Below are 99818 nucleotides of genomic sequence, written 5' to 3'. Positions count from 1 at the left end.
GACCTGCTTATACAGTTTTTAGTTTATTTACTTCTCTTCGCAAACGGCCGATAAGCAATCCCACGACTTTCACACCAATGAATGATCTCACCAGAAAAAACAATATCCGTAGTTGTAAGCTCGGCAGTTGTTTTCTTCCCAAGTAATGTATACAACATTTTAAGTTCATTTTCCCATTGCTGAACAAGTTCGATCGTTTCATCTAGACCATTTGTCATCAGTTGATTTAAAATAGTTCCTGCCACACCAATGCTTTTAGCTCCTAAGCTGAGTGCTTTGACAATATCTAAGGATTGTTGCACACCGCCAGAGGCTAAAACGGCAAGATCACGTTGCCAATTCATTGATTCTAAAAGTGAAAGAACCGTGGACTGTCCCCAATCAGTTAAAAATCCCAGTTCTCTTTTCTTACGACGGGCATTTTCAATTTGAGTAAAACTGGTTCCACCTTGACCACTGACATCGACCGCTTTCACACCTCGCCAAACTAATTGTTCGATCGTTTCACTGCTCATACCAAAACCAACTTCTTTCACAATAACTGGAACAGATAGATGAGAAACAATATCCTCAATATTATCTAACCAACCATGAAAATCACGATCTCCTTCAGGCATCACTAATTCTTGTGGAACATTGACATGAATTTGCAGTCCATCAGCTTGGAAAAGATCAACAGCTCGTTTCGCTTCTTCTAAAGAAAGACCAGCGCCGATATTTGCCAAAATCACACCGTCAGGGTTTTCCTTACGCATGATTCGATAAGTTTCAGCTAACTCAGGATCTTTCAACGCAGCATTGACCGAACCGGTCGCTACCATCACACCAGTTTCTCTAGCGATGATACCTAATTGCTGATTGATTTCCTTTGCCCGTTCACTACCACCAGTCATTGCATTGATATAAAACGGTTGTTTGAGAGAAAAATCAAGAAAAGAAGTTGAAATATCGACTTCGTTCATTGCTGTTTCTGAAAAGGAATGATGGACAAAGCGGATTTTATCAAAATCATTGGCTTTTTCTTTATGAAAGGCTTTTGCTAAAGAAATATGTTCATCTTTTCGATTCATCTTGTTCCTGCTTTCCGTAAAAATATACATGTAATGGTAAAGGAGTGATGCCTTCTTTTTCCCAAGAGCTCATTAAAGGCAAAATACCAGATTTTTGTTTGAATAAGACGATTCCACAATCGCCGCCGCCTGCGCCAGAGGATTTAGCAGCACCTCCGCAGGTTTGAGCTAAATTACATAATTTTTTTAGGGCTTGAGTTTCGATCGTAACGCCTGTGATCGATGTTAATTGTTGGAGTAATTTTCGGTTTTTTCGTATTTGTGCTTGGATCAACGAGATATTTTCTGAATGGAAGCCTGCGATCATCGTTTCTACACAAGCTTTGCTGTCATCTAGAAATTGTTGGTAGGCTGTTTCTTGATCTTCTTTTGATTGATGGACTTGATCGACTAAATCAGAAGTAGATGCAGGGCTGCCAGTCCAGCCAATCAATAAACGTAATTTTTTAGGCACATTTAAGGGTTGAATCATTAATTTTGGCCAAGTTGCTTGAAGTAAAGCTGTCAACGTTTGTTTTTGCGATTGCTCATTGACCCATTGATGATCAAACGTTGAAAAAGCGATCCAGCCGCCATAGCAACTTGCAGCAATATCACCGCAAGAGCCATTTCCTTGAACTTCCAAATGTGCAAGGGCAGAAAGCTTGAATATTTCTTCTTCAGTCAATTCTAACTCATAAAAAAGGCTCAACGCTTTTACAGTTGCCACAGTTACAGCGCCACTAGAGCCTAAACCATATTTTCGTCCATTAGAGCTGTCTAGCTCGCTAGTCACTTTCAAATGATAAAAAGACAGTTTTTTCTGTTGCTCTTGCGCATATTTTTCAGTTAAACGAATCGCTGCTAGTACATAATGAAAAGGATTTTCCCGAATATCTAATACCAATTCGTTATTTCTTCTCGTCCAGCGTACAGGTAGGGAGCTGTATTGAGCAGATTGAATACTACCAACGTTTTCTGCTGTTTCAAGAGTAACTGTTACAAATTGATCCACTGCAACGATGATTGCTGGATGTCCTGGTTCAACAACGGCATATTCACCAGCAATAAACAGTTTACCTGGTGTGGAAACTTCTATCATAATTCTTCCGACCTTTCTACAGGAATTCTCTCTATTCCTGGTCCTGCAAAAGCTGAAATTAGCTGTTGCTCAGAAAAATGATCTGCTAAAAAATTCTTTAAAGCAGCCAAATTTTTCTTTTCTACTAAAATTTTAACATTTGGACCGGCATCCATCGTAAAATAACATGGCAGACCTTGCTTGCGAACGGCGCGTACTAATTGCATAACTTTCAAACTCTCAGGTGACCAATAAGTAAACGGTGGTACAGCAGCTAACGTTGTTCCATGCATGCGTAAGCCATTTGCTTCAGTGACTTGACCTAATTTATTAAAATCTTTTTCTTTGATTGCTTGTTTGGCAGTTACTAGATCGGGTTCGACATTTTCGAGCCAACCAGAATAAAAACTTGATGTTTCAACGGTTCGCTTCATCCCATCACGACTAGAAATATCTTTGACGCCATCATCGACTAAAACGAACAACATTGCTAATTCTTCTTCCCACTTATCAGAAGGAATAGGTTGAGCAAAAGAGTTCTGATCAGAGTCGCCTTTTTGCCATTCAGCAAATCCGCCAAAAATACTGCGGCAAGCAGATCCAGAGCCGCGTCTAGCTAAACGAGATAACTCTGTTTCAGTTAACTGTAAATCTAACGCTGTGCTACATGCACTAGCTAGAGCCGCCAAACCGCTAGCAGAAGAAGCAAGACCTGCTGCTGTTGGTACAAAATTTCGACTGTCGACTTTAGCGAATAGTGATAGATTTTGTTGTTGACGTACAAGGTCTAAGAAGTTGGAAATTTTGGCTGTTTGCTTAGGATCTTGTTTTTTTCCATCTAAAAAGAATATATCTTCAGTTAGTGTTTCATCGAAATAAACACTAGTTTCTGTATAAAAAGCATCTAATGTCAACGAAAGACTGCTGTTCATTGGTATTATCAAGTGTTCATCTTTTTTGCCCCAATATTTGATCAAAGCAATATTTGTATAAGCTCGCGCTTTTCCAACGTACATTAATTTTTCACTCCTAATGATTGAATCCAAGTTGCTACAGCACCAGCTGTTTCTATGGATGCAGCTATTTTTTCAGCTTCTTCCTTAGAGTCAGCTAAAGCGATCATACAACCGCCGCGGCCACCACCTGTTAATTTTGCTCCTAAAGCGCCGTTTTCACGAGCAGTAGTGACTAATTGGTCTAATTGGTCATTACTGACGGTCAACGCTTGAAGCTGAACGTGTGCTTGATTCATGACTTTTCCTAAAGTATGAACATCATCTGCTAAAATAGCTTGTTTTGCAGATTTAGTCAAGTGCCCTAACTCAGTGATATGCTGTGAAATTTCTTGTTTGTTTTGCTCAAAGAGGTGCGCTACATCGCTAACTGTCGCTCTTGTTTGACCTTTAATGCCAGTGTCTGCCACGATCAAAAAAGCATTGGAAACATTCATTGGGAATGATTCTAATGGATGACCTTTTATAAAATATAAGGGTTCATTTCCAGTCGTCGCAGCTGCATCGATGCCGCTGGGATTACCGTGAGCAATTTTTTCGGCACCATTGACTAGCGGAAGTAAGTCTTCTGATGTACATGGAATATCAAAGTAATCAAACAATGCACGAACGATCGAAACTGCAACCGCTGCACTTGAACCCATGCCTCGCTCTGCTGGTATCGTACTAGTAATAGTAATTTTTAAGGTTGCCGTTTCATGATGAAGAGCGGTCAAGGTTTGAACGATAACTTCTTTTACACTTTTTAATTGCGCAGGAACTTCTGAAAGGTTTCCCGAAAAATAATGACAATCTACTATCATAGTAGTGTCAGGTTCGACTTTTGTTGAAATATACGTCTCTTGAAAAGGAAAAGCAATGGCTGGTTCCCCATAAACAACAGAATGTTCGCCCATCAAGATGATTTTTCCAGATGCTTGTCCTTTACCTATTTTTTCTTTATTCATTTTAATAAACAGTCCTTCTATTTAAATATCAAATGTGTTGTGATCCAAGGTGCTGCGTAAAGAATCATGAATTGAACGCCGTAATTTACGCCCATCTTATTAAGAGTACCACAAACGATTCCTACGAGCAAAACACCAAAAATATTGATCAATCCAGCATCCATATAAGCTAGTAATAAAATAAACCCGATAAATAATCCTAAAATTGCTTCATGAGGAATCTTTTTCAAAACGAAAGCTGTCATCTGACGAGCATATTTCATCGCAATGAAGTATGTAATAGCTGAAGCCAAGATCCCCGCAAAAAGAACCGCCAAAACAAATTCACCTCTACTTAATAGATGATGAAGGTTATGATCTAATGTAAAAACAGGTGGTGCATTGAACAAGGCATTAGCTGGACCCACTGCTACCGGTGATAACGGAATTCCTAATGCTATCAGTGGGATGATTACACCTGATAGATAAGTTGCATGAGATAATGCACTCATTGAAGTAATCGCCATACTCGCTTTTTTCACAGGATCTTTTTCTCTATTTGCTACAGCTTCACCAAATAAAATCGTTAAACCAACTGGACTCAAAAAGAACAGGAAGTTTGAAAGGAACGAAACAACGGCACTGGTACCAGCTTCTTTTTTTGTAATTATTTGAAAAGGATGTAATATCACTTGTTTTTCATCTATCTTGTCTAACGTGATTTTTTTTACTTCATGACGAGGTAAAGCATCTCGGTTTTGTTTGTTCAATAAGCTTAGTAAAGACACAAGTAACGGACCAATAGTGATCCCTAGGAAAAATGAAATAGTCACGTTTTTTTCCTGCGGCACGGCTCCAATGCCCCAATAAAGATAGCGCAGTCCTTGAAAGAGCAAACCAAGGGGAATAATACTAATCAAAGCTAGTAGTTTATTTTTACCGATCAAGGATAAAAAAATCGCACCGAAAACAAATAATAAAGGCGCATACTCTTTTACAGAATCAGAAAAAGGAGCCAAAATATTAGCTAAAAGCAAACTTACAGGTATGGCAACGGTCGTTCCAATGATCGATCCTGTGGCCATTTTCTTTATACTGATTGCGGCCATGCCGCGTTCTTTTAGATACAAAGCATGCTCGATCATCGGTGTTGACATCACACCACCAGGTAAGCCGACCAAAGCTGTGGGAATAGCATTCATTAAATTTAAAGTAATGATTGCTGAAATAAAGAACGTCAGCACAACAATTGGCTGAACACCTGCTAAAACTATCGCTAACGTAACAGGCATCAAAACAGACGTTTCATCTGTCCCCGGTACAAATCCGATAAATGTATATAAAACAATCGCACTGATAACGGCTAGAAGCATTTGAAAGAGCAGTCCAACATCCATTAGTTGTCTTCCTCCTCGATCACCGTTCGTTTAGGTTTGATCAAAAACGTACTGATGATAAAACCAACGACAGCACCACCCAGACCAAAAAACAACTGTTTTGTTGTATCTTGTGCAGGTGCTAAAAAGAAACTCCCCATAGTTGCTACACTGCAAATCACAATTGCTATGATCAAATCTTTTAAAGCAACCAAGTCACCCCAGATTTCGATAAGATCCTTTTTCATTAAAACGTCCCCCTTAAGATTAAAAGCTGAGTAGATTCACTCGTGCTTATTGCTGTTAGAACAATAGGAGTCACATATATAGTTTGATTTTTTCTAAAGAATTAACTGAGAATTGTTCTCAACCTACAATAGTTTACCAAAAAAGCCTATGAAGTAAAATTTTTATATGCTATTTAAGGAAAAAATTAACTTCTCTTTAATGAATAGGAGCAACGAAAAGAAAGATTAAAGTTGAACCTACTCAGTTCGACTCCAATCTTTCTTTTGTTTATTCTTCAATAACTAAGCCTAAACCAGCCGCAATTGTGATTGCCTGTTCTTGTGTTACTTTTAGTCCTTTGAGCAATTCTTGTGAAAAAGCAATTTTTTCAAATGTACTTTTCGTTAAGTCAAGTGTTGCCAACTTTGTATGGAACCAATTACTGCCAGTCAAAGAACAGCTGTCGAACAAAAGGTTATTCCAAGCGACTTCAACAAATTCAGTATCGTTTAAACTTGTGTGTTTAAACTGAATAACTTTTTGATTTGTCGCGCTAAAGGAGGAATAATCAGCCAAACAATCTTCAAAGAGGCAATCTCGTAAGTAACTTTCCGCAAAGTTTGTCCCAGTCAACTTACATTGGCGGAAATGAACTTGATGAAAACTGGCACCGATCCATTCTGTATTAGACAGATCACAATGATCGAAAATTACATTACTACATTCAAAACGTTCTAGATGATTTCGATTCATAGTAATTTTTTCAAAGCGGCATTCTCTAAAGACCAAGTTACGTATATCTTGATAACTAAGATCTTGATCTTTCAATGACAAACCTTCAATAATAACTTCATCATCTAAGGAGATATAATCCGTTTCAGTAAGCTTAGGCAGTAAAGGGGCGATGGGCTTTTTCGTTTTCATAAATAAAACCTCCAATTAATTGATTATCTGGGCCTACTCGGTTTCTTTATCTAAATTTTCATCCAATTGATACGCGCGATTATAAAATTTTAGGCAAGTCGTCAATACGAATGCGCCCAAAAGGCCTAAAAGACTACCTAAAACAATACCGATCAAACGGTAATTCAGCAGACTTACTGAATACTGATGACGAGCTAAATTTGCTAACAACAAGGACATCGGTGTTGTAAAAAAGTTTGCGATCGTATAATTACGTTTAATAAAAAATTCTACTGTCAAAAAGAAAAAGCAGATCAAAACAATCGTTTCTAATGAAGTAAATGAAATACTCAATAAAAGAGCCGCAATCAATAAACCGATCATCGTACCCAAAATTCGTTGAATATTTCGATGCATGACCGCACGTAAATTATCTCCTTGTAAAACGGCAGCACAGGAAACGATCATCCAATAAGCATTAGTCAAATGCAACGATTGACTGATATAAGTTGCTAAAAATAAAATAGCCGCATAATGCAGCGCATCAAGAAGAGCTGCAGGATCAGTATAAAGCCGCTCCTGTAAAGAAATTTTCTTTTGCCGCTCGACAAATTCCCCTTCAATAAAATATAAGATAACTGCAACTATCAGAGCAGTTAAAACGCCTAATAAAACATAACTCATCATAAGCGAAACTTTTTCCAAAGGGATTTTCGTACCACTGCCCATTGCAGTAACCATGACAATAAAAAAAGCCCCCGGCTTAGCAATTCTGTACAATCTAAAAATGATTCGGGCGAAAAAAGAAATCAACGCAATGGCAATTGGGATGAGCCAAGGAATATGAGTACTAAGCATACCTACCAAATTCCCTAAAAGTAAAAACGTACCAATCGAACTTAAACGAATCAGTAACTCCTTTAATGGAAGAGTTTGATAATAAAGAAAAGTAAAAATCCCAAGAGAACCAAAACTACCTATCAGTAAATTATTTGAAAAATAGCCTATAAACAAAGGTACGGCCATACAAATACCTGCACCAATCAGACGAAAGGGTGCTTTTTGAGGTTTGTGAAATACAGTTAATTCTTTAAAAAAAGATGAACGATTCATCTAATCACTCCTTATTTATTACGGAGAAACACAGTAGAAATCTTTTATGATATGAATTGAACAATCAGATTGAGACAGAAAAAAATTCTGTAACTCGTCATACGATGTTTCTTCTATTACTAATCTAACATACTTTTTTATAAGATGACAATCGCTTTTTATCTAATCTAGTGTCACGGGCTAGCCTTTCGGAAAAAAGATAAAACCTGATTGTGTCCAAAAGCGCCACCTTCATGTTTTCCTATTTTTCAGTCAAGGCTGAACGAGCCCGTTCCACTTTTTATTTAATCTAGCTCCACGGGCTAGCCTTTCGGAAAAAAGATAAAACCTGATTGTGTCTAAAAGTGCCACCTTCATGTTTTCCTATTTTTCAGTCAAGGTGGAACGAGCCCGTTCCACTTTTTATTTTCATTTCTAAGAAATCACTTCTAATGAATAGATAATCTCATGATGTAAGTATTAAAAAAAAATAAGATTATTCTTGATTTTTTAATTTAAAAATTGTAAACTATACCTCAGTACAATAAATAATTATTAAATTCTGATTTTTCAGAAAATACTTAGGGTCTATATAGGGAGGAAAAAAGAATGAACTTAAAGAAGTCATTTGCTTTTGGATTCATCACTTTATTTAGTTTATCATTAGCAGCATGTGGTAACGGCGGCGCAAAAACAGACGATTCAAGTGGCTCAAAAGCATCCGGTGGTAAACCAAGTGGAGAGCAAGTTTTCCGTGTTAATGTTTTACAGGAGATGCCAAGTGCGGATCTATCTTTAGCAACCGACACGATTAGTTTTTCTGCTTTAAACAATGTATATGAAGGAATCTATCGTTTGAACTTAGATAATAAACCAGAACCTGCTGGGGCTGCTGAAAAAGCAGAAGTCAGTGAAGATGGTATTACGTACAAAATCAAATTAAACGAAAAAGCTAAATGGTCAGACGGCAAACCTGTAAAAGCAGAAGACTATGTTTATGGATGGCAACGTACGGTTGATCCTGCGACAGCTTCAGAATATGCTTACCTTTACGAATCTGTGAAAAATGGTGCAGATATCGCTGCAGGTAAAAAAGACAAAGCTGAATTAGGAATCAAAGCTGTAGGTGATTACGAATTAGAAATCACATTAGAAAAAGCCACACCATACTTTGACTATCTATTAGCATTCCCATCATTCTTCCCACAAAGAAAAGATATCGTGGAAAAATATGGTAAAGACTACGCTGCAACAAGTGAAAAATCAGTTTATAATGGACCATTTGTCTTGGACGGCTTCGACGGAGCAGGTACAGATACAGAATGGTCATATAAGAAAAATAAAGATTATTGGGATGTAGATTCTGTAAAATTGGATGAAGTAAAAACAAATGTAGTGAAAGAAGCACCGACTTCATACAATTTATTCCAAGATGGACAAGCAGATGATGTAACCTTGACTGGTGAATTGGCTCAACAAGCTGCCAATGATCCACAACTTGTCATCCAAAAAGAAGCAACAACTCAATATATGGAATTAAATCAAATGGATGAGAAATCACCATACAAAAATGAAAACCTAAGAAAAGCAATTTCTTATTCAATCGACCGTAAATCTTTAGTTGAACAAATCCTTGGTGATGGTTCAGTAGAACCTAAAGGCTTAGTTCCAGCTGATATGTCTACATCTCCAGATGGGAAAGAAGACTTTACTGCAGCTGCTGGAGACAAGATTACCTACGATAAAGAAAAAGCAAAAGAACATTGGGAAAAAGCGAAGAAAGAATTAGGGATTAAAACATTAGACATCGATATCTTATCTTCTGATGCAGATTCATCTAAGAAAACAGTTGAGTACATTCAAGGTGCGATTCAAGAAACCTTAGAAGGTACCAAAGTTACTGTTAGTCCAGTACCACTTTCTGTACGTTTAGACCGCTCAAATAAAGGTGATTTCAAAGCTGTTATCGGAGGCTGGGGAGCTGATTATGTAGATCCAAGTAGTTTCTTAGATCTATTCCAAACAGGCGTGCCATATAACCGTGGACGTTACAGTAATCCTGAATACGACAAATTAATAAAAGAAGCTTCAACTACAAATGCGAATGATCCTGAAAAACGTTGGGAAAATATGGTTGATGCAGAGAAAACAATCATGGGCGACATGGGTGTAATTCCTCTTTATCAAAAAGCTGAAGCGCACTTACGTGCTGAGAAAGTAAAAGATGTTGGTTTCCATCCAGCAGGCGCGCAATACGATTACAAATGGACATACATTTCAGAATAGACTGAAATTTTTCCAATAGTAAAAGGACCTTTGCCCTCTTTGAATAAAAAAGGCAACGGTCCTCTTGCTATCTTTGCTCATAAAAAGTAAAATAATAAAGAAACGATAGAGACGATCAGTAAAATACCTCCAGTTTCAAGCCAGTAAAGCTGATGCGCTTTACCGATCACTGAAAATGGGATGAATTCTTTCGGTTCATTTTTCTTCTTAAAACGGAAATGCATTTTCATAAAACGTTGGAAATTATCAAAAAAACCTGAGGACATGATCCACATGGCTAAGCCGATAATCAAAAAGAATAATGAAACGATGAAAAAGGTATCAGATATAGAACGGATAGTCAGTGACTGCTTTATCAATAGGTAAGTAAAAATACCAATGCTTGAGACCGCTGAGGTAATCAAGGGCCATTTAAAATTTTTCATGTGCTCATCCTTACTTAATTTTCTATCCTTACTTTATCGAAAAAAACTGATGAAGTCAAAATAATCTCGGAGGTGTCATTCTTGAACAGTTTTGGAAAATATTTTCTTAAACGGGTCTTCTTTATGATCGTCACATTGTGGTTGATCGCAACGATTACGTTTTTCTTAATGCAATTATTACCAGGTACTCCTTATACCAACCAAGAAAAACTTAGTCCAGAAACAATCGCTATGTTGAACAAGCAATCTGGCTTAGATAAACCAGTAATCGTTCAATATGGAATTTACTTAAAGAATCTTGTCGTGGGTGATTTTGGGATTTCATTCCAATTTAAAAATCAACCAGTTGCAAAACTTTTAGCAGGCCGTATCGGACCATCAGTCCAATTAGGTGCACAAGCTATTATCTTTGGTACGCTAGTCGGTATTTTACTAGGAATCATTGCAGCGATGCGCCAAAATACATGGGTAGATACATTAGCGACATTGATGGCAATTTTAGGACGTTCAATTCCTAACTTCGTCTTTGCCGTATTGTTACAGTATATCTTTGCCATGAAATTAAAAGTACTACCAATCGCAATGTGGAATGGTTTTGCTTATACGATTCTACCAACGATTGCTCTGGCAATGAGTCCCATGGCCGATTCCGCCAGGTTTATACGAACCGAGATGGTTGAAGTTTTACATAGTGACTATGTAGAGTTAGCTCGAGCAAAAGGGTTGAGCCGTTGGCAAGTAGCGGTTAGACACGGACTTAGAAACAGTTTGATTCCTTTGATTACTTTATTAGGACCATTAGCAGTTGGTTTGATGACAGGATCATTGGTTGTTGAAAATATTTTCGCTATCCCAGGTATTGGGGAGCAGTTTGTAAAATCAATTATGACAAATGATTACCCAACGATCATGGCAGTAACAATTTTGTACTCTGCTTTGTTAGTATTCGTAATCTTGATCGTTGATTTACTTTATGGATTGATCGATCCAAGAATTCGTGTTTCAGGAGGTGCCAAAGGTTAATGGAAACAGTTGACTTAAATAATGTACCAGAAAAAATCAAAACGATTCCAGCAGATGAATTCCAACCTTTGGATACATCAACAACAAAAGAACGTGAACGAATTGCAACGCCGTCACTAAGCTTTTTACAAGATTCTTGGCGCCGTTTGAAAAAGAATAAAGCTGCAGTGATTTCTTTAATCTTACTAGGAATCATCATCTTTATTTCGATTATTACTATTTGGGTTTCACCGCACGATCCAACGCAGCAAAATGTTGCTTATATCAATTTACCACCCCGTATTCCATTTTTAGATAGTATCAATGGATTTAACGGGACAGCCAATGTTGCTGGTAAAATGGTAGATAAGTATGCACAAGCAAATGTTCCTGATAATGTGAATTTCTATCTTGGAACAGATGGCTTAGGCCGTGATGTGTTGAGCCGTTTATTCATGGGAACTCGTATTTCATTATTGATCGCATTTATCGCAGCTTTACTTGATATTACGATCGGTGTAACATACGGTTTGATTTCAGGATTATTAGGCGGACGTGTTGATACAGTGATGCAACGTGTTTTAGAAGTTCTTTCTGGAATTCCTAACCTTGTTGTAATGATCTTGATGCTGACTGTTTTTGATCCAGGTATCTTATCAATCGTTTTAGCGATGGTTATTACCAACTGGATTTCAATGGCCAGAATCGTTCGTGCTCAGACCTTAAAATTAAAAGACCAAGAATTTGTTTTAGCTGCCCAAACATTAGGTGAATCTCGTTTGAAGATCGCCATCAAACATATTTTACCGAACATCTCTAGTGTGATCATCGTACAAATGATGTTCAGTATTCCATCGGCAATTTTCTTCGAAGCGTTTCTAAGTTTCATCGGTTTAGGATTAAGACCGCCGACCGCTTCACTTGGAACATTATTAAATGAAGGATATAAAACGTTCCGTTTCCTTCCATATTTGATGTGGATTCCTGCCGTAACACTGTCAGTCGTAATGATTTGTTTCAACTTGTTAGCTGACGGACTACGTGATGCCTTCGATCCTAAGATGAAAGAGTAGAGTGAATGACTATGGAAAAAGTATTAGAAGTAAAAGACTTACAGATTTCTTTTGATACGTTTGCTGGAAAAGTAAATGCTATTCGCGGCGTTAGCTTTGATTTGTTCAAAGGGGAAACTCTAGCGATCGTAGGAGAGTCTGGTAGTGGTAAATCAGTAACTACTAGAAGTATCATGCGATTATTGAGCAGCAATGCAAACATCGACAATGGAGAAATTCTGTTTAAAGGTGAAGATATCGTACACAAGACGGAAAAACAAATGCAAACCATTCGTGGGAAAGAAATTGCAATGATTTTCCAAGATCCAATGACTTCATTGGACCCAACAATGCCAATCGGCAAACAAGTAGCTGAATCTTTGATCAAACACAATAAAGTGTCGAAAAAAGAAGGGCTAGACCAAGCATTAGAATTATTAAAATTAGTAGGAATTCCAAACGCTGAAAAACGTTTGAAAAATTACCCTCACCAATTTTCTGGAGGACAACGTCAACGGATCGTGATTGCGATTGCTTTGATTTGTTACCCAGAAGTTCTGATTGCCGATGAACCAACAACAGCCTTGGATGTAACGATCCAAGCGCAAATTCTAGAACTATTAAAAGACTTACAACAAAAAATCAGCACATCGATCATTTTTATCACTCATGATTTAGGTGTAGTAGCGAATGTTGCTGATCGTGTAGCGGTAATGTATGGTGGACGTTTAGTTGAAGTGGGAACATCAGAAGAAATCTTCTATAACCCGCAACATCCATACACATGGGGCTTATTAGGCTCAATGCCGACAATGGAAGGAACCGAAGATAAGTTATATGCGATTCCAGGTTCACCGCCCGATTTGTTAGACCCGCCAAAAGGAGATGCTTTTTATCCGCGTAACGAATTTGCAATGAAGATCGACGCAGAAGAAGCACCGCCATATTTTGAAGTATCACCAACTCATAAAGCTGCAACGTGGTTATTAGCTCCACAAGCGCCAAAAATCACTCCTCCAGCTGAAATTGTGAGACGTTGGGCGATTTATGCTGAACGTCATAATGTAACAACAGGAGGCGTTAATTAATGAGCGAAAAAAGAAAAGTACTTTTAGATGTTAAAGGACTAAAACAATATTTTAACGTCGGTCGTCCTGATGAAGTCAGAGCGGTTGATGATATCAGCTTCCATATTTATGAAGGTGAAACATTCGGATTAGTTGGAGAATCTGGTAGTGGTAAATCAACGACTGGTCGCAGCGTGATTCGATTGTATGATCCAACTGATGGAGAAATCATTTTTGATGGTGACGATATCAGTAAAATTCGTTCAAAATCTGGCATGCAAGCATTCCGTCGAGAAGTGCAAATGATCTTCCAAGATCCTTATGCATCATTGAATCCAAGAATGAAAGTCAATGATATTATTGCTGAAGGAATCGACATCAACCATTTAGCAAAAGATGCAGCTGAACGTGAAGCTAAAGTCAACGAATTACTAAAAGTCGTAGGTCTTGATCCAAGTCATGGTACACGTTATCCACATGAATTTTCAGGTGGTCAACGTCAACGTATCGGAATTGCTAGAGCATTAGCTGTTGATCCACGCTTTATCATCTGTGATGAGCCGATTTCAGCTTTGGATGTATCGATTCAAGCTCAAGTGGTCAATTTATTACAAGACTTACAAAAAGATGCTGGTTTAACTTATTTGTTTATTGCCCATGATTTATCAATGGTAAAACATATCAGTGACCGTATCGGTGTTATGCATAGCGGTAGATTATTGGAAATGGGTTCAAGTGATGATGTGTATAACTTCGGTGTGCATCCGTATACTGAAAGTTTATTATCTGCGATTCCATTACCTGATCCAGATTACGAACGTACACGTACGCGTATTGTTTATAAACCTGAACCAGAAGATAACAAAGAACGTAAATTAAGAGAAATCACAACAGAACATTATGTATATTGTTCTGAAGATGAAGTCGAAGTTTATCGTAAAAAAATTGAAGAGAAAAAAGCCAGAGCGAATCAAGAGTAGTCGCTTTGCAAACGAAATCCTAGCTAGGAAAAAGCACTATTTTTTCTTAGCTAGAATTTTTAAAAAACGGGATGAAAAATAAGAAATGACTAATAGAAATATTTTTTCAAGATATTTCATCACTTACTTGTTAAGGTGGTCAAATAATGAAGGTATTAAAGGCGTATAAATACAGACTTTACCCTACTTCATTACAAGAAGAATTTATTAAAAAAACTTTTTCTTGTGTACGGCTTGTGCATAATCTTTTATTACAGGAACGAATCCAACTATATAAAAATTTGAAAGAAAATCCTAATTTAAAAGTTAAATTACCGACACCTGCTCAATATAAAAAAGAGCATCCTTGTTTAAAGGAAGTAGACAGTTTAGCCTTATCAAACGCACAAGTTTACTTGGATCGGGCATTTAAAAATTTTCATAGGGAGAAATCAGTTGGTTTTCCTAAGTTAAAACAAAAGAAAAACTCTGTAACTTCTTACACAACGAATAATCAAAACGGTACAGTTAAGATTATTGATGAAAAATACTTAAAAGTGCCTAAACTAAAATCGTTGATCAAAATGAAAATGCATCGTCCGATAATGGGGAAAATAAAGTCCGCAACGATTTCTTTGACTCCGAGTAAAAAGTATTTTGTCTCGATTCTTTGTGAAGAAGACATTCCTAAAGTTGAGAAAACTTATTCTGCGATCGGGATAACTTTAGGAGCTTCTGAATTTGCTGTATTATCAAATGGCAGACGTATCGACAATGATAAATATACGAAAGAATTTGAACAGCGGATCACTAGAGAAGAAAGAAAATTAACAAGGCGCAAAGAAATTGCAAAAGTAAAAGGAATAGAACTTTCACAACAAAAGAATTATCAGAAACAAAAACTAAAAGTAGCAAAAATGCGGGAAAAGCTAATGAATCAACGAATCGATTTTCTAAATAAGATTACTACAGAAATTGTTAGAAAATATGATTTGATTTGCATTGAAGATATTCATCGAGCCGATTTTTTTAGAAATAATAAGTTGCATCGTGGGATCTCAGATGTTTCTTGGGCGCTTTTTGTATCAAAATTAGAATATAAAGCCTCTTGGTATAATAAAAGATTGATCAAAGTTTCTGCATGCGGAAAATGTTCTGAACATTCAGATAATAAAAGCGTAAGTCAAATATTTATTCAAGATATTGATGAAAAAAAAGGAATACAGGATCCAGAAACTGCAGCAAGTATACAAGTGTTAGTTCAAGGATTAAAGGAATCAGTAGCTAATTAAATAGAAAATGAATAAAAGAACTGTAGGGACTACAGGGATAGCCTAGGGGATATAAGATAGATATAGCGTTTAGTCGATCATTTATCTTTTTCTAGGAAATTTCTAGTTAAATAGAAATAGTTCACTAATTATTAGTTGATGAAAAATAAAAAGTCGAACTTTATTCTAATTACTTAAACAAAAGACTGTTTGAGCAATATAGAATAAAGTTTTTTTCTATGGCCTAAAAACTATAGTACAATAATAGTAAGTAAAGATACGAAAAAGAGGGAAGTCATGAATAACTATAAAGCACTTGTTTTCTTTGATTTGGATGGCACATTACTAGATGCTGATTCTAAAATACCTAAAGAAAATCATCAAGCAATTTTACAATTAAAGAAAAACAATATCTTGCCACTGATCGCAAGTGGTCGTTCTCCAAAGGAAATCAAGCAAATTATCAAAGGAACCCCTATTGATTCTTATGTAAGTTTAAATGGACAGTTTAATGTCGTTGAAAATGAAGTTACTTCAAAACATGCAATACCATTGAAACAGATTCAAGAATTGATGGTGCTTTCTGAATCGTTAGGTCATTCCTTGGCATGTTATACAGAGGCTGAATATGCTACTTGTTATTCAACTGCGAGCATGGAAAAATTATATTGCTTAGATCATGCACCACTACCGAAAATTTCAGCAGAGTTCCATAAAGAACATGAGATTTACATGGTTTATCTTTTTTCAGAGGATGAAGGGAAAGATTTAGTATATCGAGAGAAATTTGCGGATACTTTTACCTTTTTTAGAGACAGTCCTTATTCTATGGCAGTTGTGTTAAAGGGTCGATCAAAAAAAGCAGGCATTCAGGAAATAATCAAGATCTTGGATTTGGCTCATCTGCCAACATACGCATTTGGTGATGGAAATAACGATCTAGGGATGTTTGAAGCAGTCAACACGGCAATTGCGATGGATAATGCTTCAGCCCATGTAAAAAGCCATGCTGATTATGTTACAAAGTCTCATCTGAATGATGGTATTCGTTTTGGATTAAAACATTTTGAGTTACTAAAATGAGAGGAAGTAGAAAAATGACAGTAAAAATGATTGCAGTAGACATGGATGGAACGTTTTTGAACAGCCAACAAGAGTATGACCGTGAAAAATTTAGTCAGTTGTATCAGGTAATGAAGCAGCAAGGGGTTCGATTTGTTATAGCTAGTGGAAATCAATATTATCAGCTCAAATCTTTTTTTCCAGAAATTGACAACGAATTGTCATTTGTAGCAGAAAACGGAGCGTATGTTGTTAGTGAAGGCAAAGAAATATTTACAGGTGAAATCGACCCTGAAGTCATTCACGAAGTGTTGACTGTTTTAGCAGAGTTCAAACAGGGGCATACGATTCTTTGTGGCAAAAACAGCGCTTATGTGGCTGAAGATGAACCAGATTTCTTTATTGAACATGGTCGAAAATATTATCATCGATTAAAAAAAGTTCCTAATTTATTTGAAGTAAAAGAGGATACCTTGTTCAAGTTTGCTTTGAGTTTTCCTGTTGAGCAAGTAGCAGAAGTGCTTGAACAGTTGCATGATGTATTAGGTGACAGAGTCATTCCTGTTTCTAGTGGGCATGGTGATGTTGATTTGATCATTCCAGGAATTCATAAAGCACACGGTTTGATGAAATTACAAGAGTTGTGGGGAATAAAAAATCATGAAGTAGCAGCTTTTGGCGATAGCGGTAATGATCTTGAAATGTTAAAACATGCAGGATATAGCTATGTCATGAGTAACGGGCAACCGAAGGTCAAAGTAGCAGCTAAAGAAATTATTTTATCCAATGATGAAAGTGGTGTGTTGCTGAAGATTGAAGAATTATTGAAAAAGTAGAAATGGCATAGAAAAATAGATTTAATATTACAAAGTAAAGGCAGAATATAGAATATTTTTCTTTGTAATATATTTATTTCTAAAAATACGATAGAACAACTTAAAATTTATCGTTTTTTTGATATTAAATCCACATATGTTTTTAAAAAATATACTTTTATTCTTATTAAATGTTCAAGTTTTTTTTGAAATTTATCATTTATAATGTTTAAAGGCAATGAAAAATATTACCTTTAAATAAGAATGGAGAGATGAAAGTGAAGAAATTTATGACCGTTTTTTATGCTTACTGGAATGATTAGTATTTTATCAGCACATGCCGAGCAAAATGACACCTGGAACCTGACTACTACTTTTCCAGATGGGAAGTGGGGGGCCGTTTCAGAAACAGAAAAAAATGTAAACGCTGAGTATGATCCGGCTACTCAATTATTTAAAATTAATTTCAAAGCACCAGGAAGACAATTTAATTCGCCTACTCCGAGCTTCTTTTATGAAGTGTTCTATAAAGTTACGGGCAGTGATTCTGGAAAGGTGTACAAGGAAGGTTCAACATCAATCTTTACGCCAGTTAATAAATTTGAAAGTGTTACATTTTCAGATATAAATGCAGACGATTCATCATACAAATTTGATGTTACTGCCTATGAAAGTGTTGAGACTGGTCCAATTTATCCACCAGACTTTACGCCTTATAGAGTTGACGCTCATGCACGTATTGTTAAAAATTAAAAGAAACTAAAATTAGCGGTTCAGAATTCCTACTACTAATTCTGAACCGCTAATTTTTACCGTCGTAATGTATTTTTTACATTTAATTTGTAATCAGGAATTTTACATAAATTATGAGTTGGTGTTTTTGTAAGTATATATTAAGAAATTATAGTGACTAGAATTCATGAAATATAATAGACTAATGTCTCTGCAGCTCACAACTATGTAGCTGAAAAACTACGTTTCTAGGATAGGTAGTAAAAAAAATATTGACAAAAGAAAGAATGTATCATATACTATTAAAGTTGAGAAATGAAAGCAGAAGCACCCGCTTCTCGCCTTAGCTGACAGTGTCACTGGGCTGGATATTGGATTCTTTATATCAATTGATATGAGTCCGAAAAATCGCGGGATCTGTATACAGAGCCTGTTTTTTATTGTTTTTTACAATAACGGACTTTAGGAAAGAGTTTCAGCATTTATTTTCTCTTAATAAACTTGGAGGTGAATGACCATAGCAAAGGATATGATGGTGAACGACGGCATTCGTGCACGCGAGTTACGTTTGATCGGACAAGATGGAGAACAATTAGGAGTAAAAACAAAAGTGGAAGCATTACAAATCGCTGAAACTGCCAATTTGGATTTAGTTCTAGTAGCACCTACTGCGAAACCTCCTGTTGCGCGAATTATGGATTACGGGAAATTCCGTTTCGAAACGCAAAAGAAAGAGCGTGAAGCTCGTAAGAAACAAAAAGTGATCAACGTAAAAGAAGTTCGTTTAAGTCCAACAATTGACATAAATGACTTCAATACAAAACTTCGTAATGCACGTAAATTCTTAGAAAAAGGGGACAAAGTGAAAGCTTCGATCCGTTTCAAAGGCCGTGCCATTACCCACAAAGAAATTGGTCAGAAAGTTCTTGATCGCTTGGCTGAAGAAACTGCAGATATCGCTACAGTTGAACAAAAAGCGAAAATGGACGGACGCAGCATGTTTCTAACGCTGGCACCGAAGAATGAAAATTAAGCTAACAAGCTGATAATTAGTTAATGAAATTTTTTTGAGGATGCTAGTTCAACTTTTTCAACTAATTTAGTTGAACTGTATACGAAATGAAAATGTAGGAGGAAAATTAGTCATGCCAAAACAAAAAACACACCGCGGATCAGCAAAACGTTTCAAACGTACTGGTAACGGCGGGTTAAAAAGATTCCGTGCGTTTACAAGTCACCGTTTCCACGGTAAAACAAAAAAACAACGCCGTCAATTGCGTAAAGCAGGAATGGTTTCATCAGGCGATTTCAAACGTATTCGTCAACAATTAGCAAGAATGAAATAAGAAAGCTTAGAGGACTTGTCCACGAAGCTAGATTTAAAAAAGCTTGCTTGATTTGAGAGAGCTGAAAAGATTCTTGTCACAACTTAGCAATTAAAATAACTCATAGAGACAACAGATATTTAGGAGGAATTAACCATGGCACGTGTTAAAGGTGGCGTAGTAGCCCGTAAACGTCGTAAAAAGATTCTTAAGTTAGCGAAAGGCTATTATGGATCAAAACATACATTATTTAAAACAGCACAAGAACAAGTAATGAAATCATACAGTTATGCATACAGAGATCGTCGTCAAAAGAAACGCGATTTCCGTAAATTATGGATTGCTCGTATCAACGCAGCAGCTCGTATGAATGGCTTGAGCTATTCTAAATTAATGCACGGTTTGAAATTGGCAGAGATTGATATCAACCGCAAAATGTTAGCTGAATTAGCAGTTAACGATGCAGCAGCATTTACTGCGTTAGCTGATCAAGCTAAAACAGCGTTAAACAAATAGTCTTAAAGACATTGATATAACAACGTTTATCCCTACTCATTTGAGTAGGGATTTTTTTGTTCAGATTTTTTAACTTACTCCACCAGCAAATAAAGGTGAGTCATGAGTATGTCTAAACCCAAGAGGGGAAATTTTAAACACATTAGGATTTTTAATGTAGAAGCTAACCAATCAAGGTCGTGGTGTTCTAGGGTACATCAAATGATTATCAAATTTTGTGAAGATAAGTTGAGTTGGTTCAGCCAGTATATCAAGTAATTTCAGTTCTGGGTATTGGGCTGTTCGCTAATTCTTTAATAAATCAACTGTATGCTGATCGACACTAATAGCTCTATTGTTGGCTTTTGTTTTAGGAGTTTGGATAAGTAACTCTTTTTTTCACTAGCTAGAGTTTTGCTATCTTATCTACAAGATTTATACATACCAATTGAATAGCTAATGCTTCGCCTTTTTGTAATTCGGTATATGCTGGTAGTGAAGAAAATATGTATTTTACAATAGGAAATTTGTTTTCCATTTAATTAGATGAGGTGACACCAAAATTTGCGACAGAAGAACGAACAAATGACCAAGCAAAACGATTATGGGACAGGATGGGAAGCCAAGAAAATTAAATACGGATGAAATCGTTTGGTATAAATATTCGGTGACGATCACAGAGAGTAATTACAGAAAGAAATCGACTTAAGTGATAGTGAATAGTTAAGACAATCCGATTACGAATAAAGAAATTTTAAAGTAGATAAAATGCAGATATTTGAAGGGAGGTAAAATAGTAAAAGAAAATACAGTAACCTTAATTGCTATTTTTGATGGTTGCTGTGATATATATGAGAATATAACTTTCTAAGAAATTAATATCTAAAAGGAATAATTATTTTTTTAAGAAATATTATTTGTAAAGTAAAGATTTTCACTGTTAATATCCATTTTTTAAGTTCCGTGATTTAAATAAAATAGTAGAGTCTATTTATTGCTTTCGTTTGTTTGAAGTATAAATAATTTAAATCTTTCTTGGTTTTTACAAAATAATACTATAATTTGTTCATTTTTTCCTATAGTTTGTCTATGTGTTTTTATTTTTAGTAAGAGTAGAATTTTAATTGTAATCGATTACTATTTTTTTATAATGCATTGAGTATGTTTTGACAAATTAAGGAGGAGTGAATTGAAAGAATTAATATTATCTCATGGCAATCCTTTTATATCTTTTTCAACAAATGATGCGCATTTATTTTGTTTAGCTGCAATGAATTTAGAGCAAAAAAATTTTTTAAGTTTAAATGCTTTAAATCTAGGTTTTAGTATTACAAAAACAAAGTACGGTCATATATATGACTCCTATTTAAAGATCAAACAGGAAAAAGTAATAGATCATATTGAAATTGAAAAAGAAATATTCAGAAATATTAATCAATTTAGTAATTTCTTGTTTAATATGCTATCTAAAAAATACTATATAATTTTAGATCTTGATGTTTCAAAAATTAAGGCTTATGACTTTAAAGCGCAAATAACAATTCATAGTCCTATAGTGATAGGCATTGACCTAAAAAATGAAAGGGTATTATTGGGAGATTTTTTTGATTTTAAACACTATAGCGTGCAGTGGACACCTTTAAATGAAGTTTATAATGCATATGAAGTTATAGAAAAATATATGGGGATTTTTCCAAAAGATGGTAATGATGATTGGATAAGGAAAACCAGTTTAATTCAATCAAATAAATTAAAACTAGAATTTAATCTAAATAACGTTATTAATGATATTCAAGAGTATTCTAATCCAACACATGTCAAATTTCCATCAAAGCAAGTTTCTTCTTTCCATTTAGTTTCGCACAGACTTCAAGGAATAGGTGGACCAATTGAAGAAACAGAACTTTTGGAGGTAGGTAGTGGAAACAGTGTATACAATTTTTTGAGAAAACATCTTAAGGCAGAATTTGAACAGGGAGAGTATAGAACCGTTCAGTCTTGTAGTCTACTAGTTTCACATTTTAAAATTCTGAAAGATGCAGTTATTTTTATAGAAAATAAATTACTTTTAGATGGTTTGGATCAAGATAGTATTGAGATTATGATCAACTACTCTAAGCAACTTGAAGTAATTTGTTTAAAAAATTATGTTCAAAAATCTCATAAAAATAAACTTGGAAAATGTCTGAGTTTGATAGATATAATTGAAAAAGTTGAAAAAAGTTTTTTAGCTGATCTCACCTTGAAACTCAAATTAATTATTAAAAAGTGAGGTACCTCATGAAGATATTAATGAATGTCCTAGTTTCAGCAAACATTTTTTAGTTAAAGAAAATGAGTGTTTTATTGAAAGTTCCTATAAGTGAACGGAAAATATTAATAAGAGAAGTTATATGTATAAAAAACTGTGTTTCACGAAATATTGATGCTACTGATATAAATTTTGATTGAGAGTAAAAATTTTTTTATTATATTAAATGTTCTACCCAAAATATTATAATATTAAGAATAATTTACTGTCAGTTGAGAAACTACTACAAACATACTTCTGTTTTACAAACTTTTTTTGAAATTGGTGAGTAGTACAGCTAAGCTCCAACTTAAACATTGATTTTTGTCAGACATGAGCAAATCATAATATATCGACAGGTAATGAAACACTTAACCGTTGTGGAAATCACAATGGCTGTAGAGGAAGAGAAGAAGCTTTCAAACAAAAACATATAGTAAAATCAGGAAAAAATATAGAATACATTGATTTTTTCCTGATTTCGATTCAGAAAATGGAAGAAAGTAATTATATATTAAATATTTTGTGAAAGTGTATCAAGTAAGAGTAACATGTTGACTTTTTGTTGAATAACGGAACAGGCAATTTTTTCAAGTTGATGTTTCTTTTTGTCAATAGAGTAATTTTTTGAGAGCTTTAGTTTGAGATAAGATAAAACACAGATGTTAGAATTTCTAGAGATTCTTTGTATGGTTTGTTTTAGTTTTAAAAAAATAGATTGATTTGGAAAAATACCTAACTCGTTTAAAATATCAATCCTCATATCCCAAAATGCAGCATATTCTCGTAATAAAGCTAATTGTTTTAGATTATCTATTTTGTCTTCCAATACAAACTTAGAAATATTATCGTAGCAATTGATACCAAAAATATAAGAATCTTTTTCTGAAAATGGAATGAATTTGTATTGTGTTTGAATTGGTTTGCCGATTTGTAAAGAGTAGAGATTTTTGCTCTCTAGAAAAAGATTAATGGATTGCTTGAGATCTGTCAGTGAAAACTCACAATTAATCACTTCACGAGGTTTTAGCGCAATGATTGAATCTTCATTGCGTTTATAATTGCTTGTTTTTGATCGGATATTAAAATCATTAATAGCTAAATCCAATTCTGAAGCGCTACATTCAAAATGCTTTAATTGAGCACCAATGACTGTATCTAAGGGTGAAAAATCACAAAAATAGAAAGTATTTTCTAGCTCATTTACACCGTAGAATAACATGTTATGTATACTATTATCATTTTTAAGAGAAGAAAAATGTTTTCTGTTAAACATTCCATAGACGTAATAATTCTTAGTGAGTAAAAAAGCTATAATCTCTGATAAAGAATAGTCTAAAGTGTCAATAATTGCATATGGGAATCTATACTCTAAGAGTGGTTGACAGTCGAAAAATTCAGAGGTTCTAAAAAAATCATTTAAAGATTCTTCGCTATTTTCCTGAGAAATAACGATATTCAAAAGATTATTAACCAACCATGGCTTAGTTTCTTTACGAGTACTTAATATAGAAAGAACAGTTGTTAACGGTGGAGAAAAGTTTGAAGTTAAATGTTCAAATGGAAGTATTTTTTTCAATTTATCACCTTCTAATGTTGTTTTAGTAAAAAAATAATGTTACTCTTATAACATAAAATACAATTAATTCTTTTGGTTGTCAATATATTTTCAAAAGAAAAATTAAGGTTACAAAAAGATAACAAATGTTTTTTTGCTTTTGAAAATTATTTTAACTACGTGTTTTATTGATGATGTTCTTATCAGACATAAAAGTATGTTAAAAAAATGGACAAAAGAGGATGGTGATGTAATGATTTGTGATTTAGTGATCAATAAGGAGAACAAAAATAGGTGATTTTTGAATTGATTTAATTGAATAAGTTATTAATACTAAAAGTGAGGTACTTTATGAAGAAACTAATGTATATTCCGGTCTCAGCAAACATTTCCTTAGTTGAAGAAAATAAGAATCTTGTTGATAGCTCCTATAGTTTTGAAGAGACAACAAAAACAGATTTGTATTTTGAATTAAGTAGTGAATTACGCAATAAAATCAAAAATGATTTTATCCTTGAATATTGTTTGAGTATTGCTATTGCTGAAGCATATGATGCTGATGAAATTATTATCCCAGTTAATATTGCGTATATCGCTCAACAAACAGACAATGTAAGTGGTTTTTTACATGCATTAAAAAGGTTAGCACATGCTGGAACATTAAAAAAGATAAACGTAAGGTTCTCTGAAAGCGATAATTATTTCAGGGAATATAAATTCAATGCAAACTATTTAAATGAAATATTATCAAATTTAAATATTAAATCGGCTTTGAATATTTATAGTGGGGGATTAGATTGTACGGTTGCATCGGCTTATTTAGAAAAAGAGAAAATAAAGCAACAATATATTTTTTATGATTATGGACAGAATAATATTAAAGAAGAGAAATTGTGTGTAAAAAAACAATGTGTTTCACGAAATATTGATGTTGCTGATATAACTTTTGATAAAGAGTTAAAAAATTTTTTTAATCACATTAAATTTTCTACAGGTCTCTTATCAAACAAGAAGATCACTCTAAAAAATAAAAAAGATGAATATGTTCCTTTTAGAAATTCTTTATTCATAGCATACTCTTTAAATTTTTCATACTCAGAAGATAAAGATATTACACACATAATTACTGGAAGTCATTTGGATGATGTAAATTCGCCGGATAACAATCCACTGTATTATAATATTTGGAATAATTTACTTAAGTTGACACACCACTACAATCATACTTCTGTTCTTCCAATTCTTTTTAAATTCGGAGGGAAAACAGAAGTAGTAAAATTGGGACACGACTTAAACGTTGACTTTAGTCAGACATGGACATGCCATAACAAATCTATAAGGGATGAAATACTTATTCAATGCGGAAATTGCAATGATTGTAAGGTAAGAGAGGAAGCGTTCAAAAAAAATCATCTAATGGACCCAATGCAAACTGCATATTTAGAAACTACAAGTAAAGTGGAACATGATATGGAGCATGTTGATTTAATCTTAGATTTAATAAAAAAAATAAAAGAAAGTGAAGAAACTTACGATTTATCTTCCTATGCCTCTAAATCACTTGAAGAATTTGGATTTGATTCGTTAATGGCGATACATCTTATAACATTGTTGGAAGATCGATATGACATTGAAATAGATGGCGATTATTTAATTGATTTTAACTATAAAAATCCAATAGAAATAGGTCTATTGATTAATAAGGTGAGATTGATTGATGAATGATAAAAATTGTATAAATTATAAATCAAAATACATCCAATGTAATATTAAGAGGCTATCTAAATTAATATCTCCAGAGAAATTATATGTGGTTTGTAAATCGGATAATTACGGTTTGGGTAATGCTATTTTTCATTTGTTAAAAAATCATGATGATTATATAAATGGTTATTGTGTATCTGATTTAGAAATAACTCATAGATTGAACTTTGAATTTGTAATCCCAAGTTGTTCATCTGAAAAAATAAAAGTTGGATATTCAGATGGTTCTAAATCTGAATATGTGTGTCCATGAGAAGGATGGATTGTAAATATTCCACCAGGGTATGGAGATGAATTAATAATGCGGCTAATTTCACATGTATTTTTGCTGACAAAGGATATAAATATATGGATACAATTTACAATAAACTTTAGGAGGATAATATGATTATTACAAAGATTTTTCAATTTGATATGGCACACATGCTTGATGGACACGATGGGAAATGCAGAAATTTACATGGACATACTTATAAATTAAAAACGGGAATTAAGGGTGAACTTATTCAAAAGGGTCCCCAAAAAGGTATGGTCATGGACTATGGAGAAATTAAGGATATTGTAAATGAGAATATTTTATCCAAGATGGATCATGCGTATATATTTGATAAGAATAGTAATGTTGAATCAGAAATTTCAAGTATCCTTATTAAAAATAATCAAAAAGTCTATTGTTTTGACGAAAGAACTACTGCGGAAAATTTAAGTAAACATATTTATAAAATACTAAAAGGAAAAATTCCCAATTTAATATTTGTTGAAGTTTTTGAAACACCAAGCTCTTCTGCCTACTTTGGTGATTACAATGAGTAAAAAAATGGAAGAGTTACCAATTGTTGAAATTTTTGAATCAATACAAGGAGAGGGATTCAATACTGGACGAAAAGCAATATTTATTAGGCTGGGTCAGTGTAATTTAAAATGTTCTTGGTGTGATACTGATTATAATGAATTTATTTTGATGAGTTTTGATGAAATATTTAATAAATTAGAAAGTTTTTTAGATACTAAAAATATTATTCTCACGGGAGGAGAACCGACAATTCATAGAACTCTGAATTCGTTTATTGATCGATTAAAAGAAAATTCTTTTAAAGTTTGGATTGAGTCAAATGGCATTCGAGAAATTCCTAACACAATTGACTATGTTGCAATTAGTCCTAAACGATTATATCAAAATATCTATGAAAAACACTGTGTTACGGATGCCGATGAAGTTCGAATCGTTATAGATGAAGTAGAAGGTGGATTTAATTTTTGCCAGTTCATTGAAAAAAAAGTAAAGTCACAAAAATATTATATTTCACCATGCGAGGTAGAAAATAAAATTCAATGGGCGGATGCTTTAAATGTTTTGGGAAGATTAAATGAAAGAGATAATAAAAAAGTAGACTGGCTTCTAAGTATTCAATCTCATAAAATTATGGATATTAGATAGGGGATAAAAATGAATAATCAAATTAAAGTAATCGAAGAATCAGTAAAAAATATTTTAGTTGCTTTAGGTGAAGATATAAATCGACCAGGATTGAAAGAGACACCAAGACGTGTTGCAAAAATGTATGAAGAAGTTTTTATTGGAATTAAATACACAAACCATGAAATTGCAGAAAAGTTTAATAAATGTTTTGATAACGAAGAATCTGGAATTGTAATAGTTAAAAAACTGCCTGCTTTTAGTTATTGTGAACATCATTTAGCATTAATGTTTAATATGGATATAAGTGTTGGCTATATTCCAAAAGGCAAAGTAATTGGTCTATCTAAAATTGCTCGAATCGTAGACTTAATTTGTAAAAGATTGCAAATTCAAGAACGAATTGGAAAGGATGTGTGCGAGGTTTTAAAAGAAATTTTAGATACTGAAGATGTTATTGTTTGTGTTGAAGGAGAGCATTCATGTATGAGAGCAAGAGGAATTAGATCAGGAAATTCTATGACAAGTACATATTTCGCATCGGGAGTATTCAAGGAATCAAGTGAGTCAAGACAGGAGTTTTTTAGGTTAATTTAGAGAATATAAATTTAAAGTAAAGCTTTTTTTACTTCTAATAGATAATAAAAGGTAATGTATTTTTTAATAAAAGAGAAGGTAGGAGGGAAAAATGAATATTGATTTATGGAAGCATTTTAAAAAAGATTTTTCAATATATATAGGAATAGGAATAGTAGTTTCATTTCTAAGCGCTATTAATGTATTTTATTTTCAAAAACTATTGGATGAATTTGGCCATGGTCTAGATATTGGAAACATATTAGTTTATGGGCTGACGATAATTTTTGTCCCAATACTCGCATATATGGAACAAAGACCGAGAACTAAACTTCAAAATGGAGTATTCTTTTATCTAAAAGAAATGGCATTAGTTAAAATTAGTAAAATTTCTTATTCAGAATATCTGAAAATTGGTTCCGGTTCACTTTTACAAAAAGTTGAAGCTGGTTCAAATGCTGGTAGAAACATTAATTTGAACTTTTATGGAAGATTATTTAGAGAGTTAATACCAGAAACTTTTTTCAATTTATTCTTTATTGCAATAATAGATGTGAAATTAATTCCAGCAATCTTGATTGGATATATTGTGGTATTTATTGTGACTAAATACTTGTTGAAAATTTTACAAGCAATAAAAGAAAGTTCTTTAATTTCTGAGGAGGCTATGAATAGTACTTTAATCCGTGGCATAACAGAAATGATCACTTTTAGGATTAATAAAAGATACCAAAAAGAAATTAGTAAGTACGATGAAATGGCAACTTCAACGACTAATGATCTCACAAAAATGACAATGATACATGAGTTTTTCTTTGGTTTTTTTGCTTTTCTTGTCGCGGTTATTAAATTAGTGATTGTTGTATTGACATTTACAAATGTTATAACCATCAGTTTAGGTGGATTAGTTGCGTTAGTTACCTACGTTGATAGGGTATATACACCAGTTGCTATATTTAATGTGATTTTTGTTCAGTATAATTTGGATAAAGTTACTTACAAACGATTACAAGATTTTTACAACACTGAAAATGATGAAGACTTGTTTATTGAAGGTGAACCAGTGCAGAAAATTAAAAATATTAACATAAGCGGTTTGAATTTAACCATTGAAAATAAACAAATATTGAATGATTTTAACCTGGAGTTAGAAAACAATAAAATTTATGGACTAGTTGGGGAAAGTGGAGCAGGGAAATCAACATTAATGAAGGTTATACTAGGATTATTTAAGCCAACTAAAGGTGATGTTTTAGTGAATCATAAGAAATTATCGATCTACAATTTAAATGAATACTATGATCATATTTTTTATCTTTCACAAGATGCGCCTATTTTTCAGGGAACGTTAAAAGAAAATATTATTTTTGACAAAAATGTATCTGACGCTAAAGTAGTAGAGGCACTAGAAAAATGTCAATTAGGTAATTTTTATCAATCTCTTGAACATGGATTATACACACACATTGGTGAAAAAGGTTCAAATATTTCTGGTGGAGAAAAGCAACGTATTGCGTTTGCTAGAATGTTCTTTTCTGATGCTGAAGTAATAGTTATTGATGAAGCAACTTCTGCTTTAGATGAGGTAACAGAGGAAAAGGTATTAACTGAAGTAACAAAATTATTTAAAAATAAAATTGTGCTTATGATTACACATCGACCTAAGAATCTAGAGATTGTTGATGAAGTAATTGAACTAAAAAAATAGATTAAAAGGAGTAAAGATGAATATTTCTATTCTAATACCAAACCATAACGACTTAAGAATGAAAAACCTCATACAAAGTATTGATTATACATGCGATTCAAAAAAAAAAGTTGAACTTGTAATTGTTCTAAATAATCCTACAAAAGAACTGAAAGAGCAGTGTGAGAATATACATTCTGAATATAAAGATAAATTCTTATTTAATTTTATATATACAGATCGTCAAAATTTAGGGTATTTATATAATATTGGATTGCAAGCAGCATCTTTTGACCATGTAATGTTTCTTGACTCTGATATTATTTGTGAACCCTATGCTATTGAAAAAATAATCGAGAGTATGGATCAAGATACTCAACTTGTGAAGGCAAATCTAATTTATAAAAATATGAATGGTTTTGTAGAGAAAGCAAGATTTTGCAACACAACTAAAGATATTCCTCCCTATATACCAGTTATATTAATAAAAAAAAATATTTTCAAATTATTAAAAGACAATTTTGTATTTGCAGTTGATGTTGTCTGGTGTTCAGATGCAGAGTTTGCGTACCGTGTAATAAATGAAGATATTCCGTTTAAATATTGTGAAGCGAATTTTTACCACGATAAAATAACTTTAAAAAAAGATGTAAAAGATGCTATTTTATACGGTTTTGGAAAAGGAATCCGAATAAAGAGGACTAAAGAAGAATGGAATCCATTCAAAGAAATTCGAGAAATGAAAAATAAATCAAGTAAACACAATCTTTCTATTTTAGAAATGTTTTATTCAGTGTTTTGGATATCATTACAACAAGTGTCGTGCGGAATTCAAGTTGCTTTTCCTAATTTTTTTAAAAACTCAATGAACTTTGATAAATCCTTAAAAGTTAGTGAATTATTTAATGATGTAAACCTGGACAAAGGAGATGACTCCTCGTGGAAAAACAATATGTATTAGGAATAAATGGATGGTTTGAAGGATCGCATGATGCTTCAGCAATTTTAATAGAATTTGAACGAAATAATCCAGCGAAAATAATTGCAGGATTAGAAGAAGAAAAAGTGATAGGAAAAAAAGGAATATTTGATGTTTTTCCTAAAAATGCAGCTAAATATGTTCTCGATATTGCTGGTATAGATCCTTCAGAATTATCAGCTATTGCAATTGGATGGGATTATCCCTTGGTTTATAAATCAATGAATAAAAAATTCGATGTTTCATCTGAAAAAATTATTTCTCAGATTTTTCCTAATGAAGTATTTATAGAAATCCCTATTTTATATGTAAACCATCATATAGCACATGCTAATTCAGCCCATTTTGCTAGTAATTTAAATAATTCCTTGTCACTTGTTTTGGACGGGAATGGGGAATTGGAATCTTCTTCTTTATGGAAATATCAAGATGGGAATAGACTGTTTATTGATACTTTTAGTCCAATATCTTCGTTCGGTTTTTTGTTTGAGGCAACAAACACAATGCTAGGATTTAGAGAAAATGAATCTGGCAAGACAATGGGTCTGGCGGGGTATGGAAAACCCAAATATTCAACTGAAATATTGAAATACTTTGGAGATAATCTTAAACCTTCAAAAAAATTGGAAAAGCTATATAAGAAGTTTGCTATAGCTACTGGTAAGACAAATTTACTAATGCCATATCAAGAAATATGTATAAAAATGTGGCGATATATTTTTGAGTATGAATTAGGTATAAAAAAATCAAAATCTAAACTTTCATCTTTCTATGATTTTTCAGATGATTTGAAAAATTTAGCATCGTCAGTTCAGGATGTATTGGAAAGAAAAATACTGGCTTATGTTCATCATAAAGCTAATGAGCTTGATATTCATAATATTACAGTTTCAGGAGGTGTAGGTTTAAACTGTATACTCAATGGAAAAATTTTAGAATTAGATAGTGTTGAAAATATTTTTGTTCAGCCAGCTGCGGGTGATTCTGGTGTTGCGCTTGGTGCCGCTATTGAATACGGTTATCAAAATAACTATAACTGTAATATTGAAAGGTTTAGTCCCTACATTGGTAAAGAATTTAAAGATGAGGAAATTGAAGAATTTTTAGTTAGCAAAAATTTAACTTTTAAAAAGACTGACGATGCAAGTGAAGAATTAAGTCAACACCTTAAAAATGATGAAGTAATTGCAGTTTTTCAAGGAAGAAATGAGTGGGGGCCACGTGCGCTTGGTAATAGAACTATTTTATCCTTGCCATCTGAAGGAAAACTAGATTTTATAAATAAAAATGTGAAATGTAGGGAATTGGGGAGGCCATTGGCACCCAGTATGATATCGTACGATCTTAGCTTATTACTCACATCTGATCCGAAAATATTTGGTAAGTATATGAATGTAGCTCACAGAGCTTCAAAGATAAGTATAGATAATTCTTCCATTATTCATGTTGATAATACATTTAGACCGCAATGTGTATTTGAAAATGATAATCCGATTTATTATAAGCAGTTACAAAAAGTTAAAGAAGTAACTGGTTCGTCAATTCTAATTAATACATCCTTTAATGCAGATACACCAATTATTTACAATTTGGAATCTGCAATTGAGTTCATGAAAACTAGATATATTGATAAAGTGATTTTTAATAATAAATTTATAGTAAGCAGGGATAGCTGATGAATGAAAATTTAGGATCATTATTAAAAAGTAATGAAGATAATAACTTGAATTTGTTACTGAATGACAAGGAACAAAGTCTTTCACATAAAGAGTTAGATTTGAATTCTAATAAAGTCGCAAACTTTTTTATTAGTCAAGGCATATCAAAAGGAGATAGAATTGGAATTTGTATGGATAATTCAATCGATTTGATTTGTATTATATTTGGTATTTTGAAAATTGGCGCTATTTATGTTCCAGTCGATAAAAGTAAAAAATTAACACAAATGAAGTCTATCCTTTCTTTTACAGATGCAAAAATTTTAATTACTGATAGAAATGATATTAAGAAAAATAATTTAAAAAATATGAAAATTATACTTGTGAATGAAAATAGTAACTCATTAATTTATGGATTCGATGAGACTTTATCAGATAATATAAAAGTTTTTAAAGATGATCCTGCGTACATTATTTTTAGTTCTGGCACAACAGGAAACCCCAAAGGAATTACAATGTCACACGGGAGCATAATTAGTTTTACTCTAGACGTAGTGAAAAGGTTTAATCACACGTTTAAGGATAGAACAATCTGTAGAACTCCAGTTTCATTTGATCCATTTTTGACTGAAATTTTGCCAAGTATTATAAGTGGAGGTAAAGTATTTCTACAAAATAGGAATGTTTCATTGATTAGTCTTCTGAAACTGATTCAAAATAAAAAAATTACTAATTTTGGATGTGGACCTTCCTTATTTAACCTTATGATAAAATCTGAAGAAATCGTAAAAAAATATGATTTAAGCTCATTAAAAGAAATCTATTTTGGATATGAAAAAATGAGCGTTAACTTATTAAAAAAAGTTCAGACTATGCTCCCAGAAGTTAAGTTTATCAATGGATATGGAACTAGTGAGACTTTTGCTGCTACAACATATTATTTGTGTTCTCCCAGTGCTACAGAAGTGTTCATTGGTGAACCTATTGAGTCAGCTAGTATATTTCTATGGAACCAAAAAGAAAATCGTATCTGTGTTGATGGTGAAACAGGTGAAATTGTAATTTCTGGTGATACACTGATGAATGGATATTGGAAAAATGAAATTCTAACAAAAGAAGTTATCAGAGAAAATCCAATAGAAAAAAAACAGAAAGCCTATTTCACAAAAGATATTGGAAAGTATATAGATGGAAATATAAAATTTATTGGAAGAACGGATAGCCAAGTAAAAATAAATGGTTATCGGATAAATCTAGAAGAAATACGAGAAGCAGTCTATTTGTTTAATGATATCAAAGAGGCAATTGTTTATAAAAAAGATAGCGAAATAGTCTGTGAATACAATCGTTTCAGTAATTTAAAAAAATCTGATGACATAAAAGAGTTTCTAACAAATATCATAGAAGATAAAAAGATTCCAGCTAAGTGGATTTATCAAAATAAATTCGACAGAAATGAAAATACGAAGATACTTTTACCAAATTTAAACTAGTTTATCATAATTTTTCAATGAGGTGGCAAATGTAATTTAATTTTAGTTTAATTATCCCAGTATTTAATACTGAACTTCGTATTGAAAAATGCTTAAAAAGTATTCAAAATCAAACGTATACTAGTTATGAAGCGATTATTGTGGATGAGGGTTTCGAAGATAACAGTATTTTTATATGTGAACAGTATCAAAAGAGATATAAATAAACTAATCATCCTTAAGCACGAAAATAAAGGTCTTCCGTGTGCTTGAAGCAAAGCTTTAGAAATTTGTAAATGTAAATACATCTGGTTTATTGATTACGATGCATTAGAGAATATATATAATGAACTAGAAAAAGATTCGTTGGATATTATACAATTTAAAGCACAATTCAAAATACAGATGTTCTTAATGGAAAAGAGTTTTTAAACTTAATAGCTAATAATAATGAATGGAGATATGGGGTGTAGATGTTCATTTGTTAGCAGAGGATTTTTACAAAAAAATAAACTAGACTTTGATGGAAATTATATACATGAAGATGCAGCTTTTAATGTGAAATCTTTAATTGAATAGAATGAGATTCTCAGACAAATGCTACTATACTTATAGAGTCAGACCTAATGCTATAATGAGTGTATCGACAACGATTGTACCCCGTAATTTTTTGACCCAGATTTTTATTTGGTGAATTTATAGATTGACTCAGAAAATGACCCAATTTAATATTAAATTTATTGATGTTAGTTGAAGTGAGTATAGCTATATTTCTTATTAGAATACAATTTTTAAATCATATTATTAAAAATGATACACTACATCTTAGCTGACCAAGCTAAAACAGCGTTAAACAAATAGTCTTAAAGACATTGATATAACAACGTTTATCCCTACTCATTTGAGTAGGGATTTTTTTGTTCAGATTTTTTAACTTACTCCACCAGCAAATAAAGGTGAGTCATGAGTATGTCTAAACCCAAGAGGGGAAATTTTAAACACATTAGGATTTTTAATGTAGAAGTCATTCAATCAAGTTTGTGTTTAAAACAAACTTGATTGAAATTTTTGAACGAGTGAGGTTTATAGACTATATCTTGATTAAGATGATTAAATGCTATTTCGATAAAATATGTTCATTGACTTTTGGGTAGCCCGAAGGTTTATAATATGCATGAGGTGAGAAAATGTCAGAAAAATTAATGACGATTTCAGAGTTAGCAAAAGTATTTAAAATAAATCCACACACTATTAGACACTATGAAGAAAAAGGAATATTTCCACCGTCTGAAATAAGTGAAAATAGGTATAGAAAATATGGGTTATCGGAAGCATATCAGCTATCGTTTATATTATTCTTAAGAGAATTAGGATTAAGTTTGGCGAGTGTTAAAATGCTTATTGATGAGGGATCAAGGAGTGATTATACAAATGTTTTGTTAGAGAAAAAAGCAAAAATTATGGAGGAAAAACTACGTTTAGAGAAGTTAAGTAAAATAGTTGATGAACAAATTGAAATTAGTTCAAAATCGAAAGATGATATGTATACGGTCAATCATGCTATTGATTTAAGCTTACTAAAGCGTGTGCCAGTATCAGAAAGTTTTAGTATATCTGATCTAGTTGAAATCAAATTGAATACAGGACTTCTTATGCAGAAAATATATTATATTATTCATGAGACATTTTATGATATTTGCATTGAAAAAAGAGATGGGGGACACTTTAGAATCGAATCAGGAAAATATAATTTTCAAGTAATTGAAATAGGTAGCGAAAAAGAATTAGATAAAAAATTAGAAAATGTAATAATAAATCAAGGACTACCTTTAATTGCTATTGAAGATAGTGAACGGTTTTTAATAACGGGAAATCGAATCTCTATTAAGGTCTTGGGGGAGAAAAGATGATAGAGATTGAACAAATAAACTTGTTGAATGACATGGATTTAAAGCTTTTATACAAAGGCTTCAAATCGAAATGGCAGAGGATACTAAAAGTGGATTCCTTTGAAGAATTTTGTAAATTATATAAAAGTACAAGTTTAACTGAGACATACTATAGAGTTATTTATAATGGTCGTTTAGCTGGTCTTTTTGCTATTAGTGGATATTTTTCTAAAAAGAAACAAACGTCTATTAGAACTCGAAAGTTTTCTGATTGGCGTTGGCATATAGGTATAAATTTATTAAGTGATAAAATTGCCAGAAATGAGTGTTATATGTCATTTCTTGTTATTGATAATAATTTTCAAGGTAAAGGTATAGGAAAAAAATGTTTACAATATATTGAAAAATTCACATTGAATTTAAATAAAATAAATTGTATCACATTATTTGTTTCAACTGAAAATAGTAGAGCTATACAATTATATAAACATCAAGGATTTGAAATTGATAGCCAACTAAATTCGTTTCTTACAAAACATTTTATTGGCGAAAAAAAATGGTATAAAATGAAGAAATTTTTGGGGTAGACATCTATTTTTTTAAAAGTATGTTAATAATGAATAAGGTGTGAGTAAAATGAAGAAATCTATTATTCTAATAGTGGTAATAATCATTAGTTTAATAAGTATTATTACTTATAACAATGAGTTTGACATGATTGTCAAAGATGAAACTGTTAATATTGAAGAGGGAAGAATAGCAGTCGAATATGCTCAGCCTAAAAAGAATAGAGAGAAACCTGGTTTAATGTTATTTATACATGGTGATGGACCAACTAATAAGAATAGTGATGAAGGATATTATCCAGCTTGGGAGACACTTGCAAAAGAAAACTACATATCTATTAGTTGGGATAAAGCAGGTGTTGGGGGCTCAACAGGAAATTGGCTGGAACAAGATATGGTTGATCGGAAGAAGGAAGCGGAAAAAATATTGGAGTGGGCACTTGCAAAATTTGATATAGATCCAAATAAAGTTGGTGTTTGGGGAGCCAGTCAAGGTGGTTGGGTCATCACAAAACTATTAAATGAAAATACAGATGTAAAATTTGCAATTGGTGTTGCCCCGGCGGTCAACTGGATGAGACAAGGTAGATTTAATACAATTAGTGACATGGAATATGAAGGGTATTCTCAAAAGCAAATTGATGAAAAATTGTCGATAGAAATCCAGGTAAATGAGTATTTAAAAGAAAATGATTATCAAGGGTACATTGATAGTAAGTTGGAAAAAGATGTTTTAGCTAAAGATAGATGGGAATTTATTCATAAAAATATGAACTTAGATAATACTTCAGAGCTTGAACAAATTAGTAAACCATATTATTTATTAATAGGTGACCATGATATTAATGTTGATACGAAAGAAACAGAAAAAATTTATAGAGATCATGTAAGCAGAGATCATTTAACTGTTTATCCAATTTCAACTGCGACACATAGAATGTTAAAACCAAGGCATCAAAAAGATAGTAGCATAACAGTTGTAGAATCAATTTTTAATCCTAGAAAAATTTTTGCACCAGATTACTTTAAAGCACTCAAAGAGATAGCCTCAAAAAAAGAAATGTAATGCCATTGCTTTTGTTTTTTGTAATAGCTTCTCAAAAAATCAATACCCTTTCCAAAAGAAGACAATTAAGGGGAAGTGGACAAATAGCTGGCAGAAGTGGTATTTATAGTTATGAGGTATAAAAAACAATTAGTCATGATACACTAAATCTCAACTAAACAAGTTAAGGTGTGTTAATAAAATAATTATTTAAATGAAAAGTTTCTTTCTTCATTGAAGGAACTTTTTTACTATACAACAAGTATACATATTTTATACACACAAGAGCATTTTACTATCTACTTGTAGTTTACTATTATAAAAGAGAAATTTATCATATTATTTTATATAAGAAGGAGAATAATAAAATGGCGTATGTTAAAAATTTTTTTATTGTAGTTGGTTTGTTTTTATTAAGTCAAATTAGTATGACATTGTTTGGAATAGCGAAAGGATTTTCACTTGGAATGGGTGAAGCTACATTGACGTTAGTTGCATCAATAGTGTTAATACTATTGGTTATTGGAAATATTTGGCTGTTGATATTTTTAGGGAAAAAATTAGGTTTTTTGACGCTTAAATTTGATTTTCTTACACAAAAAAATGTGGGAATTATTGTGGGAGGGTTTATCTTAGCGAGAATTATTGCTATTGTAGGAACTCTTTTATTAAACAGTCAAGGATCGGAGTCTACAGCAAATGATGCTGCAATTCAAATGATGTTTACTGGGGAAAATCCCTTGTTGATTGTATTATTGATAGGTATTTCTGCACCAATCATGGAAGAAATCGTCTTTAGAGGAGGAATTATCGGGTTTTGGTTGAAAAAATTCCCTCTTATTGGAGTTGCAGTAAGCTCTATTGTATTTGGCTTGATTCATGGACCGACCAACCTAGTTAGTTTCTTGATTTATGCATCAATGGGTTTGATCTTATCTATGGCATATTACAAAACACAACGTTTAGAAATCAGCATGTCGATCCATTTTTTAAATAATATTTTTGGAGCAATAGCGATTGCATTTGGCATGATTTAATAAAATTGGAATTATTGATCAATGACACGAAATTAAGAATAAATCATATGAAATTATTTTGATTCTTTCTTTTGTGTTTTTTTAATATTTCAGTAATTAAATTATTACATAATGAATAGACGTAACCTCCTTTTTTTATTATACTGGTTGTAAAGATATCTTTATATAACATATAGAAATATCTTAATAAAAGGAAAGTCGGTATTTTAATGAAAAAGAAATGGATTAAAGGGGTAGGTATTTTTAGTTTTTTTAGTTTTGTGGTTTTAGGGGGTATCATAGCTAGTGGTAGAGACTGGCAGGACGATTATGTTTATTTTTCAGATAAAACTTTAAGAGATCAAGTAATTCAAACGCTAAATGATGATGGTATGGTGATTGAAAATGAATTGCCGACAATTAAACAAATGCAAAACTATGGAATGAATGCGTCAACTAATACTGATGATTTTGAAGAAGTAAATAGTGAATTTTCTTATGAATTAGGAACAAGTATCGAAGGTCTGCAGTACTTTTCTAATAAAGTGACAAAAATTAGAGGTAGTGAGTCAGATACTAGAGATATCAGACCTCTGTTAGAAATGGATCAGCTTGAGGAAGTAGAATTAATTACGGCTTTTATCGATGATCAATATGAGATGAACCAATTATTGGTGATGCCTAAAATGAAAAAAGTTGAGATTTCTGACATGAATGAGCGCTTCAGAGATTTTGCAGAAATTGAAATTGGAGATAATTTGGCATATTTACGTTATGAAAATTCTAGTGAGTATCCAATTCAGTATATTGATGCTGGAAGCCAGAAATTTGAATTACATTCTCCAATCAGAATTTTAGAAAATGAAGATTTTTCTAAAGGAACACTCACTTATACATCTTCTGATAAAAACTTTTCCGTTGATGGTCAAACATTGAGTTGGACGAAACCTATAGGTTGGGCTTCATTTAATTGGAAATATGAATATAAGCAAGATGGAAAAGATTTTGAATTAAAAGGATACATTACTGTTGGGGTAAGAGAAAAATAAATGTAGCCGAAAAGAATAGTCTTACAAAAAGGAGCGAAAATCGTTACTGATTTTCGCTCCTGTATATATGTCTAAGGTTCTTATCCAACTTCAGCAGCGATATCCTCGTCGTAGGCTGTTTCTCCTTCCATTTCAATCTTATAAGCTTTTGAATCTTCCATCTTAAAGAATGGATAATACAAACCAAAGCTCAATAAAATCTGCACAGCTTGTAGCAATGCTCCACGCCAACCGCTGACCATCAATCCTGCAATTACAGGGGGCATGGTCCAAGGTAAGTTTACACCATTTGCTAACGGAACAAGTCCTGTTGCCATCGCAGTGTAAGCAATGATGCACATTAAAAGAGGTGTTACCACGAAAGGAATCAACATCATTGGGTTCAAAACGATCGGTATACCAAAGACTAAAGGTTCATTGATATTAAAAATTGCTGGCGCAAAGGATAATTTTCCTAATGTTTTAAACTGAGAGGATTTTGCAAAAAATAAACAGGCAATAGCTAGACCTATTGTTGCACTGGAGCCGCCCAGTTTCACGAAATTACTATAAAACTGATAATTTACAATGTTTGGCAACTTTTCCCCTGTAGCAAAAGCTTGGGCATTCTCAACAGTCAGTGCAATCCAAATGGGCTGCATTACAGCGCCCACAATATTTGATCCATGAATCCCAAAGGACCAAAGTAATGCTTCAAATAATAAAATAATCAAAGTTGCTGGTAAAGAACTGCCTAATGCTAGAAGTGGCGTTTGAAGGACTTCAAAAATAAAATTTTGGGCTGTTTCATAAGCTGTAAAAGTAAAACCGATTCGAATCAAGTTAAATACGATTACCACAAAGAAGCCTGGAATCAGAGCTGAAAACGATTTAGCAACATTTGATGGAACCGAATCGGGCATTTTTATGGTCCAACCTTTTTGTACGACTAAACGAAATACTTCAGTAGCGAGTATAGCTGTGATCATACCCACAAACAATCCAGAAGCGCCGAAGTTTCCTAATGGTAAAAAGGAACCACTATCAGCTATAGTGATCGGTGTTAGGACAAGAAAAGCAACAAGCGCGATTGCTTGAGTAGAGCCTCTATCTACAGCGTAATACTTTGCCAAGTCGCTGGTAATACCTAAAATAACGAATAAAGTCATTACATTCATGGTCATGTCATTAACTTGTAAAAATAAGGCCATCCAGTTCTTACCTAAAATCGATTCCATAAAATTCGTGTAAGCATCTATTGGTAATTGTGTGACTAATAAAAACATAGAACCAATGATCAATAAGGGCATAGCAACAAAAAAACCATTTTTGATGGCTGAAAGATAACGATTTGAATCAAGTTTGTAAGCGATTGGCCCTAGTTTGGATTGTAGTTTGTCTAAAAAAGTATTCATTTTTCTCACTCCTATGTTTTTTTTTAGTTCATAATAAGTTTTTTGGTAACCGCTTTCATTTTTTATGGAAATGAAATTGCTAAAAGAATAGCACCTATAAATTGATTTTATCTTATACGATTCTCAAAATCAACGAAATTCCATGCTTTTCTTTCTAAATAGCATAAATAATTTCGTGTGTTTTTGATGCATACATGTTAGCCTCTTTTTTGAGGCATTCAGATTTAGATTTTTACATCGTGTGAAAAGAATGATATATTATTTTTATAAAGTAAAAGTAGCGAATGTCTTTAGAAAGACTGATGCAACTATATTATGTTGTTTAGCTTCACAGGTGAACTCCTAAGAAAAAAGATAAAATCTGCTTGTGGTAAAAAACACCACACTTAGATTTTCCTATTTTTCAATCGGAGCTAAAAAGAGCCTGCTATGCTTTTAAATTTAGGAGGAAAAGGATGAAAGAGGAACAGAGATTTGGAATAATGAAGAAATATGTCAATTGGGTGTTGGATATTGTTTTAGGAGTACTGGCCCTATTAATTTTGATTTTTATGATTCGTCAATTGATTGATATCAGTACCTTTATCAACAAGCCGATGACACCTAAAAACTTATCGATCGTGATGCAGGAAGTTGTTGCATTTTTCATGTTATTTGAGTTTATTATGATGGTGATTCGCTATATTCAAGAAGGTCATCATATTCCAATCAGGTATTTGATTCTGATTTGTATTACGGCTATTTTAAGACAGCTAATGGTATTACACGGCGATGCGGTCCAAACATTATTATTATCTGTATCGATTTTATCACTGGTTATTGTGTTGTTTGTGCTTAATTTAAGTGGAAATAAATCCTATGTTGGGTTTAAATCTCATACAGACGATAGCCAAAAGACAGATAAATAAAATAAACAAAAAGGTCACTCAGAGAAAATTGAGCGACCTTTTTGTTTATGTTTAATTAAATTCTTAATAAAGCAATCAATGCGATAGCCAAAACAACTTGAATGACACCAACCGATAATCCATAAATCAAGAAACGTTTGCCTTCTTTGAAAAACTTTTGGAAATCCAAGCGTAAGCCGATAGCAGCTAAAGCAGTGATTTCAAACCAACCGCTAAAGAAATGTGCTGTTTCACTTAGTTGTGTCGGTAAATGAACCAGACTATTGATAACACAAAACAAAACAAATCCCACTACATACCAAGGTAAAGCGGAGGTCTTTTTTTTAGGTGTAACTTCTACAGCTGTTGTGACTGCGGATTGTTGTTTAAATCTGCCGAAAAAGTAAACAACGACCACAAGCAACATAATACGCATGATTTTAAACAACATAGCTAGTTCTACGACTTGTCCATTAATCATGCTGGCGCTGGCTACCACTTGCCCGACTGATTGCAAGATACCACCGATCAAGGCACTTTTCGTTAAAATATCACTACCGTAAATAAGCGAGCCGATAATAGGCAATACTAACATTAAGATCGTTCCAAGCAAATTCACTAATGTAATGATCTGGCCTTTTTCTTCTTCCTTTGCTTGGATCGCTGGTGCGATCGATGCAATCGCAGATGATCCGCAGACCGCATTTCCACCAGCCATCAATAAAGACATATTATCAGAAAACAGCATTTTTTTTCCAAGTATATAAGTAGCAATAATCGTCAAACCCATTTGTAAGAGAACGAAAATACCTCCTTTGATCCCGATATGAGCGATGGTTTGAAAGGTCACAGTCGCTCCTAAAAGTACAACGGAAAATTCTAGTAGCTTACTTTCTGCTATTTTTGTTCCTTTTTCTAGAATAGGCATTTTTAAAAAAGTATTTCCTAATAAAATACCAAGTAAAATGGCGATCGTTGCAGCACCTAAGGTTGGAAGCCAGATTGCAGCAACTTTACTGATGACAGCGACGATAAAAGCTGTGGCTAGCCCAGGTAAAATAGCCATTGAGTTGGTTAAATAAGTGTTTCTGGTATTGTTATTTTTCACTAAAACATTCATCTTCTTTCCTTGTTTATCTATGAGTCTAGTATAACGAAATAATTTACATTTGAGAAATAAATAGTTAAAATAATATCTATAACTAAAATGAATGGAAAGGCTATCTATGTTTAAATTACTGAAAACATTCCGTACTGTTTACGAAACAAAAAATTTTTCAAAAGCAGCAGAACGATTATTTATTTCTCAACCGGCTGTTTCTAATCAAGTCAAACAACTAGAAGAAGAATTGAATATCGAGTTGTTTGTTCGAAATGGACGGCAGGAAATCATTGCGACAAAGCAAGCTGATATTTTGTATAATCACTTGCTCAATTTATCAGATGATTGGGAAGATGTCTTACAAGCTTTGCGTATACAGGAGATGCCGAGAGAGACGTGTAAAATTGTTGCGTCGAATACTTTTGCTGTGTATTATCTGCCTGAATTGATGGAACAGCTGATTCGGCAATTTCCAGAAGTTTCCTTTGTATTGGATATGGATAATTCGGAGCAAGTATTGGATAAAATTCAGAAGCATCAAGCACATTTTGGGTTTATTGAGAAACCTTTAATCACTGATTCGATCATTCGCCAAAAAATTATATCAGATGAGCTAGTTCATGCCGGGGATTTTTCCCAAGACTTGTGGTTAGTGCGAGAAGAGAATTCTGGTGTTTTTCATTATACTGAGCGCTATTTTTTAGAGTACAATTTAAAACCAGAAAAAATGATCATCAAAAATAATGAAATGATTGTTCGCTGTTTAGAACAGGGAATGGGTCAGTCGCTTATTTCAAAAAAAGCTGTATCGGAAAAAATCAATTGGCAGCCGTTAACCGATGATTATCAAAGAAATTTTTACTTCATCAAAAGACAACGTATCGAATCTCAGCAATTGCGCGAAGTGGAAATGTTTATCAAGTGTTACTATTAATCGTAGATTAAAACAAGAACTTACTAATTTTATTCTAATTATAATAATCGTTTTAATAGAAAAATGAGACTGTTTTGTGATATCTTATTGGAGATAGTAGGCAACAGAAAATCGTTAGAATGGTTGTTCGACAGAAACTTGTTGCATCGTTTGAACAAAAAACGGTATTTCATTCGATTGCCTTAGCTGTAAAATAGGAGGAGAATATCGTGGAACCATTTTTATGGAACATTCAATTAGAAACGTATATCGCGATGATGGATCAGACAATCGAAGTAGAACAAGAATATATTAATTACTATCAAGAACTGACAGATGAAGGAAATCGTCTGGTTGAGCAAATAAATCCTAATACATTAGCGATGACTTTGCCCAAATTAATGGCTGTTGATGAAAAATGCTCGCTAGTTATTTTTTATATTCTTAACGGATCTGCATTAGAAGATGGCGATGTATTAGGCACGATTAAAGTAATTGAACAAGAATATAAGAAGACACATAGAGAAAAATATATATTTGATTTGCCAGAATATGAGGCTTTGTCGATTTCTCAAAGAATTCATTGATCCTTCTAGCAGGATATATAAGTTTAGACTTGTTGTGGTGGATAAGAGCTATGTTGTTTAAACTATTTGATAGGTAGATGAAGAATTGAAACAGAGGGCTGTTAGCTCTCTTTTTTTGTAGATTTTAAAAAAAGGAATTTTAAATTTTTTCAAAATATTAAATAACAAATAAGAATGTTTTTAATAATAATTATTTATTGTTCAGTGCTTTTTAAATTAGTTTTTATAACTTTTTAATAAGAATATTTTTAGAAAAAATAACATGAATAGATATTTTAAATGGAAGATTTAATGTATAATCAAAGAGGTTAGATGTTAGATTCTTACAATTTGGATGTAAAATATAGTCTTTACAGTGATTTTGATAAAGGAATTTTTATTTTTCAATGATACAATAAGAGTAGTTTAATAAAAAGTATTAGGTCATATTTTAGTTGAGTACATTATTGAAATGAATGGAGTTAGCCATGGAATCGATCAAATTTATATCTGAACTATTGCCAGAATTTAGTAATGAGTCTTTAAAAAACATGAAGCTGGAAAGCCAAAATAGTGATTATGAAGGCGCAACTTTTTCTTTAAGCAATCAGTCATTTCGTAGTAGAAAGGCAAAAATAACTCCTAAGAAGCTTGGCTATTTTGTTGTGTTTTGGGAAAAGGACGAAGCAAATAAAAATAAACCTTATGATTTAGTTAGTGCACCGGATAAATTAATCATCACTATTTTTGATCAAGAGAAAGTTGGACAATTTATATTTCCAAAAGCAATATTGGCTAAAAATAATATTTTGATCAGTGAAACAAGTTTAGGGAAGATGGCCCTGCGAGTATATCCTGACTGGGTAACAGGACTAAATAAAAATGCATCAACTACTCAAAAATGGCAACGTCCGTATTTTATTAACCTAACAGAAAACAGGGATTCAAGGTTATTGAAAAAACTATATTTTAATTAATTATACTTATACTAAAAAATAAGAAAAAGGTGGAAATTATGGTTACGATCAATGTTTTTTTACAAGTTAGACCAGAAAAAAGAGCAGCTTATATAGCCTTTGTAACGGAGTTAGTAACAGCTTCGCAACAAGATGAAGGCTGTCTATCTTATGATCATTTTGAAAATGTTAGCCAACAAAACCAGTTTGTTATTGTTGAGAATTGGCAAGATAGGCTTATGGTAGACAGACACAATGAAACACCTCATTTAAAAAAATTTCTTAGTGAGATATCTTTATATCTGGAAAAAGAGCCGACAATAAAAATCAGCTATTCCGAGTAAAACAAAAATAAACTGGAAATAAGCTTCGAGGCTTATTTCCAGTCTTAATAGTCATCAATAAAGAAAATACAAACAATGATATTCGTAAAAAAGGAAGTATTGAAAAAGGGTACATTGATTTTTCTCATTGTGTTTTCTTAATGAATACTTGGGAGTAGTAATTGACTATTATTTTAAAAAGGATTGCTGCTTACTAATTAAATCATCCAGGAGAATGGGTAAAAGGCTGGTTGGGATCAGCGTTTAATATAGTCAATGGTTGGTTGACAGTTATATATTATGATTTAAAAAAGCAAGCAAGCGTTCCTTCCAGATAGAAACGAATAAATAAAAAAATGGCGTTGGATACACATCCAACGCCATTGTAAGTTCAATAAATAAGCATAAACATCTTCAAGTTAGAAAAAACTAGTACAAACCTCTAGAAATTTCTATCAAAATTGAGTAAAATGAAAGATGTCAATGTATAAATATTGGCTTAAGCAACTTGATTGGTCAGGTGTTCACTGACTGTTCAGGGCTTCATGATTTAGTTGGTAGCTAAATTATGAAGTGCTTTTTTTTTATCCTATTCGTTTCTATCTATCATCCATTTTATAGGAAAACCCATTTAGGGTCAATAAAGTGTTGGAAAAAAATTACTTTATTTATTCTTTCTATATGAAATTTTATATATGGTATCAATGTAAAAAGACGAAATAAAATAGTATATACTATTCTTCGGTAGAAAATATCAGAAAAAGAGTAAAGCTTATACAGTCTGAATCTGTAGAATAACCTGTTAAGGTACTCATTTTAGGGGAAATTTATAGAAATAAGGATGATCGACCATTCCTGCTTTAAAAAAAATCTGTATTAGCGTAAAATGTAAGTGGATACAAAAATGAATGGATTTGTGGGGAGAAAAAATGATGATAGAACTAATTATAGTACTGACGATTTTTACATATGGCAGTAACTTTATTTTATATCTGATTCTTAGGACAAAAGAAAAAATCAAAGGAATCGAAAAACTATCAATCTTTTTTTGTGTGAATATGACGGTTTTACTTTTGAATGGAGTCTTTTTATTTATTGGAAAAGCGATTGCTGATAGTGGTGTGGCTGTTTTGGAGTGACATTTAAAACAAACTAAGTTTTCCCTCGACTCTTAGTATGTTTTTCTATTAAAATTTCAGCTAAAAGTCCTATATGAATGACGTAGATTTTCTGATAAGGTACAATAGATAGAAACAACTGGAGGGTAAATGATGGCAAAAATCATGATTATAGAAGATGAAACAACGATTCGTGAGCTGATCAGCGAAGAACTACAGAAATGGCAGTTCGAGACTTTTGGAACGACAGACTTTAATAATGTTTTAGAAGATTTTCAAAGAGAAGATCCTCAACTGGTTCTATTAGATATTAATCTTCCCGTTTTTGATGGCTATTATTGGTGTCAGAAAATCCGTGAAATTTCTAAAATTCCGATTATTTTTATTTCCAGTCGAAATACAAATGTGGATATGATCATGGCAATGAATATGGGCGCTGATGATTTTGTTACAAAGCCATTTCAAATCGATGTGTTGATCGCCAAAATCAATGCATTATTGCGCCGTTCATATAATTATTCAGAAGTCGGCAGTGAGATCATGTCTCATAATGGAATCACGTTGAATGTTGATAATGGTAGTATGGAGATCAATGGCGAAGTGATCGATTTAAGTAAAAATGAATATCGCCTATTGTATATTTTGATCAAGAAACACGGGAAAATTTTAACGAGAGAGAAATTGTTACGTGCGTTGTGGGAAGATGAACGTTTTGTGGATGATAATACGTTGACAGTTAACATCAATCGTTTGAGGAAAAAAATTGAACAAGCAGGTCTTGAAGGGTACATTGAGACAAAAGTTGGTCAAGGCTACATCGTACCGTAGATAGGAGAATAAAATGACAATTTATAAATATTTAAAAGATCATTGGCTTCTGTTGATTGGCTGGCTATTTTTTATTGGAGTGACTTGTTTTATTTTATGGCTATCTCCAGATATGGTTGTGAATCCAGCGGTTATTGGGTATTTGGTATTATTGCAAGGATTATTTTTACTGCTTTTTATGACAATCGATTATTCCTTAAAAAAACGCTGGTGGCGCTCTTTAGACATTTCAGAACAACCGCCTTCTTTGGAACATTATTTGAGTGAGGCTTCAAAGTCAGAAGAAACGCTAGTGCAGAACTATATCAATGGCTTGTTGGTGGAGCATCAGCAAATCATGCAGCAGGTAATCAATAACCAACAGGATCAAAAAGATTATATTGATTCATGGGTCCATGAAATCAAAGTACCGTTGGCCGCTGTGAATTTGATTTTACAATCGATCGAAGATGATATTCCCGAAAAGAAATATTATTTAGTTGAAAATGAGTTGAGTAAAATCGATGAGTATGTAGAACAAGTCCTTTATTACGCTCGATTGGACAGTTTTTCTAGAGACTATTTGATTCAGGAATATTCACTAAAGGAAATTGTTCAGTCTGTGATTCGGACGCAGGGAAATTATTTTATTCAAAAGAACCTGCGCTTTTCCATAGAAGGAAACGATCAAATGATTTTAACCGATGCGAAGTGGGTTGCTTTTATTTTCAAACAATTGGTTAGTAACGCGATCAAATATACACCTTCTGGCGGTGAGATCGTCGTGACGTTATCACGTACAAAAGAAGGCGCTTGGTTATCATTAAAAGATACAGGGATCGGGATTCCAGAAGAAGACCAGCGACGTATTTTCGATAAAGGGTTTACTGGAGAAAACGGTCGGATGAGCGAGCAGCATTCTACTGGATTAGGCTTATATTTAGCAAAAAGTCTGGCGGATAAATTAGGCCACCAATTGATGATGAAGTCAGTTGAAGGAGAAGGAACGACGATGAAGTTGTTGTTTCCGTTTTTGAGTTATTTTAATGAGAGAAGATAATAGGCTACGTTGAGAAATTAAACAAATATTTCTCAATGCTGGCTTTTTTATTTTTTAATTTAAATGAGAAAAATTCTATCAAACTTTTCCTATCTTATAGTTGTATAGCAAACGCTTTTATTGTTAGACTAAACTTATCATATTTTTGATAGGAGCATATTATGGAGATATTAGTGGCTTTGATTCCGATGTTTGCTTGGGGCAGTATAGGGCTGGTCAGTGGAAAAATCGGTGGTAGCGCGAATCAACAAACACTCGGCATGACTATTGGTGCTTTATTCTTTTCAATAATTATCTTTTTTGTTGTTCAACCAGCAATTAGCATTCAAATGATTGCAGTTGGAATTTTATCTGGTTTATTCTGGAGTGTAGGACAAAATCAGCAGTTTCATGGCATGAAATATTTAGGTGTATCTGTTGGACTGCCTGTTTCAACAGGAATGCAGTTGATTGTCAATACGATCGCTGGAGCTGTATTTTTTCATGAATGGAAAGGCAGTAGAGATTATATTCTAGGATTTATCGCTCTAGGGTTATTGGTTTTTGGTGCGTATTTAACCGCTCGTCAAGATGATGACAGTGGTGTAAAAACAACCAATTCAATGCTTGATTTCAGCAAAGGATTTCGGGCATTATTGATGTCGACAGTTGGTTATGGTGCGTACACGATCATTATCAACGCTGCAGGACTTGATCCTATGGGCATTATTTTGCCGCAAAGTATTGGTATGGTGATCGGCGCCAGTTTCTTTGCGTTTAAAAAGGTCAAACTGGATCGCTATGTTTGGCAGAATATGAGCTGTGGCTTGTTGTGGGGCTTAGGCAATATTTGTATGTTACTAACGATGCGTCAAATCGGTTTAGCAATCAGCTTCTCATTGTCACAAATGGGAATTATCATCTCAACTTTAGGCGGAATCTACTTACTTGGCGAGCGCAAGTCTAAAAAAGAAATGAGATATGTCATTATTGGTTGCTTATTCGTTATTTTAGGTGGTATTCTTTTAGGGTATATGAAAGCGTAAATGATATATTTACGCTTATTTTTATGAGAAAATTCAGCAATTATTAATACTAGAAAATGAAACGATTTATTGGAGGAAAAGTAATGTCAATGTTTCGGAAAAAAGAGCTGACGGCGGTATCAAGTGAGCCAAGTTCAATGAAAAAGGATTTAAAAACAATGGATCTGATCATGCTCGGGATCGGTGCGATTGTTGGAACAGGGATTTTTGTGGTGACAGGTGTCGCTGCTGAGCAATATGCAGGACCTGCGTTGTCACTTTCATTTTTAGTTGCAGCAGGAGCAATTATTTTAGCGGGTTTATGTTATGCGGAGTTCGCTTCAAGAATCCCCGCAATTGGCGGACCCTATGCTTATATGTATGTTGTGTTTGGAGAATTGGTTGCTTGGATGACAGGCTGGCTAGTAATTTGTGAATTCTTTCTAGCAGTATCTTCAGTTGCTTCGGGCTGGTCTGGTTATGTACACGGATTTTTGAACAGTCTTGGGGTAGATTTACCTAAGGCGTTGAGTGGCGCATATAATCCAGCAAATGGGACTTATGTTGATTTGATTGCGATGTTAGTTCTTTTAGCAGTTACATTTTGGGTATCGTTAGAAGCAAAAACGGCGTTACGTTTGAATAATTTTATGGTTTTTGTTAAATTCGGTATCATTGCACTGTTCTTAGTTGTAGGTATTTTTTATGTGAAATCAACTAATTGGCAACCTTTTATGCCTTTTGGCTTTTCAGGTGTGGTCAGCGGAGCTGCAGTGGTTTTCTTTGCCTTTTTAGGATTTGATGCAGTCAGTATGACAGCTGAAGAAGTGAAAAATCCTCAAAAGGATATCCCTAGAGGCATTATCGGATCGATTATTATAGCTACCGTTTTATACGTGATCGTGACGTTGATTTTAACTGGAATCGTACCGTTTGATGTGCTTGGTGTGAAAGATCCAGTAGCCTTTGCGATGCGCTTTGTTCAGCGTGATGGCGTGGCAGCTGTGATTTCTGTGGGTGCTATTTTGACCTTGCTAACTGTGACGATTTCTATGATGTACAGTTTAGCTAGGATTATTTATGCAATTAGTAAAGATGGTTTATTACCGAAGTTCATGAGTAAAATAGATGAAAAAAATCGTACGCCAAAAAATGCAACCTATGTAGCTGGTGTATGTACAATGATTTTTGCTGGGCTAGTTCCAATGGAGCTTTTAGCTGAATTGACGAATATCGTGACATTGATGTATTTGATCGTGATGGCGATCGGTATTATTCGTTTGAGAAAAGTAGCTGGAGATCCTAAACCAGGTGAATTTAAAATTCCATTTGTTCCGTTTGTGCCGATTTTACTTGTTATCGTGAGCATTGGTTTAATGCTGCAATTACAAGCTGCAACGTGGAAAGCTTTTGCAGTAGCCTTGGTTTTAGGATTCATTATTTATTTTGCGTATGGGTACAAGCATAGTAATGAAGGTAAAATCAAAAATTAAAGGAAGAAATCAGTGATCATAGTGGTTACTGATTTTTTTATGTTTCTTTTTCATGAAAAAAAGATTTTCACTGTAAATCGTGATTCGTTTACAGTATAGTGATAGTAAATAGAGAAGAAAAGAGAAGGAGTGAAAGAATGTCATATCGTATCGAACAAGATTCTATGGGAGAGATTCAAGTGCCAGAAGCTGCACTCTGGGGAGCACAAACCGAGCGTAGTCGCCAAAATTTTAATATCGGTATCGAAAAAATGCCGCTGGCTCTTATTCAAGCTTTGGCTTTAGTCAAAAAGAATGCGGCTAAAGCAAATGAAGAAACAAGAAAATTAGATACAACGATCAGCCGAGCGATTCAGCAAGCAGCAGATAAAATTATTGTGGGGGACGTTGATGAGCATTTTCCATTGTCTTTGTGGCAAACTGGTAGCGGTACGCAAACGAATATGAATGTTAATGAGGTTATTGCACATTTAGCGGCAAAAAATAATGTGGCAGTTCATCCAAATGATCACGTGAACATGTCTCAAAGCTCAAACGATGTTTTCCCAACGGCGATTCACATAGCAGCGGTGCGATTGATTGAACAGCAATTATTTCCAGTGATGAAGCAAATGATTCAAACACTGAAAAAACTTGAATCAGAGAATGAAAAAATCATAAAAATCGGTCGAACTCATTTACAAGATGCTACGCCAGTTACTTTCGCTCAAGAAATCGGTGGTTGGCGCTCAGGTCTAGAACATAATTATCAAATGTTAGAATTGACTTTAAATGAACTCAAACAATTGGCACTGGGCGGCACAGCTGTGGGAACTGGGCTGAATGCTTCGAAAGAATACATTAAATCATTCTTTAGCTACTTGAATGAAGAAACTAACAACCAATTTTCAGAAGATCCAAACAAATTCCATGGATTAGCAAGCAAAGATGCTATTGTTTTTACCTCGGGTGCATTAAAGGCGCTTGCTGCTAATGTCATGAAAATGGCGAATGATATTCGTTGGATGGCTAGTGGTCCAAGAAGTGGTTTGGGAGAGATCACAATTCCAGCAAACGAACCAGGTAGCTCAATCATGCCTGGGAAAATCAATCCAACTCAATGTGAAGCACTGACTATGATTGCCATTCAAGTTATGGGCAATGACACAACGATTGGAATCGGCGCTTCACAGGGAAATTTTGAATTAAATGTCTATATGCCAGTGATAGCATATAATTTGATCCAAAGTATTGAACTTTTAGCCGATGGATTGAGTTCTTTTAATGAAAACTGTTTAGTTGGACTCAAAGCGGATCAAGAAAAAATGAATCAATATGTGGAGCAATCATTAATGCTTGTGACTGCATTGAATCCTCATATCGGTTATGATAATGGTGCGAAGATCGCTAAAAAAGCCTTTGAAGAAAATACAACGCTAAAACAGGCCGCTTTGACTTCAGGACTAGTGACAGAAGAAGAATACGACAGTTGGGTCAAACCAGAGCAAATGTTAGGCAAATAAATCGGATTGACTTGGAAAGGGATGGGAAAACATGACAGATATTTATGAAAAAGCTTTAAAAGCACACGCACAATGGCGTGGGAAAATCGATATTCATTCAAAAGTGGAGGTAAAAACAAAAGAGGATCTATCTTTGGCTTACACACCAGGAGTTGCGGAACCTTGTAGAAAAATACACGAAAACCCGAATTCAGTCTATGATTATACTTGGAAAGGCAATACCGTAGCTGTAGTGACCGATGGCACAGCTGTTCTTGGATTAGGCGATATTGGCCCTAAAGCCGCATTACCAGTTATGGAAGGCAAGGCGTTATTGTTTAAAGAATTTGCTGGAATCGATGCAATTCCAATTTGTTTAGATACAAAAGATCCCAAAGAGATCATCAATATTATCAAAGCAATGGCACCGACGTTTGGCGGAATCAATTTAGAAGATATCTCTGCACCACGCTGTGTTGAAATTGAACGGACATTAATGGAAGAGTTAGATATTCCTGTGTTCCATGATGATCAACATGGCACTGCAATCGTTACAATTGCAGCGTTGATTAATGCCTTAAAAATCGTTGATAAAAAAGTAGATGAAATCAAAGTCGTTGTGTCAGGGACAGGAGCAGCGGGTAGTGCAATCATTAAAATGTTGAATCATTTTGGTGTACAGGAGATCATTGCATTCAATATCGATGGTGCATTAAGTAAAACGATGACAAGACCAATGAATTTTTTAGAAAAAGAAATCACTGAAATCACGAATAAAAATGATTTCCAAGGTTCATTAAGTGAAGCAATGATAGGTGCGGATGTTTTTATTGGGGTTTCAGCTCCTAAACTTGTGACAAAAGAAATGGTCGCTTCGATGAATTCAGGAGCTATCGTTTTCCCAATGGCTAATCCAGAATCAGAAATCGATTATCAAGATGCAATCGATGCGGGTGCTGCGGTAGTTGGAACAGGCCGTTCTGATCATCCAAATCAAATCAATAATGTTTTAGCTTTCCCAGGGTTATTCAAAGGCGCTTTTGTAGCAGGTGCAACGAAAATTACCGAAAATATGAAATTAGCTGCAGCAAAAGCCATTGCGGAGATTATTCCAGAATCTGAATTAACAAGTGAATACATTATTCCATCTGCTTTTAACCAAGAATTGGTAGATGTTATTATTCGCGAAGTCGCTGAAACAGCTGTACAAGATGGCGTTATTAGAGCTTAAATAAAAATACCCAAAAAGCTTCCAACAGTTTTAATTAAGATGAATCTGAAGGAAGCTTTTTTGTGTAGAGAAAACGTAAGGATTTCTAGTTCAATAAAGCCAAGTATGGTATACTATTTAGGAGTAAATTCAAGAGAATGCTAAAGGAGGATGTTTCTACATGTCAGAAAAAGAAACATTTTATATCACCACCCCGATTTATTATCCAAGCGGACAACTACATATCGGCAATTCATATACAACAATTGCTTGTGATGCGATGGCCCGTTACAAACGTTTGATGGGCTTTGACGTATTTTACTTAACGGGTGTGGATGAACATGGACAAAAAATTGAAAATAAAGCTTCAGAATTAGGTGTTACACCTAAAGAATATGTTGATAAAATGGCAGCAGATGTTCAAAAGTTATGGAAAACCCTTGATATCAGCTACGATAAATTCATCCGTACAACAGATGATTATCATAAAAAAGCCGTTCAGCAAATCTTTGATCGTTTATTAGAACAAGGCGATATCTACCTTGGCGAATATGAAGGCTGGTATTCGGTTTCGGATGAAGAGTATTTCACTGAGACACAATTAGCAGAAGTCTATCGTGATGAAGAAGGTAAAGTGATCGGTGGTAAAGCACCAAGTGGTCACGAAGTGGAATTAGTCAAAGAAGAATCGTACTTCTTCCGTATGAGTAAATACGCGGATCGTTTATTAGATTATTACAATGAACATCCAGAATTCATTCAACCTGAATCACGCAAAAATGAAATGATCAATAATTTCATCAAGCCTGGATTAGAAGACTTGGCAGTTTCACGTACAACTTTTTCATGGGGAATTCCTCTGTCAAATGATCCAAAACACGTAGTCTATGTGTGGATTGATGCATTATCAAACTATATCACAGCATTAGGCTATGGCTCAGAAGATGACAGCTTGTTCCAAAAATATTGGCCTGCAGACGTTCATATGGTTGGAAAAGAGATCGTACGTTTCCACACGATTTACTGGCCGATCATGTTGATGGCTTTAGAGCTGCCATTACCGAAGAAAATTTTTGGTCACGGCTGGTTACTGATGAAAGACGGTAAAATGTCTAAATCTAAGGGCAATGTTGTTTATCCAGAAATATTAGTAGAGCGTTATGGATTAGATGCATTGCGTTATTACTTATTACGAGCGATACCTTTTGGTAGCGATGGTGTCTTTACGCCAGAAGATTTTGTTTCACGCTTGAATTATGATTTAGCTAATGATTTAGGCAATCTATTAAATCGTACGATTGCTATGATCAATAAATACTGTGAAGGTCATGTTCCTGCCTATGCGTCAAAAGTAACACCATTTGACAGTGAATTATCCACAACTGCTGCAAATGTGATTGGTAAATATCATGAAGCCATGGAAAAAATGGAATTCAACACGGCGATCGCCGAAGTTTGGAGCCTGATTTCTCGTGCAAATAAATATATTGATGAAACACAACCATGGGTTTTAGCTAAAGATGAAGAGAAGAAAAATGAATTGGACAGCGTGATGGTTCATTTAGCTGAAAGTTTGCGTATCGTAGCGATTCTTTTACAACCAGCGATGACAGAGACACCAAAGAAAATCTTTGAACAATTAGGTTTAGATCCTGATACGATGAATATGGAAGGGATTCATTTTGGTGAGTTTCCAACAGATATCAAAGTAGTTGCAAAGGGAACACCGATTTTCCCTCGTTTAGAGATCGATACAGAAGTACTTTATATTCAAAAGAAAATGTCTCAAAACGCACAAACGACAACGGAAGAAATCAAATGGAACCCAGAAGAAACAGAACTTGTTTCAACCAAAGAAAAACAAATCAAGTACGATGATTTTGATAAAGTCGAACTAAAAGTAGCAGAAGTCATTGATTGTAAAAAAGTTAAAGGTGCAGATAAGTTATTACAATTCCGTTTGGATGCAGGAGACGAACAAGATCGTCAAATCCTTTCAGGAATCGCAGAATTTTATCCAGATCCAAGTTCATTGATTGGTAAAAAAGTTGTCATCGTAGCCAACTTAACACCAAGAAAAATGCGTGGAGAAATCAGTCAAGGCATGATTCTTTCAGCTGAGTCTCCAGAAGGTAAACTACAAATTATTGACGCACCAAAAGAAATGCCAAATGGAGCAAGTATTGCTTAGTTGATTTAACAATAGAATAAGAAAATGCAGATATAAAATAAAAAACGATTCACAGAAGTTTGCTTGTCTATAAAATAGAGAGCAGCGGCTGTGGATCGTTTTTTTTTGATTAATATTGAATATATTATCTATATAAATATAAAAATAGTAAATATGAGTGTTAATAAATTATGTTTTACTGTATTATTATTACTTAGGGTCAAAAAAATCAAATAAATGTAATAAGGAGAATGTATAATGAAAATGAAGAAGTATCTGTTGGGGATCATTACAGGCGTTGCAATTTTTTTATTAGCAGCCTGTGGATCAGATCCAAGAAAAGATTTCACCAAAGAACTATTTAACTCTAAAGGTGAGGAATACAACGCAGCAAGCTTTAAAATGAAGCTCAAAGATTTAACTTATAATGGTGACGAAGGCGGAGCATATGCAAAAATGTTGGTCAGTCAACTAAAAGACATGAGCATCGATGGAAAATATGCGGTGGATGATAAAAAAGACATGATGGAAATGGAAATTACAGCGAATCTATTTGGCGAGAAAATCCCGTTCCAATTTGTTGGCAATAAAGACAACTATTATATGTCGACTAGCTTTGTTACAGGGATAATGGATTTAGCCGATTCTTTTGATTATCCATTGGAACTAAGCAAGAGTGACTTGAATAAATTAAAAGGAAAATATATCGATATTGCTGAAGCCAGCGACACACTAACTTCAGACAAGAATGATAAAAAATCAAATCCATTGAAAGATAAGACATTTACGAATGCCGAAAATTCTAAAATGGGCAGAGAAATGAAAAAACTAATCGAAAGCTTCGATAAAAAATCATTTAAAAAAGACAAAGATGTCGTGACACATACATTTACTAAAAATGAAATCATCGAAATGATGGAAAAATTCGATGAAATTGCCAAAGAAGATAAAGATTACAAAAAATCAGGCAATTCGAAAGAAATAAAAGATGCCATCAAGTCATTAAAAAATGATATGGATAAAATGGATGTAAAAGTTAGTATTAACCAAAAGACAAACGTCATTGATATGGAAATATCTTTAGCAACTGTAGATGAAGAAGATGCTAAAATGAGCATGGTTCTGACACTTTCTATTACTCCGCAAAAAAATAACGGAAACATCAAAATGCCAAGTAAGAAAGAAATCATCAGCCAAAATGAATTGGAAGATATTTTATCGAATGTTACAGGAACAACTTCAGATGATTCAGACCTAGATTTAGATGATGATTCGGTTGATTATAGTGATTTAAAAGATGATCCAGAAATTCAAAAATTGATGGACGAGCAATTAGATGAAATGATCAAACAAATCGAAGCCAATCCTAGCGCTGTAACAGAAGAAAATGCAAAAGAAGCGCGTGAAGGTGCGAAAGAAATTTTTAATGAAGAGCAAATGAAAAAATTAAATGAGGCTTTAGACAAAGCGTTAAAAGCTGGAACAGTTTAAAATAAAAGTAAAAGAGACGATGTTTTTTGTGCTCAAATCTTAGATTTGATTAGCATAGAGAGAACATCGTTTTTTTTTAGCAATGTGTTCAGATTTAAAGAATTTAGGTATAATGATTCAAAATGGAGGGAATGCAGTGATTTTAAAAGAATTAACGTTAGCGGATGAACAACGCTACTCAGATTTTATAAATGAATGGATAGCTTCAGGAGCGTCTCAAATAACGCCAACATCGGCTAATTTAAATGGGCTTACTTTTCAAGAATGGTTAAATAAACTGAAAAAAGATAAAAGCACTATCAATAATACGTTTGTTCCAGCAGATACATTGTTTCTTGAAGTAGAAGGAAAGTTGGTTGGGGCTATTCAGTTGAGATATGAATTAACAGATAAACTGCTACAAATCGGTGGGAACATTGGTTACGGAATTGTTCCTTCCCAAAGAGGAAAGGGTTATGCGAATTGGATACTTGCACAAGCTCTACTTATTTTTCACAAACGTGGTTTCTCTAAAGTAATGCTTACGTGTGATAAAAAGAATATAGCCTCACAAAAAACAATCCAGAAAAATGGTGGTATTTTATCTGATGAATATTTGATTGAAGGAGAAATGATTCAGAGATATTGGATTGAGTTATAATCAGAAAAATGAGGGTGGGACAGAAGTGTTTAATCCCGAGAAATAATCAGGGATAGCTTCTGCTCCCACCGTTTATCCAACTCACCTTTTTCTATACTTCGTTGAAGTATCTACTAAAATTTTAGTTTTTTATTTGATTTAAACTTATGGGAACGAGCCGGTAAAAATAGGATCAATATCGCATAAGGTACGCTAATGATCGACCAAGTCAAAGTTCGACTCAAACTATTGTTTTTGTATAACCAGTTAAGTAAAAAATGCAACCCTAATATACTCAGTGCAACAAAAATCAGAACAGCATACGTAGGCTCATTTTTTATGACAGTTCGAAGGATGCCGCCGATGAGAGGAACTAAATAAAAATAAGCACTTGTTAAGGAAATTCGCCAACTTTTTGCTATAGTTCCAAGGTTTATTAAGAAAAATAGGATAGACAACACGATTCCTAACGGTGGAAAAAAAGCGATCAAAACTGAATAAATAGCGCCCCATAAAATCATCAATGGTCCTTTTACAATAGCTGCAAGGGCAACAAAAATCGCAATTAGAATAAATTGCTGAGTCATAGTTCCGTAAGCTAGTAAACCAAAGAGAATCAGTAAGATCCAGTGCCAGACCGTATTGACTTGTGGTTTTCTTTGAATCGTTACGTTCTTTTGGATCGTAGATTTTAGAAAGTCAGATTCTTCAAAGAAATTTTTCAAATAGCACTCACTCCTATCAAATTGAAAATCAGATTGGAATTAAGTTTACTGCTGAATAGGAGAAAAAACATCGGGCTAAAGTCTGTCTTTTAGGCGGATGTTTTTAAGATTTAGTTAAATAAACAATTGATAATAAACAGTAATTAAAAACGTGAATGCCCAAAGAATTAAAGGCATCCACGTTTTTTCTACTGTGTGATCTTGAAAAATTACTCCAGCTTAAACAATTCAGAAAGCTCTCCAACATAAGGCAGAAACACTTGTTTCATTCCACGAGAAATCGCCGTATAAAGAATTTTCTTCTCTCTTTCGGTTGTTCCATAACGGGATGTTGAAGGATCGTGAATGATCACATTATCAAATTCAAGTCCTTTAGCCATATCGATCGAAAGAATTTGAGCCTCAATCGCACTATTTTTTTGTAGAAGCTGTTGTTTCAATAATTCTGCTTCCACTGCTGTTTTTGTAATAACGGCAGTATCTTCTGCTTGTGTTAATGAATCCAAAAGTGAAGTCAGGGTATCTAAGTATGCTTCTTGATCTTTACAATAAATAAATGCTGGTTTCTCGCCATCTTTTCGGATCGATACAATCTTGAGTTTCTCATGATTTGTCACTAAAGTTTGAAAGAGCTGTGTGATTTCTTTGCTTGAACGATAACTGTTCAATAATTGATAAGAAGTAACAGAACGGCTAGAAGCAGACAATAACTCTTTTAGATCCATAAAACTGATTGATGTATTAAAAATCGCCTGATTTTCATCTCCTGCTAAAGTAAAGTTTGCTTGTGGGAATAATTTAAGCAATAAGAGAATTTGGGCTTCTGTATAATCTTGTACTTCATCCACTAAAATAAAGGCCATTTGTCGATTCGATAAATCTTCAATAAAGGTATCTTTGATCAGCAATAAAACCACCACTTCATCAGCTGTGTAAGCAGCCGTTGTTCTTTCATACGTATCTTGTTGATACTGCTGATACAATGCTGCAAAAAGCAACCACTGATCAAACCAAGCAAAATCAGCGATCGCATCGACTACTTTACGGTATTTTTGTTGCAACCGTTGAAGTGCAAACTCGGTTAATTGTTCCTCATCTTCTTCCGCAAACGTTGTGTCAAAATAGCGTAACTGTTCGGCTTCAGTCAAGTCTTGCATCTGATCGATCATTTGTTTAGATTTTGATTGTTTGATCAAATAACGATTCCACAAACTTGATAATTTTTCTTTCGTCGCTGAAAGTCGATCCCTGATTGATAAAGTCGTTGGGGTTTCTTGATATAAATTAAAAATCAATTCAGCAGAAAATATTGGCTTACGTTTGAATAAGATTGGTTGAAATAATGATTGTTGAATCAAAGATGCATCTTGAAAAGATTGAATGAACGCAACAAATTTCTGTGATTGAATCACTCTTTGTTGGGCATTTACTTGTTCTGCAGTAATCCGATTGAAATAAGCTGTCTCACTTTCGATAGGTGCTTTTTCACGAAAGGTAAATTTAAGAAACTGCAACAACGTTAAGTTCAAAGGATTACGCTCGCCTAAATTGGGTAATACTTGAGAAATATAATCAATAAAGGTCGAATTAGGAGAGAGCAGTAAAATATCATCGGCAGTAATTTGTCTCCGATGATTATAAAGTAAATAAGCAATTCGCTGCATGATTGCCGAAGTTTTTCCACTACCAGCAATCCCGTTAACTAAAAGCAAGGGATGACTTTCGTCACGAATAATCTCATTTTGTTCTTGTTGAATTGTTGTCGTGATATCTTTCATATACTGAGAAGAATCAGCTTCTAATGAGTGCAGCAAAATATCATCTTGAATCGCAAGGCTAGTATCAAAAAAGTTGAGCAAGCGATCTTCTTCAATGATCAATTGTCTTTTTAAATTCAATGTAACGGGAATTTTCGTTTCATTGACGTGGTAACTGCTGTCGCCTAAAACATTATTATAAAAAAGGGAAGCAATCGGTGAACGCCAGTCATAGATTCGTGATTCACCTTCTAGGTTGGTAAAATCATTCATACCGATATAAAAAACATCACGATCAGAATCGGCATCTAAAAACGTTACATCGATTTTTCCAAAATAAGGAACTTTCAGTAGTCGTTCGACTTTTTCTAATTGCTTAGCAGCAGTCGCATTTTGAATGTTTAACTGATCGATTTCTCTATTTTTCATTTCCATCATGGCAAAAGTCTCTAGGTTATCTGAGTAACTATCAAAATTTAGTTTGGTATCACCACTAAATTGATCCAGCACCGATTTTCCTGTGGTGTTGACTTCATCGATAGCGGTTTGATAGGTATCTTTTGCTTGGGTTAATTCTGCATAAATTTGGTGTAAATGATGGGTTTCTTGTGTACGATCATTGGACATATAGGTTCCTCCTGACATGAATTGCCGTGACCGAATAGTATAAGCTATTTTTTTAGATAATGCAATAATAAGAAGCTGATAATTTATCAGTGCTGTCCATTCAGATTTTGGTTAAAATGTGATAAAGTATAGAAGATAGAGGAGGGGTTTACTTGATTTTTGATTCTCATACCCATTTAAACGCAGAACAATTTAATGAAGATATTCCAGAAACAATTGAACGTGCAAAAGAGTTAGGTGTGACAGAGATGGCGGTGGTTGGTTTTGATACACCGACGATCGAAAAGTCTCTAGAACTTAGCCAACAATATAAAGAGATCCAAAGTATCATCGGCTGGCACCCAACCGAAGCGGGAAGCTATACGCCTGAAATCGAGAAAAAGTTGCAGCAACTATTAACAACACCAAAAGTGGTTGCATTAGGTGAAATTGGTTTAGATTATTATTGGATGGAAGATCCTAAAGAAGTTCAGGATCGTGTGTTCCGACGTCAAATCGCAATCGCCAAAGAAATGAATCTACCCATCAGTATTCATACTCGAGATGCGATGGAAGATACCTATAAGATTTTAAAAGAAGAGGATATTCGTGATATTGGTGGAATCATGCACAGCTTTAGTGGGGATCCTGAGTGGATGGCGAAATTTTTAGATATGGGCATGCATATTTCTTTAAGCGGTGTTGTGACGTTTAAAAAAGCGTTAGAAGTACAAGAAGTAGCGAAAGCAGTCCCATTAGACCGATTACTGGTTGAAACGGATGCACCATATTTAGCACCTGTTCCATACAGAGGTAAACGCAATGAACCGGGCTATACTCGTTATGTAGTGGAAAAAATCGCAGAACTACGAGAAGTTCCATTTGAAGAAATTGCAAAGCAAACGACAAAGAATGCTCACCGTTTGTTCAGGTTAGACCAATGACAGAAAAGCTGAGAATTGAAGAAATTATTGTCGTTGAAGGAAAAGACGATACCAGACGCATTCAAGAAGTTGTTGATGCAGATACGATCGAAACGATTGGTTCAGCAATTAATGATGATATTTTAGAACAAATCGAACATGCCCAAGAGACTCGTGGTGTGATTATTTTTACCGATCCAGATTTTTCAGGTGAAAAAATTCGTAAAACAATCATGGAAGTGGTTCCTGATGCCAAGCATGCGTTTCTTTCACGAAGCTTGGCTGCGCCCAAAAAGCGCGGTTCAAGTTTAGGTGTAGAACATGCTAGCGATGCAGCGATTTTAGAAGCATTAGAAAAAATTGTGACCCCAATCAATGAGACGGATGATTACCAAGAAATTCCTAGACAAACCTTGATAGAATATGGTTTAATAGCGGGAGCTCATGCAAAAGAACGTCGAGAAAAGTTAGGCGATGAATTACGCATCGGCTATACAAATAGCAAACAATTAACCAAACGCTTAAAAATGTTCCGCATTACAGAAACAGAACTAGTAGAAGTAATGAATAGCTTAAATGAATCACCTAAAGACAAATCGGAGGAATCAATTTGACAGAATATAAAGAAATAGCCACCCCTTCAAGAACCAAAGAAATATTGAAGAAACACGGCTTTTCATTCAAAAAAAGTTTAGGACAAAACTTTTTAACAGAACCTAATATTTTACGCAAAATCGTTGAAACTGCTGGAATCGATACCCAAACAAATGTGGTAGAAGTAGGTCCTGGTATTGGCGCTTTAACTGAACAGTTGGCTAAGAATGCGGCGCAAGTTTTAGCATTTGAAATCGATGACCGCTTGATTCCTGTTTTAGAAGATACGATGAGCCCATATAAAAACGTCACAGTTGTCCATAATGATGTGTTAAAAGCAGATTTAGTGGGTACAACAAATGAAGTTTTCGAGCAAGATCTTCCAATCAAGGTCGTTGCAAATTTACCTTATTACATCACCACACCAATCATGATGCACTTTTTAGAATCTGATTTAGACGTACAAGAAATGATCGTTATGATGCAAAGAGAGGTCGCGGATCGTATCTCGGCAAAACCTTCAACCAAAGCATACGGATCACTGTCGATTGCTGTACAGTATTTTATGGAAGCAAGTGTCGCATTTATTGTCCCAAAAACTGTTTTTATTCCTCAGCCTAATGTTGACTCTGCAATCATCAAGTTGACTAAACGAGACAAACCAGCAGTTGAAGTTACAGATGAAAAAGAGTTCTTTAAATTGACAAAAGCATCATTCCAATTACGCCGTAAAACATTATGGAATAATTTGATTCATTTTTACGGTAAAGATGAAGAAACAAAAGCTTGGTTGACAGCAAGTTTAGCAGAGGCTGAAATTGATCCTACACGCCGTGGCGAAACGTTGTCATTAGAAGAGTTTGGACGTTTAAGCAATACATTGGAAAAAAATCGGTTAAGCTTTTTAGCATCTAAGTAACATAGAGCAGTATAAATTTAGCTAAAAGCGGGTGGAGCAAATAGGATGAATTTGCTTTCCTGCTTTTTAGTGTATCCATTTCAAAAGAAGGATTGATAAGGAGTTCCTCAAAATGAGTAGAAAAAAATATTTATTGCGACTTTATGTATAATAATTGAAATGAGTTATTGACTTTTCCAAAATAACAAGCATAATTATATATAGAAAGCGCTTTCTCGTGAAGGAGTGATTAGTTGGAAAAAAGTGAAACTAGACATATTCGTTGGATGTTGATAGCTATTTTTCTTGGATACACATGTATTTATGTAGATAAAACGACAATTGGCATGTCGCTGGTTACAATTGCAAATGATTTAGGCTTTGAACCGCAACAAAAAGGGCTCATACTTAGTGCTTTTTTTCTAGGTTATACGATTTTTCAAATTCCGTTTGGGTACTTGTCTAATAAAATCGGAACACGAAAGATGATGATTATTTCTGTTTTTTTAGTGGGGATTTTCCTTTTTCTATTTGGCTTTGGTTTTTCTTTATTATACTTGATTTTCATTCGCTTTATGACAGGGTCGTTTGCTCATTCGGGTTATCCGTCATCTGTCAGTACGTTTATTTCTCAAGAATTACCCATAGAAAAACGGGGACCAGCGCAATCTACGATGATCGCTTCTTCTGGTTTTGCTGCGATTGTCGGACCGTTGTTGATTGCTCCATTGTTGTTGCAAGTCGGTTGGCATAAAACGTATTATTTTTTAGGTGCCGCAGTGATGCTTGTAGCTGTTATGATGTATTTTGTGATTCCAAAAGAATTTGGTGGAGTAAAAGAGCATTTAAAAAAGAATAATAGTATTTCATTTCGTGAAGTTTTGAAAGATAAAAATGTCTGGATTTTGATTTTTGCGGCATTTTTTATTAATGCTGCAATATATGGAATTAATGGCTGGATGGCAACGTACCTTGTGGAAGCTCATGGACTTGCGTTGACCCAAACTGCATATGTTACTGCAATTATTGGTTTTTTTACAATGATGGCGGCAATGTTTGGAGGGCTCATGGTCAATAAATTTTTTGTCGGCAAAGAGAAAAAAGTGATTTTTGCTGCCACGATTGGAGGAGGTTTTTTTGCTATTTTGATTTCAGTTGTAGGAACATTTTTACTAAGCATGATTTTTTTAGCTTTAGCTGTGGCTTGTTCTAGTTTGGCTTTTGCTACACTTATGAGTCTACCGGTGAAAATATTTCCTTCAGATGAAGTTTCAGCAAAATATGCCACAATTAATGCGATTGGTGTATCTGGCGGATTTGTAGCGCCAACGATTATTGGTGCACTGGTTCAATTATCAGATGGAAACTTCTTCAGCTCTTTCTTGTTTATAGGGATTTCATACGTTATTTCTGGGGCAATTACACTGCTGATCAAAAAAACAAATAAAGATAAATCCAATTTTTGAAAAATTTAAAGGGATGTGAGAAAATGTGTACGGGCATTACGATTACTTCAAAGGAAGGAAATAGTTATTGGGGACGAACGCAGGAGTTTAATGTAGAACTAGCGTATGACGGAGCTATTATTCCAAGAAACTATGATTTGGCTGTTTCTTTAGATCGTTTTAAAACCCGTTATGCGGTAATGGGAGTAGCTGTCGGAGGCAACCCATTATTAGTGGATGGTGTGAATGAAAAAGGCTTGATGGGCGGTTCTTTTTACTTTGGCAATTATAATCGTTATATTGAAGCAGAGCAGATTCGTGCTATGGACAAATTACCATTAGCAGGTGCTGAATTTGTGACGTACGCATTAACGAATTATGCTACCGTTGAAGAGCTTAAAGAGCGAGTAAATCAAGATACAGCGATAGCCATCGTGGATAACTTTTTTGGGATACCACAACATTATGTATTTCAAGATGAATCTGGATGTTCAGTAGTTGTTGAACCCTCTGTTGATGGAGAATATGAGATTTATGACAATCCTGTAGGTGTTTTTACCAATAGCCCTAAATTTGATTGGCATTTAACTAATCTTCAAAATTATGTGGGACTTAGTGATCAGATAGCACCAGATATTCAGTTGGAAGATCTGCATGTTTTTTCAAACGGAAAAGGCTCAGGTTTACGGGGAATTCCGGGAGATTTTACACCGCAATCACGATTTGTTCGAGCTACCTATTTAAAACACTTTTCAGAATCGGTCAGTGATGATTTAGCAGTTGAACAAATTTTTCATATTCTAAACAGTTTTGATATCCCTAAAGGTGTTGTTAAAGTTAGCAATGATAAAGATATACAGTATACACAATATACCAGCGCCTACGACAGCAAAGAAAAAGTAATGTATATTCATTTATATGAGAATCGTATGATTCAAAGACTAGCATTAAGCGAAGGCGTACTGGATAGTTCTGCACCTCAATATTTTGATTTAAAAAAAGAACAACACTATTATTCAATAACTAAAAAAGACTAAGTATCGCAGACATATAAAATTAGATTAGATGAAAGAAAATTACGGGAGAGACTAGTCATAGCACCGAAGGAATAAATAATCAAGTGACGCAAACGATTGATTATGAAGATCTCAGGTACAAAGGACCGTAATTGGACATCACTCTGGAAAGCGAAAGCACCGAAGGAGCAACTCTTCAAATCGAAGACGAATCTCTCAGGTTTTGTACAGAGGAGCAGGCATTTTTTTCAGATGCCCGCTCCTCTGTTTTTATATACTTTTATGACTTGGAGGGGTCATTAAAAAATTACTAAAAACAGATTCAAAAATACGAAGAAGCAAAGGAGTAAAAAAGATGGATTTAAAAACACCTATATACGATGCACATCTTTTAGCAAACGGGAAAATGGTTTCGTTTGCTGGATACACTCTGCCTGTCCAATACAAAGATAGCGGTGTGATCAAAGAACATTTAGCTGTTCGGAATCAAGTAGGATTATTCGATGTTTCCCATATGGGTGAAGTCGTATATGAAGGAAAAGATGCCTTGGCGAATTTGCAGTATTTGTTAACAAATGATTTTAGTAATTTAGAAATAGGTCGCGTCAGATACACGTTAATGTGTAATGAAAATGGCGGTGTGATTGATGATTTATTAGTGTATAAATGTGATGAGGAAAAATATTTATTAGTGATCAATGCAGCAAATAAAGAAAAAGATATTGCGTGGATGAAACAGCATTTATTCGGTGAAGTTGAATGTATAGATCAGTCAGATGACTTTGCTCAACTTGCCTTACAAGGTTCACATGCAAAAGAAATTATTGAAAGATTGACTCCAGCAGCAGAAATACCTAAAAAATATTATAGTTTCACGGAAGAGGCGAATGTTGGCGGCGTAACTTGTATTTTATCACGTACGGGTTATACAGGAGAATTTGGGTATGAATTGTACTGTAAGGCTGAAGATGGTATCAAATTATGGAATATCTTATTGGAAACAGGCAAAGAATACGGCATCATTCCTTGTGGCTTAGGTGCTCGTGATACGTTACGTTTAGAAGCAGGAATGCCGCTTTATGGACATGAAATGAATGAAGAGATCACACCTTTTGAAACAGATTTAGCTTTTGCTGTCAAAATGAAAAAAGCAGATTTTATAGGTAAAAAAGCACTTGATGACAAAGGCGAACCACAAATCACTCGGATCGGCTTAGAATTGACCGAACGAGGAATTGTTCGTGAAGGCGCGGATGTTTATTTGAATGGAAGAAAAATTGGACAAACAACCTCAGGCACAATGTGTCCTTTTATAAATAAAGCTTGTGCGATGGCATTAGTTGAGAAGGGCTTTGTAGAAATTGGTTCACCTGTTGAAGTAGAAGTCAGGGGCAAGAAAATTGCAGCTGAAGTCGTAGCATTACCATTTATAAAAAAATAATTTGAAAAAGGGGATATTTATTATGGCAAACGCAGAAGAAATGAAATTTTCAAAATCACATGAGTGGGTACTTTTTGATGGGGACAAAGTGAAAATAGGATTGTCTGATTACGCGCAGGATCAGCTAGGTGATATTGTTTTTATCGATCTTCCAGATGAAGGTGATGAAGTCACAAAAGGAGAATCATTCGCTGATATTGAATCTGTTAAAGCCGTTTCAGAAGCGTATTCTCCAATAACTGGTACCGTTTCTGCAATCAACGAAGAACTGATGGACAGTCCAGAGTTGATCAATTCAGCACCTTTGGATTCATGGTTAATCGAAGTGGAGAACGTTGAAGAAACTGAAGAGCTACTAACAGCTGCCGAATATAAGACATTCTGCGAAGAATCTGAGGAGGCGTAATGAATGGGAAATTATCTTGGCTCTACAGAACAACAACAACAACAAATGCTTGAAACAATTGGTCTAAAAAATATGAGTGAGCTCTACCAAGATATCCCCAAAGAAATGCTGGTGGAAAAACTTGATATCCCAGCTGGAAAATCAGAGTTTGAGGTTCGGCGTATTTTGGAAAATATGGGCAAGAAAAATAAAGTATTCTCAACTATTTTTCGTGGTGCTGGTGCATACAATCATTATATTCCTGCGATTGTTAAGCAAATTTCAGCAAAAGAAGAGTTCATGACATCTTATACACCTTATCAGCCTGAGATCAGTCAAGGCTTGCTGCAGTCTATTTTTGAATATCAAACCATGATTTGTGAAATAACTGGAATGGATGCAACGAATGCTTCTGTTTATGACGGAGCAACGGCCACAGCTGAAGCAATCAATATGTGTTTAGAGAAAAAACGTTTGAAAGTCTTGATTTCGGAGACCACAAACCCGATGACGATTCAGACGGCGTTAACATATTTTAGTTCTAGAGATATTGAATTTGTGAGGATTCCAGAAAAAAATGGGCTGACTGATTTGTCTGTTTTAAGAGAACAGTTGGATGATACAAGTGCTTGTTTTATTGTTCAACAACCAAATTATTATGGTGGAATTGAAAACGTTGAAGCCATGGCAGAATTGGTTCATGAGGCTAAAGCTAAATTTATTATGAATGTAAATCCCGTGGCAAGTACAGTTTTACAGACTGCTGGGGAAGTCAATGCAGATATTGCTGTTGGAGATTCACAGCCATTTGGCTTACCGTTGGCTTTTGGTGGTCCTTATATTGGTTTTATTGCGACTAAAGAGAAGATGATTCGTAAATTACCTGGGCGTATTGCTGGTGAAACAGTAGATGAAGCTGGCAATCGAGCGTTTGTTTTGACCTTGCAAGCACGTGAGCAACATATTCGTAGAGAGAAAGCAGCATCGAATATTTGTTCCAATCAAGCTTTATGTGCGTTAACGAATGCAGCTTATATGAGTACGATGGGTGCTAGAGGTATTCAAGAAGTGGCTGGGCAATGTTATAGTAAAGCTCATTACTTAGCAGATCAATTAGGTCTAATACAAGGTGTTGAACGAACCAATGACAGTCCTTTTTTCCATGAGTTTACAATGACTTTTCCTGTAGCAGATACCGTTATACTATCCAAATTAGAAGAACACGATATTCTTGGCGGTTATCCGACTGATCAAGGGCTATTATGGTGTGTAACGGAAATGAACACGAAAGAGCAAATGGATGAGGTTGTATCATTGGTAAAGGAGGCGTGTAATCAATGAAATTGATTTTTGAACGCAGTGCGGAAGGCTACTATAATGAAATGATTTCCCCTTGTGATGTGCCGACTATTGCACTTCCAGATGAAATGAAACGTAAAAAAACACTACATTTACCATCACTGCCTCAACCGGAAATCAGCCGCCATTATACAGAACTAGCAAATGCTACTTTTGGGATCAACGATGGTTTTTATCCGTTAGGCTCATGTACAATGAAATACAATCCTAAAATCAACGATGAAATGGCTACCTATCCAGCTTTTGCATCTATTCATCCTTTACAGCCGGAACATACTGTTCAAGGCTCATTAGAAGTCTTTACCATGGCGGAAAGTCTACTAAAAGAAATCACTGGCATGAATGCGATTACTTTTCAACCCGCAGCAGGTGCACATGGTGAGTTTACGAGTTTATTGATGATCAAAGCCTATCATGAAAGAAATGGCCAGCCACAAAGAAATAAAATTATTGTACCAGACTCGGCTCACGGAACAAATCCTGCTAGTGTGGCAATGACTGGTATGACCACCGTCAATATTCCTTCTGATAAATACGGCTGTGTTGATATTGAAGCGTTGAAAGAAGCTGTGGGTGAAGATACGGCTGGGTTGATGCTGACTAATCCAAATACAGCAGGTATTTTTGATAAGAATATTTTAGAAATCACGAAGATTGTTCATGATGCTGGTGGGCTGAATTACTATGATGGAGCGAATTTGAATGCCATTATGGGTGTTGCTCGACCGGGTGATATGGGCTTTGATATTATTCATTTGAATTTGCATAAAACTTTTTCCACACCCCATGGCGGTGGCGGTCCAGGTTCAGGTGCTGTTGGGTGTAAAGCGATATTAAAACCTTTCCTACCTAATTATTATCCAGTAAAAAATGGAGATAAAATCACATTTACAGAACCAGAACATTCAATTGGAATGGTCAAAGGATTCTATGGCCAATTTTCAGTATTTTTACGTGCGTTGACTTATATATTATTTTTAGGATCAGAAGGAATTTCTTCAGCTTCTAAAGGTGCGGTATTGAACGCCAATTATATGCTTCATGAATTAAAAGATATCTTTGAAGTACCGTATGGCGAGACGTGTATGCATGAATTTGTTATCAGCTTGGATAAATTGAAAAAAGAAACAGGGATCACGGCTTTAGATATGGCTAAAGGGATTTTGGATTATAAGATGTATCCGCCGACAATGTATTTCCCTTTGACGGTGCCGGAAGCGCTAATGATAGAGCCGCCTGAAACTGAGTCAAAAGAACGAATGGATGACGCGATCAAGGTTTATCGTAAGCTATATGAAGCTGCCCATAAAAATCCAGAAGCATTTCACGAATATCCGCTGCATGCTCAAATCCATCGAGTGGACGAAGTTAGAGCAGCGAGACATCCAATCGTTCGTTATGATTTTAAGACGGAGTGAAAAGAGGAGTTGAAAAGGTGAGGTATGATCTAATTGTAATTGGTGCAGGTCCTGGCGGTTATGTGGCAGCAATCAAAGCTGCCCAGCTGGGAATGAAAGTAGCTATAGTTGAAAGTGATCGTGTTGGCGGTACTTGTTTAAATCGAGGCTGTATTCCAACGAAAGCTTTGTTACACTCTGCTGAAATTGTTCATGAGGCAAGAAATGCTGGCAAAAACGGCATTCATATCAGTGATATTCGGATCGATATGGATGAAATCTATGCCCATAAAAACCAAGTAGTCGATAATCTGGTTCAGGGAATTGAAAGCTTAGTTAAGGCAAATAACATTGAATTGATTAGTGGAAAAGCTAAAATCATAAGCGCTGATTCAGTGGATGTTGCAGGCGTAATATATAAAGCCGCAAAAATACTGATTGCAACAGGTTCAAAACCTGCATTTCCACCAATTCCTGGTAGTGATTTGTCAGGTGTATTGACAAGTAATGAGCTTTTAGCACAGCCAAATAATTATAAGCAATTGACGATTATTGGCGGTGGTGTGATCGGTGTAGAATTTGCAACTATTTTTAATGCATTGGGCTGTGAAGTAACGATTATCGAAACGGCGGATACCTTACTTCCCAATTTTGACAGTGAGATTTCCAAAAAATTAGCAATGGTTTTGAAAAAACAAGGAATCAAAATAGCGACCAAATCGATTGTTACCAGCATTACCAAAGAACAACAGTTGACCTGTAACTATACTATTAAAGGGAAAGAAAGCTCAGTCACAAGTGATGCTGTTTTGATTGCTACAGGTCGAAAATCGAGTTTTGAGGGAATATTTGCACCTAACTTAAATATAACAATAGAAAACCAAAGCATCTGGGTAGATGACACATTTGAAACATCGATCAAAGGAATTTATGCTATTGGAGATGTCGTAAGTCGTGGAGAACAACTGGCGCATGTTGCTTCGGCGCAAGGTGTAAATGCTGTTTTGGCAATGAATCAGCAATCACCAGAGTATGACTTAAATAATAGCCCATCTTGTATTTATACAACACCCGAAATTGCCTCTGTTGGCATTACAGAAGCTGAGGCAAAAGATCAAGGAATCTCAGTGAAAATCGGTAAATATACTATGGCTGGAAATGGAAAAACAATGATTGCAGGGACTTCGTTAGGATTTATCAAAGTTGTTGCTGAGGAAAATAATAACAAAATTATTGGTGCTCAGTTAATGTGTGATCGAGCAACTGATATGATCAGTGAATTTACAACTGCGATCGTTAACGGTTTAAAGATTGATGAAGTGACTGCAATTATCCATCCACATCCAACGTATAATGAAGGCGTGGGAGAGGCTTACGAAAATCTCCAAGGCTTGGGCATCCACACAATACCGAAAAAATAACAGAAACATGGCAAATAATCTGAAATGTTTGGTACTATAATAAGAGAAGCTTCTTATCGTTAGCTTTGGTTGATTATTGGTTGATAAAAAATACGAATGCTCGATTTATTTTACAAAGCCATCAAAAGTCGCTTAGTTTTAAAAGAAGAGGAGAAAAAATAATGCTGACAGAAAAACAAAAAGGATTTGCCGATAGCTTAGAAGAAGAACTGATTCAAATTAGAAGACATCTTCATCAGAATCCAGAGATTGGAATGGAGTTGCCGAATACGGTTGCTTTTGTAAAAGAAAAACTCACAGAATATGGCTACGATCCCCAACCTTGTGGAAAATCTGGTGTCACAGCATTAGCTGGTAAAAAGAGTGGGAAAACATTTTTATTACGTGGCGATATGGATGCATTGCCGATTCGAGAATTAACTGATTTACCATTTAAATCTGAAAATGGTTATATGCATGCTTGCGGACATGACATGCACACAACAATGATGTTGGGAGCGGCTAAACTATTAAAAGAATTTGAAGATGAATTAGAAGGGCAAGTAAAATTACTATTTCAACCAGGTGAAGAAATTCTTTCAGGTTCAAAAGATTGCATCGAAAATCAGGTATTAGAGAATCCTAAAGTAGATGCAGGGATGATGATTCATGTTTTTCCTTTTAAAGGACTTAAAGCTGGACAAATCATGCCGACACCCGCAGGAACGTTTATGGCCAGTGCGGATTGGTTTGAGATCAATATCAAAGGACGAGGCGGACATGGCTCTCAACCAGAGACATCGATCGATCCAATCAATGTAGCGGTCCATATTTATACAGCTTTACAAGAACTTTCAGCTAGAGAGATTGGCTCGGAAGAACGTTTTGTTTTAACTATCGGTGAATTTACTGGAGGAACTCCAGGCGCTTCAAATATTATTCCCGAAACAACAGTGATGAAAGGAACCTTGCGGACATTAAAAGAAGAGGTACGCACGCAAGTTAAAGAACGCATGACAGCAATGGCTGAAAATATTGCCAAGGCCTTTCGCGCAGAAGCAGAAGTCGTTTTCACGAATGGCTGTACTACGAATGTGAATGATCCAGACTTGACAGCATTTACTAAAAAATCATTAACAGAGACTTTTGGAGCTGATCGAATCGTTGCGATTCCTACATCAACGCCACTTATGGGCAGTGAGGATTTTGGCGAAATCAGTCAATTGATTCCAACGACAACTGTTCTTTTGGTTGCATCAGAAGAAAATATCAATCTGCATAATCCAGCGATTGTTTTTGATGAATCTGCCTTGGTAGAAGGTGTAAAAGTGTATACAGATACAGCGATGTCTTGGTTGAAAAAAGGCTGACATTATTAAAGATATGGTGAAACGGAGGGGAAAATGTGGTCAAATCAGATATTGAAATTGCGCAAGAAGCAACGATGCTGCCAGTCACCAAAGTGGCAGAAAAAATCGGATTGAATGAAGATCAATTTGAATTATATGGAAAATATAAAGCAAAAATTGAAGTTGAAAAAATTAAAGCAGATAAAAATGGGAAAGTCATTTTGGTCACAGCAATTACGCCAACGCCAGCTGGTGAAGGGAAAACAACAACTGTTGTTGGCTTAGGGGATGCTTTAAATCGAATCGGAAAAGATACGATCATCGCTTTAAGAGAGCCTTCTTTAGGGCCAGTTTTTGGGATCAAAGGAGGAGCGGCAGGCGGCGGCTATGCTCAAGTTGTGCCTATGGAAGATATCAATCTGCATTTTACAGGGGATTTTCATGCCATTGGGGCGGCAAATAATTTGTTAGCAGCAATTATTGATAACCATATTTTTCAAGGGAATGAGCTAGGCATCGATAATCGCCGAATCACTTGGAAAAGAGCGGTGGATATGAATGATCGTCAATTAAGACATATCGTTGATGGTCTAGGTGCTAGGGTCAATGGTGTCCCTAGAGAAGATGGATTTGAAATCACAGTTGCCTCAGAAATCATGGCAATTTTATGTTTATCCAATGATATCGAAGACCTAAAAGAAAAACTAGCCAATATCATTATCGGCTATACTTATGACAATCAGCCAGTTACAGCCAGAGATTTAAATGCACAAGGTGCAATGACTGCTTTGTTGAAAGATGCGATCAAACCTAATTTAGTTCAAACACTAGAAAATAATCCAGCGTTGATTCATGGCGGACCGTTTGCAAATATTGCTCACGGCTGTAACAGTGTAATCGCAACGAATACAGCTAAAAAATTAGCAGATTATGTCGTGACAGAAGGTGGGTTTGGTGCCGATTTAGGAGCAGAAAAATTTATTGATATCAAATGTCGAAAATCTGGTATTCGTCCTTCAGCAGTTGTAGTAGTTGCAACTGTTCGCGCGTTAAAAATGCATGGCGGTATACCGAAAGATCAGCTAGGTGTTGAAAATGTAGCTGCTTTAACAAAAGGCTTACCGAATCTATTAAAACATATCGAAAACACAACGACTGTTTTTGGCTTACCAACGGTTGTTGCAATCAATAAGTTTCCTACAGATACAGATGCAGAACTTGAGCTGGTAAAAAAAGAATGTGAAAAACGCAATGTAAATGTGGTTCTTTCAGACGTTTGGGCGCATGGTGGTGCTGGCGGTGAAGAATTAGCCAGAGAAGTTGTTCGTCTATCAGAGCAGGAAAATCATTTTTCATTTGCTTATCCAGATGAATTGTCGATCAAAGAAAAAATTAGTGCAATCGTAGAGAAAGTTTACGGTGGGAATGCTGTTCGCTATGAACCGATTGCTGAAAGAGAAATCGCTAAATTGGAAAAACTTGGATTTGGTCATTTACCGATTTGTATGGCTAAGACGCAATATTCATTTTCAGATGATCAAACAAAATTGGGAAGACCAACTGACTTTACGATAACCATCAGTAATATTAAAATATCAGCAGGTGCAGGATTTATTGTGGCTTACACAGGAACCGTGATGACGATGCCTGGACTACCGAAAAAAGCCGCTTACGAAAAAATCGATGTTGATTCTGATGGGAAGATCGTTGGTTTATTCTAAGTTGAAGAGTACAGTAGACGAATAAGAAATACCTCAATGATTCTAATGATCGAATCGTTGAGGTGTTTTTAGGTTAAAATAAATCTATATGTGTCTTGACACCTTTCGTTTTTTCTCGTAAAATAAACAATACCAGATATGTCAAGACACGTCGGAGGAGAAAATGAAAAAGAATTCAGTCAGACATTTAACGATTGCCGCTTTATTGGTTGCGATGGGGATTATTATTCCCATGGTGATGCCGAGAATCACCATAGGACCAGCTTCTTTTACTTTAGCTAGTCATGTACCATTATTTCTAGCGATGTTTTTTTCGCCAGGTGTAGCGGTTGCGGTAAGTTTAGGAACAGGATTTGGTTTTTTCTTATCAGCGACACCAATTATTGCTTTAAGAGCACTTTCTCATTTGTTATTCGCAGTAATAGGTGCACGTTATTTGCAGAAGCATCCTACAATTGTTTTATCTAAAAATAAAGTTGTTTTCTTCAATGGGCGATTTCAGCTATTCAATTTAATGATCGGCTTAATACATTCTGCTGCAGAATTAGCTGTAGTAAGTGTTTTTTATACAATGGGGAATATGCCGGAAACTTATTATACACAAGGATATATATACTCGATCTTTTTATTGATGGGACTTGGCGGACTGATCCATAGCTTAATCGACTACAACATTGCTTATTTTGTGGCAAATGCATTAAGTAAACAATTTGATATTCCAGTATTTAGTCAAGCTAAAAAATTGGAACAAGTAAAGGTGGACAATCTTCCCCAAGAGATTGAACCACAACAATAAAAAATGAGCAGCGGACAAATTCGCTGCTCATTTTTTATTATCTAAGGTAATTTGATGACTTGTTCAGTTTCTGGATCGAAGAAGTGAGCTTTACTAATATTAAAAGCTAAATCAACCATTTCTTCAGGTTTATGGAAATCACGAGCATCCACTTTTGAAATAAATTCTGTGTCACCTAATTTTGTATAAAGCATTGTTTCAGCACCTAATAGTTCTGATACCACAACCTCAGAGCGGACGACAGCATCATTCATTGTATCTAAAGCAACTTGTTCACTGTGAATATCTTCAGGTCTAATACCAAAAATAACTGGTTTGCCTTCATAGCCTTTTTCAACTAATAATTTGTTTTTTCCTTCTGGAATTATTAATTCTAATCCATGTCCGTCACGAATGACTCCGTTGTTTAATGTAACGTTAAAGAAATTCATGGCAGGGGATCCGATAAAGCCTGCGACAAAGATATTATTCGGTGTATTGTAGACTTCTTTTGGTGACCCGATTTGTTGAATAAAGCCGTCTTTCATGATAACGATTCGGTCTGCCATAGTCATTGCTTCTGTTTGATCGTGAGTAACATAGATAGTTGTGGTTTCTAAACGACGATGTAATTTAGCAATTTCAGCACGCATAGCTACCCGTAATTTTGCATCTAAATTGGATAAAGGCTCATCCATCAAGAAGACTTTTGCGTCACGAACAATGGCCCGACCTAAAGCAACACGCTGGCGTTGTCCACCAGATAATGCGGCAGGTTTACGTTTTAAATATTCAGTCAATCCTAAAATTTCAGCAGCATTTTCTACCCGTTGTTTGATTTCAGCTTTGTCATATTTACGAAGTTTCAACCCAAAAGCCATGTTATCAAAAACAGTCATATGTGGGTAAAGGGCATAATTTTGGAAAACCATAGCAATGTCTCGGTCTTTTGGCGCAACATCATTCATTACTTTATCACCGATTGACAGTTCACCTTCTGTGATATCTTCCAAGCCTGCAATCATGCGTAGCGTTGTTGATTTACCGCAGCCAGAAGGACCTACAAAAACAATGAATTCACGGTCTGCAATTTCTAAGTTAAAATCTGTTACAGAATAGTTTTCTGCATTATCATATTTTTTATAGACATTTTTTAACGCCATTTCTACCATTGTCGTCACTCTTTTCTTTTTTATTATATTCATAGTATAAATGAAAGCGCTGTACACTCTCAACGGAAGGTTGCACAAGAAAAAATTCATTTTTTCGTCAAAGTGACAAATCCCAAACAATCCTTTGTCTTTATAGTAGAAGAGTTTGTTATAATAGGGAAAATAAGTGAATTGAGGGATCAACGATGAAAATTGCATTGATAGCGCATGATCGAAAAAAAGATTTAATGGTCAAATTGACCTTGGCATATCAACCGATATTAAAAGAGCATGAACTATTTGCTACAGGAACGACTGGTTTGAGAATTTCGGAAGCTACAGGTCTGCCAGTACATCGGTTTAAATCAGGACCTTTAGGCGGTGATCAGCAAATTGGAGCCATGATTTCAGAAGATAAGCTGGATATGGTGATTTTTTTACGAGATCCATTAGCAGCACAACCACATGAGCCTGATGTTACGGCATTGATTCGGTTGAGTGATGTTTACGAGATTCCTTTGGCGACCAATATTGGAACAGCTGAAATTTTATTGAGAGGATTGCAAGCAGGTTTTGTAGACTTTAGAAATGTAGTTCATGAATCAGACAATAAGCCCTTGTTTTTCTGATGAAATTTCGCCAAAATTCGTTGCAGCAACGTGGGGAATATGCTATATTTCCTTTAGGCTTAGGCCTAAATAAAACAGAGTAGGAAATAAAGCGTTAAGTGCTGAAAGGATGGGATGTTGCCTTTCGGACGAAGAATATATGAGAAAAGTGATCTAGCTGTATGAACTAGCTTCTCGGAAAAAAGATGAATAATGCTAGTGGTAAAAAGCGTCACAAATAGTATTCCCTATTTTTCAGTTGAAGCTGAATGAGTTCATTCCGCTTTTCAGTGATCTAGCTGCACGAACCATCTCTTTAGGAAAATAGATAAAGTATCAGTGAAACGAAAAGCGTTTCAATGCTACTTTCCTAATTTTCAAAAGAGATAAGCGGTTCGTTCCACTTTTCATTGATCTAGCTGCATGAAGCAGCCTTTGAGGAAAGTAGATAATCTTCACATGGAACAAAAGACGTTCCAAGTTCAGATTCCTAACTTTCTAAAAGGCTAAACGCTTCATTCCGCTTTTCTATATTCGCGGTTTTGTTTTCGCATTCGCTGCATATTTTGTGTAGCAGCTCTTAGAGGAGATGCTAGAAATGAAGAAAAGAAAAATTGATACACGGACCATTACGTTGATGAGTTTATTGATTGCGTTAATGGTGGTTTTTACACGATTTATTTCGTTTGAAACCCAATTTTTACGAATTAGTTTGACCTTTATTCCAGAATCATTGATGGGAATTCTTTTTGGGCCATTTTGGACAGGAATCGGTAGTGCCGTAGCGGATACAGTCGGTATGCTGTTATTTCCTAAAGGACCTTATTTCCCTGGATTTACGTTGAATGCGTTTATCTCTGGTGCGATTTATGGTTTCTTCTATTATAAGAAAGAATTAACTTGGAAAAGAGTAATTATGGCGACTTTATCAGTTACCTTGATTATTCACATGTTCCTAACCCCGTTATGGCTTGGTTTAATGTATGGTGTAAATATTTCCAATCTCGCTTGGTGGGCGCCTAGAATCGTGAAGAATATTCTGTTTTTCCCGATACAAGTAGTTGCTACCTATTATTTAGGGAATAAAGTTCCTTATAAGCAATTTTTGAATAGATCATTAACCAATTTTAAATAAAAAAAGACCTCAAACTTTCCTACATCCCAAGGAAGTTTGAGGCTTTTTGTTTCTTATACTTGATTTTTAAATTGAGCTTCATATAAGGCGTGATAATAACCATCTTTTTTCTGGATCAATTCATCATGACTCCCGATTTCTACCACAGAACCTTGTTCCATGACTAAAATTTTGTCTGCATTTTTGATCGTTGAAAGACGATGGGCAATCACAAAGCTTGTTCGTCCGTCCATCATTTGTAAAAAAGCATCTTGAATATTTTTTTCAGTCAAAGTATCAACAGAACTGGTTGCTTCATCTAAGATCAACATCGGGGGATTACTGATCATTGTTCTGGCGATCGTCATTAATTGCCGTTGCCCTTCAGAAATTTTGATCCCACTAGCACCGATCATTGTATCTAATCCTTTAGGCAAACGAGTTACAAAATCAAAAATATAAGCTTTTTTCATAGCTGTTTCGATTTGCTCATCCGTTGCTTCAGCGTTTCCATAAGTCAGATTATCACGAATAGTGCTGTCAAATAACCAAGTATCTTGCAAAACCATCCCAAAACTTTTACGTAAGCTATCTCTAGTGACTTGAGTAATCTTATGACCATCAATTGAAATTTGGCCGCCATCAACTTCATAAAAACGCATCAGTAAATTGACTAAGGTTGATTTACCAGCGCCTGTTTTCCCAACAATTGCGATTGTTTCACCAGGAGAGGCTGTCAAATTAAAGTCTTGGATCAATGGTTTTGTTGGTGTATAAGCAAAATCTACATGATCAAAAACAACTTTTCCTTCGACATTAGTTAAAACAAAGGCATGCTTTCCATCTGGTTTTTCTTCTGATTGGCTGATGATTTCAAAAGTACGATCTAATCCAGCTAGAGCTGTTTGGATTTGTGTAGTGATTCCTGACAACTCGATAAAAGGTTTAGAAAACTGGCTGGAGTAGATCGTGAAACTGGAAATCACGCCAATCGTAATAGCTGAATTACCGCTTAATAATAATAATCCGCCAACAAGACCAATCGATAAATAAGCTAAGTGGTCAATAAAGCGAGAAAGTGGATTTGTTAGAGACGATGAAAATTGAGCTTTTTGTCCTCGCACATACAATTGTTGATTCAATGCTTCAAAGTGTTGCTGAGAGACTTGCTCTTGTTGAAAAGCCTTAACGATTTTTTGATTACCAACCATTTCAGAAACATAGCCAGAAATTTCACCCACGATTTTTTGTTGAGCAGAAAAGTTTTTCTGAGACGATTTTGCAACGACCCAGTTGACTAGAAAAATGACTGGCGTTGAAATCAAAACGACAGCTGTGAGTATGGGACTAAGTTTAAGCATAAAGAAAAATGCGATGATCACCACAGATAGTCCAGAAAATAACTGGTTAAAAACAGCTGAGCAGGCAACCGAAATATTGTCCATATCATTAGTAAAACGACTAACGATATTTCCATGAGAAGTCTGGTCATAATAATTTAAAGGTAGGCGATTTAAATGTGCAAAGGCATCTTTTCTTAGTTCTGCAACGGAAAGATAAGACACACGATTTCCTAAGCGCTGGATCAGCCATTGACTGCCAACGGTAATGATCAAAATACCAGCTAACGTACTAAGGAGCTGCAGGAGACGTGAAAAATCAACGTGACCTTGTGCAACCATTGTATCAACAGATTTTCCCATGTAATAAGTCATCAAAACAGTTGTTAAACCGCTAAGAATACCAAGAAAAACGGCAGCAATCATTTCCTTAGGATAACGGAGTAAATAAGGCATGAAGCGATTAAATGAGTTGTTGGCAGTTTTTTTCGTCATCATGTTTAATCTTCCTCCTTTTGTGAAGCAACGATTTCTTGATAGGCTGTGGAATGTTGTAACAATTCTTCATGAGTACCCAGCCCAACTTGTTTGCCGCTAGATAAGACTAAAATTTGATCTGCCTGTTGAATCGAGCTGATCCGCTGAGAAATCAAAATCAAGGTTGTTTCAGTTAAATCTTGTTGTAGAGCTGTTCGTAAGTTTAGATCGGTTTGATAATCTAAGGCGCTTAAAGAATCATCTAGAATTAGTATATCTGGCTTACGAATCAACGCACGAGCAATCGTCAATCGTTGTTTTTGCCCGCCAGAAAAGTTTTTACCGCCTTCATATACAGGTGTATCTAAACCTTCACTTAGATTTTCGACGAAATCTTTACATTGAGCGGTTTCCAAAGCTTGCCAGCACTCTTCGTCAGTCGCACTAGTTTTGCCCCATTGAAGATTTTCTCTAATTGTACCAGTAAATAAAACCGCTGTTTGAGGTGTAATCGCAATTTTTTTGCGTAGTTTTTCTATAGACCAGTCACGCACATTGATACCATCGACAAAGAGATTGCCTTCGCTCGTATCATAAAAGCGCGGAATCAATTGAGTTAGTGTACTTTTTCCTCCACCAGTCGGTCCAGTGATTCCTAGAATTGAGTTTTTGGGGATCTTTAATGAAATATCTGTCAAAGCCAATCCTGCTGTCGGTTGATAACGGAATGATACATGATCGAACACGATTCCTTCTGATTGATTCTCAGAAGCTGTTTTATCGAGATCTGGTTGAATACTAGGAACGACAGAAAGTACTTCCTGAACTCTTGATGCAGAGGCTGAAGCGCGTGTAAAAATGATTACTAAATTTGAAACTACGATCAATGCAAGCAACATCTGATTCATGTAATTGATCAAAGCCAACACTTCACCTTGTTGTAATCCACCAATTTCGACTTTAATTCCACCAAGATAAAGCAAAGCCAAAATGCCAAGGTTCATTACTAAGGTGGTAGCAGGAGTCAGCAAGGCTGAAATATTAGAAACACGAATATAAATAGTAGAAAGATCATCCGTTACTTCATTGACATGCTTTTCTTCTGTTTGTTTTCTAGCAAATGCTCGGATGACCCGAACACCGCTTAGATTCTGACTAATTTGTCGGTTTAATAAATCTAGTTTTTCTTGAACTTTTTTATACATCGGCACGGTCGTTTTTATAATGAAATAAAGAATTAGACAAAAAATCGGTAACATGAGTAGAAAAATCAAACCCATTTGTACGTTGATATAAAAAGCCATAATAACTGAACCAATACTTAAAAAAGGTGCTCGAATCACGAGACGGATCAACATCGCCAATGCTAACTGTAATTGATTGATATCGTTTGTCATACGTGTGATCAATGTGTCGGTTCCAAAGCTGTTCAATTCAGCATGTGAAAGCTGATTGATTTTCTTCATCAGTTGATTTCTCAGCTCTGTTCCAAAACCTTGTGAAGCAATTGAAGAATAGTACTGGCAAATCAAAACACAAATTAGCCCAATAACTGACATTAGAAACATCCAACCAGCCATCTGGACAACATAAGACCAATCATTATTTCGAATACCTTGATCAACTAAACGAGCCATAAATAATGGCAAAACTAATTCAAAGCAAGCTTCTAAAAATTTAAAAAATGGACCAAGAATAATTTGCTTGCGATACTTCTTTGCATATTTCAGTAATTGGATCATAGGTTCCTCCTTGATTTAAAAATATAGCGGACTTGACCAGTTTCAACTTAAAAATAAATAAAATCAACTGAGACGATTTTTGCCTCATTCAATCTTCAGCATTTTTCCGAGAAGTCCGTAAAGTTAGATAGCACAAAAGCTAGAGTTGCTTCGTTCACTTCACTCTGTAATGTCTATAGCCAAACTTTCCTTCTATTGTATTGTATATCAATCCTTCATGAGAATAAAGTTGCTCGCATAAAATCATGATTATTTGTTACAATAACTAGTAAATACTATTTTAAAGGAGAAAAACTATGAATGAATTTATTAAAATCGTTTTATTATTTTTCATCTACTCATTTATCGGTTGGCTGTGGGAGACTGTTTATTGCTCATTAAAAGCTGGAAAATTTGTATACCGTGGTTTTTTAGTAGGACCTTATTGTCCAATTTATGGGTTCGGTATTTTAGGTGTTCTTTACTTTTTAGAACCACTTAGACAAAATATCATTGTCTTGTATTTATTATCAACAATTCTAGTAACTATTTTAGAATATCTAACTAGCTATGGATTGGAAAAGCTGTTTCATGCTTCTTGGTGGGATTATAAAGATGTACCGTTGAACATCAATGGCCGTGTTGCGTTGCCAGTATCTCTTTTTTGGGGTGTTGGTTGTGTGCTGATCGTGCGTGTGATACATCCCAAAGTGATGTTATTTGAAACTTTTTTAGCTGAGAAATTTGGCATGATTCTACCAATTATTTTATTAGTCATGATTATTAGCGATCTGATTTATACATTAGTCAACATGCAGTCATTCAAAAAGGTTACAACTCAAATCAGCACAGCTGTTGAAGAGCGGAAACAAGAATTGTCTACAGTTTTAAATGAAAAACGTGAGGAACTATCTGTAAATATTTCTGAGTTAAAAGAGTCTGTATCAGGAGAAATCAATGAGCGCAAGCAAGTAAAAAATGCAGAATTGACATCTTGGTTAGAAGAACTTAAAGACACACCAACAATCAAAAAAATAGTTACTCATATGAGTTATAACCAGAGACGTTGGATAAGAAATTATCCTAAATTAAAGCTTAAAAATGTGAAAAATCCTTCAGAAGTACAAGAAATTATCAATAAAAACAAAAAAAATACTAAGTAATATTAATAAAGTATAACAGGTTAATTCTGTGTGCTATAACATAACAGAAAGGCTGATACGATAGGGGAAAATCGAATTTTATGATAGTAAAATAAGTAGTATTTTCTTCCGTAATGTTACAGAAAAAAGGGTGTTTTCGCTAAAATGTAATAAATTGTAACGCTATTGAAATAATATAACCCTTATAGATTAGTATAATAGGTGGAGTTGGATTTAGTTAGGAAAGGTGTTGGATTCAGTGAAAGTAAAAAAATTGATACCATTTTTAGCTGCTATCATGCTAGCAAATGTTGCTCTCCCGATCGGTGCCGCAGCAGAGTCATTAGACGAACTGAAGCATAAAGAGGCACAAGCCGCACAAACAGGAGCATCACTTAGTGAAGATATCAATACAGCTTTGAATGATGTTAATGAAAAATACGCTGAAATTGAAAAACTTAAAGTGGATATTTCAAAAGCTGAAGAAACAATCAAGAACTCTGAAGCTGAAATTACAGTGACAGAACAAAGTATTGCACGCCGTAAAGAAGTTGTTGGAAATCGTATGAAAGATGTCCAGCTAAGTGGGGAACAGCGTACATGGCAAGTATTATTAGATGCTGAGAGTGTATCTGATTTCTTTAATAAAGCGTATGCGATGACCATTTTACAAAATGCAGAAAAAGAAAAAATCGATCGTCTATCTAAAGATAAAGAAAAATTGTCTGAACTTCAAGAAACTGTAAAAAACAAACAAGAAGAATTACAAACCAACGAATCAAAATTACAGAATGAAGCATCAGCAATGGATGAACAAGTTGTAACCTTAAAACAGCAATTATCTGATAATCAAGCTGCATTACAACAAATTGCGAGCGAAAAACAGACAGAAGAAAAACGTATCACTGATGAGAAGAAAGCCGCTGAAGCTAAAAAGCAACAAGAAGCAGCTGCCGAAGCTAAAAGAAAGACTGAGGCTACTGCCGCATCAAGCTCAAGCAGCAGCTCATCTTCAACTAGTGATTCAAGTAGCAGTTCAAGCTCAAGCAGTGAGGAACCGCCAGCTATTACTTCACCATCACAACCAGAAGAAATACCTAGTACTGGTGGAAATGCTGGTAACGGTAATGCAAATGGTCGAGTACTTTACATGCAATCAACAGCTTACTCTTGGAGAGAAGCTGGATCTGGATTCATTACAGCAACAGGAATCGATCTTCGTTCACAAAGTAATGTGATCGCAGTTGATCCAAGTGTGATTCCTTTGGGATCATTCGTTGAAGTAGAAGGATATGGATTTGCTGTCGCTGGGGATACTGGTGGTGCAATTAAAGGGAATATTATTGATGTGCATTTCCCATCAGTTGATCAATGTTTGACTTGGGGACGCAGAAATAATGTTAAAGTAACAATTCAATAAAAGAACTAAGGCACTCACTTGAGTGTCTTTTTTTGTAGATTAATAAGTAAGAATAATAGTGTTTAATAGCGATATCGTAGTATTATATCTTTATGAAATTAAGCAATTAAGGGTATTAGTAGAAATATTATAAGCTGAATTATTAAAACAAAATAAAAAACAAGTGAATGTAATGCGCTATCAAAGAATAAATGATACACTCAATACAGAAAGTGAGGAATAACAATGATTCGTTTTGCAACAAAAGAAGACGGAAAGGCTATTGCTCCGTTGATTCTAGTTATTTTAAAAGATATGGAATTACCTTTATTGGAAATCATTCCAGAAGAAACACTCTTAGCAGTCTTAGCTGAAGCTGTAGCTGATCCAACATACCGTTACGGTTATCAACGAGGTTTGGTTTATGAAGAAGATGGAGAAGTCGCTGGAATCGCCTTTGGATATCCAAATGAAGATGAACCGATAATTGATGAACCCTTAAAAAAAGTATTGCGCAAATACAATTTGGATGAAGAAATCAGAATATTTATTGATCCGGAAACTTTGCCGAATGAATGGTATTTAGATTCTATTTCGGTCGATGAAAAATATCGTGGCTCTGGAATTGGCTCTAAATTATTAGATGCTTTACCAAAAATGGCTAAAAGAGATGGCAAAGAAGTCATTGGATTGAGTGTAGACAAAGGGAATCCTAATGCTAAGAAACTGTATAGTCGTAAAGGATTTAAAGATGTTGCTGAAATGATGATCAGCGGACATTTATACGATCATATGCAGAAAAAAATCAGCGAATAATCCTCGCTGATTTTTTATTATTTTAGTTAACAAGTCGTGCCCCAACCAATATTTGGCTTCTGGTTCTGATTTTTCTTTTTATTATACAACCAATAATCCAACACAGCAGCTATACAAATACATAACGGCGCATCCTCATCATTTGTAACATTCAAACTAAAGTAATCACCAGAGAAAAGTGTTGCTTTGCTCATCTCCATAATTTTATGGTTGACTTGATAAATAGAGTAACGATGATTTCTAATATCACCTAAAACAGTCCAATGCAAGCGTTGGATATAATAAAAGTCAGCATTTAAATTCAATATTTTTCGTAATACACCAACTTTTTCAAAACCTTTGTAGAGTTCAAAACGTGAGCCAAAAGCAAATGAAGTTTGTCTAATACTGGCAACGAGTTCACCGCTCATTGTGTAAAGAGAGAGGGCATCACCTCTGGTTCCCCAGCGTCCGACAAGTAAGAAAAGAGACTTGCCATCTTCGTCTTTAACAATGGTTCTAGTAACATTACTTAATTGTTGTTCTTGAATAAAAAACTCAGACACCTATCTCACCTCATTTCTTCATTGCTTAGCGGCCTGAGTGATTATAAATCTTCTCTGATAGCTCGTAAAATTGCTTCACCAACACCATTTTCTAGATTAGTCGATGTAACATATTTAGCATGATCTTTGACTTCCAACTCGGCATTTCCCATAGCAAAGCTAACATCAGCCCATTGGAGCATACTAACGTCATTAAAATTATCACCAATCGTCATGACTTCTTTCTCAGAAATTCCGCGATCTTTTGCAACATGGGCAACAGCGATTCCTTTTTGAGCGTTTTTATGGTTGATTTCAATATTATTTTGAGCAGATGAAGTCACGACTAAATCTGCTAATTGTCTGATTTGAGTACTTGCAGGAGCTAATGCTTTTGGACCGTCCATACTGAAGCCAATGATTTTTAAGACTTCGATATCGTTTTGTTTGATTAAAGAGCGCATATCTTCTATATAAGTGATATCTAGTAAAGACAAATGAGCAGAAGCCATTGCAATAGCAACTTTATACGTCAAATGTGGCATAGTTGTTGCGATGTGTGCAGCAAAGTTCTCGATTCTTTTCTCTTGTCTTTCAGAATAAATTCCTTTGTTAGTTGAGACTTCAAAATAAATATCGCGAGCATCTAAAATATCTAAAATTTCTGCAGTTGTTTCTTTATCGATACCTGCGGTGAAAAGTGAATTACCCGCTTTGTCAAATACTTTAGCCCCATTTAAAGTAATCATCGCACACTCGATGCCTGCTTCTTCCAAAGCGGGTTTAGCTTCTGTATAAGCTCTTCCAGTAGCGACCATAAATTCAATTCCAAGACGTTCTGCCTCTCTGATAGCAGAAGCATTGTCTTTTGAAATACCCATTTTTGAATCCAGTAAAGTTCCATCCATATCTGAAGCAATTAATTTAATCATAAAATTTTCTACTCCTCGTTTATTTAACTTATCTATAGTTTACCATGTTTTTTCCGTTTCAGTGCAGAAAAATTCTCTTGTCACTTCATTAAAAATCCGATATGCTAAAAGTGTAAAAAAAAGCTGTCAGAATAAAAGCTATTAATTATTAATACCTAAAAAAAGAATCAAATGAAGGAGGGCGACTAATGAAAGCAATTATTCATAATAGTTGGCAGGAAGTTTTAGAGGAAGAATTTACAAAAGAGTATTATTTACATTTAAGAGAATTTTTAAAAAAGGAGTATAGCGAGCAAACCATTTACCCAGATATGTATCATATTTATTCTGCATTAGAATTAACTCCTTATGAAGATGTCAAAGTCGTGATATTAGGACAAGATCCTTATCATGGGCCTAATCAAGCTCATGGGTTGAGTTTTTCTGTGCAGCCAGGTGTGAGAACACCGCCGTCTTTGATGAACATTTACAAAGAACTTCAAGCTGATTTAGGGTATTCACCAGTTTCACACGGTTTTTTAGAGAGCTGGGCAAAACAAGGCGTTCTTTTATTAAACACTGTTTTAACTGTTCGTAACGGACAAGCTTATTCTCATCGTGGTCAAGGGTGGGAAAACTTAACTGATGCGGTTATTAAAAAACTGAACGAACGTGAAAAGCCAATTGTATTTATTCTATGGGGCAAACCAGCGCAAGAAAAAATCAAAATGATCGATACGAGCAAACATATTATTATTAAATCCCCACACCCAAGTCCTTTAGCTGCTCATCGTGGTTTTTTTGGATCGAAGCCATTCTCAAAAACGAACCAAGCTTTGGAACAATTGGGAGAGACGCCAATCAACTGGCAGTTACCTGATACAGTGTAATAAAACAGGACGTTCTGTTATAGTGCAGTGGGGCAAGTTTGTGAAAAGAATATCAGAATCAGCATTTTTTACACTAATACAGCTAGAAATAACTGTTATTTTCTTGAAGAATGGTGTATGATAAGTTTGTATAAATAATCAGTTGGAGGGTATATCGTGGAATTATTCGATAGCTTAAAATTTAAAGTCATTCGCCGTAACATCAAAATTGTTTTCCCAGAAGCAACAGATCCTCGTATTTTAGGGGCTGCAGCTCGCTTGAAAGCAGAAGAATTAATGGAACCAATCTTGATTGGTAAACAAGAAGCTATTGTGGAAGCAGCTCATGCTCGCGGAATCAAAGCATCTAACTTTACGATCATCGATCCTGACAATTATGACGGATGGGAAGACATGGTTGCTGCGTTTGTTGAACGACGCAATGGAAAAGTTACAGATGAAGATGCACGTAAGATTTTAAAAGATGTAAACTACTTTGGTACAATGCTTACTTACATGGGCCTTGCTGATGGTATGGTCAGTGGTGCGATCCATTCAACTGGAGACACTGTTCGTCCAGCTTTACAAATCATCAAAACAAAACCAGGTGTTAGCCGTACCAGTGGTGCAATGATCATGGTTCGTGGTCGCGACCAAGAAAAATATATCTTTGCAGATTGCGCAATCAATGTAAACCCAACAGCGCAAGAATTAGCTGAGATTGCAGTCGATAGTGCCAAAACGGCTGAATTGTTCGACATCGATCCAAAAGTTGCGATGATGAGCTTTTCAACAAAAGGTTCTGCGAAAGCACCTGAAGTTGATAAAGTCGTTGAAGCAACAAAAATCGCTAAAAGCTTAGCGCCTGAACTTGAAATCGATGGTGAATTACAATTTGATGCTTCATATGTTGCATCAGTTGCGCAATTGAAAGCACCCAATTCACCTGTAGCTGGACAAGCAACAGTCTTTGTTTTCCCAGAATTACAATCAGGAAATATTGGCTACAAAATTGCACAACGTTTAGGTAACTTTGAAGCGATTGGTCCAATCTTACAAGGATTGAACAAACCAGTATCTGATTTATCTCGTGGAGCAAATGAAGAAGATATCTACAAATTATCTATTATTACTGCTGCACAAACATTGATGAACTAATTACGAGTACTAGGAAATCAAAACAAAGCGATTAGCGTTTTGTTTTGATTCTCTAGTTTTTTTTTCAATAATTCGGTATACTACACTACATAGAAAGTTTAAACAAATGGGTAGGTGAACAAATGGAGATACTAATTAACGATCCAAGTGAAACAGAAGCTATAGCTAAGATCATTGGTTCTGTCGCAATGCCAGGTGACACGATCATTCTCTCTGGTGATTTAGGTGCAGGTAAAACCACGATGACTAAGGGAATTGCTTTAGGTTTAGGAATCGATCAAATGATCAAAAGTCCTACCTATACAATCATTCGTGAGTACCAGCAAGGACGTTTACCACTTTATCATATGGATGTATATCGTATCGAAAATGGTGCGGATGATCTTGGACTAGATGAATATTTTGAAGGTGATGGTTTATCTGTTGTTGAGTGGGGAAAATTATTAGGTGAATTTTTACCGACAGACTACTTAGATATTATGATCGCAAAAGATCCAGAAAGTCTTGAAAAAAGAATAGCATCGATTCAAGCAAACGGATCACAAGCAGAAAAATTTTTAGAACGCATTCAGAAAAAAATGGAGGAACGTGCATGACAGAGGTTGAATTTACAATTCGGGAAGCTATTCCAGATGATGCAGCAGAGATTTTGCATGCATTAAAAGTTATTGGTAGTGAGACACCTTATCTTGTAATGGATGAAAAAGGGATGGAAATGACACCAGACGAGATGAGCGAGAACTTAGCAAATCTATATGAATCACCGAACAATGTGTTGATTGTTGCTTTAGCAGACGGGAAAGTCATTGGTACGGCTTCTGTCAAGGCATCATCGAAAAAACGGATGGAGCATATTGGTGAGATCGGGATCAGTATCTTGAAAGATTTTTGGGGCTTTGGTTTAGGTAGTTTGATGATGGACGAGCTGATTTTATGGGCGAAAGAAAGTGAAGTGATTCGCCGATTAGAATTAACTGTGCAACATCGGAATCAACGTGCAGTCCATGTTTACGAAAAAATGGGCTTTAAAACAGAAGCAATCATGCCGCGCGGGGCGAAAACCGATGAAGGTGAATTTTTAGATGTTCACTTGATGAGCATGATGATCGATTGAGAGAAATAAAAGTATTGAGCATGAAACGGTGTTCAATGCTTTTTTTGTAACGTCTTGTTACTCAGATGTTACGAGTTACTTCTTCCTTTATTATGTAACCACTTTCTTCTTTTCTATATATTCTCACTGAGCAAAAGGCTATACTGATATCAGATAAAACGCTTAAGGAGCTGAACGAGATGTCAAAAGGAATTAAAATCGTTACGATCGGTGGAGGATCAAGTTACACACCAGAATTAGTTGAAGGATTTATTAAACGTTATGATGAATTGCCTGTACGTGAGTTATGGCTAGTTGATATTGAAGCCGGAAAAGAAAAGCTAGAAATCGTTGGGGCTATGGCTAAACGGATGGTCAAAGCCGCTGGTGTTGATTGCGAAGTTCATTTAACATTGGATCGTCGCGAAGCACTGAAAGATGCTGATTTTGTTACAACTCAATTACGTGTTGGACTTTTAGATGCTCGTATTCTAGACGAACGTATCCCATTAAGTCATGGGTTGATTGGACAAGAAACAAATGGTGCTGGTGGGATTTTCAAAGCGTTAAGAACTGTTCCAGTGATTTTAGATATTGTAGAAGATATGAAAGAACTTTGTCCAAATGCTTGGTTGATCAACTTTACAAACCCAGCGGGAATGGTAACGGAAGCTGTTTTACGTTATGGTAATTGGGATAAAGTTGTCGGTTTATGTAATATTCCAGTTAATGCGGTCTTTGAAGAAGCTGAATTATTAGGTGAAAAAAATAGTGACTTGTTCTTCCAGTTTGCTGGGATCAATCATTTACATTGGCATACGATCACAGATAAAAATGGTAAAGACCGTACAGATGAGCTAATCAAAGTGATGTATGGACAAGACGATGCAAAATCAATCGTAGCTAATATCAAAGACAATAATTTGATTTGGGAACAAGTAGAAAACTTACACATGGTTCCTTGTCCTTACCACAATTATTACTATTACACAGATAAAATGTTAGCCGAAGAATTGGAAGATTTTAAAAACAACGGTACACGCGCTGAAAAAGTGAAAGAAATCGAACATGAATTATTTGAACTATATAAAGATCCTAATTTAGATTACAAACCAAAACAATTAGCAGAACGCGGCGGCGCTCGCTACAGCGATGCAGCGTGTGAAATTATCAACTCAATTCACAATGATAAACGCACAACGATGACTGTCAGCACTAGGAATAATGGCACAATCACAGATTTACCAGCTGAAAGTGCAGTAGAAGTAACATGTACGATCACTGGAAAAGGTCCAGTTCCTTATAACTTTGGTAGCTTTAAACCACAAGAACGTGGTTTACTACAAGTGATGAAATCAATGGAAGAATTAACGATCGAAGCAGCTGTTACAGGAGATTATGGTACGTTGCTACAAGCATTTACGATGAATCCACTGATCACTAGTGGTGATGTTGCTAAAGAAGTCATGGATGAATTATTAGAAGCACATAAACAATATTTACCTGCATTCTTTAAAGAAACTAAATAAACTAGAAAACAAGATCACTCATTTTTATGAGTGGTCTTGTTTTTGTTTTTGAACTTCTTTGGCCAAGTATTCCACTGTATACAATGCAGGAACTTGAGACGTAATGTCGCTGTCTCCAATTCTTTCCGTTGAAATATAATATGGAATATTTACATCTGAAAGAGCCGCAATCGGAGATTTTTCACTATTCGTGATCGAAATGACCGAGCTGTCGTTCGTAATAAAATGATTCAGATAATTAATGATTGCTTCATTTTCACCACTAACAGAAAGGGCGATCACACAAACATTTTTCGCCATACTTTTATTGAAAAAGTTTACAGGGTGATTGATTGGATCTTCAATATGAAAGGCCATACTAAAAATAGATGAAAAATACAGCGCACCATATTCAGCGATAATATTTGATGATCCTGTCCCAATAAACAAAACAAGATCTTTTTCGGACAACAATTTCGCCGCTGCTTGAATTCGTTCTTGATAAAAAGCTTCGGTCGATCGTTGGATAAAATTAGTAAAAGACGTTTCATCCACGGCATGCGTCGTAACAGGTTCAGCTAACGATTTTCGATACAAATTCAATTTTATTTTAAATTCAGAAAACCCTTCACACTCAAACTTTCGACAAAACCGCAAAATACTGGCGGTACTGCTATGGGTTTCTTTGGCTAACTCACGAATGCGCATGTAAACTACTTCATCGATGTGAGATGCAACATATTTATAAATTTCTAAGTCGATAGGACTTAAATCTGGACTATGATCTAAAAATAACAAGATATCCACTACTTTCCTTACTTATTTAAATCAATATTATAAACAAAATGTCGAACTGGTAAACCAGAATAATCTTTATCAAATTGTTTGATAATAGTCATTCCATTTTTTTCAGCAACTTTTCGAGAGGAGAGATTTGTATCTCGAATGATCGAACAAATTTTCTTAACGTTTAATACATCTTTTGCATAAGCAATACATAATTGGCTAGCAGAAGTTGCGTAGCCTTGATTCCAATAGCGTTTGTTAACCAAGTAGCCGACTTCTAATAATGATTCATCTTCTACATCAGAATAAACAATGCCACATTGGCCGATAAAGGCTTTACTTTTTTGATCGATAATAGCCCATAGACCAAAGCCATTTTCTTGATAACTTTTTAAATTCCAGTTCAACCAATCTCTTACTTTTTCTTCAGAGAAAGCTGATTCATAGGCATACATCGTTTCCTCATCCTGTAAAATCAAACATAAATCCCCAAAATCATCGGGAGTAAATTCTCTTAAATAAAGTAGCTTATTTTCGATTATTATTTTAGTCATTGCTTGTCGTTTCCTTTTTAGCAAGATCTAACTTCCTATTCATAACATACAACGGACCAAATTCTCCTTGGACAATTTTTTCTAAGCGCTGAAAGCCAGTTTTTTCATAGAGGGTTTGAGCTGCGATGTTCTTTTTATTTACAGCAAGAATCAACTCTGTACTATCTGGAAAATTTAGCCGAACAAATTCAGGTAACGCGTGTAATACTGCTTTTGCATAGCCTTGTCCTTGATAGCGTTCATCAGTGGAGAAGGTTCTTAATAAAATTGCTTGTTTATTTGTTGTATATAACTCAACATCTTTTTTTTCATCTAAAACAAAAAAATTAGTCAATCGGTTGTTGTCTATTCCTAAAATTGGGTGGATAGCAGGGGTTGACTGAGAAATTTGGATAGGTATTTCCGGAGTTCCAGTAAAAAGTAATTGTTCGTCATTTAATTGATATTGCTGGATCATCTTTGCAAAACCATCGTTATATCTTTGTAACAACATGATTAGCACGCCCCTTTACACATGATTTTCCTGAACTAAAACAGGAAGAACTTCTATTATTCTACCATAGTAAGTGGTTAAGACTGCAAAAAATAAGTGTCAAGAATCCAAATGGTGACAGGAAAGTAAAAGAAAGTTGGGATAATCTTAACAGAAAACAGGGAGTTTGTGATGGGTATTTCTTTGTATACTAGGCTCGTCAAGTAATAACAGCTGTAATAGTTCATTTATCAAAGTCGCCCGTGACTTTAAATGAGAGGAGATGTCAACGCGAAATTGAACGGTGTTTATTTGGATAGTAACCGGCATTTAACTTTTGAGCAGCAAGATAAGACAATAAAAAAACAGTTGAAAGTTATCAAAAAACTGCAAAAAAGAGTGAAAGCAGAACAACAACGAAAAAATCAGCTTGCTTCTCAATTAAAAGAACTAAAACAGCAACAAAATACTAAGGAGGAAATCAACATATGACAGCATTAAGTGGAGTAGATGTAGTTTGGCGTTTTCGTTTAGCCGAAGACGAAGGAAATGAAAGTGCGTGGGGCTTAGCCTATAGTACAGAAAACGGTTATTCAAAATCAAAAGAAAGTGAATCAACTGTGACCAAAGACGGTAGTGTGGTGACACCAGGCGCAACTGAAACAACAGTAACTGCCACAACGTTATACAAAATCGGTTCGACTCAAATCGATAAATTAGAAACAGCAATGGATGAAAATAAACGTGTTCAAATTTGGCGTATTAATACCAAAGAAATTGGTACTGGCAAAGACGAAGGTAAATACAAAGCAAAATATTTTGAAGGCTTCTTTACTTCGTTTGAAGAAACAGATTCAGCAGAAAATAAAGTTGAGTACTCTTTAGAATGGGCAATCGAAGGTGCTGGTAAGAATGGTTTTGCAGCATTAGAATTGGATACTTCTGAAGGCGGCGATTATGAATTTAAAGACACTGTAAAAGTGGAAACAGCTGAATAAATTATATAGATAAGAGGTTAGTAAAACTAACCTCTTAAAAAATAGGAGGAAGATTATGGAACTTACAGTTAATGATAAATTATTTAATTTTAAATTTGGTTATGGATTTTTAAAAGAAGTGAATCAGCGTTATTCGGTTGAACGTGGGGGGATGAAGCTTAAATTAGGTGTAGGTGCAATCATTTCGAATTTGCTTTTATCAGATGTTGACACACTTTTTGAAACATTGTTGATTGCAAACCTAACTGAAAAGCCAAGAATCCAAGTCAAAGATTTAGAGGCATATGTGGAAGAACATGGTTCTCAGGTATTATTTGAAGTGGTAATCGATGAATTAAAAAAGTCCGAATATACAGCGATGATGGTGAACAAGATGCTGGAAGAAGCCGAAATTTAAAGCAAGATAAATATGATTTTGAAAGAAACTACGCTCAAGTACAACTCAATTGTCTTAGGTACTTAAATATGAAAGATTTGAATGAAATCGATCGACTAACAATTCCAGAGTATGAGTTGCAGATCAAGGCCTATCAGCTGAGGAGTTTGGATCAGCAATACAATATTCACCTGCAAGCATGGGTAAATATGATGGCGGGACAGACTCGCAAAGGGAAACCAGTCTATCGAACTTTTGAAAAATTCTTTAATTATCAAAAAGCAGAAGAGAAGATTCTTGGAAAAGAGCATAGCTTGCCAAAAGATCATGATAAAGAACAACTCCAAGATTGGATTGCAAACTTTAATTCATAGAAAGGAGGAAAAAATGACAAAAGAAATATTACCCACAACCAATAAAAAATTTATTCAAGCCATGAATAAGTCGATGAAAGTTACAAAAAGTTTAGATAAACAAATAAGTAAAACAACGAAGAGATTGAACAATTTTATTAAGCCGTTATCTAAAAGTAGCAAGTTATCGAAACCTTTTGCAGATATAAAAAAGCAAGTAACAGCATTAAATCAAGCGATCACTGCAAATGACTTAGCAAGTTTTCAAACTGCATTGGCAGCTGTTGGAACCACTTTTTCAGAATTATCTGTACAAAGTATGCAGATGATCCGTTCTTTAAATCAAGCTAGTAAGAGTTATGAATTTTTAAGTCAAGCTTTTCAAGGAAATCTAACAATTGATGATACAAGCTTGGTTTCCTTAGATAGCCAGACTAAAAATTTGATTCAAAGCTTTAGCAATGTTCAAACGACTCTTGCTAGTTTAAAAAGTGAATTAACTATCGATAGTACTAGTATTACGACATTGATTGATTCTGGGAAAAAACTAACAGCAGAGTTTTCGTTAATAAATCAGAATATGGCAACTTTTACTGGTGCTTTTACAAGTAGTCAGTCTGTTGTTACTTCGTTTGGTGGGGCGATGAATAGTACACTGGTATCAATTGACTCATCTATAAATAATTTGGTTTCTATAGGAGAAAATTTAGGTAATGTACTTGCTAATGCTATAAAAGAACCAGCAACAGAAGTAGAAAAATCTAAAAGTGTTTTTGAATCCTTAAAAGACCGTGTAACAGAGATGTTTACTTCTTTTGATATTGAAAGCATTAAAAATGTATATAAAGGATTTGGCATGATAAACGCACAAATTAGTAAAGGGACAGGCTTCTTTTCTAATTTTACTCAAAGCGTTACAGGAAGCACAAAAGGTATCGTTGAAAATATTTCCAATTTTGGTGCCTCTATGTTATCCGTTGGAAAACATTCTACAACATCAGCAAAAGTAGTTAGTGGTACATTAGGCGGCATTGGTAATGTGATAAAAGGTTCAGCAAATGTTGGTATAACGGCATTGAGTTCTATGGTTCAAGGTCTAACTTCTGTTATGGGATTAGCGTTGAAAGCTATTGCTCCAACAGCATTTTTGGGCGTTTTGCTTGCAGGATTTGCATTAATGGATCAACAAATGAATGGGCAAATCTCTAGTATGATTCAGACAGCTATCACCAAAGGTCCAGAAATTATCAAAGGTTTTGTTCAAGGAATCATTGATAAACTTCCTGATTTAATAACTTCTGGAACCCAATTAGTAGCCGGATTAGCTGAAGCTATTTCAGTAAATCTACCCGTGATCATTCAAAGTGGAATTGCATTATTACAAACACTGATAGATGGTGTGATCGCTAATTTGCCATCTTTAATTGATTCAGCTCTTTTGATTATTGAGACATTAGCAAATAGTATATTAACAGCTGCACCTCAATTGCTTTTGATGGGCTTAGAATTACTTTCAGCCTTAGTTGATGGATTGTTTCAAGACCCAACCAAATTGATTGATACAATGACTTCTATTATTGATACATTAACAAATGAAATTACAACTAGTTTACCTAAAATCATTGATAAAGGAATCGAAATACTTGTAAAACTTGCAGAAGGAATTGCTTCTGTTTTACCAGCATTGATTCCGGTAGCGTTACAAGCAATTACAACATTGGTTCGTACACTCTCAGAAAATCTGCCAAAATTATTAGATGCAGCAGTAGAGATTGTAGGTAAACTTTGTGAAGGTTTACTTGCGAATTTACCTCAAATTTTAGCTGCAGCAATTCAGCTAATTTTAGCCATTGTGCAAGGAATTGGTGAAAGTATTCCTAAAATTGTAATTGCAGGTGGGAAAATCATGGTCAAACTAATTGAAACAGTAGGCAAGGCAATCCCAGATATAAAAGAAGCTGGCAAGAATTTGATTCGAGGATTGATCGATGGGATAAAAGGGAAGATTAGTGATTTAATGGAGTCAATAAAATCAATTGCTGGAGCTATCAAAGATAAATTTGCAGGTCTTTTTAAGATTAAATCCCCATCTCGATGGATGCGCGATAAAATCGGTGCTATGTTACCAGCTGGATTAGCTATTGGTATAGAAAGAAATACACATATCATTGACAAACCAATGGATGATTTAACATCGAAAGTATTCTTGCCAAGTTTAGATAGCATTGACCAACAAGTGGATAGTGTCCAAAAACTTTCAACACAATCCAGCAGCAGTAGCACACAAACCTTACAAGTGGAAAAACAACCAGCAACCTTCAACATCAAACTTGGCAATCAACAATTCAAAGCTTTTGTTTCAGACATTTCAGAAGCAATGGGACAAGATTCTGCTATCAATTTAGCATTTTAGAAGGAGGGAAAAAATGTATTATTTTGAAGACACAACTAAAAAAGTCCATAAAGATGATTTGATCCTTCCTTCGTCAGCTATGATGTATGACGGTGTTTATCTTGAAAAAATGATCGATGGCTATCGTACATTGGCTGTAACGGGTAGGGAAATGCTGTCTCTTACGATAGAAACTCAAGAAACTCAGGTTGGAAGTATCAAACTAAATCAAAAATTACCCGCTCGAACCATCAAGGTGACTTATCAATTGATTGGAAAAGACGCAAAAGATGTACAGAAAAAATACCGTCAATTGATGCGTTTGCTTTATAAAGAGTCGGATGTTGAAATTCGCTTTAAAGATGATTTAGATTATCATTACCACGGACAATATATGACTACAGATGATGTTCGCGGAGATACCAATAGTATTATTGCTAGTTTTGAAATTCTTTGTAAAGATCCAAAAAAATATTCTGTATTATTACAAACAGATAGCACAATCACCACCTATTTACCCTATCAGACAACCCCTGAAAAGATTGAAGTTATTATTGAAAAATTTGGACCGTTAATGATTTCAAATGGTGATAAAACAATTAAAATCACCAGCTACAATTTAAGTGCAGGTGATCAAGTCACTTTTGATTTTTTAAAAGGAAAAGTTTTTGTAAATAAGCTGGATCAAACATTTCTACTCGATTTAGAAAGTGATTTTGAAAATTTTACGATCCAAGAAGGTCAAACTATAAGTTGTAGCAACGGGTCGATGATTATTTCTTATCGGGAGGTACAACTATGACCAAAAGTGTTTATTTCTTTGATGAACGTCAGCATTTACTTCGAATCGTTAAAGAAAATGAGTTGATCGAGGTTATACAGGAAAAAGAGATCACTTCAAATAAAGAAGAATTGATGAATGATACTTTAAATGTATCTACAATTTATGATGAAGAGCTAAAGCAAGCGGCTTACATGGCTGTAAAAGAAGAAAGTTCTTTTTATAGTTTGTACAGAATCATTTTAGACAGCGAAGAGGAAAATCTTTTATCCTTTGTTGGGATTAGTTTTGCGCCTGATGAGTTAGATTCCTATGTTGTTAAAAATGTACAAGTGAAAAACGAATCGATCAAGAATACCATACAAAAGTTACTGGTAGAAACAGAGTGGCGCATAGGTAAACTAGACTCTAAATTACCTGTAATAACAGAAGATTTTCGTTTTCTCTCTGTACGTGACGCTTTAAAAAATATTCAAGCACAAGGTTGCGAAATTCTATTCAAATATAAAATTGATGGTATCGGTATTACGGATAAATGGCTAGAAGTCTATCGTGAAATTGGCGAACAAAGCAATCAACGTTTTACGTATGGTGAGAAAGCATTAAGTATTGTAAAAGAACAAGACCGTAACCAAGTGTATACAAGTTTAATCGGTCGTGGTCGTGGCGAAGATGTTGGTGACGGCAAAGGGAAGCGAATCGAGTTTACTAATGTAGAGTGGAAAAAAGCCAATGGTAAGCCTTTAAATAAACCAAAAGGACAAAATTGGCTGGAATTTCCTGAGATGACCAAACAGTATGGCATTCCCTTAAAAAATGGTGGGATGAGAAGACGGGAAAAAGTCATCACGTTTGATGAAGAAGAAAGTCCAGAAAAATTACTACAAAAAACATACGATTCACTCATCGATTACTCTCGTCCACTTGTTCAATTTAAAACAGAAATCTTAGGTGGAGATACAATTGGTAATACCGTGACGATCCACCGTCATGATCGAAACTATCACTATCAAACACGAATTTTTAAAGTGAAAATCGATCGTTTAACAGGCAAAGTCGAAGCTGGTTTAGGAGATAATATTACAAAAAGTATTTCAAAAGCTACCTCTGATTTAAAAGGGAATGTCGATTCTTTGGACGAAAAGAAAATGACTTTTTATGATTCAGAAGAAATTTCAAAGTGGCAGGATGACATTATCCGTGGAGCAAAAGGTGGCTCAATAAAACTGATGAACGGAATCGAAACGGGAAAGTCAAATAGCCGTGAACCATATCAAATGGTGTGGATGAATAGGGATTCACTTGAAACAAGTGATCATTTTCTAGTTGCTAATAGTGAAGGTATCGGTTTTATTGATGGAGATTTTTATAAAGGAAAATATAAAACTGCTTGGACGATTGACGGGAAATTTAATGCTGATTTTATTCAAGCAGGTATATTAGAGGGAGTTACTGTCCAAACAAAGAAAGACAATGATTTTCAAATTAAGTTACAGTCTAATGGAACCATTGCTTTTAGAAATCAAAAAAAGAACGAAGAAGAATCTTGGATTGGTGCTGTAATAGATGGGAAAACAAAAGAACCAGTCGGTGTTGCCGTTTGTCAAATTCCTGGTTATCAGTTTTCAATTGGTTCAGCGGTTTCTAGAGAAGAAAGAGCACCAAGCGCGGTGTTTGAAATCCCTAAAGAATCAAACGCAACTAAGAAAATATGGCGATTACATGGACAAGGAGAAATTAATGGTGACTTAAACATTAATGGGAA

General features: G+C 34.8%; 95 protein-coding genes and 2 riboswitches (1 of these 97 cut by a window edge). Of the genes, 73 read left to right on the top strand and 22 right to left on the bottom strand.

What is annotated here, in order from left to right:
* Nucleotides 1-23: 23 nt before the first annotated feature.
* The 8 genes from fni to JZO69_RS02745 all read right to left on the bottom strand — a co-directional run bounded on the left by fni (nt 24) and on the right by JZO69_RS02745 (nt 7689).
* Nucleotides 24-1070: a type 2 isopentenyl-diphosphate Delta-isomerase gene (gene fni, locus JZO69_RS02780; RefSeq protein ID WP_207111379.1), complete on the bottom strand. Its 1047-nt coding sequence runs from the start codon at nt 1068-1070 to the stop codon at nt 24-26.
* A complete protein-coding gene (locus JZO69_RS02775) occupies nt 1054-2151 on the bottom strand; it encodes a phosphomevalonate kinase (protein ID WP_207111378.1) in 1098 nt (365 codons plus the stop codon). Before JZO69_RS02775 ends, fni begins: the two co-directional genes overlap by 17 nt.
* On the bottom strand, nt 2148-3146 hold the full coding sequence (gene mvaD, locus JZO69_RS02770; protein WP_207111377.1) for a diphosphomevalonate decarboxylase: 999 nt from the start codon (nt 3144-3146) through the stop codon (nt 2148-2150). Before mvaD ends, JZO69_RS02775 begins: the two co-directional genes overlap by 4 nt.
* Nucleotides 3146-4090: a mevalonate kinase gene (gene mvk, locus JZO69_RS02765; RefSeq protein WP_207111376.1), complete on the bottom strand. Its 945-nt coding sequence runs from the start codon at nt 4088-4090 to the stop codon at nt 3146-3148. Before mvk ends, mvaD begins: the two co-directional genes overlap by 1 nt.
* A 17-nt stretch (nt 4091-4107) precedes the next feature.
* Nucleotides 4108-5466: a tripartite tricarboxylate transporter permease gene (locus JZO69_RS02760; protein WP_207111375.1), complete on the bottom strand. Its 1359-nt coding sequence runs from the start codon at nt 5464-5466 to the stop codon at nt 4108-4110.
* The gene (locus JZO69_RS02755) at nt 5466-5693 is read right to left on the bottom strand and encodes a hypothetical protein (protein ID WP_207111374.1); all 228 of its coding nucleotides are present in this window, start codon (nt 5691-5693) and stop codon (nt 5466-5468) included. Before JZO69_RS02755 ends, JZO69_RS02760 begins: the two co-directional genes overlap by 1 nt.
* Before the next feature lie 268 nt (nt 5694-5961).
* Nucleotides 5962-6597, bottom strand: coding sequence for a pentapeptide repeat-containing protein (locus JZO69_RS02750; RefSeq protein ID WP_207111373.1), 636 nt, complete (start codon nt 6595-6597; stop codon nt 5962-5964).
* Between the two features lie 33 nt (nt 6598-6630).
* Nucleotides 6631-7689 (bottom strand): FUSC family protein, encoded by a 1059-nt coding sequence (locus JZO69_RS02745; RefSeq protein WP_207111372.1) that lies wholly within the window; start codon nt 7687-7689, stop codon nt 6631-6633.
* 588 nt (nt 7690-8277) lie between these two features.
* Between JZO69_RS02745 and JZO69_RS02740 the strand changes: the two genes are divergently transcribed.
* Entirely contained in the window at nt 8278-9954 is a 1677-nt protein-coding gene (locus JZO69_RS02740; RefSeq protein ID WP_207111371.1) for a peptide ABC transporter substrate-binding protein, read from the top strand.
* Nucleotides 9955-10031: 77 nt separating this feature from the next.
* Here the strand turns inward: JZO69_RS02740 and JZO69_RS02735 are convergent, their stop codons facing one another.
* Nucleotides 10032-10379 (bottom strand): DUF3899 domain-containing protein, encoded by a 348-nt coding sequence (locus JZO69_RS02735; RefSeq protein WP_207111370.1) that lies wholly within the window; start codon nt 10377-10379, stop codon nt 10032-10034.
* Nucleotides 10380-10460: 81 nt separating this feature from the next.
* Here JZO69_RS02735 and opp1B point away from each other — a divergent pair, with 81 nt between their 5' ends.
* From opp1B to JZO69_RS02675, 12 genes are all read left to right on the top strand, one after another.
* Nucleotides 10461-11402: an oligopeptide ABC transporter permease Opp1B gene (opp1B, locus tag JZO69_RS02730; RefSeq protein WP_207111369.1), complete on the top strand. Its 942-nt coding sequence runs from the start codon at nt 10461-10463 to the stop codon at nt 11400-11402.
* Entirely contained in the window at nt 11402-12454 is a 1053-nt protein-coding gene (gene opp3C / locus JZO69_RS02725; RefSeq protein WP_207111368.1) for an oligopeptide ABC transporter permease, read from the top strand. Before opp1B ends, opp3C begins: the two co-directional genes overlap by 1 nt.
* Nucleotides 12455-12459: 5 nt before the next feature.
* Nucleotides 12460-13521: an oligopeptide ABC transporter ATP-binding protein Opp1D gene (opp1D, locus tag JZO69_RS02720; protein ID WP_207111367.1), complete on the top strand. Its 1062-nt coding sequence runs from the start codon at nt 12460-12462 to the stop codon at nt 13519-13521.
* Nucleotides 13521-14480: an ABC transporter ATP-binding protein gene (locus JZO69_RS02715; RefSeq protein ID WP_207111366.1), complete on the top strand. Its 960-nt coding sequence runs from the start codon at nt 13521-13523 to the stop codon at nt 14478-14480. The genes opp1D and JZO69_RS02715 overlap by 1 nt, the downstream gene beginning before the upstream one ends.
* Before the next feature lie 146 nt (nt 14481-14626).
* Entirely contained in the window at nt 14627-15751 is a 1125-nt protein-coding gene (locus JZO69_RS02710) for an RNA-guided endonuclease TnpB family protein (protein ID WP_207111365.1), read from the top strand.
* Nucleotides 15752-16027: 276 nt separating this feature from the next.
* The gene (locus JZO69_RS02705) at nt 16028-16813 is read left to right on the top strand and encodes a Cof-type HAD-IIB family hydrolase (protein ID WP_207111364.1); all 786 of its coding nucleotides are present in this window, start codon (nt 16028-16030) and stop codon (nt 16811-16813) included.
* Nucleotides 16814-16827: 14 nt separating this feature from the next.
* Nucleotides 16828-17628, top strand: a complete 801-nt coding sequence (locus JZO69_RS02700; RefSeq protein WP_207111363.1) for a Cof-type HAD-IIB family hydrolase — start codon at nt 16828-16830, stop codon at nt 17626-17628.
* A 282-nt stretch (nt 17629-17910) separates the two neighbouring features.
* Nucleotides 17911-18360: a hypothetical protein gene (locus JZO69_RS02695; protein WP_207111362.1), complete on the top strand. Its 450-nt coding sequence runs from the start codon at nt 17911-17913 to the stop codon at nt 18358-18360.
* A 490-nt stretch (nt 18361-18850) separates the two neighbouring features.
* The gene (gene infC, locus JZO69_RS02690; protein WP_207111361.1) at nt 18851-19372 is read left to right on the top strand and encodes a translation initiation factor IF-3; all 522 of its coding nucleotides are present in this window, start codon (nt 18851-18853) and stop codon (nt 19370-19372) included.
* A gap of 112 nt (nt 19373-19484) precedes the next feature.
* Nucleotides 19485-19685: a 50S ribosomal protein L35 gene (gene rpmI / locus JZO69_RS02685; RefSeq protein WP_010762697.1), complete on the top strand. Its 201-nt coding sequence runs from the start codon at nt 19485-19487 to the stop codon at nt 19683-19685.
* A gap of 135 nt (nt 19686-19820) precedes the next feature.
* Nucleotides 19821-20180, top strand: coding sequence for a 50S ribosomal protein L20 (gene rplT, locus JZO69_RS02680; protein WP_086346323.1), 360 nt, complete (start codon nt 19821-19823; stop codon nt 20178-20180).
* Nucleotides 20181-21348: 1168 nt separating this feature from the next.
* On the top strand, nt 21349-22431 hold the full coding sequence (locus tag JZO69_RS02675; RefSeq protein ID WP_207111360.1) for a hypothetical protein: 1083 nt from the start codon (nt 21349-21351) through the stop codon (nt 22429-22431).
* A 532-nt stretch (nt 22432-22963) separates the two neighbouring features.
* On the opposite strand, the gene JZO69_RS02670 is transcribed toward JZO69_RS02675, so the two are convergent.
* Nucleotides 22964-24028, bottom strand: coding sequence for a hypothetical protein (locus JZO69_RS02670; RefSeq protein ID WP_207111359.1), 1065 nt, complete (start codon nt 24026-24028; stop codon nt 22964-22966).
* Nucleotides 24029-24358: 330 nt separating this feature from the next.
* On the opposite strand from JZO69_RS02670, the gene JZO69_RS02665 reads away from it, so the two are divergent.
* From JZO69_RS02665 to JZO69_RS02595, 15 genes are all read left to right on the top strand, one after another.
* Entirely contained in the window at nt 24359-25732 is a 1374-nt protein-coding gene (locus JZO69_RS02665; RefSeq protein WP_207111358.1) for a 7-cyano-7-deazaguanine synthase, read from the top strand.
* Nucleotides 25725-26024, top strand: coding sequence for a type III PLP-dependent enzyme domain-containing protein (locus JZO69_RS02660; protein ID WP_207111357.1), 300 nt, complete (start codon nt 25725-25727; stop codon nt 26022-26024). Before JZO69_RS02665 ends, JZO69_RS02660 begins: the two co-directional genes overlap by 8 nt.
* A 131-nt stretch (nt 26025-26155) precedes the next feature.
* Nucleotides 26156-26584 (top strand): 6-carboxytetrahydropterin synthase QueD, encoded by a 429-nt coding sequence (gene queD, locus JZO69_RS02655; RefSeq protein ID WP_207111356.1) that lies wholly within the window; start codon nt 26156-26158, stop codon nt 26582-26584.
* Nucleotides 26577-27209 (top strand): 7-carboxy-7-deazaguanine synthase QueE, encoded by a 633-nt coding sequence (locus JZO69_RS02650; RefSeq protein WP_207111355.1) that lies wholly within the window; start codon nt 26577-26579, stop codon nt 27207-27209. The genes queD and JZO69_RS02650 overlap by 8 nt, the downstream gene beginning before the upstream one ends.
* 9 nt (nt 27210-27218) lie before the next feature.
* On the top strand, nt 27219-27785 hold the full coding sequence (gene folE, locus JZO69_RS02645) for a GTP cyclohydrolase I FolE (RefSeq protein ID WP_207111354.1): 567 nt from the start codon (nt 27219-27221) through the stop codon (nt 27783-27785).
* 91 nt (nt 27786-27876) lie between these two features.
* A complete protein-coding gene (locus JZO69_RS02640) occupies nt 27877-29472 on the top strand; it encodes an ABC transporter ATP-binding protein (RefSeq protein ID WP_207111353.1) in 1596 nt (531 codons plus the stop codon).
* 16 nt (nt 29473-29488) lie between these two features.
* Complete coding sequence (locus JZO69_RS02635) at nt 29489-30412, top strand: glycosyltransferase family 2 protein (RefSeq protein WP_207111352.1); 924 nt, start codon at nt 29489-29491, stop codon at nt 30410-30412.
* Nucleotides 30391-32106, top strand: coding sequence for a carbamoyltransferase N-terminal domain-containing protein (locus JZO69_RS02630; protein ID WP_207111351.1), 1716 nt, complete (start codon nt 30391-30393; stop codon nt 32104-32106). The genes JZO69_RS02635 and JZO69_RS02630 overlap by 22 nt, the downstream gene beginning before the upstream one ends.
* Nucleotides 32106-33581 carry an AMP-binding protein gene (locus tag JZO69_RS02625; protein WP_207111350.1) on the top strand — a complete coding sequence of 492 codons (1476 nt, stop codon included), beginning with the start codon at nt 32106-32108 and terminating at the stop codon, nt 33579-33581. Before JZO69_RS02630 ends, JZO69_RS02625 begins: the two co-directional genes overlap by 1 nt.
* A 50-nt stretch (nt 33582-33631) precedes the next feature.
* Nucleotides 33632-33787, top strand: a complete 156-nt coding sequence (locus JZO69_RS16840; protein ID WP_207111386.1) for a glycosyltransferase — start codon at nt 33632-33634, stop codon at nt 33785-33787.
* 960 nt (nt 33788-34747) lie between these two features.
* Nucleotides 34748-35470 (top strand): MerR family transcriptional regulator, encoded by a 723-nt coding sequence (locus tag JZO69_RS02615; RefSeq protein ID WP_207111349.1) that lies wholly within the window; start codon nt 34748-34750, stop codon nt 35468-35470.
* Nucleotides 35467-36036: a GNAT family N-acetyltransferase gene (locus JZO69_RS02610; protein ID WP_207111348.1), complete on the top strand. Its 570-nt coding sequence runs from the start codon at nt 35467-35469 to the stop codon at nt 36034-36036. Before JZO69_RS02615 ends, JZO69_RS02610 begins: the two co-directional genes overlap by 4 nt.
* Nucleotides 36037-36085: 49 nt before the next feature.
* The gene (locus tag JZO69_RS02605) at nt 36086-37081 is read left to right on the top strand and encodes an alpha/beta hydrolase family protein (RefSeq protein WP_207111347.1); all 996 of its coding nucleotides are present in this window, start codon (nt 36086-36088) and stop codon (nt 37079-37081) included.
* Between the two features lie 347 nt (nt 37082-37428).
* A complete protein-coding gene (locus JZO69_RS02600; protein WP_207111346.1) occupies nt 37429-38097 on the top strand; it encodes a CPBP family intramembrane glutamic endopeptidase in 669 nt (222 codons plus the stop codon).
* Between the two features lie 209 nt (nt 38098-38306).
* Complete coding sequence (locus tag JZO69_RS02595) at nt 38307-39125, top strand: hypothetical protein (RefSeq protein WP_207111345.1); 819 nt, start codon at nt 38307-38309, stop codon at nt 39123-39125.
* Between the two features lie 80 nt (nt 39126-39205).
* Here JZO69_RS02595 and celB read toward each other — a convergent pair whose 3' ends face one another.
* Nucleotides 39206-40519, bottom strand: a complete 1314-nt coding sequence (celB, locus tag JZO69_RS02590) for a PTS cellobiose transporter subunit IIC (protein ID WP_207111344.1) — start codon at nt 40517-40519, stop codon at nt 39206-39208.
* Between the two features lie 455 nt (nt 40520-40974).
* Between celB and psiE the strand changes: the two genes are divergently transcribed.
* On the top strand, nt 40975-41427 hold the full coding sequence (psiE, locus tag JZO69_RS02585) for a phosphate-starvation-inducible protein PsiE (RefSeq protein WP_207111343.1): 453 nt from the start codon (nt 40975-40977) through the stop codon (nt 41425-41427).
* A 55-nt stretch (nt 41428-41482) separates the two neighbouring features.
* On the opposite strand, the gene JZO69_RS02580 is transcribed toward psiE, so the two are convergent.
* A complete protein-coding gene (locus JZO69_RS02580; RefSeq protein WP_207111342.1) occupies nt 41483-42526 on the bottom strand; it encodes a YeiH family protein in 1044 nt (347 codons plus the stop codon).
* A 106-nt stretch (nt 42527-42632) separates the two neighbouring features.
* Here JZO69_RS02580 and JZO69_RS02575 point away from each other — a divergent pair, with 106 nt between their 5' ends.
* The 14 genes from JZO69_RS02575 (at nt 42633) to JZO69_RS02510 (ending at nt 57740) form a co-directional block, all read left to right on the top strand.
* The gene (locus tag JZO69_RS02575) at nt 42633-43442 is read left to right on the top strand and encodes a LysR family transcriptional regulator (protein ID WP_207111341.1); all 810 of its coding nucleotides are present in this window, start codon (nt 42633-42635) and stop codon (nt 43440-43442) included.
* 209 nt (nt 43443-43651) lie between these two features.
* Complete coding sequence (locus JZO69_RS02570; RefSeq protein WP_207111340.1) at nt 43652-44008, top strand: DUF7006 family protein; 357 nt, start codon at nt 43652-43654, stop codon at nt 44006-44008.
* A 467-nt stretch (nt 44009-44475) separates the two neighbouring features.
* A complete protein-coding gene (locus JZO69_RS02565) occupies nt 44476-44964 on the top strand; it encodes a MepB family protein (protein ID WP_207111339.1) in 489 nt (162 codons plus the stop codon).
* 38 nt (nt 44965-45002) lie between these two features.
* Nucleotides 45003-45287 (top strand): putative quinol monooxygenase, encoded by a 285-nt coding sequence (locus JZO69_RS02560; protein ID WP_207111338.1) that lies wholly within the window; start codon nt 45003-45005, stop codon nt 45285-45287.
* Nucleotides 45288-46198: 911 nt separating this feature from the next.
* On the top strand, nt 46199-46405 hold the full coding sequence (locus JZO69_RS02555; RefSeq protein WP_207111337.1) for a hypothetical protein: 207 nt from the start codon (nt 46199-46201) through the stop codon (nt 46403-46405).
* Nucleotides 46406-46537: 132 nt separating this feature from the next.
* Nucleotides 46538-47212: a two-component system response regulator SapR gene (sapR, locus tag JZO69_RS02550; protein WP_207111336.1), complete on the top strand. Its 675-nt coding sequence runs from the start codon at nt 46538-46540 to the stop codon at nt 47210-47212.
* 13 nt (nt 47213-47225) lie between these two features.
* A complete protein-coding gene (gene sapS / locus JZO69_RS02545) occupies nt 47226-48251 on the top strand; it encodes a two-component system sensor histidine kinase SapS (RefSeq protein WP_207111335.1) in 1026 nt (341 codons plus the stop codon).
* A gap of 161 nt (nt 48252-48412) precedes the next feature.
* The gene (locus JZO69_RS02540; protein ID WP_207111334.1) at nt 48413-49276 is read left to right on the top strand and encodes a GRP family sugar transporter; all 864 of its coding nucleotides are present in this window, start codon (nt 48413-48415) and stop codon (nt 49274-49276) included.
* An 83-nt stretch (nt 49277-49359) separates the two neighbouring features.
* Nucleotides 49360-50748 carry an amino acid permease gene (locus JZO69_RS02535; RefSeq protein ID WP_207111333.1) on the top strand — a complete coding sequence of 463 codons (1389 nt, stop codon included), beginning with the start codon at nt 49360-49362 and terminating at the stop codon, nt 50746-50748.
* Nucleotides 50749-50885: 137 nt separating this feature from the next.
* Entirely contained in the window at nt 50886-52250 is a 1365-nt protein-coding gene (gene fumC / locus JZO69_RS02530; protein WP_207111332.1) for a class II fumarate hydratase, read from the top strand.
* Between the two features lie 31 nt (nt 52251-52281).
* Complete coding sequence (locus JZO69_RS02525; protein WP_207111331.1) at nt 52282-53460, top strand: NAD(P)-dependent malic enzyme; 1179 nt, start codon at nt 52282-52284, stop codon at nt 53458-53460.
* A 160-nt stretch (nt 53461-53620) separates the two neighbouring features.
* Nucleotides 53621-55630, top strand: coding sequence for a methionine--tRNA ligase (gene metG / locus JZO69_RS02520; RefSeq protein ID WP_207111330.1), 2010 nt, complete (start codon nt 53621-53623; stop codon nt 55628-55630).
* Nucleotides 55631-55867: 237 nt separating this feature from the next.
* Nucleotides 55868-57100 (top strand): hypothetical protein, encoded by a 1233-nt coding sequence (locus JZO69_RS02515; RefSeq protein WP_207111329.1) that lies wholly within the window; start codon nt 55868-55870, stop codon nt 57098-57100.
* Nucleotides 57101-57236: 136 nt separating this feature from the next.
* Nucleotides 57237-57740, top strand: coding sequence for a GNAT family N-acetyltransferase (locus JZO69_RS02510; protein ID WP_207111328.1), 504 nt, complete (start codon nt 57237-57239; stop codon nt 57738-57740).
* A gap of 113 nt (nt 57741-57853) precedes the next feature.
* On the opposite strand, the gene JZO69_RS02505 is transcribed toward JZO69_RS02510, so the two are convergent.
* On the bottom strand, nt 57854-58444 hold the full coding sequence (locus JZO69_RS02505) for a hypothetical protein (RefSeq protein WP_207111327.1): 591 nt from the start codon (nt 58442-58444) through the stop codon (nt 57854-57856).
* 209 nt (nt 58445-58653) lie between these two features.
* On the bottom strand, nt 58654-60828 hold the full coding sequence (locus JZO69_RS02500) for a HelD family protein (protein ID WP_207111326.1): 2175 nt from the start codon (nt 60826-60828) through the stop codon (nt 58654-58656).
* A 152-nt stretch (nt 60829-60980) separates the two neighbouring features.
* On the opposite strand from JZO69_RS02500, the gene JZO69_RS02495 reads away from it, so the two are divergent.
* From JZO69_RS02495 to JZO69_RS02435, 13 genes are all read left to right on the top strand, one after another.
* On the top strand, nt 60981-61751 hold the full coding sequence (locus JZO69_RS02495; RefSeq protein ID WP_207111325.1) for a TatD family hydrolase: 771 nt from the start codon (nt 60981-60983) through the stop codon (nt 61749-61751).
* The gene (gene rnmV / locus JZO69_RS02490; RefSeq protein WP_207111324.1) at nt 61748-62344 is read left to right on the top strand and encodes a ribonuclease M5; all 597 of its coding nucleotides are present in this window, start codon (nt 61748-61750) and stop codon (nt 62342-62344) included. The genes JZO69_RS02495 and rnmV overlap by 4 nt, the downstream gene beginning before the upstream one ends.
* Nucleotides 62341-63243, top strand: a complete 903-nt coding sequence (rsmA, locus tag JZO69_RS02485) for a 16S rRNA (adenine(1518)-N(6)/adenine(1519)-N(6))-dimethyltransferase RsmA (protein ID WP_207111323.1) — start codon at nt 62341-62343, stop codon at nt 63241-63243. Before rnmV ends, rsmA begins: the two co-directional genes overlap by 4 nt.
* A 233-nt stretch (nt 63244-63476) precedes the next feature.
* On the top strand, nt 63477-64688 hold the full coding sequence (locus tag JZO69_RS02480; protein WP_207111322.1) for an MFS transporter: 1212 nt from the start codon (nt 63477-63479) through the stop codon (nt 64686-64688).
* A gap of 23 nt (nt 64689-64711) precedes the next feature.
* Complete coding sequence (locus JZO69_RS02475) at nt 64712-65704, top strand: linear amide C-N hydrolase (protein WP_207111321.1); 993 nt, start codon at nt 64712-64714, stop codon at nt 65702-65704.
* Between the two features lie 32 nt (nt 65705-65736).
* Nucleotides 65737-65842: riboswitch (glycine riboswitch) on the top strand.
* Nucleotides 65843-66038: 196 nt separating this feature from the next.
* Complete coding sequence (gcvT, locus tag JZO69_RS02470; protein WP_207111320.1) at nt 66039-67124, top strand: glycine cleavage system aminomethyltransferase GcvT; 1086 nt, start codon at nt 66039-66041, stop codon at nt 67122-67124.
* Nucleotides 67125-67146: 22 nt separating this feature from the next.
* Nucleotides 67147-67530 (top strand): glycine cleavage system protein GcvH, encoded by a 384-nt coding sequence (gene gcvH, locus JZO69_RS02465; RefSeq protein ID WP_207111319.1) that lies wholly within the window; start codon nt 67147-67149, stop codon nt 67528-67530.
* Nucleotides 67531-67533: 3 nt separating this feature from the next.
* Nucleotides 67534-68850 carry an aminomethyl-transferring glycine dehydrogenase subunit GcvPA gene (gcvPA, locus tag JZO69_RS02460; RefSeq protein WP_207111318.1) on the top strand — a complete coding sequence of 439 codons (1317 nt, stop codon included), beginning with the start codon at nt 67534-67536 and terminating at the stop codon, nt 68848-68850.
* Nucleotides 68847-70286 carry an aminomethyl-transferring glycine dehydrogenase subunit GcvPB gene (gene gcvPB, locus JZO69_RS02455; protein ID WP_207111317.1) on the top strand — a complete coding sequence of 480 codons (1440 nt, stop codon included), beginning with the start codon at nt 68847-68849 and terminating at the stop codon, nt 70284-70286. The genes gcvPA and gcvPB overlap by 4 nt, the downstream gene beginning before the upstream one ends.
* Before the next feature lie 17 nt (nt 70287-70303).
* On the top strand, nt 70304-71686 hold the full coding sequence (lpdA, locus tag JZO69_RS02450) for a dihydrolipoyl dehydrogenase (protein ID WP_207111316.1): 1383 nt from the start codon (nt 70304-70306) through the stop codon (nt 71684-71686).
* A gap of 161 nt (nt 71687-71847) precedes the next feature.
* A complete protein-coding gene (locus tag JZO69_RS02445) occupies nt 71848-73035 on the top strand; it encodes a M20 metallopeptidase family protein (RefSeq protein WP_207111315.1) in 1188 nt (395 codons plus the stop codon).
* A gap of 35 nt (nt 73036-73070) precedes the next feature.
* Nucleotides 73071-74735: a formate--tetrahydrofolate ligase gene (locus tag JZO69_RS02440; RefSeq protein WP_207111314.1), complete on the top strand. Its 1665-nt coding sequence runs from the start codon at nt 73071-73073 to the stop codon at nt 74733-74735.
* A gap of 163 nt (nt 74736-74898) precedes the next feature.
* Nucleotides 74899-75531, top strand: a complete 633-nt coding sequence (locus JZO69_RS02435) for a hypothetical protein (RefSeq protein WP_207111313.1) — start codon at nt 74899-74901, stop codon at nt 75529-75531.
* Nucleotides 75532-75572: 41 nt separating this feature from the next.
* Here the strand turns inward: JZO69_RS02435 and JZO69_RS02430 are convergent, their stop codons facing one another.
* Nucleotides 75573-76682, bottom strand: a complete 1110-nt coding sequence (locus tag JZO69_RS02430; RefSeq protein ID WP_207111312.1) for an ABC transporter ATP-binding protein — start codon at nt 76680-76682, stop codon at nt 75573-75575.
* A 185-nt stretch (nt 76683-76867) separates the two neighbouring features.
* Here JZO69_RS02430 and mgsA point away from each other — a divergent pair, with 185 nt between their 5' ends.
* The gene (gene mgsA / locus JZO69_RS02425) at nt 76868-77290 is read left to right on the top strand and encodes a methylglyoxal synthase (RefSeq protein WP_207111311.1); all 423 of its coding nucleotides are present in this window, start codon (nt 76868-76870) and stop codon (nt 77288-77290) included.
* A 73-nt stretch (nt 77291-77363) separates the two neighbouring features.
* Nucleotides 77364-77452, top strand: a riboswitch (THF riboswitch).
* Between the two features lie 415 nt (nt 77453-77867).
* A complete protein-coding gene (locus tag JZO69_RS02420) occupies nt 77868-78404 on the top strand; it encodes a folate family ECF transporter S component (RefSeq protein WP_207111310.1) in 537 nt (178 codons plus the stop codon).
* 53 nt (nt 78405-78457) lie between these two features.
* Here JZO69_RS02420 and JZO69_RS02415 read toward each other — a convergent pair whose 3' ends face one another.
* Together JZO69_RS02415 and JZO69_RS02410 are read right to left on the bottom strand one after the other, a co-directional pair.
* The gene (locus JZO69_RS02415) at nt 78458-80221 is read right to left on the bottom strand and encodes an ABC transporter ATP-binding protein (protein ID WP_207111309.1); all 1764 of its coding nucleotides are present in this window, start codon (nt 80219-80221) and stop codon (nt 78458-78460) included.
* Nucleotides 80222-80223: 2 nt separating this feature from the next.
* The gene (locus JZO69_RS02410; RefSeq protein ID WP_207111308.1) at nt 80224-81942 is read right to left on the bottom strand and encodes an ABC transporter ATP-binding protein; all 1719 of its coding nucleotides are present in this window, start codon (nt 81940-81942) and stop codon (nt 80224-80226) included.
* Nucleotides 81943-82238: 296 nt separating this feature from the next.
* Between JZO69_RS02410 and JZO69_RS02405 the strand changes: the two genes are divergently transcribed.
* From JZO69_RS02405 to JZO69_RS02395, 3 genes are all read left to right on the top strand, one after another.
* A complete protein-coding gene (locus JZO69_RS02405; protein ID WP_207111307.1) occupies nt 82239-83084 on the top strand; it encodes a putative ABC transporter permease in 846 nt (281 codons plus the stop codon).
* Between the two features lie 229 nt (nt 83085-83313).
* Entirely contained in the window at nt 83314-84483 is a 1170-nt protein-coding gene (locus JZO69_RS02400; RefSeq protein WP_430733249.1) for a 3D domain-containing protein, read from the top strand.
* A gap of 225 nt (nt 84484-84708) precedes the next feature.
* Complete coding sequence (locus JZO69_RS02395) at nt 84709-85278, top strand: GNAT family N-acetyltransferase (RefSeq protein ID WP_207111306.1); 570 nt, start codon at nt 84709-84711, stop codon at nt 85276-85278.
* A 26-nt stretch (nt 85279-85304) separates the two neighbouring features.
* Here the strand turns inward: JZO69_RS02395 and JZO69_RS02390 are convergent, their stop codons facing one another.
* Both JZO69_RS02390 and JZO69_RS02385 read right to left on the bottom strand, forming a co-directional pair.
* The gene (locus tag JZO69_RS02390; RefSeq protein ID WP_207111305.1) at nt 85305-85823 is read right to left on the bottom strand and encodes an LURP-one-related family protein; all 519 of its coding nucleotides are present in this window, start codon (nt 85821-85823) and stop codon (nt 85305-85307) included.
* A gap of 41 nt (nt 85824-85864) precedes the next feature.
* Nucleotides 85865-86734, bottom strand: coding sequence for a Cof-type HAD-IIB family hydrolase (locus tag JZO69_RS02385; protein ID WP_207111304.1), 870 nt, complete (start codon nt 86732-86734; stop codon nt 85865-85867).
* A 188-nt stretch (nt 86735-86922) separates the two neighbouring features.
* Here JZO69_RS02385 and JZO69_RS02380 point away from each other — a divergent pair, with 188 nt between their 5' ends.
* The 5 genes from JZO69_RS02380 to JZO69_RS02360 all read left to right on the top strand — a co-directional run bounded on the left by JZO69_RS02380 (nt 86923) and on the right by JZO69_RS02360 (nt 91362).
* Nucleotides 86923-87603, top strand: a complete 681-nt coding sequence (locus JZO69_RS02380) for a uracil-DNA glycosylase (RefSeq protein ID WP_207111303.1) — start codon at nt 86923-86925, stop codon at nt 87601-87603.
* Nucleotides 87604-87759: 156 nt separating this feature from the next.
* Nucleotides 87760-88740 carry a phosphate acetyltransferase gene (gene pta, locus JZO69_RS02375; RefSeq protein ID WP_207111302.1) on the top strand — a complete coding sequence of 327 codons (981 nt, stop codon included), beginning with the start codon at nt 87760-87762 and terminating at the stop codon, nt 88738-88740.
* A 122-nt stretch (nt 88741-88862) separates the two neighbouring features.
* On the top strand, nt 88863-89336 hold the full coding sequence (tsaE, locus tag JZO69_RS02370; protein WP_207111301.1) for a tRNA (adenosine(37)-N6)-threonylcarbamoyltransferase complex ATPase subunit type 1 TsaE: 474 nt from the start codon (nt 88863-88865) through the stop codon (nt 89334-89336).
* Nucleotides 89333-89854: a GNAT family N-acetyltransferase gene (locus JZO69_RS02365; RefSeq protein WP_207111300.1), complete on the top strand. Its 522-nt coding sequence runs from the start codon at nt 89333-89335 to the stop codon at nt 89852-89854. The genes tsaE and JZO69_RS02365 overlap by 4 nt, the downstream gene beginning before the upstream one ends.
* A 179-nt stretch (nt 89855-90033) precedes the next feature.
* Nucleotides 90034-91362, top strand: a complete 1329-nt coding sequence (locus tag JZO69_RS02360; protein ID WP_207111299.1) for a 6-phospho-beta-glucosidase — start codon at nt 90034-90036, stop codon at nt 91360-91362.
* Nucleotides 91363-91386: 24 nt separating this feature from the next.
* Here the strand turns inward: JZO69_RS02360 and JZO69_RS02355 are convergent, their stop codons facing one another.
* From JZO69_RS02355 to JZO69_RS02345, 3 genes are read right to left on the bottom strand one after another with little or no spacing between them, the layout of a single operon-like run.
* Nucleotides 91387-92139, bottom strand: coding sequence for a MurR/RpiR family transcriptional regulator (locus JZO69_RS02355; RefSeq protein WP_207111298.1), 753 nt, complete (start codon nt 92137-92139; stop codon nt 91387-91389).
* A gap of 17 nt (nt 92140-92156) precedes the next feature.
* Nucleotides 92157-92681, bottom strand: coding sequence for a GNAT family N-acetyltransferase (locus JZO69_RS02350; RefSeq protein WP_207111297.1), 525 nt, complete (start codon nt 92679-92681; stop codon nt 92157-92159).
* Nucleotides 92674-93174, bottom strand: coding sequence for a GNAT family N-acetyltransferase (locus JZO69_RS02345; protein WP_207111296.1), 501 nt, complete (start codon nt 93172-93174; stop codon nt 92674-92676). Before JZO69_RS02345 ends, JZO69_RS02350 begins: the two co-directional genes overlap by 8 nt.
* Before the next feature lie 276 nt (nt 93175-93450).
* On the opposite strand from JZO69_RS02345, the gene JZO69_RS02340 reads away from it, so the two are divergent.
* From JZO69_RS02340 to JZO69_RS02310, 7 genes are all read left to right on the top strand, one after another.
* Nucleotides 93451-93645: a hypothetical protein gene (locus JZO69_RS02340; protein ID WP_242586492.1), complete on the top strand. Its 195-nt coding sequence runs from the start codon at nt 93451-93453 to the stop codon at nt 93643-93645.
* Entirely contained in the window at nt 93642-94151 is a 510-nt protein-coding gene (locus JZO69_RS02335) for a phage major tail protein, TP901-1 family (RefSeq protein WP_207111294.1), read from the top strand. The genes JZO69_RS02340 and JZO69_RS02335 overlap by 4 nt, the downstream gene beginning before the upstream one ends.
* 55 nt (nt 94152-94206) lie before the next feature.
* On the top strand, nt 94207-94548 hold the full coding sequence (locus JZO69_RS02330) for a tail assembly chaperone (RefSeq protein WP_207111293.1): 342 nt from the start codon (nt 94207-94209) through the stop codon (nt 94546-94548).
* Nucleotides 94549-94616: 68 nt separating this feature from the next.
* Nucleotides 94617-94901: a hypothetical protein gene (locus tag JZO69_RS02325; protein WP_207111292.1), complete on the top strand. Its 285-nt coding sequence runs from the start codon at nt 94617-94619 to the stop codon at nt 94899-94901.
* 13 nt (nt 94902-94914) lie between these two features.
* On the top strand, nt 94915-97293 hold the full coding sequence (locus JZO69_RS02320; protein WP_207111291.1) for a phage tail protein: 2379 nt from the start codon (nt 94915-94917) through the stop codon (nt 97291-97293).
* A gap of 13 nt (nt 97294-97306) precedes the next feature.
* Entirely contained in the window at nt 97307-98074 is a 768-nt protein-coding gene (locus JZO69_RS02315) for a distal tail protein Dit (RefSeq protein WP_207111290.1), read from the top strand.
* Nucleotides 98071-99818, top strand: the 5' portion of a protein-coding gene (locus JZO69_RS02310; protein WP_207111289.1) for a phage tail spike protein. It continues 1063 nt past the right edge of the window; only the first 1748 of its 2811 coding nucleotides appear in the window; the start codon lies at nt 98071-98073; the stop codon falls past the right edge of the window. Before JZO69_RS02315 ends, JZO69_RS02310 begins: the two co-directional genes overlap by 4 nt.

The organism is Candidatus Enterococcus ikei, assembly GCF_017316105.1.
Classification (GTDB): domain Bacteria; phylum Bacillota; class Bacilli; order Lactobacillales; family Enterococcaceae; genus Enterococcus_L; species Enterococcus_L ikei.
This window is presented reverse-complemented; position numbering and strand designations above follow the sequence as displayed.

Excerpts from the sequence above, each read along its gene's own strand:
- gcvH (WP_207111319.1), top strand. The coding sequence starts at position 67,147 with ATGGCAAACGCAGAAGAAATGAAATTTTCAAAATCACATGAGTGGGTA.
- metG (WP_207111330.1), top strand. The coding sequence starts at position 53,621 with ATGTCAGAAAAAGAAACATTTTATATCACCACCCCGATTTATTATCCA.
- JZO69_RS02595 (WP_207111345.1), top strand. The coding sequence starts at position 38,307 with ATGAAAAAGAAATGGATTAAAGGGGTAGGTATTTTTAGTTTTTTTAGT.
- celB (WP_207111344.1), bottom strand. The coding sequence starts at position 40,519 with ATGAATACTTTTTTAGACAAACTACAATCCAAACTAGGGCCAATCGCT.
- rplT (WP_086346323.1), top strand. The coding sequence starts at position 19,821 with ATGGCACGTGTTAAAGGTGGCGTAGTAGCCCGTAAACGTCGTAAAAAG.
- JZO69_RS02430 (WP_207111312.1), bottom strand. The coding sequence starts at position 76,682 with ATGGTAGAAATGGCGTTAAAAAATGTCTATAAAAAATATGATAATGCA.
- JZO69_RS02475 (WP_207111321.1), top strand. The coding sequence starts at position 64,712 with ATGTGTACGGGCATTACGATTACTTCAAAGGAAGGAAATAGTTATTGG.
- JZO69_RS02575 (WP_207111341.1), top strand. The coding sequence starts at position 42,633 with ATGTTTAAATTACTGAAAACATTCCGTACTGTTTACGAAACAAAAAAT.
- JZO69_RS02345 (WP_207111296.1), bottom strand. The coding sequence starts at position 93,174 with ATGTTGTTACAAAGATATAACGATGGTTTTGCAAAGATGATCCAGCAA.
- JZO69_RS02740 (WP_207111371.1), top strand. The coding sequence starts at position 8,278 with ATGAACTTAAAGAAGTCATTTGCTTTTGGATTCATCACTTTATTTAGT.
- JZO69_RS02560 (WP_207111338.1), top strand. The coding sequence starts at position 45,003 with ATGGTTACGATCAATGTTTTTTTACAAGTTAGACCAGAAAAAAGAGCA.
- JZO69_RS02410 (WP_207111308.1), bottom strand. The coding sequence starts at position 81,942 with ATGATCCAATTACTGAAATATGCAAAGAAGTATCGCAAGCAAATTATT.
- JZO69_RS02710 (WP_207111365.1), top strand. The coding sequence starts at position 14,627 with ATGAAGGTATTAAAGGCGTATAAATACAGACTTTACCCTACTTCATTA.
- fumC (WP_207111332.1), top strand. The coding sequence starts at position 50,886 with ATGTCATATCGTATCGAACAAGATTCTATGGGAGAGATTCAAGTGCCA.
- JZO69_RS02320 (WP_207111291.1), top strand. The coding sequence starts at position 94,915 with ATGACAAAAGAAATATTACCCACAACCAATAAAAAATTTATTCAAGCC.
- opp1D (WP_207111367.1), top strand. The coding sequence starts at position 12,460 with ATGACTATGGAAAAAGTATTAGAAGTAAAAGACTTACAGATTTCTTTT.
- sapS (WP_207111335.1), top strand. The coding sequence starts at position 47,226 with ATGACAATTTATAAATATTTAAAAGATCATTGGCTTCTGTTGATTGGC.
- gcvPB (WP_207111317.1), top strand. The coding sequence starts at position 68,847 with ATGAAATTGATTTTTGAACGCAGTGCGGAAGGCTACTATAATGAAATG.
- JZO69_RS02600 (WP_207111346.1), top strand. The coding sequence starts at position 37,429 with ATGGCGTATGTTAAAAATTTTTTTATTGTAGTTGGTTTGTTTTTATTA.
- JZO69_RS02435 (WP_207111313.1), top strand. The coding sequence starts at position 74,899 with ATGAAAAAGAATTCAGTCAGACATTTAACGATTGCCGCTTTATTGGTT.
- mgsA (WP_207111311.1), top strand. The coding sequence starts at position 76,868 with ATGAAAATTGCATTGATAGCGCATGATCGAAAAAAAGATTTAATGGTC.
- JZO69_RS02745 (WP_207111372.1), bottom strand. The coding sequence starts at position 7,689 with ATGAATCGTTCATCTTTTTTTAAAGAATTAACTGTATTTCACAAACCT.
- JZO69_RS02580 (WP_207111342.1), bottom strand. The coding sequence starts at position 42,526 with ATGAATGTTTTAGTGAAAAATAACAATACCAGAAACACTTATTTAACC.
- JZO69_RS02360 (WP_207111299.1), top strand. The coding sequence starts at position 90,034 with ATGTCAAAAGGAATTAAAATCGTTACGATCGGTGGAGGATCAAGTTAC.
- JZO69_RS02315 (WP_207111290.1), top strand. The coding sequence starts at position 97,307 with ATGTATTATTTTGAAGACACAACTAAAAAAGTCCATAAAGATGATTTG.
- mvaD (WP_207111377.1), bottom strand. The coding sequence starts at position 3,146 with ATGTACGTTGGAAAAGCGCGAGCTTATACAAATATTGCTTTGATCAAA.
- psiE (WP_207111343.1), top strand. The coding sequence starts at position 40,975 with ATGAAAGAGGAACAGAGATTTGGAATAATGAAGAAATATGTCAATTGG.
- JZO69_RS02700 (WP_207111363.1), top strand. The coding sequence starts at position 16,828 with ATGACAGTAAAAATGATTGCAGTAGACATGGATGGAACGTTTTTGAAC.
- JZO69_RS02500 (WP_207111326.1), bottom strand. The coding sequence starts at position 60,828 with ATGTCCAATGATCGTACACAAGAAACCCATCATTTACACCAAATTTAT.
- JZO69_RS02330 (WP_207111293.1), top strand. The coding sequence starts at position 94,207 with ATGGAACTTACAGTTAATGATAAATTATTTAATTTTAAATTTGGTTAT.
- JZO69_RS02565 (WP_207111339.1), top strand. The coding sequence starts at position 44,476 with ATGGAATCGATCAAATTTATATCTGAACTATTGCCAGAATTTAGTAAT.
- folE (WP_207111354.1), top strand. The coding sequence starts at position 27,219 with ATGAATAATCAAATTAAAGTAATCGAAGAATCAGTAAAAAATATTTTA.
- JZO69_RS02515 (WP_207111329.1), top strand. The coding sequence starts at position 55,868 with ATGAAAATGAAGAAGTATCTGTTGGGGATCATTACAGGCGTTGCAATT.
- JZO69_RS02525 (WP_207111331.1), top strand. The coding sequence starts at position 52,282 with ATGACAGATATTTATGAAAAAGCTTTAAAAGCACACGCACAATGGCGT.
- JZO69_RS02380 (WP_207111303.1), top strand. The coding sequence starts at position 86,923 with ATGAAAGCAATTATTCATAATAGTTGGCAGGAAGTTTTAGAGGAAGAA.
- JZO69_RS02535 (WP_207111333.1), top strand. The coding sequence starts at position 49,360 with ATGTCAATGTTTCGGAAAAAAGAGCTGACGGCGGTATCAAGTGAGCCA.
- JZO69_RS02775 (WP_207111378.1), bottom strand. The coding sequence starts at position 2,151 with ATGATAGAAGTTTCCACACCAGGTAAACTGTTTATTGCTGGTGAATAT.
- JZO69_RS02445 (WP_207111315.1), top strand. The coding sequence starts at position 71,848 with ATGCTGACAGAAAAACAAAAAGGATTTGCCGATAGCTTAGAAGAAGAA.
- JZO69_RS02385 (WP_207111304.1), bottom strand. The coding sequence starts at position 86,734 with ATGATTAAATTAATTGCTTCAGATATGGATGGAACTTTACTGGATTCA.
- JZO69_RS02350 (WP_207111297.1), bottom strand. The coding sequence starts at position 92,681 with ATGACTAAAATAATAATCGAAAATAAGCTACTTTATTTAAGAGAATTT.
- infC (WP_207111361.1), top strand. The coding sequence starts at position 18,851 with ATGACCATAGCAAAGGATATGATGGTGAACGACGGCATTCGTGCACGC.
- JZO69_RS02715 (WP_207111366.1), top strand. The coding sequence starts at position 13,521 with ATGAGCGAAAAAAGAAAAGTACTTTTAGATGTTAAAGGACTAAAACAA.
- JZO69_RS02760 (WP_207111375.1), bottom strand. The coding sequence starts at position 5,466 with ATGGATGTTGGACTGCTCTTTCAAATGCTTCTAGCCGTTATCAGTGCG.
- JZO69_RS02755 (WP_207111374.1), bottom strand. The coding sequence starts at position 5,693 with ATGAAAAAGGATCTTATCGAAATCTGGGGTGACTTGGTTGCTTTAAAA.
- JZO69_RS02695 (WP_207111362.1), top strand. The coding sequence starts at position 17,911 with ATGCTTACTGGAATGATTAGTATTTTATCAGCACATGCCGAGCAAAAT.
- JZO69_RS02540 (WP_207111334.1), top strand. The coding sequence starts at position 48,413 with ATGGAGATATTAGTGGCTTTGATTCCGATGTTTGCTTGGGGCAGTATA.
- JZO69_RS02625 (WP_207111350.1), top strand. The coding sequence starts at position 32,106 with ATGAATGAAAATTTAGGATCATTATTAAAAAGTAATGAAGATAATAAC.
- JZO69_RS02420 (WP_207111310.1), top strand. The coding sequence starts at position 77,868 with ATGAAGAAAAGAAAAATTGATACACGGACCATTACGTTGATGAGTTTA.
- fni (WP_207111379.1), bottom strand. The coding sequence starts at position 1,070 with ATGAATCGAAAAGATGAACATATTTCTTTAGCAAAAGCCTTTCATAAA.
- JZO69_RS02660 (WP_207111357.1), top strand. The coding sequence starts at position 25,725 with ATGAATGATAAAAATTGTATAAATTATAAATCAAAATACATCCAATGT.
- tsaE (WP_207111301.1), top strand. The coding sequence starts at position 88,863 with ATGGAGATACTAATTAACGATCCAAGTGAAACAGAAGCTATAGCTAAG.
- rpmI (WP_010762697.1), top strand. The coding sequence starts at position 19,485 with ATGCCAAAACAAAAAACACACCGCGGATCAGCAAAACGTTTCAAACGT.
- JZO69_RS02735 (WP_207111370.1), bottom strand. The coding sequence starts at position 10,379 with ATGAAAAATTTTAAATGGCCCTTGATTACCTCAGCGGTCTCAAGCATT.
- sapR (WP_207111336.1), top strand. The coding sequence starts at position 46,538 with ATGGCAAAAATCATGATTATAGAAGATGAAACAACGATTCGTGAGCTG.
- JZO69_RS02650 (WP_207111355.1), top strand. The coding sequence starts at position 26,577 with ATGAGTAAAAAAATGGAAGAGTTACCAATTGTTGAAATTTTTGAATCA.
- JZO69_RS02615 (WP_207111349.1), top strand. The coding sequence starts at position 34,748 with ATGTCAGAAAAATTAATGACGATTTCAGAGTTAGCAAAAGTATTTAAA.
- JZO69_RS02335 (WP_207111294.1), top strand. The coding sequence starts at position 93,642 with ATGACAGCATTAAGTGGAGTAGATGTAGTTTGGCGTTTTCGTTTAGCC.
- JZO69_RS02705 (WP_207111364.1), top strand. The coding sequence starts at position 16,028 with ATGAATAACTATAAAGCACTTGTTTTCTTTGATTTGGATGGCACATTA.
- JZO69_RS02605 (WP_207111347.1), top strand. The coding sequence starts at position 36,086 with ATGAAGAAATCTATTATTCTAATAGTGGTAATAATCATTAGTTTAATA.
- JZO69_RS02325 (WP_207111292.1), top strand. The coding sequence starts at position 94,617 with ATGAAAGATTTGAATGAAATCGATCGACTAACAATTCCAGAGTATGAG.
- JZO69_RS02635 (WP_207111352.1), top strand. The coding sequence starts at position 29,489 with ATGAATATTTCTATTCTAATACCAAACCATAACGACTTAAGAATGAAA.
- JZO69_RS02640 (WP_207111353.1), top strand. The coding sequence starts at position 27,877 with ATGAATATTGATTTATGGAAGCATTTTAAAAAAGATTTTTCAATATAT.
- JZO69_RS02365 (WP_207111300.1), top strand. The coding sequence starts at position 89,333 with ATGACAGAGGTTGAATTTACAATTCGGGAAGCTATTCCAGATGATGCA.
- gcvT (WP_207111320.1), top strand. The coding sequence starts at position 66,039 with ATGGATTTAAAAACACCTATATACGATGCACATCTTTTAGCAAACGGG.
- rnmV (WP_207111324.1), top strand. The coding sequence starts at position 61,748 with ATGACAGAAAAGCTGAGAATTGAAGAAATTATTGTCGTTGAAGGAAAA.
- JZO69_RS02395 (WP_207111306.1), top strand. The coding sequence starts at position 84,709 with ATGATTCGTTTTGCAACAAAAGAAGACGGAAAGGCTATTGCTCCGTTG.
- opp3C (WP_207111368.1), top strand. The coding sequence starts at position 11,402 with ATGGAAACAGTTGACTTAAATAATGTACCAGAAAAAATCAAAACGATT.
- JZO69_RS02750 (WP_207111373.1), bottom strand. The coding sequence starts at position 6,597 with ATGAAAACGAAAAAGCCCATCGCCCCTTTACTGCCTAAGCTTACTGAA.
- JZO69_RS02415 (WP_207111309.1), bottom strand. The coding sequence starts at position 80,221 with ATGATGACGAAAAAAACTGCCAACAACTCATTTAATCGCTTCATGCCT.
- mvk (WP_207111376.1), bottom strand. The coding sequence starts at position 4,090 with ATGAATAAAGAAAAAATAGGTAAAGGACAAGCATCTGGAAAAATCATC.
- JZO69_RS02555 (WP_207111337.1), top strand. The coding sequence starts at position 46,199 with ATGATAGAACTAATTATAGTACTGACGATTTTTACATATGGCAGTAAC.
- queD (WP_207111356.1), top strand. The coding sequence starts at position 26,156 with ATGATTATTACAAAGATTTTTCAATTTGATATGGCACACATGCTTGAT.
- JZO69_RS02665 (WP_207111358.1), top strand. The coding sequence starts at position 24,359 with ATGAAGAAACTAATGTATATTCCGGTCTCAGCAAACATTTCCTTAGTT.
- JZO69_RS02610 (WP_207111348.1), top strand. The coding sequence starts at position 35,467 with ATGATAGAGATTGAACAAATAAACTTGTTGAATGACATGGATTTAAAG.
- JZO69_RS02405 (WP_207111307.1), top strand. The coding sequence starts at position 82,239 with ATGAATGAATTTATTAAAATCGTTTTATTATTTTTCATCTACTCATTT.
- gcvPA (WP_207111318.1), top strand. The coding sequence starts at position 67,534 with ATGGGAAATTATCTTGGCTCTACAGAACAACAACAACAACAAATGCTT.